General features: G+C 68.8%; 73 protein-coding genes and 3 tRNA genes (1 of these 76 only partly in view). 20 read left to right on the top strand and 56 right to left on the bottom strand.

The window, feature by feature from the left end; genetic code table 11:
- Positions 1–258: 258 nt before the first annotated feature.
- The 3 genes from GGR66_RS17345 to GGR66_RS17335 form a co-directional block, all read right to left on the bottom strand.
- Complete coding sequence (locus tag GGR66_RS17345; RefSeq protein WP_184449350.1) at positions 259–717, bottom strand: DUF6491 family protein; 459 nt, start codon at positions 715–717, stop codon at positions 259–261.
- A 118-nt stretch (positions 718–835) separates the two neighbouring features.
- Entirely contained in the window at positions 836–1,747 is a 912-nt protein-coding gene (locus GGR66_RS17340; RefSeq protein ID WP_184449348.1) for a M48 family metallopeptidase, read from the bottom strand.
- Positions 1,748–2,070: 323 nt separating this feature from the next.
- Complete coding sequence (locus GGR66_RS17335; RefSeq protein WP_255421758.1) at positions 2,071–3,936, bottom strand: formylglycine-generating enzyme family protein; 1,866 nt, start codon at positions 3,934–3,936, stop codon at positions 2,071–2,073.
- Between the two features lie 239 nt (positions 3,937–4,175).
- On the opposite strand from GGR66_RS17335, the gene rnd reads away from it, so the two are divergent.
- On the top strand, positions 4,176–5,261 hold the full coding sequence (gene rnd, locus GGR66_RS17330) for a ribonuclease D (RefSeq protein WP_184449346.1): 1,086 nt from the start codon (positions 4,176–4,178) through the stop codon (positions 5,259–5,261).
- 101 nt (positions 5,262–5,362) lie between these two features.
- On the opposite strand, the gene GGR66_RS17325 is transcribed toward rnd, so the two are convergent.
- Complete coding sequence (locus GGR66_RS17325) at positions 5,363–5,767, bottom strand: H-NS family nucleoid-associated regulatory protein (RefSeq protein ID WP_160969838.1); 405 nt, start codon at positions 5,765–5,767, stop codon at positions 5,363–5,365.
- 234 nt (positions 5,768–6,001) lie between these two features.
- Here GGR66_RS17325 and GGR66_RS17320 point away from each other — a divergent pair.
- Positions 6,002–6,077, top strand: a tRNA-Ala gene (locus tag GGR66_RS17320).
- 205 nt (positions 6,078–6,282) lie between these two features.
- On the opposite strand, the gene GGR66_RS17315 is transcribed toward GGR66_RS17320, so the two are convergent.
- The 5 genes from GGR66_RS17315 to GGR66_RS17295 form a co-directional block, all read right to left on the bottom strand.
- Complete coding sequence (locus GGR66_RS17315) at positions 6,283–6,465, bottom strand: hypothetical protein (RefSeq protein ID WP_184449344.1); 183 nt, start codon at positions 6,463–6,465, stop codon at positions 6,283–6,285.
- A gap of 84 nt (positions 6,466–6,549) precedes the next feature.
- A complete protein-coding gene (locus GGR66_RS17310; protein ID WP_160969842.1) occupies positions 6,550–7,071 on the bottom strand; it encodes a chemotaxis protein CheW in 522 nt (173 codons plus the stop codon).
- Positions 7,072–7,082: 11 nt separating this feature from the next.
- The gene (locus GGR66_RS17305) at positions 7,083–8,765 is read right to left on the bottom strand and encodes a methyl-accepting chemotaxis protein (RefSeq protein ID WP_160969844.1); all 1,683 of its coding nucleotides are present in this window, start codon (positions 8,763–8,765) and stop codon (positions 7,083–7,085) included.
- 82 nt (positions 8,766–8,847) lie between these two features.
- Positions 8,848–10,515 carry a methyl-accepting chemotaxis protein gene (locus tag GGR66_RS17300; protein WP_184449342.1) on the bottom strand — a complete coding sequence of 556 codons (1,668 nt, stop codon included), beginning with the start codon at positions 10,513–10,515 and terminating at the stop codon, positions 8,848–8,850.
- A 440-nt stretch (positions 10,516–10,955) separates the two neighbouring features.
- Positions 10,956–15,299 (bottom strand): DEAD/DEAH box helicase, encoded by a 4,344-nt coding sequence (locus tag GGR66_RS17295; protein ID WP_221236486.1) that lies wholly within the window; start codon positions 15,297–15,299, stop codon positions 10,956–10,958.
- Between the two features lie 535 nt (positions 15,300–15,834).
- Here GGR66_RS17295 and GGR66_RS17290 point away from each other — a divergent pair.
- Positions 15,835–16,164: a DUF3175 domain-containing protein gene (locus GGR66_RS17290; protein WP_160969850.1), complete on the top strand. Its 330-nt coding sequence runs from the start codon at positions 15,835–15,837 to the stop codon at positions 16,162–16,164.
- Between the two features lie 101 nt (positions 16,165–16,265).
- Positions 16,266–17,609, top strand: a complete 1,344-nt coding sequence (locus GGR66_RS17285; RefSeq protein ID WP_184449338.1) for an EAL domain-containing protein — start codon at positions 16,266–16,268, stop codon at positions 17,607–17,609.
- 263 nt (positions 17,610–17,872) lie between these two features.
- On the opposite strand, the gene pnp is transcribed toward GGR66_RS17285, so the two are convergent.
- The 25 genes from pnp to tpiA form a co-directional block, all read right to left on the bottom strand.
- Positions 17,873–19,981, bottom strand: coding sequence for a polyribonucleotide nucleotidyltransferase (gene pnp / locus GGR66_RS17280; protein ID WP_160969854.1), 2,109 nt, complete (start codon positions 19,979–19,981; stop codon positions 17,873–17,875).
- A 165-nt stretch (positions 19,982–20,146) separates the two neighbouring features.
- Positions 20,147–20,407: a 30S ribosomal protein S15 gene (rpsO, locus tag GGR66_RS17275; protein WP_003467392.1), complete on the bottom strand. Its 261-nt coding sequence runs from the start codon at positions 20,405–20,407 to the stop codon at positions 20,147–20,149.
- Between the two features lie 204 nt (positions 20,408–20,611).
- Positions 20,612–21,538, bottom strand: coding sequence for a tRNA pseudouridine(55) synthase TruB (gene truB, locus GGR66_RS17270; protein ID WP_184449336.1), 927 nt, complete (start codon positions 21,536–21,538; stop codon positions 20,612–20,614).
- A 215-nt stretch (positions 21,539–21,753) separates the two neighbouring features.
- Positions 21,754–22,167: a 30S ribosome-binding factor RbfA gene (gene rbfA / locus GGR66_RS17265; protein ID WP_160969858.1), complete on the bottom strand. Its 414-nt coding sequence runs from the start codon at positions 22,165–22,167 to the stop codon at positions 21,754–21,756.
- A gap of 114 nt (positions 22,168–22,281) precedes the next feature.
- Positions 22,282–25,002, bottom strand: a complete 2,721-nt coding sequence (gene infB / locus GGR66_RS17260) for a translation initiation factor IF-2 (protein WP_184449334.1) — start codon at positions 25,000–25,002, stop codon at positions 22,282–22,284.
- Positions 25,003–25,097: 95 nt separating this feature from the next.
- The gene (gene nusA, locus GGR66_RS17255) at positions 25,098–26,609 is read right to left on the bottom strand and encodes a transcription termination factor NusA (RefSeq protein ID WP_160969862.1); all 1,512 of its coding nucleotides are present in this window, start codon (positions 26,607–26,609) and stop codon (positions 25,098–25,100) included.
- Positions 26,606–27,211 carry a ribosome maturation factor RimP gene (gene rimP / locus GGR66_RS17250; RefSeq protein WP_184449332.1) on the bottom strand — a complete coding sequence of 202 codons (606 nt, stop codon included), beginning with the start codon at positions 27,209–27,211 and terminating at the stop codon, positions 26,606–26,608. The genes nusA and rimP overlap by 4 nt, the downstream gene beginning before the upstream one ends.
- Before the next feature lie 207 nt (positions 27,212–27,418).
- Positions 27,419–27,495 (bottom strand) — tRNA-Met (locus GGR66_RS17245).
- Between the two features lie 207 nt (positions 27,496–27,702).
- A complete protein-coding gene (nuoN, locus tag GGR66_RS17240; protein ID WP_167087552.1) occupies positions 27,703–29,178 on the bottom strand; it encodes an NADH-quinone oxidoreductase subunit NuoN in 1,476 nt (491 codons plus the stop codon).
- Positions 29,179–29,214: 36 nt separating this feature from the next.
- A complete protein-coding gene (locus GGR66_RS17235; protein WP_184449331.1) occupies positions 29,215–30,717 on the bottom strand; it encodes an NADH-quinone oxidoreductase subunit M in 1,503 nt (500 codons plus the stop codon).
- A 20-nt stretch (positions 30,718–30,737) separates the two neighbouring features.
- Positions 30,738–32,939: an NADH-quinone oxidoreductase subunit L gene (gene nuoL, locus GGR66_RS17230; protein WP_184449329.1), complete on the bottom strand. Its 2,202-nt coding sequence runs from the start codon at positions 32,937–32,939 to the stop codon at positions 30,738–30,740.
- Between the two features lie 7 nt (positions 32,940–32,946).
- Positions 32,947–33,252 (bottom strand): NADH-quinone oxidoreductase subunit NuoK, encoded by a 306-nt coding sequence (nuoK, locus tag GGR66_RS17225; RefSeq protein ID WP_017908131.1) that lies wholly within the window; start codon positions 33,250–33,252, stop codon positions 32,947–32,949.
- Positions 33,249–33,896 carry an NADH-quinone oxidoreductase subunit J gene (locus tag GGR66_RS17220; RefSeq protein WP_160969870.1) on the bottom strand — a complete coding sequence of 216 codons (648 nt, stop codon included), beginning with the start codon at positions 33,894–33,896 and terminating at the stop codon, positions 33,249–33,251. Before GGR66_RS17220 ends, nuoK begins: the two co-directional genes overlap by 4 nt.
- A gap of 9 nt (positions 33,897–33,905) precedes the next feature.
- Positions 33,906–34,394, bottom strand: a complete 489-nt coding sequence (gene nuoI / locus GGR66_RS17215; protein WP_010343013.1) for an NADH-quinone oxidoreductase subunit NuoI — start codon at positions 34,392–34,394, stop codon at positions 33,906–33,908.
- A gap of 3 nt (positions 34,395–34,397) precedes the next feature.
- Complete coding sequence (nuoH, locus tag GGR66_RS17210; protein ID WP_184449327.1) at positions 34,398–35,489, bottom strand: NADH-quinone oxidoreductase subunit NuoH; 1,092 nt, start codon at positions 35,487–35,489, stop codon at positions 34,398–34,400.
- Positions 35,486–37,735 (bottom strand): NADH-quinone oxidoreductase subunit NuoG, encoded by a 2,250-nt coding sequence (gene nuoG, locus GGR66_RS17205; RefSeq protein ID WP_184449325.1) that lies wholly within the window; start codon positions 37,733–37,735, stop codon positions 35,486–35,488. The genes nuoH and nuoG overlap by 4 nt, the downstream gene beginning before the upstream one ends.
- Positions 37,732–39,075, bottom strand: coding sequence for an NADH-quinone oxidoreductase subunit NuoF (gene nuoF, locus GGR66_RS17200; protein WP_184449323.1), 1,344 nt, complete (start codon positions 39,073–39,075; stop codon positions 37,732–37,734). Before nuoF ends, nuoG begins: the two co-directional genes overlap by 4 nt.
- A gap of 5 nt (positions 39,076–39,080) precedes the next feature.
- Positions 39,081–39,608 (bottom strand): NADH-quinone oxidoreductase subunit NuoE, encoded by a 528-nt coding sequence (gene nuoE / locus GGR66_RS17195; RefSeq protein ID WP_048489486.1) that lies wholly within the window; start codon positions 39,606–39,608, stop codon positions 39,081–39,083.
- On the bottom strand, positions 39,605–40,912 hold the full coding sequence (locus GGR66_RS17190; protein WP_160962990.1) for an NADH-quinone oxidoreductase subunit D: 1,308 nt from the start codon (positions 40,910–40,912) through the stop codon (positions 39,605–39,607). Before GGR66_RS17190 ends, nuoE begins: the two co-directional genes overlap by 4 nt.
- Positions 40,909–41,658, bottom strand: coding sequence for an NADH-quinone oxidoreductase subunit C (locus GGR66_RS17185; protein ID WP_184449321.1), 750 nt, complete (start codon positions 41,656–41,658; stop codon positions 40,909–40,911). The genes GGR66_RS17190 and GGR66_RS17185 overlap by 4 nt, the downstream gene beginning before the upstream one ends.
- Positions 41,659–41,690: 32 nt before the next feature.
- Positions 41,691–42,245, bottom strand: a complete 555-nt coding sequence (locus GGR66_RS17180) for an NADH-quinone oxidoreductase subunit B (RefSeq protein WP_010343006.1) — start codon at positions 42,243–42,245, stop codon at positions 41,691–41,693.
- A complete protein-coding gene (locus tag GGR66_RS17175; RefSeq protein WP_010343005.1) occupies positions 42,236–42,592 on the bottom strand; it encodes an NADH-quinone oxidoreductase subunit A in 357 nt (118 codons plus the stop codon). The genes GGR66_RS17180 and GGR66_RS17175 overlap by 10 nt, the downstream gene beginning before the upstream one ends.
- Positions 42,593–42,699: 107 nt before the next feature.
- Positions 42,700–42,784 (bottom strand) — tRNA-Leu (locus GGR66_RS17170).
- Between the two features lie 51 nt (positions 42,785–42,835).
- A complete protein-coding gene (gene secG, locus GGR66_RS17165; protein WP_184449389.1) occupies positions 42,836–43,270 on the bottom strand; it encodes a preprotein translocase subunit SecG in 435 nt (144 codons plus the stop codon).
- 62 nt (positions 43,271–43,332) lie between these two features.
- On the bottom strand, positions 43,333–44,094 hold the full coding sequence (gene tpiA / locus GGR66_RS17160; RefSeq protein WP_167087550.1) for a triose-phosphate isomerase: 762 nt from the start codon (positions 44,092–44,094) through the stop codon (positions 43,333–43,335).
- Positions 44,095–44,207: 113 nt separating this feature from the next.
- Here tpiA and GGR66_RS17155 point away from each other — a divergent pair, with 113 nt between their 5' ends.
- A complete protein-coding gene (locus GGR66_RS17155) occupies positions 44,208–45,017 on the top strand; it encodes an SDR family NAD(P)-dependent oxidoreductase (protein ID WP_184449319.1) in 810 nt (269 codons plus the stop codon).
- Positions 45,018–45,112: 95 nt separating this feature from the next.
- Here GGR66_RS17155 and GGR66_RS17150 read toward each other — a convergent pair whose 3' ends face one another.
- The 5 genes from GGR66_RS17150 to trpB form a co-directional block, all read right to left on the bottom strand.
- The gene (locus GGR66_RS17150; RefSeq protein WP_184449317.1) at positions 45,113–46,066 is read right to left on the bottom strand and encodes an isopenicillin N synthase family oxygenase; all 954 of its coding nucleotides are present in this window, start codon (positions 46,064–46,066) and stop codon (positions 45,113–45,115) included.
- A gap of 118 nt (positions 46,067–46,184) precedes the next feature.
- Positions 46,185–47,528, bottom strand: a complete 1,344-nt coding sequence (glmM, locus tag GGR66_RS17145) for a phosphoglucosamine mutase (RefSeq protein WP_184449315.1) — start codon at positions 47,526–47,528, stop codon at positions 46,185–46,187.
- Positions 47,529–47,652: 124 nt separating this feature from the next.
- On the bottom strand, positions 47,653–48,543 hold the full coding sequence (gene accD, locus GGR66_RS17140) for an acetyl-CoA carboxylase, carboxyltransferase subunit beta (protein WP_184449314.1): 891 nt from the start codon (positions 48,541–48,543) through the stop codon (positions 47,653–47,655).
- 341 nt (positions 48,544–48,884) lie between these two features.
- Positions 48,885–49,688 carry a tryptophan synthase subunit alpha gene (gene trpA / locus GGR66_RS17135; RefSeq protein ID WP_184449312.1) on the bottom strand — a complete coding sequence of 268 codons (804 nt, stop codon included), beginning with the start codon at positions 49,686–49,688 and terminating at the stop codon, positions 48,885–48,887.
- 134 nt (positions 49,689–49,822) lie between these two features.
- Positions 49,823–51,040, bottom strand: coding sequence for a tryptophan synthase subunit beta (gene trpB / locus GGR66_RS17130; RefSeq protein WP_184449310.1), 1,218 nt, complete (start codon positions 51,038–51,040; stop codon positions 49,823–49,825).
- A gap of 97 nt (positions 51,041–51,137) precedes the next feature.
- Between trpB and GGR66_RS17125 the strand changes: the two genes are divergently transcribed.
- Positions 51,138–52,031, top strand: a complete 894-nt coding sequence (locus GGR66_RS17125; RefSeq protein WP_184449308.1) for a LysR family transcriptional regulator — start codon at positions 51,138–51,140, stop codon at positions 52,029–52,031.
- 69 nt (positions 52,032–52,100) lie between these two features.
- Here the strand turns inward: GGR66_RS17125 and GGR66_RS17120 are convergent, their stop codons facing one another.
- The 7 genes from GGR66_RS17120 to prmB form a co-directional block, all read right to left on the bottom strand.
- Positions 52,101–52,763 carry a phosphoribosylanthranilate isomerase gene (locus GGR66_RS17120; RefSeq protein WP_160970546.1) on the bottom strand — a complete coding sequence of 221 codons (663 nt, stop codon included), beginning with the start codon at positions 52,761–52,763 and terminating at the stop codon, positions 52,101–52,103.
- On the bottom strand, positions 52,760–53,533 hold the full coding sequence (truA, locus tag GGR66_RS17115) for a tRNA pseudouridine(38-40) synthase TruA (protein ID WP_184449306.1): 774 nt from the start codon (positions 53,531–53,533) through the stop codon (positions 52,760–52,762). Before truA ends, GGR66_RS17120 begins: the two co-directional genes overlap by 4 nt.
- Positions 53,534–53,762: 229 nt before the next feature.
- Entirely contained in the window at positions 53,763–55,868 is a 2,106-nt protein-coding gene (locus tag GGR66_RS17110; RefSeq protein ID WP_184449304.1) for a FimV/HubP family polar landmark protein, read from the bottom strand.
- A gap of 439 nt (positions 55,869–56,307) precedes the next feature.
- Positions 56,308–57,333: an aspartate-semialdehyde dehydrogenase gene (locus GGR66_RS17105; protein ID WP_184449302.1), complete on the bottom strand. Its 1,026-nt coding sequence runs from the start codon at positions 57,331–57,333 to the stop codon at positions 56,308–56,310.
- Between the two features lie 103 nt (positions 57,334–57,436).
- Positions 57,437–58,471 carry a D-glycerate dehydrogenase gene (locus tag GGR66_RS17100; protein ID WP_184449300.1) on the bottom strand — a complete coding sequence of 345 codons (1,035 nt, stop codon included), beginning with the start codon at positions 58,469–58,471 and terminating at the stop codon, positions 57,437–57,439.
- Positions 58,464–59,567: a chorismate synthase gene (gene aroC, locus GGR66_RS17095; protein ID WP_184449298.1), complete on the bottom strand. Its 1,104-nt coding sequence runs from the start codon at positions 59,565–59,567 to the stop codon at positions 58,464–58,466. The genes GGR66_RS17100 and aroC overlap by 8 nt, the downstream gene beginning before the upstream one ends.
- A 10-nt stretch (positions 59,568–59,577) precedes the next feature.
- On the bottom strand, positions 59,578–60,504 hold the full coding sequence (gene prmB / locus GGR66_RS17090; RefSeq protein ID WP_184449296.1) for a 50S ribosomal protein L3 N(5)-glutamine methyltransferase: 927 nt from the start codon (positions 60,502–60,504) through the stop codon (positions 59,578–59,580).
- Positions 60,505–60,583: 79 nt separating this feature from the next.
- On the opposite strand from prmB, the gene GGR66_RS17085 reads away from it, so the two are divergent.
- Both GGR66_RS17085 and asd read left to right on the top strand, forming a co-directional pair.
- Complete coding sequence (locus GGR66_RS17085) at positions 60,584–61,234, top strand: SCO family protein (protein WP_160970555.1); 651 nt, start codon at positions 60,584–60,586, stop codon at positions 61,232–61,234.
- Entirely contained in the window at positions 61,231–62,076 is an 846-nt protein-coding gene (asd, locus tag GGR66_RS17080; protein ID WP_184449294.1) for an archaetidylserine decarboxylase, read from the top strand. The genes GGR66_RS17085 and asd overlap by 4 nt, the downstream gene beginning before the upstream one ends.
- Before the next feature lie 210 nt (positions 62,077–62,286).
- Here asd and GGR66_RS17075 read toward each other — a convergent pair whose 3' ends face one another.
- Positions 62,287–63,885, bottom strand: coding sequence for a transglycosylase SLT domain-containing protein (locus GGR66_RS17075; RefSeq protein ID WP_160970557.1), 1,599 nt, complete (start codon positions 63,883–63,885; stop codon positions 62,287–62,289).
- Between the two features lie 317 nt (positions 63,886–64,202).
- Between GGR66_RS17075 and GGR66_RS17070 the strand changes: the two genes are divergently transcribed.
- Complete coding sequence (locus tag GGR66_RS17070) at positions 64,203–65,723, top strand: helicase HerA-like domain-containing protein (protein ID WP_326521054.1); 1,521 nt, start codon at positions 64,203–64,205, stop codon at positions 65,721–65,723.
- A 213-nt stretch (positions 65,724–65,936) separates the two neighbouring features.
- Here the strand turns inward: GGR66_RS17070 and nudK are convergent, their stop codons facing one another.
- Positions 65,937–66,539: a GDP-mannose pyrophosphatase NudK gene (gene nudK, locus GGR66_RS17065; RefSeq protein ID WP_160970559.1), complete on the bottom strand. Its 603-nt coding sequence runs from the start codon at positions 66,537–66,539 to the stop codon at positions 65,937–65,939.
- 245 nt (positions 66,540–66,784) lie between these two features.
- Here nudK and GGR66_RS17060 point away from each other — a divergent pair, with 245 nt between their 5' ends.
- Positions 66,785–68,065: a hypothetical protein gene (locus GGR66_RS17060; RefSeq protein ID WP_184449292.1), complete on the top strand. Its 1,281-nt coding sequence runs from the start codon at positions 66,785–66,787 to the stop codon at positions 68,063–68,065.
- 52 nt (positions 68,066–68,117) lie between these two features.
- Here the strand turns inward: GGR66_RS17060 and GGR66_RS17055 are convergent, their stop codons facing one another.
- Positions 68,118–69,557 carry a rhomboid family intramembrane serine protease gene (locus tag GGR66_RS17055; protein ID WP_184449290.1) on the bottom strand — a complete coding sequence of 480 codons (1,440 nt, stop codon included), beginning with the start codon at positions 69,555–69,557 and terminating at the stop codon, positions 68,118–68,120.
- A 108-nt stretch (positions 69,558–69,665) separates the two neighbouring features.
- Here GGR66_RS17055 and greB point away from each other — a divergent pair, with 108 nt between their 5' ends.
- On the top strand, positions 69,666–70,172 hold the full coding sequence (gene greB, locus GGR66_RS17050) for a transcription elongation factor GreB (RefSeq protein ID WP_184449288.1): 507 nt from the start codon (positions 69,666–69,668) through the stop codon (positions 70,170–70,172).
- A 39-nt stretch (positions 70,173–70,211) separates the two neighbouring features.
- On the opposite strand, the gene rimO is transcribed toward greB, so the two are convergent.
- Complete coding sequence (gene rimO / locus GGR66_RS17045; RefSeq protein WP_184449287.1) at positions 70,212–71,603, bottom strand: 30S ribosomal protein S12 methylthiotransferase RimO; 1,392 nt, start codon at positions 71,601–71,603, stop codon at positions 70,212–70,214.
- Between the two features lie 157 nt (positions 71,604–71,760).
- Between rimO and GGR66_RS17040 the strand changes: the two genes are divergently transcribed.
- Genes GGR66_RS17040 through GGR66_RS17030 form a run of 3 tightly spaced genes read left to right on the top strand, consistent with a single transcriptional unit; the run spans position 71,761 to position 73,035 of the window.
- Entirely contained in the window at positions 71,761–72,423 is a 663-nt protein-coding gene (locus tag GGR66_RS17040) for a dienelactone hydrolase family protein (RefSeq protein ID WP_184449285.1), read from the top strand.
- 8 nt (positions 72,424–72,431) lie between these two features.
- Positions 72,432–72,839, top strand: coding sequence for an HIT family protein (locus GGR66_RS17035; RefSeq protein ID WP_184449283.1), 408 nt, complete (start codon positions 72,432–72,434; stop codon positions 72,837–72,839).
- A 28-nt stretch (positions 72,840–72,867) separates the two neighbouring features.
- Positions 72,868–73,035: a DUF5668 domain-containing protein gene (locus GGR66_RS17030; RefSeq protein WP_003467495.1), complete on the top strand. Its 168-nt coding sequence runs from the start codon at positions 72,868–72,870 to the stop codon at positions 73,033–73,035.
- 128 nt (positions 73,036–73,163) lie between these two features.
- Here the strand turns inward: GGR66_RS17030 and GGR66_RS17025 are convergent, their stop codons facing one another.
- From GGR66_RS17025 to apbC, 3 genes are all read right to left on the bottom strand, one after another.
- Complete coding sequence (locus tag GGR66_RS17025) at positions 73,164–73,691, bottom strand: RDD family protein (protein WP_160968361.1); 528 nt, start codon at positions 73,689–73,691, stop codon at positions 73,164–73,166.
- A gap of 40 nt (positions 73,692–73,731) precedes the next feature.
- A complete protein-coding gene (dcd, locus tag GGR66_RS17020) occupies positions 73,732–74,304 on the bottom strand; it encodes a dCTP deaminase (RefSeq protein ID WP_010340509.1) in 573 nt (190 codons plus the stop codon).
- A 130-nt stretch (positions 74,305–74,434) separates the two neighbouring features.
- Positions 74,435–75,286 (bottom strand): iron-sulfur cluster carrier protein ApbC, encoded by an 852-nt coding sequence (gene apbC, locus GGR66_RS17015; RefSeq protein WP_184449281.1) that lies wholly within the window; start codon positions 75,284–75,286, stop codon positions 74,435–74,437.
- Positions 75,287–76,052: 766 nt separating this feature from the next.
- Here apbC and GGR66_RS17010 point away from each other — a divergent pair.
- Entirely contained in the window at positions 76,053–78,812 is a 2,760-nt protein-coding gene (locus GGR66_RS17010) for a TonB-dependent receptor (protein WP_184449279.1), read from the top strand.
- A gap of 284 nt (positions 78,813–79,096) precedes the next feature.
- On the top strand, positions 79,097–79,486 hold the full coding sequence (locus tag GGR66_RS17005) for a cupin domain-containing protein (RefSeq protein WP_184449277.1): 390 nt from the start codon (positions 79,097–79,099) through the stop codon (positions 79,484–79,486).
- Positions 79,487–79,662: 176 nt separating this feature from the next.
- On the opposite strand, the gene GGR66_RS17000 is transcribed toward GGR66_RS17005, so the two are convergent.
- Positions 79,663–81,228 (bottom strand): sulfotransferase, encoded by a 1,566-nt coding sequence (locus tag GGR66_RS17000; RefSeq protein WP_184449275.1) that lies wholly within the window; start codon positions 81,226–81,228, stop codon positions 79,663–79,665.
- 444 nt (positions 81,229–81,672) lie between these two features.
- On the opposite strand from GGR66_RS17000, the gene GGR66_RS16995 reads away from it, so the two are divergent.
- Together GGR66_RS16995 and GGR66_RS16990 are read left to right on the top strand one after the other, a co-directional pair.
- Positions 81,673–84,480 (top strand): TonB-dependent receptor, encoded by a 2,808-nt coding sequence (locus tag GGR66_RS16995; protein WP_184449273.1) that lies wholly within the window; start codon positions 81,673–81,675, stop codon positions 84,478–84,480.
- 79 nt (positions 84,481–84,559) lie between these two features.
- A complete protein-coding gene (locus GGR66_RS16990; RefSeq protein ID WP_326521049.1) occupies positions 84,560–86,563 on the top strand; it encodes a S9 family peptidase in 2,004 nt (667 codons plus the stop codon).
- A gap of 130 nt (positions 86,564–86,693) precedes the next feature.
- Here the strand turns inward: GGR66_RS16990 and GGR66_RS16985 are convergent, their stop codons facing one another.
- A complete protein-coding gene (locus GGR66_RS16985) occupies positions 86,694–88,286 on the bottom strand; it encodes an NAD(P)/FAD-dependent oxidoreductase (RefSeq protein WP_184449271.1) in 1,593 nt (530 codons plus the stop codon).
- A 201-nt stretch (positions 88,287–88,487) separates the two neighbouring features.
- Here GGR66_RS16985 and GGR66_RS16980 point away from each other — a divergent pair, with 201 nt between their 5' ends.
- Positions 88,488–90,590, top strand: coding sequence for a M13-type metalloendopeptidase (locus tag GGR66_RS16980; RefSeq protein WP_184449385.1), 2,103 nt, complete (start codon positions 88,488–88,490; stop codon positions 90,588–90,590).
- 237 nt (positions 90,591–90,827) lie between these two features.
- Entirely contained in the window at positions 90,828–92,840 is a 2,013-nt protein-coding gene (locus GGR66_RS16975) for a M13 family metallopeptidase (protein WP_167087538.1), read from the top strand.
- A 438-nt stretch (positions 92,841–93,278) separates the two neighbouring features.
- Here the strand turns inward: GGR66_RS16975 and GGR66_RS16970 are convergent, their stop codons facing one another.
- On the bottom strand, positions 93,279–93,321 hold the 3' portion of the coding sequence (locus tag GGR66_RS16970; RefSeq protein ID WP_160968345.1) for a rhomboid family intramembrane serine protease. 614 nt of this gene lie beyond the right edge of the window; only the last 43 of its 657 coding nucleotides appear in the window; the start codon falls outside the window, past its right edge — the gene reads right to left on this strand; the stop codon is at positions 93,279–93,281.

The raw sequence follows: 93,321 nt of genomic DNA, 5'->3' as shown, positions 1-93,321 counted from the left end.
AAGCTCCTGCACCTCGCCTATGGCGTCCTCAAATCGGGCACCGCGTTCGACCCGAAAAGGGGCCTTGCCTGCTAGGGGATAAGACGGTATCTACGCGTGCGCCCTGCGGCTATTTGGCCTTGCCGCACACCGCAGTGCAGCCGCACCTAACGCGACAGGGCGCAACCTGTAACGCCAGGCAGTGGCGGTGCAACATCGCACTCGCCCCGCCGCCGCCTCGCGAATCCCAAATCCCGAATCCCCAATCCCGGCACTGCCTCAGCTCCCCGGCGCCTGCTGCGCCCGCTCCTGCACCTTGGCCTCGCGCAGTTCCTTCTCCGAGGTGCGCAGCGCCTTGACGTCCAGCGGCCGGATGCTGTCGATGCGGCACGGCAGGCGAATCGCGGCCGGACCGCCGCCCAGCACCAGCACGTCGTCGAACTTCGCCGAGACCTGGCTGCCGAAATGGGTGATGGCGATGCTGGGGGCGAAATCCAGGTCCTGGCAGGTGCCGGCGAATTCCAGCAGATAGGCCTGGTTCGGACGCGTCCACACCGCCAGCGCGCTGTCGCCGAGCGCGGTCCAGCCGCTGAGCCGGTTGAAGTACTGGAAGTCGCGCACCGGCGCACCGGCGTGGGCGCGGTACAGGGTCAGACGCTCGTCGTCGCTGAGGCGGTTGGTCGCGCAGCCGGCCAGTACGGCCGTGGCGATGAGGGAGGACAGCAGCAGGCGTTTCATGGCAATGCTCCTGATGGTGTGGAGCGCATCATGCGCCCGCCACGGTGCACGCTGCCGTGTATGCACGCAGGGTCGTTCAGCGACAAGGCAGCCAACGATCGCGGCGCGATGGCACCGCTTACTGCGAGGGACTGCGCGCCGACTCGCAGAAGCGCTGCCGGTACTCCAGCGCCTTGGGCATCAGCGCCTGCAGGTTCTGGATGCGGGTGCCCGGATTGGGATGGGTGGAGGCGAACTCCGGCGGCGCCTGGCCGCCGCTGCTGGCGCTCATCCGTTCCCACAACGGCACCGCCTCGCGCGGGTCGAAACAGGCCGCGGCGGCGAGCATCAGGCCCACTTCGTCGGCCTGGGTCTCGTGGCTGCGCGCGTACGGCAGCAGGTAGCCGTACCCCATCGCCGCCATCGCCATCTGCTGCTGTTGCGGATCCAGCCCGCCGGCGGCGCCGGCCATCTGCCCGATCTGGGTCAGCTTCTGCTGGGCCATGCGCTGCGCGCCATGCCGCAACAGCGCGTGCGCGATCTCGTGGCCCATCACCACCGCCATCGCATCGGCGTTCTTGGCCACCGGCAGCAGCCCGGTGTAGACCGCCATCTTGCCGCCGGGCAGGCAGAACGCATTGGCCTGGTCGGACTCGATCACGTTGACGTCCCAGTCGAAGCCGCGCGCGTAATGCTTGGCCTGCATGCCGTGCTCGGCGGCCAGCGCGTCCTCGACCACATCGACCTTGGCGATCAACCGCTGCGCGATCGCACGCACCTGCTGCGCTACCTGCGACTGCGGATCGACCGGATGTTCCTGCGCCAGGATCTCCTGGTACGCCTGCAGACCCAGCGCCTTCTCGTCCTCCACGTTCAACGAGCGGTCGATCAGCACCTGCTCGCCGGTGTACGGGTCCTCGCTGCGGTTGGAGAACCAGTAGAACCCGGCATACACGGCAAAGCCCAGCAGCACCAGCCAGCGCACCCCGCCCAGCGGCCCACGGCGGCCACCGCCCGGTTCGCCGCCCTGGCGGCCGAAGACTTGGTTCATCGGGTTCCCCTCGTTGACTGGTGAGGCAATATAGGGCGTTTGATCCATCCCCGAGCATGCCGCGCCGCGGTTGCGCGTGCTTGTGGCAAGGAAGAGCGAGGAAGTGGACGTCGGTCCACGCCCGAGCGATGACGCGGCCACGAGCGCGCGCAACCGCGGCCCTTCGGGTTGGGCCTGGCAGGCGCGCCGCCGACGCCGCGCGGCTTGACCTGACGCCCAGTCAGGCACTGCGCCACGCAACACCGGCGGCGCGCCTGCCAGACCCAACGCGGCGTACTCGGGGATGGATGAAACGCCCTCGCGCCGGCACCGGCGCGGCGGCGTCAAATGCCGCGCACCAGGCGGAAGCCGACGCGCGCGCTGGTGCTGTCCGAATCCTGCATCAGCCGCCAGGCCGCGCGGGTCTGCTCCGGCGCATTGGCCCAGTTGCCGCCGCGCACCACCCGCGAGCGGCAGCCCGGGTTGTACCAGGCCGCACCATCGGCGGGCGCACGGCGGTAGCTGGCATGCCAGCAGTCGGCGACCCATTCGCTGAGGTTGCCGGCCATGTCGTGCAGGCCCCAGGCGTTGGCGGAAAAACTGGCCACCGGCGCGGGCCCCCAGAACCCGTCGGTGTAGCCGACGAAGGCGTTGCGCCAGTGCCGACCGCTGGGCGAGACGTCGCCGCCGCCGGTGAAGTTGCCGCTGCCGCGCGGCGGCGTGCCGGCGTTGCCCCAGGGATAGCGGCCGCGGCCGCCGGCGCGCAGGGCGTATTCGAACTCGGCCTCGCTGGGCAGCCGGTAGTGCCGCCCGGTCTGCTGCGACAGCCAGGCCGCGTAGGCTTCGGCGTCGCGCACGCTGACGTGCATCACCGGGCTGTTGGGCGCCGCCCGCGCGCCCTGGTAATCGGACTGCCAGTCCACCCCGTTGCGGCGCACGAAGTTGCCACTGCGCTCGTCGTAGACCGTGGAATGGCCGCGCCGGGTGGCGCGCGGACGCGCATTGGTCGCCTCCACGAAGCGGCGGAACTCGGCCACCGTGACCTCGGTGATCGACATGGCGAAACCGCGGTCGAAGCGCACGTAGTGCTGCGGCATCTCCGCCGGCGAGGCGCCGGGTTCGGTCTCGGCCGCGCCCATGCGAAAGCCGCCGTGCGGCACCACGATCATCTGCGGGCCGCGCCCACCGTCGTGCATGCCGTCGGTGAACACCTGGCCGGGACGAAAACTGCCGTAATGGGTGGCCAGGTCGATGCGTTCGCGCAGCATCGCCGCCACCGGATCGCCGGGATCGGCGATGCGCAGCACGTCGCCCAGGCGCTCGCGCGCCGACTTCAACCCGGCCGGTGTGGCCAGATCGCGCAGGCCGGCATCGCGCAAGGCGGCGATGCGCGCCACCCGCACCTGCTCCACGCGCACGCGCGCATCGCGCACCGTGGGCGCGTCCTCGCGCACCCGCGCCGCACGCGCCAGCCAGCTGCCGGCAGCGGCGAAATCCGAGGCCGCCGCCGCCGTCTCGGCGCGGCGGATCAGCGCGCTCTCCACCGCCGCCACACCCTGCCGCGCGCGCGCATCGTCCGCATCCAGCAGCAGCGCCTCGCGGAAATTGGCCAGGGCGCCGTTGCCGTCCTCGCCCAGGCGGCCACCACGCAGGTCGTCCTCGCCGGCGCGGTTGTAGGCCAGCACCCGCGAGGCGGTCTCCACCCGCTGCTGCAGGCGCCGCACCGCCGGATCGTCCGCATCCAGCCACAGCGCCACCATCGCGATGCGCGCAGCCTGCTCCAGCGTGCGCTCGGACCGCTCCGGATCGCCCAGCGCCTGCGCGCCCAGCTGCAGCAGGCGTCGCCGCGCCTTGCGCAGGCCGTCCTGGGCGACGCGATCGTTCGGCGCCAGGCTGCGGATCGCCAGGTACAGCGGAATCGCCGACTGCGCGTCCTCGAACAGGCGATCGGCGGCCAGCGCGCGCGCCGCCTCGCGCCGCGCCTGCGGCAGGCCGCCGCGGGTCAAGGTCGGCAACGGCGGCTGCCAGCGCGCCACGGTCTCGGCTGCGTCTTCGCCGCCGATGGTCACGCTGGGCGCCTGCACCGGCCTGGCCGGCGCCGACCGCGCCGGCACGGCGGCAGCGGCGGCCGCAGGCGCGGGATCGGCGGCCGGCGTCGGCGGCTGCCGCGCACAGCCGACCAGCACTGCCGCCAGCATGCTCCAGACCATCACAACGCCGCTGCTGCGCACCTTTCCTCCGAACCATGGCCCTGGGCCGTGTCACCAATTCCCGAGTATGCCGCGTTGGGCCCGCGCGCCTGTCAGACCCAACCCGAAGGGCCGCGATTGCTCGGGGATTGATGACACGCCCTTGCGACGCCGCCCCACCCGGCGCGCCGTGCGGCCGGCGGAGCGACGTTAGGCTATTCTCGCCTGCCTGAGCAAACCCTGCAGTCAACGGAAATCACGTGCCTTACTGGATCAAGCAACCCGCCGAGCTGAGCGAACGGCTGGCGCAGCGGCCGGCCCGCATCGGCCTGGACACCGAATTCGTCCGCGAACGGACCTACTGGCCGCAACTGGCGCTGGTGCAGATGGCGGTGGGCGACGACATCCTGCTGATCGACCCACTGATCCCGGGCATGCCGCAGGCGCTGGCGCCGTGGCTGAGCGATCCGGGAATCCTCAAGATCATGCACAGCGCCAGCGAAGACCTGGTCGCCTTCAAGTGCGCCTGCGGCACCCTGCCGCGGCCGCTGTTCGACACCCAGATCGCCGCCGGCCTGGCCGGGCTCGGTGCCGGCATGGGCTACCAGAAGCTGGTGCTGGAGATCACCGGCGTGCACCTGGCCAAGGGCGAGACCCGCTCGGACTGGCTACGCCGCCCGCTGTCGCCGGCGCAGCTGGAATACGCCGCCGACGACGTGCGCCATCTGTTCGCGCTGCACGATCACCTGCAGGCGCGGTTGCAGACCCTGCAGCGCAGCGACTGGCTGCACGAGGACGGCGAACGCCTGCTCGGCACCGTCGAGCACGACGATGGCGAGCGCTGGCCGCACCTGAGCATGCGCTCGGCGCAATTCATGGACCGCCCCGCGCAACTGCGCCTGCTGCGCCTGTTGCGCTGGCGCGACGCCCAGGCCCGGCACAGCGACAAGCCGCGCAGCTGGATCCTGGACAACGAACTGGCCGCCACCCTGGCGCGGTTCCCGCCACAGGACCAGCCGGCCATGCTGGCGCTGTTCGACAAGCACCCCAAGGCGCCACGCAAGCTCAGCGATGCGCTGTGGCAGGCGCTGACCACGCCGCTGGCCGACGAAGCCGACGCGCCGCAGGCGCTGGCCGCCAGCGACGACAACAAGGCAGCGCTGAAGCGACTGCAGGACGCGGTGGCCGCACGCAGCGCCGAACTCGGCCTGCCCGACGGCCTGCTGGCCTCGCGCAAGCACCTGGAAGCCCTGCTGGAAAGCGCGCAATGGCCCACGCCGCTGGCCGGCTGGCGCCGACGCGAACTGGAGCCGCACCTGCAACCGCTGCTCGCCAGCGCACGTTGAACTCATGCGGCCGCGCGGCCAGGCCGCGATCGCCCCGCCATGCACGCCCACGCCATCGGGCATAAAAAAAGGCCAGGAAATCCTGGCCTTTTTTCGTCCGCTCAATACTTGACGAGCGGGAACTTCAGATCCGGATGGCGCGCCTTCCATTCGTTGTAGGCGGCGGTGCCTTCCCAGGCGGCGAACGCCTTCGGCGTGCGGCCGCGGCCGGACCAGGTTTCGCCGGTGTGCGGCAGCTGGTACTTCGGCTTGACCTCGCTGCGGCCACCGGCGGACTTGCTGCTGGCCGGCTTGGACGCCGCGCTGGTCACGTAGGCCGCGATCTCGTTGCGCTGCTTGGCGCTGAAGAACTCGGCGAACTGCTCCAGCAGCGACAGCACGTTGGCGTGCGCCGCATTGGTTTCGCCCTCGCGCGCCTGCCGCTCCTGCTCTTCCAGCTTGCGCATTTCTTCCTGCAGCTTGGCCTTGGCTTCGGCGATCTGTTGCAAGTTGCGAACTTCCGTCATGTGTAAAAGACCCGTCTTTAGTAAATGGTATGAAGCGGACGGTTTATTTCGTCCGGAACGAAATCACCGCGGGAGATTTCGGCCGCCGAGTATATCGACTCCCTGCGCGCGCTGTAGACAGAATGCTGAGCGCGTTCCCGCTTCCCTTCGGCCGTCCCCCTGCCCGGCGCCGGGGATGTTGCATTGCCCCCTTTGCACGCGGCCCCGTGCCCAGTTACACTACGCGTCTGATGTGGGGCGGTAGCTCAGCTGGGAGAGCGTCGCGTTCGCAATGCGAAGGTCGAGGGTTCGATCCCCTTCCGCTCCACCATCTTTCCGTCCTCGACGGTGCAACAAGGCCAGACAGCCACCAGGCTCTCTGGCCTTTTTGTTGGCCGCTCCTGAAGCTGAGCGCATCCGATCAGGGCGGTCCTGTCATGCGATGCCCAGTGGCGATGGCGTGATCGGAGGTCCTCGGCTTCCGTACTGACGGGGCGGGAAGCGGTCGCAGTGCGCGCTCCCCACCGCATCATCGGTCAGCTGTTGTCGTCCTGCGCGGCCTCGTCCTGTCCGGAGCCCGGGCCGCGCTCGTGCGCCTCGCGCAGCTTCTGGTCTTCCAGGCCGGGCCGCTGCTTGGCGGTATCGTCCTGGGCACGGTCCTGCCGGCCCTCGTGGATGCCCTGCTGCTTGCCGGACTGGGTGGTCTCGTCTTTTGCCATGGTCTGCACCTCGCTGGGGCGGATGCCCGCTCGCCGCCACCCTAGCGAGGCCGCCGTGATGCACGGATCACGGCGTGCCAGGCATCACGCCGCCAGCGCGCGTGCGCCGGCCTCGGCGATGTCGTCGCTGCGCAGCAGCCGCGCGCGGTCGAGCAGGATCACCAGCCGATCCTCCAGCTTGCCCATGCCCTGCAGCAGGTCGCGGCGGATATCGCTGCCGAAGGCCGGCGGCGCCTCGATCTGCTGCGGCGGCAATTCCAGCACCTCGTTGACCGCGTCCACCAGCAGGCCGAAGGACTGCGCCGCGCCCCCCTCTTCGCTGGTGGCGGTGGCGATGACGATGCAACTGCGGCGGGTGACCTGGCTGGGCCCGCGGCCTAGCCGCGACTGCAGATCCACCACCGGCACCACCGCGCCGCGCAGGTTGATCACCCCGCACACGCAGGCCGGCATGGTCGGCACCGGCGTGGGTGGGCGGTACTCGATGATTTCGTGGATACCGGCGATGTTGAGCCCGAACAGTTCGCGATCCAGTTGAAAGGTCAGGAACTGCCAGGCGTTCTGCTGCGCGAGCCCGGTGACGGCATCGATACGATCGTTGTGCATGGTCTTCCCCTTCAGAAGTTGACGAACTGGCCTTCGTCCGGCGCATCCGCCAGCGCGTAGGCCGGCACCTGGCGTGCACGCGGGCGCAAGGCCTTGCCGGCGTTGCGCAGCGGGCGTGTGGCCGCCGGCCTGGGCGCCACCGGCGCGGCACGGCGTGGCGCGGCCAGGTCCTGCTCGCGGTTGAGGCGGAAGAAGCCCATCGCCTGCTGCAGCGATTCGGCCTGGGTGCTCATCTGTTCGGCGGTCGCCGCCAGTTGCTCGGAGGCCGCCGCGTTCTGCTGCGTGGCCTGGCTGAGCTGGGCCACCGCCAGGTTGATCTGGGTGACGCCGGAGGACTGCTCCTGCGAGGCCGAGGCGATCTCCTGCACCAGATCCGAGGTCTTCTTGATGCTGGGCACGATGGTACCGAGCAGGTTGCCGGCGCGATCGGCCAGGCCGACGCTGCTGGCGGCGACCTCGCCGATCTCCTGCGCGGCCACCTGGCTGCGCTCGGCCAGCTTGCGCACTTCCGCCGCGACCACGGCGAAACCCTTGCCGTGCTCGCCGGCGCGCGCGGCCTCGATCGCCGCGTTCAACGCCAGCAGGTTGGTCTGGTAGGCGATGTCGTCGATGATGCCGATCTTCTGCGCGATCTGCTTCATCGCATGGGTCGAGGCCAGCACCGCTTCGCCGCCCTCCACCGCTTCCTTGGCCGCCTGCGCCGACATGCCCTCGGTGACCTTGGCGTTGTCCGTGTTCTGCGCAATGGACGCGGTCATCTGTTCCAGCGAGGCGCTGGTCTCCTCCACGCCGGAGGCCTGCTCGGTGGCCGCCTGGCTCAGCGACTGCGCGGTGGCGCTGACTTCCTCGGACGAACCGGCCAGCGATTGCGCGCTGGCGTTGACCTCGCCCACGACATCCGCCAGACGCTCGACCATCGCCTGCAGCGCCACCATCGCGCTGGTGGTGTCGTTGGGGCGGGTCGGCACCTGCACGGTGAGATCGCCACGCGCGATCCGCGAGGCCACTTCCATCACCGTGCTCGGCTCGCCGCCGAGTTCGCTCATCAGCGAACGCGCGATCAGAAAACCGATAAACGACGCGCACAGCGCCGCGACCAGACTGCCGACGATCAGGGTGAGGTTGGTGCGCTGCTGCAGCTGCTCCGCCTCGGAGGCGCGCACAGCCAGCAGTTCGCTTTCTGCGCGGCGCACTTCGGCCATGCGATCACGCATCGTATCCATGTAGGCCTTGCCCTTGGAGGCACGCACCGCGGCGGCCAACGCCTCCATCGTCGCCTGGCCGTCGTTGACGTTCTTGCGCAGCGCGATCTGCGGATGCACTGCCTGGCTGAGCCATTGCGCCTGGGTCTGCTTCAGCGCGTTCAGGCGCTCCTGCTGCTTGGGATTGTCCGCGGTCAGTTCCTGCGCCGTGCGCAGGTGGCTGTCGAAGCTGGCGACACCGTCGCGATAGGGCTGCAGGAAGGTGTCCTCGCCGGTCAGCGAGAAGCCGCGCGTGCCGGTCTCGATGTTGATCAGGCTGCTGAGCGCAGCATCGACTTCGGCGATCACCTTGTAGGTGTGGGTGTTCCAGTAATTGGCCTGCGACAACGCGGAGACGTTGAAGTAAGCGACGCCGGCCAGCGCCAGCAGGATGCACAGGACTACGGCGAAGCCGCCGTAGAGTTTGGTTGCGACTTTCAGATTCTTCAGCATGGCACTCTCCCGACAATGGGGCAGTTGTGACAACGACATCGACATGGAACTGGCGGCGCGACCTGCGCCGCCAGGGAATGGATCAGGCGCGGCCCAGCAGCGCTTCGTTGCGGTCGCGATTGCCTGCACCGGGACGGCGCGCGGCCGCGGAGGGCGCACGCGTCGCCCAGCGCGAGCCGGCCGCACGCAGCGACAGCGGCGCCTCGCCTTCGTCCGGCATATGCGTGGCACGCCGCGTGGCAGCGGACAACTGGAAGAACGCCATGCTGTCCTGCAACTGCACGGCCTGCGTGCTCATCGATTCGGCGGTGGCCGCCAGCTCTTCGGAGGCGGTCGCGTTCTGCTGGGTGATCTGGCTCAGTTGCACAACCGCCACATTGATCTGTGCGACGCCGGAGGACTGCTCCTGCGAGGCGGCGGTGATTTCCTGCACCAGATCCGAAGTCTTCTTGATGCTGGGCACGATGGTCTCCAGCAGCTGCCCGGCGCGTTCGGCCAGTTCCACGCTGGAGCCGGCCACCTCGCCGATCTCCTGCGCGGCCACCTGGCTACGCTCGGCAAGCTTGCGCACCTCCGCGGCGACCACGGCGAAGCCCTTGCCGTGCTCGCCGGCACGTGCGGCCTCGATCGCCGCGTTTAGTGCCAGCAGGTTGGTCTGGTAGGCGATGTCGTCGATGATGCCGATCTTGTGCGCGATCTGCTTCATCGCCGCCACCGTGGCCACCACCGCCTGGCCGCCTTCCAGCGTCTCGCGGGCGGCTTGCGCGGCCATGCCGTCGGTGACCTTGGCGTTGTCGGTGTTCTGCGCAATGGAAGCGGTCATCTGCTCCAGCGAGGCGCTGGTCTCCTCCACGCCGGCGGCCTGCTCGGTCGAGGCCTGGCTCAACGACTGCGCGGTGGCGCTGACTTCTTCCGAGGCGCCAGCCAGGCTCTGCGCACTGGCGTTGACCTCGCCGACCACCTGCTGCAGCTTCTCGACCATGCGCTGCATCGCCAGCAGCAGCTGCGCGGTCTCGTCGCGACCGCGCACGTCGATCGACATGCTCAGGTCGCCCTCGGACAGCGCATTGGCCACGCTGACCGCCTTGTCGATCGGCCGGGTCACGCTGCGGCTGATGAACACGCCCAGGCCCACGCCGAGCAGGACGCCGCCGATCACGATGGCCAGCAGCGTGTGGGTGCTGCTGGCGTAGATCTCGTCGGTGGCGTCGTTGGCCTTGGACGCATTCGCCTCCTTGATCTCGCTCAGTTCCGACATCAGCGCATCCAGTTCGTCGGAGCTGCTGCGCACGCCCTTGGACAGGTCCGCCAACTGCGCATTGCCTTGCGGCAGCGGCTCGCGCATCACCGAGTCGACGAACTGGCCGCGCCGCTCCAGATAGGTCTTCCACACCTGGTCGAAGCGGGCCAGCTTGGCCAGCGTGTCCGGGTCGTCGAACGAGGCCCTGGCCTTGTCCATGTGCTCGACCACCTTGGCGGTGTACTTGTCGAGGCTGGCGACATGCTTGGCGCGATCTTCCTCCGTGCTGGCCAACTGCAGGTTGGCGCGCGAACGGCCGGCGTTGATCAGATTGATGTTGGCCTCTTTCAGGTGCGACAGGCCGAGCAACTCGCGCTCGTACAGCACCGTGGCGTAATCGTTGATGCGACCCGAGTTGCGGATGCCGATCCAGCCGATACAGGCGCCGATCGCCGCCACGATCAGGAATGCCCCCGTCAGCCTGACCCCGATTTTCATATTGCCCAACATGGTGTACCTCGATTCTTTGTCTGCGTCCGGTTGCGCCAGCAGCGCTTCCGGCCGTCTTCCGCAGCGCCCCGCGGAGTGGACACACTCGCTCGTTCGTGAGCGAGGACGCTGCGCCGCAACGTCTGTGCGTGAGAGCTATCGGCGTCATTGATGGCGCCTTTAAAAGGCGTGAAAACTGCAGAATTCCGCATATCGGCCGCACGGCGGCGGCGCTGACTGAATGCGCAACAGGCGTTGCGCCGCAGCACTCGACGCATGTGAAGAAGCTCGCCGGGCGCCGACGGCGTGGATGCCGCAGTTTTTCTGCAATGGCAGATGACCCCTGTTTTGCACCAAGGGCGAAGTGGGATGCCAACCCCTTTAATTTGTAGACAGAATGTGAAAGCAGCGCCGATATGCCCGCCATCGCCGTGCGCGAGCGCGTCCATGGCCCAGCGCCTTCACACCATCGGCAGTGCCGCGACCGTTTGCCGTTGCGCCGCAGTGCCGCCACGCAACAGCCGCTGCGCGCGCGCGAGTTCCTCGGCCTCCATGTCCTGCAGCGGCTCGAAGCGCTCGCCGGCCCAGCTCGCCATCGGCACGCCGTCGCGGTACAGCACGCGCGCCCCCGCGACCCGCGGCACCCGCGTGCCGGACAGCACGCTGCCGAGCAGATTGGCCGGATCGGCGGCGGCCACGCACACCCAGGTGCCGTTGCCGGGCTCGCGGCGCAGTTGCCGCAGCAGGCCGATCGCCTCGGGCAGAGCGAACTGTTCGCCGGACAGGCCATCGATGAAGCGTCCGCCACGGATCTCGCCGCGCGCCTCCAGGCGCTGGTAGACCCGCAACACTTCGCGCCACGGCGGCAGCCATGCCGCTTCGCGTTCGAGCAGGCGCCAGCAGACCACGCCGTAGCGGCGCAGCAGGGTCCGTGCGACGTGCTCGACCGCCTCGCTGCGCGCGGCCGGGTCGTCTGCCTCGGGGCAGGCCCGCAACAGCGCCCAGCGTCCGGCGTCCTGGATGCCGCCGTACAGCGCCATACGCGGCCGCCGCCGCGACAGCGCCGACGGCCGCTTCGATGCCGGCACCAGCAAGGCGCGCAGGCCGGCGTAGCTGTCGCAATGGACCCGGCCGGCGGCGACCAGTTCGGCCAGCGCCGCCTCCAGTTCGGTGGACAGCAGGCGGGTGGCCTCGGCGATCTCGTCGAAGAAGGAGGCACCATGCGCCTCGAGATGGTCGGCGACCTTGCGCGCGCGCGAGCCCAGCGCGCCGGCTTCCGGAGTGGGCGACAGCCGCGACCACTGCCCGGCGCTGCGCCGCGGCAGCAACAGGATCGGCGTGCTGCGCAGCGTCGGCGCGGCGCCGCCGGCGCCGGGGCGCAGCCGCGTCCACAGCGTGCGGCCGGCACTGCAGGCCTCGTCCAGCCATGCCGGGCGGTAGTCGCGCACCCGCGCCGGCAACAGCTCCGCTTCCCACAGCGGCGCCGCGGCCTCCACGCCCTCCAGTTGCGCCAGCACCGCGGCCAGCGCCTCGGCGCCCTCCACCTGGCCCTGCGTATCCAGGTGCTGCCAGCGGAACAGGAAGCGCGCGTAGTCGCGCGGCGCCACCGGCTCGATCTCGCGACGCAGGCGGCCGAGGGTGTAGCGGTGGATCCGCGCCAGCAGGTGGCGCTCGCACCACTCCTCGGCATCGGCGTCGGCGCTGAACCGTCCGCCCAGCACATAGCCGTCCTGTTGCAGCGCCAGCAACCCGGCCTGCACCTCGCGCAGCGGCAGCTGCAGCGGCGCCGCCAACGCCTCGGCGGTGACCGGCCCCAGGCCGGCCAAGCGCCAGCGCAGCAACTCGCGCAACGCGCTGTCGCGGTCCCAGTCGGCGATCGCGTAGCCCTCGGGCACGGCGATGACCGGTTGCGCGCTGGCCCGCGGGTACAGCGGCGCCACCGCCGCCAGTGCTTCGGCCGCCACCCACAGCGCCGCGGCGGCGCCGTCGACGCCGTGCAGGCAGGTGGCACGCGCATCGGCGGCCAGTTCACCCAACCAGTGTCGCCACTGCGGCTGCGCGGCGGCCTCGTCCGCGCTCACCACGCCGAGCGTGAGCAGCGCCTCGTGCATCTCGTCGCGGCTGCGCGGCTGCGGCCAGGTCTCCTCGCGCACCGCGGCGATCGCCTGCGAGTCCAACTGGCCGAGATCGTCGGCGCTGTCCGGATCCTGATAGCGGCGGCTGTGCACCGCCTGGGTTCGCCGTTCTTCCAGCGGGGCGTCGTCGAGAAAGGCATAGGGCCGCGCATCCAGCGCCTCGGCCGCCAGCGGCGACGGCGCGGTCAGTTCGCGCGCCAGCACGCGCACCTCGCCGGCCTCGATGCCGCGCAGCAGCTGCAGCCAGCCGGCGCTGTCCATCGCCTCGTCCAGGCAGTCGCGCAGGGTCTGCGCCACCAGCGGGTGCTCGGGAATCTCGCGCTCGCCGACCAGGTTTTCCGCACAGGCCACCTGATCGGGGAACACCGTGGCCAGCAGATCCTCGGACTTCATCCGCTGCAGTTGCGGCGCGACCTTGCGCCCGCCGGTGAAGCGCGGCAGCGCCAGCGCGTTGGTGGCGTTCCAGCGCCAGCGCACGCCGAACAGCGGCGCATCCAGCAGCGCCTGCACCAGCACGTCCAGCGCCGATGCGGCACGCAGGTAACGCGCCACCTCGTCCAGGGCGAAGCTGTGCCGGGTCGACAGCGACAGCACGATCGCGTCCTCGGTCGCGGCCGCCTGCAATTCGAAATTGAAGGTGCGGCAAAAACGCTTGCGCAGGGCCAGGCCCCAGGCGCGGTTGATGCGGCTGCCGTAGACGCTGTGGATCACCAGTTGGGTGCCGCCGGTGGCGTCGAAGAAGCGCTCCAGCACGATGCACTGCTGGGTCGGCAAGGCGCCCAGCGCCGCATGCGCACGGCCCAGGTAGTCGACGATCTGCTGCGCGGCGGCGGCGTCCAGCGCCAGCGGACCGCACAGCCACTGCAGTGCCTGCGCCGTCCCGCCCTGCTCCAGCGCCTGCTCGACTTCGGCGCGCAGCCGCGACACGCCCAGCGACAGCGCGTCGCTGCGCCCGGGCGCTTCGCCGATCCAGAACGGGATGTTGGGCGGCGCGCCGCGCGCGTCCTCCACCCGCACCCGCCCCGCTTCCACGCGCAGGATGCGGTAGCTGGCGTTGCCGAGCTGGAACACGTCGCCGCCCAGGCTCTCCACCGCGAAATCCTCGTTGACCGTGCCGATGGTCTGCGCCTGCGGCTCCAGCACCACGCTGTAGTCGCCAGTCTCGGGAATGGTGCCGCCGGAGGTGAGTGCCGCCATCCGCGCACCGCGACGCTGGCGCACGCGGCGATGCACCGCATCGCGATGCAGGTAGCCGGCGCGCGGCCCCAGCCGCGTGCTGAAGCCTTCGCTGAGCATGCGCAGCACCGCGTCGAACTGCGCGCGCGGCAAGGCCGCATACGGCCAGGCGCCACGCACCAGCGCGTACAGCGCGTCTTCCTCCCACTCCTGGCAGGCCACCTCGGCGACGAGTTGCTGGGCGAGCACGTCCAGCGGCGTGTCGAGCATGCGCAGCGCATCCAGTTCGCCGCGGCGCACGCAGTCCAGCAGGGCCGCGCATTCGACCAGGTCGTCGCGCGACTGCGGAAACAGTCGCGCCTTCGGCGTGCCGCCCACCGCATGCCCGGAGCGTCCCGCGCGCTGCAGGAACGCGGCGATCGAACGCGGCGATCCGAGCTGGCAGACCAGGTCGACGTCGCCGATGTCCAGGCCCAGCTCCAGCGACGCCGTGGCCACCAGCACCTGCAGCTCGCCAGCCTTGAGCCGGCGCTCGGCGAGCAGCCGGGTCTCGCGCGCCAGGCTGCCGTGATGCGCTGCCACCGCCTGCGTGCCGAGCAGTTCACCCAGGTGCCGGGCAGTGCGCTCGGCCATGCGTCGGGTGTTGACGAACACCAGGGTGGTGCGGTGCGCGCGCACCAACTCGGCCAGGCGCGTATACGCCTGCTGCCACTGGTCGGCGGACATGGTCACGCTGAGCGGCGTCGGCGGCACCTCCAGCGCCAGGTCGCGGGCGCGCGCATAGCCGATGTCGACGATGGCGCAGTCCGCCTCGCCGTCGTGCACCGCCGCGCTGCCGACCAGGAAGCGCGCGACCGCATCGATCGGCTTCTGCGTCGCCGACAGGCCGATGCGCAGCGGCGGCACCTCGCAAAGCTGCTGCAGGCGCTGCAGCGACAGCGCCAGATGGCTGCCGCGCTTGTTCGCCGCCAGCGCATGGATCTCGTCGACGATCACCGTGCGCACATGGCGCAGCGTCTCGCGCCCGGACACCGACCCGAGCAGCACGTACAGCGACTCCGGCGTGGTCACCAGCACGTGCGGCGGACGCCGCCGCGCCTGCGCGCGCTCGCGCTGCGGCGTGTCGCCGGTGCGCACCGCGGTGCGAATGTGCACATCCGGCAAACCCAACGCCGCCAGTTCGGCGCGAATGCCCTGCAGCGGCGCCTCCAGATTGAGCTGGATGTCGTTTGAAAGCGCTTTCAGTGGCGAGACGTACAGCACCTGGGTGCGGTCCTGCAGGCCGCCTTCGCGCAGACCTTCGCGCACCAGCGCATCCAGCGCGGCAAGAAACGCGGTGAGGGTCTTGCCGGAACCGGTCGGCGCGGCGACCAGTGTGTGTCGTCCGGCCTGGATCGCCGGCCACGCCGCCGCCTGCGCCGGCGTGGACGCAGCGAAACGCTGTTCGAACCAGCGGGAAACGGCGGGATGAAAGCGCGTTTGCGCCAAGGACATGCGATCTCCTATTGCGCCGGCGTGCGGCGCGCCGGCGATGCCACCCGTGCGCATTGTCCACGCGACTGTCTCGCGCCATCGCCTTGACAATGAAAATGGTGACGTTATCCAAGCGATCAAGCGCATTTGCACGCGAGCCCTTTTTTTAGGGGCTTTTCCATTAAGCGTTCATCGAACGACATAATGTCTACAACTCGCTCCGCGCAGCGCGGTTATGTTGTCGACGGCATCACGTATCTCGGCCTAGCGTTTGCGAAACACACGCGAGCTTCGCTTCTGGGAACGGAATGCGGCACGGCAACACCAGCGAAAAACGGCATCGCCCATCACGCGCGCGGGACGCTCCACGACCTGCGCACGCGACTGCGGCGGCGTGCGTTCGCGTCGCCTCCGCACCGTTCCCCTTCGATGTCGCACTGCCGTCGCCTTGTCGCGTACGGCAGCGGGTGGCGGCGGCATCTGCCATCGGGTCCCGCATTGCTGGGCTGCGTATGCGTTGTATCTCTCCATTCGCCATCGCCAAGGAGCATCACCAATGGCACAGAGCAGACCGTACCTCACCACCAGTAACGACCCGAGCCAGCAGCGCAACCGCGACGCGCCACAATCGCTCGGCGTAGCGCCGGCCGTCTTCGAAGGCCACGACCCGGCCGCGATCGCACGTGCACTCAAGCAGTCGGCCGACCTGCATGCGCGCCGCCGCACCGGTCCGTATCGCTCGGCCATGTCGATGCTGACCTTCTACATCAATCGGGCCGGCGACCAGCTGCCGGCGCAGCGCCGCCAGATCCTGGAGCAGGCCAAGGACGAGTTGCGCAGCCTGTATGGCAAACCACGCAAAGGTGACGCAAGCGACAGAACGTAGACGGTTGTGCAGCGTGATGGAGCGATCAGTTCCGTACGCTGCCTACGCCACGCGCGCGCCGCCCGATTGCCGTCCTCCAACGCATTGCACATGATGCGGACATGGCCAAGGCATCCGACATTTCGGATCTCATCCAGCACACCGCCGCCGCGACGCAAGACGACGCGGCGCTGCTGTCGCGCATCATCCTGGCGCAGGGCGAGATCGCGGCGGCCGGCAGCGATCCGCTGCAGGTGGTGGATGTCGTCACCCACCGCGCGCAGGAGCTGACACGCTCCAACGGCGCCGTGGTGGAGATGTGCGACGGCAACGACATGCTGTACTGGTCGGCCAGCGGCGTCGCCGAGCGCCACCTCGGCCTGCGCCTGCCTAGCAACGGCAGCTTGTCCGGCCTGTGCATGCGCAGCGGCCAGGTATTGCGCTGCGACGATTCGGAAATCGATCCACGGGTGGATCGCGCAGCCTGTCGTCGCATCGGCCTGCGCTCGATGCTGGTGGTGCCGCTGCGCTACGGCGACCGCAGCATCGGCGTGCTCAAGGTACTGGCGCCACAACCCGACGCCTACAGTGCACAGGACGTGCGCACGCTGGAATTGCTGGCGACCCTGGTCGGGGCGACGCTGGCGCTGGCCATGGACCGCGCCGCGCTGCAGACCGACATCGCGCGCCGCCAGGACGTGGAGAAACACGCATTTCGCGAGAAGGCGGCGATCGCCACCCGCATCCGCGAAACCATCGCCGATGCGCGCCTGCAGATCGTGACCCAGCCGGTGCTGGCCCTGGCATCGCAGCACATCGTCGGCGTGGAAGCGCTATCGCGCTTTCCGGCCAATCCGGCGATGCCGCCGCTGCGCTGGTTCGACGATGCAAGCCGGGTCGGGCTGGGGCTGGAGCTGGAACTGGCCGCCGCGCGCAAGGCGCTGGAGCTGTTGACGCAGTTGCCGGCGCCGCTGTACCTGGCGATCAACGTGTCCGCGCCCACGCTGCTGCATCCGCGACTGCAGGCGTTGCTGCACGGCCACGACCTGTCGCGGATCGTGCTGGAAATCACCGAGCAACTGCAGGCGCCGGACTATCCGCGCCTGTCCGAGCACATCGGCCTGCTGCAGCGGCAGGGCCTGCGCATCGCCCTGGACGACGCCGGCACCGGCTTCGCCAGCCTGCGCCACCTGCTGCACCTGGCGCCGGACATCATCAAGCTGGACCTGACCCTGACCCGCGGCATCGACGCCGAGCCGCGTCGGCAGCGGCTGGCGATGGCGATCCTGTCCTTCGCCGCGGAAACCAATGCCGACGTGGTCGTCGAAGGCATCGAGACCGAGAGCGAACTGGCGACGCTGCAGGCGCTGGGCGCGCGCTACGGCCAGGGCTACCAGCTCGCCCATCCCGGGCCGCTGTCGGCGCACCTGGCGCGCTATCCGGCGATCGGCGACGGCAGCGGCTGAGCCGCGCGCGATCGAGCGTTGCGTTCCGGCCACGCCCGCCACGGACATCCTGTGCAGGAGCGGCTTCAGCCGCGACCTGGCACCACCGGTGGCGCGCTGTCGCGGCTGAAGCCGCTCAGACGATGCCCTGCCCCCACCCTGATCCACACGAACGTCGACCAACACGGCACGTTCGCCAGTTGCTGCGCCTGCGCAAACAGCCAGGCAAGAAAAAAGCGGGCCGAAGCCCGCTTTTTCCTGGAACGGCAGTGGACGCGCGCGGCTTATTCGGCCGACACGCCCTCGCCTTCCTCGACGGCCTTCATCGACAGGCGGATGCGGCCCTGCTTGTCGACTTCCAGCACCTTGACCTTGACCACGTCGCCTTCCTTCAGCTTGTCGCCGACCTTCTCCACGCGCTCGCTGGAGATCTGCGAGACGTGCACCAGGCCGTCCTTGCCCGGCAGGATGGTCACGAACGCGCCGAAGTCCATGATCTTGGCGACCTTGCCTTCGTAGATGCGGCCCGGCTCGACGTCCGAGGTGATCTGCTCGATGCGCGCCTTGGCGGCCTGCGCAGCGATCGCGTTGACCGAGGCGATGACGATGGTGCCATCGTCCTGGATGTCGATCTGGGTGCCGGTTTCCTTGGTGATCGCCTGGATGGTGGAACCACCCTTGCCGATCACTTCGCGGATCTTGTCCGGGTGGATCTTGATCGTCAGCAGGCGCGGCGCGTAGTCGCTCAGCTCCGCACGCGGGGTGGTCAGCGCGCTGGCCATCTCGCCGAGGATGTGCAGTCGGCCGGCCTTGGCCTGCGCCAGGGCCTGCTTCATGATCTCTTCGGTGATGCCTTCGATCTTGATGTCCATCTGCAGCGCGGACACGCCCTCGGCGGTACCGGCGACCTTGAAGTCCATGTCGCCCAGGTGATCTTCATCGCCCAGGATGTCCGACAGCACCACGAAGTCGTTGCCTTCCTTCACCAGGCCCATGGCGATACCGGCCACCGGCGCCTTCACCGGCACGCCGGCGTCCATCAGCGCCAGCGACGAACCGCAGACCGAGGCCATCGACGAGGAACCGTTGGATTCGGTGATTTCCGAGACCACGCGGATGGTGTACGGGAACTCTTCCATGGTCGGCATCACTGCCAGCACGCCGCGCTTGGCGAGGCGGCCGTGGCCGATCTCGCGACGCTTGGGCGCGCCGAAGCGGCCGCACTCGCCCACCGAGTACGGGGGGAAGTTGTAATGGAACAGGAAGTTTTCCTTGTACTCGCCGGAGACCGCGTCGATCACCTGGCCGTCGCGGGCGGTGCCCAGCGTGGTGACCACGATCGCCTGGGTCTCGCCGCGGGTGAACAGCGCCGAGCCGTGGGTACGCGGCAGCACGCCGGCCTTCACGCTGATCGGGCGCACGGTGTCCAGCGCACGGCCGTCGATGCGCACCTTGGTGCTCAGCACCGAACCGCGCATGGTCTGGTATTCCAGCTCGCCGAACTCCTTGGACAGGTCGGCAGCGACCCAGCCTTCGGCGGCGGCGCGCGGCGCCAGCTGCGCCATCACGTCCTTCTTGATCGCCGAGATCGCATCGCGGCGCTGCAGCTTGTCGCGCACCTGGAAGGCCGACGCCAGCTGATCGCCAACCGCTTCCTTCAGCGCGGCGATCATGGCCTCGTTCTTGGCCGGGGCGACCCAGTCGGACGGCTTGGTGCCGGCTTCGACGGTCAGCTCGTTGATGATGTTGATGACCTTCTGCATCTCGCGATGACCGAAGGTGACCGCGCCCAGCATCACTTCTTCCGACAGCAGCGCGGCTTCGGATTCGACCATCAGCACCGCGTTGGCGGTACCGGCGACGACCAGCTCCAGCTGCGAGTCCTTCAGCTCCGACACGGTGGGGTTGAGGATGTATTCGCCGTTCTTGTAACCGACCTTGGCGGCGCCAATCGGGCCGTTGAACGGGGTGCCGGCCAGCGACAGCGCGGCCGAGGCGCCGATCAGCGCGGCGATGTCGCCGTCGATGTCCGGGTTCATCGACATCACCGTGGCGATGATCTGCACTTCGTTCTTGTAATCCTCCGGGAACAGCGGACGGATCGGACGGTCGATCAGCCGCGAAATCAGCGTCTCCTTCTCGGTCGCACGGCCCTCGCGCTTGAAGAAGCCGCCGGGGATGCGGCCGCCGGCGTAGAACTTCTCCTGATAGTCGACCGTCAGCGGGAAGAAGTCCTGACCTTCGCGCGCGCTCTTGGCGGCGACGGCGGTGACCAGCAGTACGGTGTCGTCCATCTTGACGATGACGGCACCGCCGGCCTGGCGTGCGATCTCGCCGGTTTCGAGGGTGACGGTGTGCTTGCCGTACTGGAAGGTTTTGGTGATTTTTGCCACGGGGTTTCCTTGGATGATGCTGTCTGCAAATGGACCGCTGACGGCCCATGCCGCTGGCGGGTGGCCGGGAGGATCCGGCCGGTGGCGCGGAGCAATCTCCGGACCACGGTACTACCCAAAACAAAACCGCGGCGCATCACTGCGCCGCGGTGGGGTTCGTTTGCCTCAGCGACGCAGGCCGAGCTTCTCGATCAGCGCCTTGTAGCGCTCGCCATCCTTCTTCTTCAGATAGTCGAGCAGGCTGCGGCGGCGGTTGACCATCTGCAGCAGGCCGCGGCGGCTGTGGTGGTCCTTCTTGTGGGTCTTGAAGTGGCCGGTCAGCAGTTCGATGCGGGCGGTCAGCAGGGCGACCTGGACTTCCGGCGAACCGGTGTCGGCAGCGCCGCGCTTGTTTTCTTCGATGACTTTCTGGGTGTCGATGGACATGGGATGTTTTCTCTGAGATGCGGGGCCGGCAGGAACGTGCAGAGGACGCACCGCCTGGCTCGCCGATTGCGAAGGATTGCGCCGGAGCGCAGCGTGCCGGAAAGGCCGCGAAATTGTACCGGTCCCGGCCTGCAGGAACAAGGCGTTAAGACGGTGTCATGACTGAACGACGGTCAGGTAACACCCGGCGCGACCGCTGCGCGGTCACGGATTGAACATGCGCTGCGGCGCCAGCAGCCCGCTCGCATCGACCTGGCCCAGGCCCAGCGGGACGCCCTCGGCGTCGAACACCGCAGCCAGGCCGGGCGCCCAGGCCGGATCGCGCAGCCGCTGGCCCATGCGGAAACGCTGCGCCGCAGCAGGCTCCAGGCGCACCGGCGGGAAATCGGCCAGGCCGGCGGCCAGCGGCAGCACCAGCGCCTCCAGTGCCGCCGGATCCTGCGCGGCCAGCTGCTGCAGGTGCTCCAGGGTGACCATCTGCGGGTTACGGAACGGCTCCACCCACAGCCGCCGCAGCGCGGCGATGTGCGCGCCGCAGCCCAGCGCCTCGCCCAGGTCGCGGGCCAGGCTGCGGATGTAGGTGCCGGACCCGCAGGCCACGTGCAGGCGCAGGCGATCGCCGGCGTGGGCGAGTACGTCGATCGCATGCACCTCGACCTCGCGCTCCGGCGCCTCGATCGCCTCGCCGCGGCGCGCCTTGACGTACAGCGGCTCGCCGCCCTGCTTGAGCGCGGAATAGATCGGCGCGCGCTGGCGGATGCGCCCGCGCAGCGGTGCCAGCGCCGCCTCCAGGGCGGCCGCGTCCAGCGGCGGCACCGGCCGGGTCCGCAGCACCGTACCCTCGGCATCGTCGCTGTCGGTGGTGACGCCGAGCACGACCTCCGCTTCGTAGGCCTTGGCCGAGCCGAGCAGCAGCCCGGCCAGCTTGGTCGCCTCGCCGAAGCACAGCGGCAGCAGCCCGGTGGCGAGCGGGTCCAGGCTGCCGGTGTGGCCGCCCTTCTCGGCACGGAACAGCCGCCGCGCCGCCTGCAGCGCCGCGTTGGAACTCATGCCGATCGGCTTGTCGAGCAGCACGATGCCATCGAGGCGACGGAAGACGATACGGGGCAGACGCGGACCGAAGACAGGCATGGGATGCGGACGGAGATTTGGGATTGGGGATTCGGGATGGGCGAATCCGGCATCTGCCGGGCGCGTGCGACCGACACAGGCAGATAGCGAAGGCACGCACAACAGCGGGCCGGTTGCGGATGAGGCAGCGCCGCGATCGCGGCCGAGACGAAACGTCCACGTTCGACGTGTCCGTTCAAACAGTAGGCGCCGATGCCGGGGCATCGGCGGCGGGCTCAGTCCTTGCGCGGCGATGCTTCGCCGTCGTCGGCGGCACGGCTGTCGTCGTCCTGATCCTGCTGCAGCTCCGGCATGTCGCGCAGCAGATTGTCGATGCGCTCGCCGCGATCGACCGAATCGTCGTAGTGGAAATGCAGCTCGGGCACGTGGCGCAGCTTCATCGCCCGGGCCAGCTCGCTGCGCAGCTGCGGCGCCAGCTCCTTCAGGCCCTTGACCGCCTCGGCCGAGCGCTCCTGCATCAGCGCGGTGACGAACACCTTGGCATGGGCCAGATCGCGGGTGACCTCGACGTCGGACACGCTGACCGACGGCAGGCCGTGATCGCGCACGGCCGCGTGCACGATCGTGCCGAGGTCGCGACGGATCTGCGCGGACACGCGATCGGTACGGTGAAAGGATTTGGTGGGCATATCGAAAATCTCGTTGTTCGGAACAAAGGAGCCGGGAAGGAGCTGGGACGAGCGACGCGCCTGCAGCGCCCCGCTCTTCCCATTCCCCAATCCCGACTCCCGAATCCCGGCTTCTTACAGCGTGCGCTGCACTTCGATGCGCTCGAAGCACTCGATCTGGTCGCCGGCCTTGACGTCGTTGTAGGCCTTCACGCCGATACCGCACTCGGTGCCGTTGCGCACTTCGTCGACGTTCTCCTTGAAGCGACGCAGCGACTCCAGCTCGCCCTCGAACACCACGGTGTTGTCGCGCAGCACGCGGATCGGCTTGTTGCGCTTGACCACGCCCTCCACCACCATGCAGCCGGCGACGGCGCCGAACTTGGAGCTGCGGAACACGTCGCGCACCTGGGCGATACCGATGATCTCTTCGCGGATCTCCACGCCAAGCAGGCCGGACGCCACCTGCTTCACCTGGTCGATCACGTCGTAGATGATCGAGAAGTAACGCAGGTCGATGCCGTTGGTCTCGATGATGCGACGCGCCGAGGCGTCGGCACGCACGTTGAAGCCGATCACCGTGGCCTTGGACGCCAGCGCCGAATTCGCATCGGACTCGGTGATGCCGCCCACGCCGGAGTGGATCACGTTGATGCGGATCTGCTCGTTGGACAGCGCGGTCAGCGACTGCTTCAGCGCCTCCACCGAACCCTGCACGTCGGCCTTGATCACCAGGTTCAGCGACAGCTGGCCTTCGCCCTTGCCGAGCTGCGACATGATGTCTTCCATGCGGCTGCCCGCCGAGGACACCAGGCGCGACTCGCGGCGCTTGGTCTCGCGCTGCTGCGCCACGTCCTTGGCCAGGCGCTCGTCGTCGACGACCACGAAGTCGTCGCCGGCATCCGGCACGCCGGACAGGCCGAGCACCTGCACCGGGATCGACGGACCCGCGGAATCGGGCTGCTTGCCGGTCTCGTCGAACAGCGCACGCACGCGGCCGTACTGGATGCCGCACACCAGGTAGTCGCCCTTCTTCAGCGCGCCCTGCTGCACCAGCACCGTCGCCACCGGGCCGCGGCCCTTGTCCAGCGAGGACTCGATCACCACGCCGCTGGCACGGCCTTCGGCCACCGCCCGCAGTTCCAGCACTTCGGCCTGCAGCGAGATCGCGTCCAGCAGCACATCGATGCCCTGGCCGGTCTTGGCCGAGAGTTCGACGAACTGGGTGTCGCCACCGAATTCTTCGGCGACCACGTCCTGCGCGAGCAGTTCGTTCTTGACCCGCAGCGGATCGGCACCGGACTTGTCGATCTTGTTGACCGCCACGATCAGCGGCACGCCGGCCGCCTTCGCATGCTTGACCGCCTCGACCGTCTGCGGCATCACGCCGTCGTCGGCCGCGACCACCAGCACCACGATGTCGGTGAGCTTGGCGCCGCGCGCGCGCATCGAGGTGAACGCGGCATGGCCCGGGGTATCCAGGAAGCTGATGACGCCGCGGTCGGTTTCGACGTGGTAGGCGCCGATGTGCTGGGTGATGCCGCCGGCTTCGCCCGAGGCGACCTTGGTGCGGCGGATGTAGTCCAGCAACGAGGTCTTGCCGTGGTCGACGTGGCCCATGATGGTGACCACCGGCGGCCGCGGCAGCTTCTCGCCCTGCGCGTCCTCGGTGTGCGCCAGCAGCGCGTCCTCGGCGTCGGCGCTGCCTGCGCGCACCGGCTTGTGGCCGAGCTCTTCGGTGATCAGCGCCGCGGTGTCGTGGTCGATGGACTGGGTGATGGTGGCCATCACGCCCATCTTGAACAGCGCCTTGACCACGTCGCCGCCCTTCAGCGCGAGCTTCTGCGCCAGGTCGGCCACGGTGATGGTGTCGCCGATCGCCACTTCGCGCACCACCGGTGCGGTGGGACGCTCGAAGCCGTGCGCGCCGCCGCCGCTGCGCAACGGTTCGGCCTGGCGACGGCCGCCGCTGTGGCTGCCGCCGCGCGGCTTGCCGCGCACGTTGGAACGGCGCGCGCGATCGGCCGCGGACAGGTGCAGCTGGCCGGCGAAGCGGCTGGTGCTGTCGTCGTCCTCGACCCCGGCGACCATCACGTGCGAGCCGCGGGTCTTGTGCTTGTTGTTGGCATTGTTGCGGTCGTCGCTGCGCGGCGCCGCCGGCTTGGCCGGATGCGCTGCACCGGCCGGACGCGGCGCGCCACCAGCCGGGCGCGGCGCGACGGCCGGACGAGCCGGGCGCGGCGCTGCAGCGGCGTTCTGAGGCGCCGACGCAGCCGCCGCCGGCGGCGCCGACTCGGCGTTCAGCGCGGCCTGGGCCGCACGTTGCTCGGCCTCGGCGCGCTCGCGCGCGTCCTGCTCGGCCTTGCGCTTGCGCTCGATTTCCTCGGCGCGCGCACGGTCCTGCTCGGCCAGCTTCTGCTGTTCGGCCAGGTTGCGCTGCTTGGATTCCTCCAGCTTGCGCAGGATCTCGGCGCGCTCGTCATCCACCCGTCCGCCCGCGGACGGCGCCGCACGCTCGGCGGCCAGGTCCTCGGCCGACTTCACGTAGGTGCGCTTCTGCCGGACCTCGACGTTGACCGTGGTCTTGCTGCGCCCGGCGCTGACCGTCACTTCCTGCAGCTTGCGCCGGTTCAGGGTGATCTTCTTCGGCGCCGCCTGGGCCTCTTCCTCGACCGGCTTGTCGGTCTTGCCGTGGGTACGGCGCAGGAAGCCCAGCAGCTTCATCTTTTCGGTGCTGGTGACGACCTGGTCGGGACCACTGAACTTCATCCCGGCGTCGGCCAGTTGAACCAGCAGTTTCTCGACCGGCGTGTTCACCAGTTCGGCCAGCTTGCGGATGGTGGTTTGCTGCGACATTCGGATCCTATGATCTGGTTGGCGCCCCCTCGCCGCGTGCGAAGGTAGCGCGGATTCTAAGCCCTGATCGGGTCAGGGCGGCATTCATCGCTGACTCATTCGCCGCGCTCCAGGCGGGCGATCTCCTCGGCGCGGGCGGCCAGGATCAGGGCCGCGGCGCGGTCCTTGTCCAGGTCCTCGATGCCGAACTCGAGGATTTCGTCGGCAGCCAGATCCGACAGGTCCTCGCTGGTACGCACACCATGGCCGGCTAGCGCGTAAGCGGTGGCTTCATCCATGCCCGGCAGCGACAGCAGGTCCGCCGCCGGCACACCATCCTCGTCGCTCTCCTCGGCGGCCAGCGCCTCGTTGAGCAGCGCGTCGCGGGCACGAGCACGCAGTTCCTCGACGATGTCCTCGTCGAAACCTTCCACCGCCAGCAGCTCGCCGACCGGCACGTAGGCGATTTCCTCGACCGAGTTGAAGCCCTCGGCGACCAGGATCGCGGCGATTTCCTCGTCCACTTCCAGCTTGTCCATGAACAGCTGGCGGGCCACGGCCTGCTCGGCCTCGGACTTGGCCGCGACCTGCTCGGCGGTCATCACGTTGAGCTGCCAGCCGGTCAGGCGGCTGGCCAGGCGCACGTTCTGGCCGCCCTTGCCGATCGCCTGGGCCAGGCGGTCTTCCGCCACCGCCAGGTCCATCGAGTGCTTTTCTTCATCAACGATGATCGACTGCACCTCGGCCGGCGCCATCGCATTGATGACGAAGTTGGCCGGGTTGTCGTTCCACAGCACGATGTCCACGCGCTCGCCGTTGAGCTCGTTGGACACCGCCTGCACGCGCGAACCACGCATGCCGATGCAGGCGCCGATCGGATCGGTGCGGGTATCGTGCGCCAGCACCGCGATCTTGGCGCGGTCGCCCGGATCGCGCGCGCAGGCCTTGATCTCGACCAGGCCCTGGCCCACTTCCGGCACTTCCAGCTTGAACAGCTCGATCATGAATTCCGGCGCGGCGCGGCTGATGAACAGCTGCGGGCCACGCGGCTCCGAACGCACTTCGGCCAGATAGCCGCGCACGCGATCGCCGGCGCGCAGCACGTCGCGCGGAATGCCCTTGTCCTTGGGGATGAAGGCCTCGGCGTTGCCGCCCAGGTCCACGTAGATGTTGCCGCGCTCGGCGCGCTTGACCACGCCGGTGACCAGTTCGCCGACGCGATCCTTCCACGCGTCCACCACCTGCTGCCGCTCGGCCTCGCGCACGCGCTGCACGATCACCTGCTTGGCGGCCTGCGCGGCGATGCGGCCGAAGTCCGGATTCTCGATCTGCTCTTCGATGTAGTCGCCGACGTCCACGCCCTCGGCCTCGTCGACCGCGTCCATCAGGCGGATCTGCCGGTCGGGCGATTCCATCACCACGTCGTCGGCCACCACTTCCCAACGGCGGTAGGTTTCGTAATTGCCGTCCTTGTGGTCGATGGTGACGCGCGTCAGCACGTCCTGGTCGGGGTAGCGCTTCTTCGCCGCCGACGCCAATGCGGCCTCGATCGCGTCGAAGATCACTTCGCGCGGCACGCCCTTTTCGTTGGCCACCGCGTCGACTACCAGCAACAGTTCCTTGCTCATTCTTTCGCTCCGCGCGCAGCCTCGTCGGCCGCCGGTTCGTTGGATGGTTTCTTATTGGATTTTGCGTTCTTGCCGGCCGGCTTCGGACCCTTGCCCGGCTTGGTCGGGGCCAGGCCCAACGCGGCCCAGTCGGGCATGATCCGCGCCTTGTCGATGTTGTCGAAGTCCACTGCCAGTTCGGCGCCGTCGACCTCGAAGTTGATCCGGCCGGCATCCGCGTCGGCCTGCACGATGCGCCCCTGCAGGCGCCGACGGCCCTGCTGCGGCAACTTCAACACCACCTTGGCCGATTCGCCCAGGTGGCGGGAAAACTGTTCGGCGCTGAACAGCGGCCGGTCCACGCCCGGCGAGGACACTTCCAGCGTGTAGTTGCCGCTGATCGGGTCTTCCACGTCCAGTTGCGCCGAGACCTCGCGGCTGACCCGCTCGCAATCGTCGATGTTGACGATGCGCTCGGGCTGCTCGGCCAGCGGCACGTCGATATACAGGCGCAGCGTGGCGCCGCCAGGGGCCGGCAGATATTCGGCGCCCAGCAGTTCCAAACCCAACGCGTCCACGGTCGGGCCCAGCAACGTCGCGATTTCGTTTGCCTTGTCGCTCACAGCCTGCCTTGCATCTGAAGGGTTGAAGAGTCGGTTGCGTGATATTTCCCGGACCCCGGAAACGACAAAGGGCCCTCTGGGCCCCTTGTCCGGTACGACTCCGGTCACGCTGGATTCCGGTTGAGACGACGGGAACATGCGTCATCGCGAAGCCCAAACTTCCCTGCCGCAGACAACCGATGAACTGGTTGCCGCTGCAGACAAATATGGTAGCGGGGGCAGGATTTGAACCTGCGACCTTCGGGTTATGAGCCCGACGAGCTGCCAGACTGCTCCACCCCGCAGCAGAAGCGGAATTATGAAGAATCAGTGCGTCAATTGCAAGCCCTGATTTTCATCTCGATGCGGTAGCGACGCTGCCGTTCGAAGGACGCCATGATAACCGCACGCGATGGAAAACGAAACACCAATCGCATCGCCGAATGCAAAAAAGCCAACGCCGCCTTGCGGCGGCGTTGGCGTAAAACAGCGGGAAAACCGCCCTTTCGCGATCAGGCCAGGTGCGCGAAGGCGCGCTGGCACCACGCCATCAGCGGGCTCCAGGCCAGGCCGAAGGCCAGCAGGCCGAGCGCGTTGACGCCCAGCGCCACACTCAGCACGCGGTCGTCGTTGGCCGGCAGCGGCGTGCCGACCGGCTCGTCGAAGTACATCACCTTGATCACGCGCAGGTAGTAGAAGGCACCGATCACCGCGCACAGCACCGACAGCACGGCCAGGCCGGTCCACCACAGATTCTGGTCGGGCACTGCGACCACCGCGCCCAGCACCGCCAGCTTGGCCCAGAAGCCCAGGAACGGCGGCACGCCGGCCAGCGAGGCCATGATGCACAGCACCAGCAACGCCATCCACGGGTTGCGCGCGTTCAGGCCCTTGAAGTCGTCGATGTTCTCGGCTTCGAAGCCCTTGCGCGACAGCGCGATGATCGCGCCGAACGAAGCCGTGGACATCACCGCGTAGCAGATCGCGTAGAACAGCGCCGCCGCGTAGCCGCGCTCGCCACCACCGGCCACGCCCAGCAGCAGGAAGCCGATGTGCGAGACCGTGGAGTACGCCAGCATGCGCTTGAGGTTGCTCTGCGCCACCGCCATCAGGTTGCCGACCACCAGCGACAGCGCCGCCAGGCCGCCGATGACCCAGTGCCACTGCGCCGCCAGCGGGCCAACGCCCACTTCCAGCAGGCGGTAGGCCATGCCGAACGCGGCCAGCTTGGACGCCGAGCTGATGAACAGCGCGATCGGCGCCGGGGCGCCCTGGTAGACGTCCGGCAGCCACATGTGGAACGGCGCGGCGCCGAGCTTGAAGGCGACGCCGGCGATCATGAACACCGTACCGGTGAGCAGCAGCATGTGCTCGCGGCCGTTGCCGATCGCTTCGTGGATGCCGCTCAGGCTCAGCGTGCCGGTGGCGCCGTAGATCAGCGACATGCCGTACAGCAGCAGGCCGGAGGCCAGCGAACCGAGCACGATGTACTTCATCGCCGCTTCGGTGGCCATGCCGTTGTCGCGGTTGGAGGCGACCAGCGCGTAGGAGCACAGCGCCAGCAGTTCCAGGCCCAGGTAGACCATCAGCAGGCTGCCGGCCGAGACCAGGATCATCATGCCGACCGTGGCGAACAGCACCAGCACCGGGATCTCGCCCTGGTACAGCTTGCGCTCGCGCAGGTAGCTCCAGCCATAGATCAGGGTCAGCGCGCTGAGGCCGACGATCACCGTCTTCATCACGTCGGCGGCGGCGTCGCGCACGAACATGCCGTTGAACACCTCGCCCTGCCCGCCCACGCCGGCCAGCAGCATCGCGAACACCGCGACCAGGATCGCCACCGAGACGATGTGGGTCCAGGCCTTGTTGCGCTCGCTGATGAACAGATCGAGCATCAGCAGGAAGAAGGCACCGGCCGTCAGCACCAGCTCGGGCAGCAGGGGCGGCAGGTCGACGGTGGTCAGAGGCAGAAGCGCAGGGGTGGTCATCATCAAATCTCTGGAATCAATACGCTCGACGGCCGCTTACAGCTTGCTGGTGGCGATCTGCGCCGCCAGCTTCGCGATCGAGGGCTCCATCAGGTCGGTCAACGGCTTCGGATACAGGCCCAGGGCCAGCACGCCGAGCGCGAACACGCCCAGCACCAGCGCCTCGCGGCCGTTGATGTCCTTCAGCTCGGCCACGTGCGCATTGGCGACTTCGCCGAAGAACACGCGCTTGTACAGCCACAGGGTGTAGGCGGCGCCGATCACCAGCGTGGTAGCCGCCGCGAAGGCCTGCAGCGGATGCGACTGGAAGCTGGCCAGAATGACCATGAACTCACCGACGAAGCCGCTGGTGCCAGGCAGGCCGGCGTTGGCCATGAAAAACAGCATCGCGAACGCGGCAAACCACGGCATCACGTTGGCCACGCCGCCGTAGTCGGCGATGCGGCGGGTGTGCATGCGGTCGTACAGCACGCCGACGCAGGAGAACATGGCGCCGGACACGAAACCGTGCGAGATCATCTGCACCATCGAGCCCTGCAGCGCCAGCCGGGCGGCATCGCCACTACCGGAGGCGACCAGCGCGAAGGCGACGAAGGTACCGAGGGTAACGAAGCCCATGTGCGCGATCGACGAGTACGCGATCAGCTTCTTCATATCCTCCTGGACCAGCGCGACCAGGCCGACGTAGATCACCGCGATCAGCGACAGCGCGATCACCAGCCACGCCCATTCGTTGCTGGCGTCGGGCAGGATCGGCAGGTTGAAGCGCAGGAAACCGTAACCGCCGATCTTCAGCGCGATCGCCGCCAGGATCACCGAACCGGCGGTCGGCGCTTCCACGTGCGCGTCCGGCAGCCAGGTGTGCACCGGGAACATCGGCACCTTGACTGCGAAGGCGACCAGGAAGGCGAAGAACAGCCAGGTCTGTTCCTTCGAGGTCAGCGACAGCTGGTACAGGTCGGCGAGCTGGAAGCTGCCGCCCTTCAGGTACAGGTAGATCAACCCGACCAGCATCAGCACCGAGCCGAGGAAGGTGTACAGGAAGAACTTGACCGCGGCGTAGATGCGGCGCGGGCCGCCCCAGATGCCGATGATCAGGAACATCGGGATCAGCATCGCCTCGAAGAACACGTAGAACAGCATCGCGTCGGTGGCGGAGAAGATGCCGACGGTGACGCCTTCCAGGATCAGGAACGCGGCCACGTACTGGTTGACGCGCTTGTCGATCGAGGTCCACGCGCCGATCAGCGCCAGCACCGTGACCAGCGTGGTCAGCACGATCAGCGCCACCGCGATGCCGTCGGCGCCGAGGTTGTAGCCGATGTCGTACGCCGGGATCCAGGCGTGGGTCTCGACGAACTGCAGCGCGTCGCTGGCGTAGTCGAAACCGGTGAGCAGCGGCAGGCTGAGCGCGAAGGTCAGCAACGCCACCAGCAGCGACGCCCAGCGCGCCGCACGCGCATCACGCAGGGCGAGCACCAGGGCGCCGCCGATGATCGGCAGCCAGATCAGGATGGAGAGTAGAGGCCAGTTCGACACGTGTTCTTATTCCGTACAGGTCAACGCCAGAAATGCATCAGCACGCCCAGCAGGGCAATGAGACCGACGATCATCGCGAAGGCGTAGTGATAGAGGAAACCGGATTGCGTGCGACGCAGCAGGTTGGCCGCCAGGTCGATCACGCGTGCGGTGCCGTTGACCATGACGCCGTCCACGACATGCGTATCCACCGCGCGCGACACCTTGCCCAGGCGCACGCCGCCGCCGGCGAAACCGCCGATCCAGAGCTTGTCGAAACCGTACTTGTTCTCGAGGATCCACACCGGCAGCGAGAAGGTCTTGCGCGCCTTCGCCGCCAGTTCCGGCTTCCACAGGTACAGGATCCACGCCAGGGCGAAACCGGCCAGGGTGAGGAAGAACGGTGGCTGGGTCAGGCCGTGCAGCGCGAACGCGACCGGGCCGTGGAACTCCTCGGCCAGGGCGCCGACGGTGTCGCGTGCCGGATCGTAGAAATCGACGATGCCGGTGAAGAAGCTGACCGCCTGGCCCTTGATCGCCGCCGCGGCATGGTGCCCCGCCCAGTCGGTGCCGAACAGCATCGGGCCGATGGTGAAGAAGCCGATCGCGATCGACGGGATCGCCAGCAGGATCAGCGGCACCGTCACCACCCACGGCGACTCGTGCGGTTCGTGCGCGCCATGATGGCCGTGGTGGTCGTCATGCGCATGCGCGTCGTGCGCATCGTGTGCGTGGGACTGCGCCTCTGCATCGGTGTGGGCGCTGTCGTGGTGGGCGTGCACGTCGTGCGCATGCGCATCGCGGAAGCGCTCCTGGCCGTGGAAGGTCAGGAACAGCAAGCGGAAGCTGTAGAAGCTGGTGATCAGCACGCCACCCAGCACCGCCCAGTAGCCGTAGCTGGCGATGCTCCAGAACGGCGCACCCTCGGCGTGGTGCTGGGCCGCCTCGATGATGGTGTCCTTGGAATAGAAGCCGGCAAAGAACGGGGTGCCGACCAGCGCCAGGGTGCCGATCACGCTGGTCCAGTAGGTGATCGGCATGTACTTGCGCAGGCCGCCCATCTTGCGCATGTCCTGCTCATGGTGCATGCCGATGATCACCGAGCCGGCCGCCAGGAACAGCAGCGCCTTGAAGAAGGCGTGGGTCATCAGGTGGAACACCGCCGCCGAGTACGCCGACACGCCCAACGCCACGGTCATGTAGCCCAGCTGCGACAGCGTCGAGTAGGCGACCACGCGCTTGATGTCGTTCTGCACGATGCCGATCAGGCCGGTGAAGAACGCGGTGGTGGCACCGATGAACAGCACGAAGTTCAGCGCGGTCTGCGACAACTCGAACAGCGGCGACATGCGCGCCACCATGAAGATGCCGGCGGTGACCATGGTCGCGGCATGGATCAGCGCCGAGATCGGGGTCGGGCCTTCCATCGAGTCCGGCAGCCACACATGCAGCGGAACCTGCGCCGACTTGCCCATAGCGCCGATGAACAGGCAGATGCAGATCATCGTCGGCACCGACCATACCCACGGATCGGTGAGATGGATGACGTTCTCTGCGAACGGGATGGTGATGGCGCCGGTCCACACGGTGATGGTGCCGCCGACCATGGTCGTGGCGTTCGAGAACACCAGCGAATAATCGAGCGTGCCAAACACATACAGCACCAGGGCGATGCCGAGCAGGAAGCCGAAATCGCCGACGCGGTTGACCAGGAACGCCTTCATGTTGGCGAACACCGCGGTCGGGCGCTTGAACCAGAACCCGATCAGCAGGTACGACACCAGGCCCACCGCTTCCCAGCCGAAGAACAGCTGCAGGAAGTTGTTGCTCATCACCAGGCTCAGCATCGAGAAGGTGAACAGCGAGATGTAGCTGAAGAAGCGCTGGTAGCCCGGATCGTCGGCCATGTAGCCGATGGTGTAGATGTGCACCAGCAGCGACACGAAGGTCACCACCACCATCATCATCGCGGTCAGGCGGTCGACCATGAAGCCGACGTGGGCCGAATAGTGGCCGACCTCGAAGAAGGTGTAGAGGTTCTGGTTGAACGGCGACGCGCCCTGCCCGACCAACTGGTACAGGGTCCAGCACGACAGCGCGCAACTGACCGCCACGCCGAGGATGGTGGCGAACTGTGCGCCCTTGCGACCGACCTGACGGCCGAACAGGCCGGCGATGATGCTGCCGACCAGCGGGGCCAGCACCACCGCGATCAGCAGACTCTTGGAGAGCGTAATTTCCATCTGCAGGTCAGCCCTTCAGCGAATCGACTTCGGCCACGTTGATCGTGTGGCGGGTACGGAACAGCGTCACCAGGATCGCGAGGCCGATGGCGGCTTCGGCCGCGGCCACGGTCAGGATGAAGAACACGAACAACTGGCCGGCGGCGTCGCCGAGCTCGCGCGAGAAGGCGACGAAGTTGATGTTGACCGACAGCAGCATCAGCTCGATCGACATCAGCAGCACGATGACGTTCTTGCGGTTGAGGAAGATGCCGGCCAGGGCGATGCAGAACAGCACCGCGCCGAGCGCCAGCAGATGGCCTAGGGAGATCATGGCTGGCCCTCCTGCGATGCCGGCGGAGTGTGGAGCGTGGGCTTTTCGGCGTCCATCTTGACGATGCGCAGGCGGTCGCTGGCCTTGACCCGCGACTGCTCGCCCGGGTTCTGGGTCTTGATGCCGGTGCGCTTGCGCAGGGTCAGCATCACCGCAGCGACGACCGCCACGGTCAGGATGATCGCGGCGAACTCGAACGGCAGCAGGAACTGGGTGAACAGGGTCTTGGCCAGCCAGGTGATGTTGGAGGTGTCGGCGGCCTGGGCCGCGGCGTTGTCGGCCGGGAACGGCGCCGCACTGCGCGCCTTCACGCCGATCAGGGTGACCATCTGCACCAGCATCGCCACCGCGACCACCAGGCCGACCGGCAGGTAGCGCACCCAGCCTTCGCGCATGCGGGCGGTGTCGATGTCCAGCATCATCACCACGAACAGGAACAGCACCATCACCGCGCCGACGTAGACCAGCACCAGGGTCACGCCGAGGAATTCGGCGCCCACCAGCAGCCACACGCAGGCGATGGAGAAGAACGTCAGGATCAGGCACAGCACCGCATACACGGGGTTGCGCACGCTGATCACCGCGCCGGCGGCGACCGCGGCGATGGTGGCGAAGATCCAGAAAGCGATATTGACCCAATCCATTTCGGAACCTCAGCGGAAGGGAGCGTCGGCAGCACGGCGCTCGGCGATCTCGGCCTCGAGCCGGTCTCCGATCGCCAGCAACTGCGGCTTGGTGACGATGTTCTCGCCGCGCTTCTCGAAGTGGTACTCCAGCACCTGGGTCTCCACGATCGAATCCACCGGGCAGCTTTCCTCGCAGAAGCCGCAGTAGATGCACTTGAACAGGTCGATGTCGTAGCGGGTGGTGCGGCGGGTGCCGTCCTCGCGCTTGGTCGAGTCGATGGTGATCGCCAGCGCCGGGCACACCGCTTCGCACAGCTTGCAGGCGATGCAGCGCTCTTCGCCGTTGGGATAGCGGCGCAGCGCGTGCAGGCCACGGAAGCGCGGCGACTGCGGGAACTTCTCCATCGGGTACAGCACGGTGTACTTGGGACGGAACGTGTACTTCAAGGTCAGCCACAGGCCGCCGAGCAGCTCGAGCAGCAACAGGCTCTTGAAGTAATGGGTGACTTTATTCATCGCTTACACACCCCTGTGGATCACACCGTAGAACACCATCAATACCGTCACCGCGATCCACACGATCGTCAACGGAATGAACACCTTCCAGCCCAGGCGCATGATCTGGTCGTAGCGGTAGCGCGGGAAGCTGGCGCGGAACCAGATGTAGGCGCTCATGAAGAACACCACCTTGGCGAACAGCCACGGCCAGCCGCCGGTCCAGATCCAGTTGACCCACGGCGAGACGTCCGCGGTGACCCAGCCCTGGATCGGGCTCAGCCAGCCGCCCAGGAAGAAGATCGAGACCAGGAAGCTGACCAGGATCATGTTGGCGTATTCGGCCAGGAAGAACAGCGCGAACGCACCGCCCGAATACTCGACCATGTGGCCGGCGACGATTTCCGACTCGCCTTCGACCACGTCGAACGGCGCGCGGTTGGTCTCGGCCACGCCGGACACCCAGTACACGATGAACAGCGGGAACAGCGGGATCAGGAACCAGCTGAAGAACCCGGAGCTGCCGGCCTGCGCCTGCACGATCGTGCTCAGGTTCAGGCTGCCGGCGGCGATCATCACGCCGACCAGAGCGAAGCCCATCGCGATCTCGTAGCTGACCACCTGCGCCGCCGAGCGCATCGCGCCGAGGAAGGCGTACTTGGAGTTGGACGCCCAGCCGGCCAGGATGATGCCGTACACGCCCAGCGAGGTCATCGCCAGCAGGTACAGCAGGCCGGCGTTGGCGTTGGACAGCACCAGCTTGGCGTCGAACGGCACCACCGCCCAAGCGGCGAAGGCCGGCGCCAGGGTGATCAGCGGCGCGATCACGAACATCGCCTTGTGCGAGCTGCTGGGCTGGATGATCTCCTTGAACAGCAGCTTGAACACGTCGGCGAAGGCCTGGAAGATGCCCATGCCCACGTACATCGGCCCGTGGCGCACGTGCATCCAGCCGATCAGTTTGCGCTCCCAGACCACGTAGAACGCCACCGAGATGATCACCGGCATGGCGATCAGCAGGATCTTCAGCACGATCCACAGGACCACGCCGAGAGCGCCCAGGCCGAGGAACCACTGGTGCAGCGGGTCGACCACGTTCAACAGCATCTCGTTCATGCAGCCACCACCGTCACCCGACCGGCGCCCAGCGGCGCGGTCGCGCCGTGGCCCGTTTCGATCCAGGCCGCGCCCGGCGCGACCCGCTTGTCCGTCGCCAGCGGCAACGTGGCGCTACCCGCCGCGGTGCCGACCTTGACCATCTGCCCGTCGCTCAGGCCCAAGCGCGCCGCCTCGTCCGGATGCAGCGCGATGCCCGGCGCGCGGTTCAGCGGATGCTGCTGCAGCGCCTGCGCGCGGCGCACCACCGCATCGGTGCGGTAGATCGCCGGACTGGCGGCCAGTTCCAGGCCCTCGTCCTGGCGCGCCGGCTGCGCCGAGCTTGCCGCGGCGACTTCGCGCGGCTGCAGGCCATCGCGCAGCCCGGCCAGGTCGATGAACTCGAAGCCCTGCAGGCCCAGCTCGCCGCCGAGCGCGCGCAGCACGCGCCAGCCCTCACGGGCTTCGCCCGGCAGCTTGCCGCCGGCGCGGGTGCGCTGGTCGCTGCCGTTGAGGTTGGTCAACGTCGCCTCGATTTCCGGCAGCGCGCCGATCGGCAGGATCACGTCGGCCACGTCGCGAGTGGAAGCGCAGGCGAAATGGCTGAACGCCACCACCTTGGCACCGGCCAGCGCGCTGCGCGCGGCGGCAGCGTCGGCGAAGTCCAGCCCCGGCTCCAGGCCGTACAGCACGTAGGCGCTGCGCGGTTCGGCCAGCATCGCCGCGGCGTTGCGGCCGCGCGGCAACACGCCGTAGCGCGACAGGCCGAGCGCGTTGGCGCCCTGCGGGATGCGGCACAGCGCCGCGCCGGTGGCGGCGGCGAAATCGCGCGCAGCCGCACGCAGCGCGGCGGCCTGCGGATGGTTCTCGACCAGCGCGCCGACGATCAGCACCGCGCGGCCGGGACCCTGCATCGCTTCGCGCAGCGCGCCATCGGCCAGCGCTTCGGCGAACTTCGACGGCGCCACGATCTGGCGGCCGGCCTGGTCGAAGGCCACGTCGAAATCGACCGGATTGATCGAATACAGCTTGGTCTGGCGCTGCATCCGCGCCTTGCGCAGGCGTGCATGCAGCAGCGGCAACTCGTGGCGCAGGTTGCTGCCCAGGATCACCACCACGTCGGCCTGCTCGATCTCCGCCAGCGGCAGCGCGAACGGCTCGGCCAGCGCGGCATCGGAGAAGTCGCGGTTGTACACGCGGTGATCGAGGTTGCCGCTGTCCAGGCCCTCGGCCAGGCGCGCCAGCAGCGCGCCCTCCTCGTTGGAGGTGGACGGATGCGCGAGCACGCCCAGCGCGTCGCCACGGTTGGCCTTGAGGATCTCGCTCGCGGCGGAAAGCCCTTCGGCCCACGACACCTCGCGCCACTGCCCGTCGACCTTGCGCATCGGCCGCAGGGCGCGGTCCTCGGCGTACAGGCCCTGGTGCGAGTAGCGGTCGCGGTCGGACAGCCAGCACTCGTTGACCGCTTCGTTATCGCGCGGCACGGTGCGCAGCACTTCGCCGCGGCGTACGTGCAGGAACAGGTTGGAGCCCATCGCGTCGTGGTAGCCCAGCGACTCGCGCGCCACCAGTTCCCAGGGGCGCGCACGGAACTGGAACACCTTGTTGGTCAGCGCGCCCACCGGGCACACGTCGACCACGTTGCCGGACAGCTCGGTGGTCAGCGGCTTGCCGTCGTAGGTGCCGATCTGCAGGTTCTCGCCGCGGTACATGCCGCCCAGCTCGTAGGTGCCGGCGATGTCCGCGGTGAAGCGCACGCAGCGCGTGCACTGGATGCAGCGGGTCATCTCGGTGGCGACCAGCGGCCCGATGTCCTCGTCCGGCACCACGCGCTTGCGCTCGTTGAAGCGGCTGACCGAGCGGCCATAGCCCAGCGACACGTCCTGCAGCTCGCACTCGCCGCCCTGATCGCAGATCGGGCAGTCCAGCGGATGGTTGATCAGCAGGAATTCCATGACGCTGCGCTGGTACTTCAGCGCCTTGTCGCTGCGGGTCTGCACCTTCATGCCGTCCATGACCGGCGTGGCGCAGGCCGGCGACGGCTTGGGCGACTTCTCGACGTCGACCAGGCACATGCGGCAGTTGGCCGCGATCGGCAGCTTCTCGTGGTAGCAGAAGCGCGGGATCGGGATGCCGGCCTTGTCGGCAGCCTGGATGATCATCGAGCCCTTCGGCACGACCAGCGACTGGCCGTCGATCTCGACGGTCACATGGCCTTCCGGCACGACCGCGGGGGTCGCGCCGGGATTGTTGGGTTGCGCGCTCATGCGGCGGCTGCCTCCACCTTCTTGCCGTCAACCATCGAATGACCGTTGACGATGTAGTACTCGAATTCGTCCCAGAACTGGCGCAGGAAGCCCTGGATCGGCCAGGCCGCCGCCTCGCCGAAGGCGCAGATGGTGTGGCCCTCGATCTGCCCGGCGACGGTGCGCAGCTGGTGCAGGTCTTCCATCGTCGCCTTGCCGGCGACGATGCGCTCCAGCACGCGGTGCATCCAGCCGGTGCCTTCGCGGCACGGGGTGCACTGGCCGCAGGACTCCTTGTGGAAGAACTGCGAGATGCGGCAGGCGAACTTCACGCAGCACACGCTGTCGTCCAGCACCACGATCGCGCCCGAGCCCAGGCCGGTGCCCAGCGCACGCAGGGTGTCGTAGTCCATCTGCAGGCCCTTGAGCTGCTCGGCCTTCAGCACCGGCATCGACACGCCACCCGGGATCGCGCCCTTGAGGGTGCGGCCCGGCTTCAGCCCGCCGGCCATCTCCAGCAGTTCGTCGAAGGTGGTGCCCAGCGGCACCTCGAAGTTGCCGCCCTTCTGCACGCAGCCGGAGACCGAGAAGATCTTCGGGCCGCCGTTCTTGGTCTTGCTCAGCCCCAGGAACCATTCCGGGCCGTTGCGGATGATCGCCGGCACCGAGGCGTAGGTCTCGGTGTTGTTGATCGTCGACGGCTTGCCGTACAGGCCGAAGTTGGCCGGGAACGGCGGCTTGTAGCGCGGCTGGCCCTTCTTGCCTTCCAGCGACTCCATCAGCGCGGTCTCTTCGCCGCAGATGTAGGCGCCGGCGCCCAGCGCGCCATAGATGTCGATGTCGATGCCGCTGCCGAGGATGTCCTTGCCCAGCCAGCCATTGGCGTAGGCATCGGCCAGGGCCTGTTCGAAGTTCTCGAACGGCTCGTGGTGGAACTCGCCGCGCAGGTAGTTGTAGCCCACGGTGGAGCCGGTGGCGTAGCAGGCGATGGCCATGCCCTCCACCACCGAATGCGGGTTGTAGCGCAGGATGTCGCGGTCCTTGCAGGTGCCTGGCTCGGACTCGTCCGAGTTGCACAAAATGTACTTCTGCGGCGCGCCCTTGGGCATGAACGACCACTTCAGGCCGGTCGGGAAGCCGGCGCCGCCGCGGCCGCGCAGGTTCGACTGCTTGACCATCTCGATCACCTGCTCCGGCGGGATTTTCTCTTCGAGGATCTTGCGCAGCGCAGCGTAGCCACCGGTCTTCAGGTAGCTCTCGTAGGACCACGGGGTGTCGTAGTGCAGCGTGGTGTACACCACCTGGTGCGACTGCGGCGCGGGGCCGACCGGACCGGTGGGAGCGTGGGGATGCTGTGCCATTGCCGTTACTCCAACCCGTCCAGCAATTCGTCGACCTTGTCCTTGGTCAGATGCTCGTGGTAGTGGCCGTTGATGACCATCATCGGCGCGCCGGCGCAACCGGCCAGGCATTCTTCCTCGCGCTTGAGGTAGACGCGGCCGTCGGCGGTGGACTGGCCCAGCTTGCAGCCGAGCTTCTTCTCGGCGTGCGCGACCAGGTCCTCGGCACCGTTGAGCCAGCAGCTGATGTTGGTGCAGAACGCGACGTTGTTGCGGCCGACCTTCTCGGTCTCGAACATCGAGTAGAAGCTGGCGACCTCGTAGGCCCACACCGGCGGCAGTTCCAGGTACTTGGCCACGCCGGCGATCAACTCGTCGGTCAGCCAGCCCTGGTTCTGTTCCTGCGCCGCGTGCAAGCCCTGCAGCACCGCCGAGCGCTTGCGGTCCGGCGGGAACTTGGCCAGCCAGTGATCGATGTGCGCGCGCGTCTTGTCGCTCAGCACCACCATCGGATCGACGTCGCGCGCCGCTTCGAAATTACCTGTCGCCTTCATCGGTCGACCTCACCAAACACCAGATCATAGGTACCAATCATCGCCACCACGTCGGCCAGCATGTGGCCGCGCACGATCGCATCCATCGACGACAGATGGGCGAAGCCCGGCGCGCGCAGGTGCACGCGGAACGGCTTGTTGGCGCCGTCGGACATCAGGTAGCAGCCGAACTCGCCCTTCGGCGCTTCGACCGCGCAGTAGGTCTCGCCGGCCGGCACGCAGTAGCCTTCGCTGAACAGCTTGAAGTGGTGGATCAGCGCTTCCATGTCGTCCTTCATGTCGGCGCGCTTGGGCGGCGCCACCTTGAAGTTCTCGACCATGACCGGGCCCGGGTTGGCCTTCAGCCACTGCACGCACTGCTTGATGATGCGGTTGGACTCGCGCATCTCGGCCACGCGCACCAAATAGCGGTCGTAGCAGTCGCCGTGGGTGCCGAGCGGAATGTCGAAATCGACGCTGTCGTACTTGGCGTACGGCTGCTTCTTGCGCAGATCCCAGGCGATGCCCGAGCCGCGCAGCATCACCCCGGTCATGCCCCAGCCATAGGCCTGCTCCGGCGTGACCACGCCGATGCCGACGGTGCGCTGCTTCCAGATGCGGTTGTCGGTGAGCAGGGTCTCGTACTCGTCGACGCGCGCTGGGAAGGTGTTGGTGAACTCTTCCAGGAAGTCCAGCATCGAGCCTTCGCGCGCGGCATTGAGCCGCTTCAGCGCATTGCCCTTGTGCCAGCGCGATTCCTGGTATTTCGGCATGCGGTCCGGCAGGTCGCGGTAGACGCCGCCCGGACGGTAGTAGGTCGCGTGCATGCGCGCGCCCGACACCGCCTCGTACACGTCCATCAGCTCTTCGCGCTCGCGGAACGCGTACAGCATCACCGCCATCGCGCCCAGATCCAGGCCGTTGGAGCCGACCCACATCAGGTGGTTCAGAATGCGGGTGATTTCGTCGAACATGGTGCGGATGTACTGCGCACGCTCCGGCGCCTCGATCCCCATCAGGGTCTCGATCGCGCGCACGTAGGCGTGCTCGTTGCACATCATCGACACGTAGTCCAAGCGATCCATGTAGCCGATCGACTGGTTGAACGGCTTGGACTCGGCCAGCTTCTCGGTGCCACGGTGCAGCAGGCCGATGTGCGGATCGGCGCGGACCACGGTCTCGCCGTCCATCTCGAGGATCAGGCGCAGCACGCCGTGCGCGGCCGGATGCTGCGGGCCGAAGTTCATCGTGTAGTTGCGGATCTCCTGCTTGGCTTCGGCAGGATTGCTGGCGAACCCGTCGTGCGCCTGGTGGTACTCGCTCACTTGGCGGACTCCTTCTGTGCTTCGCCCGCCGCGGTCTGGTAGCGCGCATCGTCGCGGATCACGCGCGGCACGCCCACGCGCGGCTCCACCGAGGTCACCGGCTCGTAGATCACGCGCTGCTTCTCTTCGTCGTAGCGCACTTCGACGTTGCCGATCAGCGGGAAATCCTTGCGGAACGGATGACCGACGAAGCCGTAGTCGGTGAGGATGCGGCGCAGGTCCGGGTGACCGGAGAACACCACGCCGAACAGGTCGAACGCCTCGCGCTCGAACCAGTTCGCGCCCGGCCAGATGTCGGTGACCGAGGCCACCACCGGCAGGTCTTCGTTCGGCGCGTAGCAACGCACGCGCAGGCGCTGGTTGTGGCGGTAGGAGATCAGCTGCGCCAGCACGGCGTAGCGCTGCTGCGGGACCGGCAACGGCTGCGCGCCGCCGGCGGCCTCGCCACTGGGAAACTCGCCCCAGGCGAAACGGCCCACGGCCTTGCCTTCGACGCCGCGGCTGAAGCCGTGCGAAGACACGTCCGAGGTATCCCACTCGTCGCTGCCGTAGCCAAGGTAGTCCACGCCGCACAGGTCGGACAGCTGTTCGAAACCGAACTCGTCGCGCAGCGCCAGGCAGGTGGCGTGCCAGGCGTCGGCCGGCACTTCCAGGGTGACTTCGCCGCGCGGAAGGGCCACGAAGACCTGGCTGCCGGGGAAACGGGCGCCGAGTCGGTCGCTAAAGGAAGATGCTTGCTCTGCCATGGGGGCTTGGCGTGCTCTCGAGGAAAGAGGAATCAGCGCGCGATGGTCTGGGTTCGCCAGATCTTCTTCTGCAACTGCAAGATGCCGTAGACCAGGGCCTCGGCGGTCGGCGGGCAACCGGGGACATAGACGTCCACCGGCACGATGCGGTCGCAACCGCGCACCACCGAATACGAGTAATGGTAGTAGCCGCCGCCGTTGGCGCAGCTGCCCATCGAGATGACCCACTTCGGATCCGGCATCTGGTCGTAGACCTTGCGCAGCGCCGGGGCCATTTTGTTGACCAGGGTGCCGGCGACGATCATCACGTCGGACTGGCGCGGCGACGGGCGGAACACCACGCCGTAGCGGTCCAGGTCCAGGCGCGCGGCGCCGGCGTGCATCATCTCGACCGCGCAGCAGGCCAGACCGAAGGTCATCGGCCACATCGAGCCGGTGCGCGCCCAGTTCAGCAGCGCGTCGACGCTGGTGGTGACGTAGCCCTTTTCCAGCAGCGGGTTCTCGCCTTCGGGACGCAGGATGTCGTCCACCCGCCCTTCCGGGATCGGGTTGGTCATCAGGCGATCCAGGGTCTGAATCACTCCCATTCCAGCGCTCCCTTCTTCCACACGTAGACAAAACCGAGGAACAACATGCCGACGAACAGGCCCATGGTGACCAGGGAGCGAGCGCCCAGGTCCATGAACACCTGCGTCCACGGCACGATGAAGATGATTTCCAGATCGAAGACGATGAACTGGATGGCGATCAGGTAGTAGCGCACGTCGAACTTCATGCGCGCGTCCTCGAAGGCCTCGAAGCCGCACTCGTACGGCGAGAGCTTCTTCAGGTCGGGACGCCGGGGACCGAGGAAGCGCCCCACCAGCATCAGCGCGACGCCGATACCGGTGGCCACGATCAGAAACAGCAGGGTCGGCAAATATTCGGCCAGCACTCGCAATTCTCTCTTGCCTGTGCCCGCGCGCGTGCCGCGCAGGCATGGGATAGACGATTCTCCGGGCAGAGGCGTGACGCCCTTGCGCAGAAACCGTAGCCAAACAATGGTGCCCAAGAGGGGACTCGAACCCCTACGACCTAAGTCGCTACCACCTCAAGGTAGTGCGTCTACCAATTCCGCCACCTGGGCTTGCGTAAAACCTGCGCGGCAATCCCGCCGCGCAGCATATTGTAACCGTCTTCAGTCTTTCTGCGACGGGGCAGGCGACTTTTCTTGCGCTTTTTCCGGCGCCTGCTGGGCAGCCGGGGCGGCGGCGGGCGCCGCCGGAGCCGCAGCGGCGGCCGACGGCGCCTGCGGGACCGACAACTCGCCGGCCGGCGCGGCCGGGGCCGGGGTGGCGGACTGCGACATCACGCCCAGGTTAGCGTCGGCCGGACGCGCACTGTGGCCGGCGTACCAGGCCATGAACAGGCTGATGGCGAAGAACACCACCGCCAGCCACTTGGTCGACTTGGACAGGAAGTTGGACGCGCCGCGCGATCCGAACACCGTGCCGGACGCGCCGGCGCCGAACCCGGAACCCGCCGCCGCACCGGCGCCGCGCTGCATCAGGATCAGCGCGATCATCGCGATCGCCACCAGCACGTAGACCACATTGAGGATGACCATCAGCATTTCGAAATCCGTCCGGACAGTACGACTTGGGGGACGAACGGCCGCCATCGGCAGCCGTTCGCTCAACAGGCGGCCGCCGCTCGCACGATGGCCAGAAATTCCGCGGCGACCAGCGAGGCGCCACCTACCAGCCCGCCATCGACATCCGGCTGTGCGAACAGCTCGGCCGCGTTGTCGGGCTTGACGCTGCCGCCATACAGGATCGGCAACGAATCGGCGATTCTAGCATCGCGGGCCGCCACTTCGCCACGGATGAACGCATGCACCGCCTGCGCCTGCGCCGGGCTGGCGGTGCGGCCGGTGCCGATCGCCCAGACCGGCTCGTAGGCCACCACGGCCCGGGCGAAGCCCTCGGCGCCGACCAGATCCAGCACCGGCGCCAGTTGCGCGGCGATGACCGCCTCGGTGCGCCCGGCCTCGCGCTGCTCCAGGGTCTCGCCCACGCACAGGATCGGGACCAGCCCGGCGTGCAGGGCGGCGGCGAACTTGCGCGCGACCAGTTCGCTGCTCTCCTGATGGTACTGGCGCCGCTCCGAATGCCCGACCAGGCCGTAGTCGGCGCCCACGTCGACCAGCATCGCCGCCGACACCTCGCCGGTATAGGCGCCCTTCTCGTTGCTGCTGACGTCCTGCGCGCCGAAGCGCAGCAGCCGGTCCTCGAAATTCTCGATCAGGTCGCCCAGGTACGGCAGCGGCGGCAAAATCACCACCTCCACCTCGTGCTCGGCCGCGTGCAGCCCGGCGACGATCTCCCGCACTAGGGCGGCAGCGAAGTGGCGGGTTCCATGCAATTTCCAGTTTCCGGCTACGATCTTGCGTCGCATCGGCGCATCTCCGGCGAAAAAGTGCCGAGAGGATAGCCGATGCGCCGCCAAGGGCCGGCATCGTCCCCGCCGCCCCGCCCTCCCCCGCCGCCTGCTCCATGCCAGAGACCGCCATGCCCCACCTCCCCGGCTATGCCCTGATCACCGGCGCCTCCAGCGGCATCGGCCGCGAGATCGCCCGCGAATACGCCCGCCGCGGCGTGCCGCTGATCCTGACCGCGCGCCGCGAGGCACAGTTGCAGGCGCTGGCCGCCGAACTGCGGCCGCAGGTGCCGGTGGAGGTACTGGTCGCCGACCTGGCCGATCCGGCCGCGCCGGCCGCACTGGTGGCCGAGATCGAACGGCGCGGGCTGGCGGTGCGGATCCTGGTCAACAACGCCGGCTACGGCGTGCCCGGCCGCTACATCGCCCAGGACTGGGCGGTGCACGCGGCGTTCCTGCAGGTGATGGTCGGCGCCGTGTGCGAACTGACCTGGCGGCTGCTGCCGGCGCTGCGCGCCAGCGGCCACGGCCGCATCCTCAATGTCGCCTCGTTCGCCGCCCTGGTCCCCGGCGCCGACGGCCACACCCTGTACGCGGCGGCGAAGAGCTTCATGCTGCGCTTCAGCGAATCGCTGGCCCTGGAGAACGCCGACCGCGGGGTCGGCGTCTGTGCGCTGTGCCCCGGCTTCACCTGGTCCGAGTTCCACGACGTCACCGGCAACCGCGAACAGATGAACGCGCTACCGCGCTGGATCTGGCTGCAGACCGCCGCGGTGGCCCGCGCCGGCATCGACGGCGCCGAACGCGGCAAGGTGCGGGTGGTCCCCGGCGCGGTCTACCGCGCCCTGCTCGGCCTGACCGCGCTACTGCCCAATGCCTTGTTGCTGCGGCTGATGGGCCGCGGCTCGGGACGGATCAGAAATGCTGGGATTGGGGATTAGGGAGTCGGGATTCGTAAAGCGGGATTCGCGCGGACTGGCAAATCGCGGGCAGCCCGCTTTTGCGAATCCCCAATCCCCACTCCCGAATCCCCGCCTCACTTCAGCTTGATTTCGCGCAACCGCTCTTCCAGATAGCCCTGCGCGGTGATCGGCTCGGGATAGCGGCTGGGGTTGTCGGCGCTGACGCAGGACGGCAGCACATCGATCACGAAGTCCGGGTTCGGGTGCAGGAAGAACGGCACCGAGTAGCGCGGCTGGCGCGCCTGCTCGCCCGGCGGGTTGACCACGCGGTGGGTGGTCGAGGGATACACGTGGTTGGTCAGGCGCTGCAGCATGTCGCCGATGTTGACCACGATGGTGTCGGCGTCGGAGGTGAACGGCACCCACTCGCCCTGCTTGGACTTCACTTCCAGGCCGGCGGCGCTGGCGCCGACCAGCAGGGTGATCAGGTTGATGTCCTCGTGGGCGCCGGCGCGCACGTTGGGGATGTCGTCGGCGGTGATCGGCGGGTAGTGGATCGGGCGCAGGATCGAGTTGCCCGAATCGGTCTTGTCGACGAAGTAGTGCTCGGGCAGGCCGATGTGCAGGGCCAGCGCCGACAGCACGCGCGCGCCGAGCTGGTCCAGCGCCTGGTACAGGCCGTAGCCGTGGGTGCGGAAACCGGGCACTTCGCTCGGCCACAGGTTCGGCGGCATCACCGCGCGGTACGGGGAGTCGTCGGCGATCTCGCGGCCGATGTGCCAGAACTCCTTCAGGTCGAAATGCTTGGAGTCCTTGGCGGTCTCCACGCCGAAGGCGGTGTAGCCGCGCGCGCCGCCGCTGCCGGGCAGGTGGTATTTGCGCTTGGTCTCTTCGGGCAGGGCGAAGAACGCCTTGAACACGTCGTAGGCCGCGTCGATCTGCGCCTGGGCGATGCCGTGGTTGCGGATGCCGGCGAAGCCCCACTCGCGGTAGGCCGCGCCCAGTTCGGCGACGAAGGCGTCGCGGTCGCGCGCACTGGAAGGATCGCTGAAGCGGGTGATGTCGAGGGTGGGAATGCGCGCAGTCATGGCAGGAACCGTCGTCTCATAAGAAGGGAACAAACGCCGCGCTCAGCGCAGCAGGCGATACAGCAGGTAGAACGTGACCGCCTTGGCGACGATCACGAAGAGGGCAATGGCGATCGACTCACGCCGCGTCACGGACCGCCTCGGCCAGCGCGTCCAGGGTCTGCCGCATCAGCGCGGCATCGTCGGCCTCGACCGTGACCCGCACCACCGGCTCGGTGCCGGAGGCGCGCAGGAAGGCACGCCCGCGCCCCTGCACCGCCGCCTGCGCCGTGGCCAGCGCGGCCTTCACGGTGGCGGCCTCGAGCGGGCGCACGCCCGGCTGCAGGCGCACGTTGACGGTCTGCTGCGGCACCTTCTGCAGCCCGGCCAGCGCCTGCCGCAGGGTCTGTCGCGAGCGCTTGAGCACTTCCAGCACCTGCAGCGCGCTGACGATGGCGTCGCCGGTGGTGGCGCGATCCAGGCACAGCATGTGCCCGGAGGCCTCGCCGCCGAGCACCCCGCCCTGTTCGACCAGCGCCTGGTGCACGTAGCGGTCGCCGACCTTGGCGCGCAGGAACGGCACCTGCAACGCGGCCAGCGCCCGTTCCAGGCCGTAGTTGGTCATCAGCGTGCCGACCACCGGGCCGTGCAGGCGGCCGCTGGCTTGCCAGCCGCAGGCCAGCACGTACAGCAGGCCGTCGCCGTCGACCGGGTTGCCCTGGTCGTCGGCCATCAGCACCCGGTCGCCGTCGCCGTCGAAGGCGATGCCCAGGTGCGCGCCATGGTCGCGCACGTTGGCGGCGAGGTTGTCGATGTGCATCGAACCGACGCCGGCGTTGATGTTGAGCCCGTCCGGCGCCGCGCCGATCGCGATCACCTCCGCACCCAGTTCGCGGAACAGCAGCGGCGCGATGTGGTAGGTCGCGCCGTGCGCGCAGTCCAGCACCAGCTTCAGCCCGCGCAGGTCGAAACCGCGCGGCACGCTGGCCTTGCAGAACTCGATGTAGCGGCCGATCGCCTCGCGCGCGCGCATCGCCTTGCCCAGGCGCTCGGACTCGACCGTGGCGAACGGCGCGTCCAACGCCGCCTCGATCGCCTGCTCGGTGGCGTCGTCGAGCTTCTCGCCATGGGCGGAAAAGAACTTGATGCCGTTGTCGTAGTGCGGATTGTGCGAGGCGCTGATGACGATGCCGGCATCGGCGCCGAGGGTGAGCGTGAGAAACGCCACCGCCGGGGTCGGCATCGGCCCGAGCAACTGCACGTTGGCGCCGGCCGCGACCAACCCGGCCTCCAGCGCCGACTCGAACATGTAGCCGGAGATGCGCGTGTCCTTGCCGATCACCACGGTCGGCCGCGCGGTACCGCCGGCGACCAGCACGCGACCCAGCGCATTGCCCAGGCGCATCACGAAATCGGCGGAAATCGCGCCCTGCCCGACCCGGCCACGGATGCCGTCGGTGCCGAAGTATTTGCGTTGGCTCATCGGAACGGGATTCGGGATTCGGAATTCGGGATTCGTTCAACGCACGGGATCCGAGCGACCTCGGCGAACCGGGCACGCGCAGCGCCACGATTCCCGCATCCCGCATCCCGAATCCCGGCGCTGGTCATGCCAGCGCTTCCGTCTTCGCCGGGGTCGGCTGCCGCATCATCAGCGCCAGCAGTTCGGACAGGCGGTCGCGCAGTTCGCGGCGGTCGCAGATCTGGTCGATGGCGCCGTGCTCGAGCAGGAACTCCGAGCGCTGGAAGCCTTCCGGCAGGGTCTCGCGCACCGTCTGCTCGATCACCCGCGGGCCGGCGAAGCCGATCAGCGCGTACGGCTCGGCGATGTTGATGTCGCCGAGCATGGCGAAGCTGGCCGACACGCCACCGGTGGTGGGATGAGTCAGCACCGATACGTACGGCAGGCCGGCTTCGCGCAGGCGACCGAGCGCTGCCGAGGTCTTGGCCATCTGCATCAGCGAGAACAGGCCTTCCTGCATGCGCGCGCCGCCGCTGGCGGAGAAGCACACGAACGGCGCGCCGATCTTCAGCGCGGTCTCCGCGGCCAGGGCGAAACGCTCGCCGACCACCGAGCCCATCGAGCCGCCCATGAAGGCGAAATCGAACGAGGCCGCGACCAGCGGCTGGCCCTTGAGCAGGCCCTGCATCGCCACCAGCGCGTCGTATTCGCCGGTGCTCTTCTGCGAGGCCTTGATGCGCTCGCCGTACTTCTTCTGGTCCTTGAACTTGAGCGCGTCGGTCGGGCCCAGGCGCGCACCGATCTCGGTGGGCGCGGTGTCGGCGTCGAACAACGCAGCCAGGCGCGCGCGCGCGCGGATCGCCATGTGGTGGCCGCACTTCGGGCACACCTCTAGGTTCTCCTCCAGCTCCGGCCGGTACAGCACGGCGCTGCAGTTGGGGCACTTCTCCCACAAACCTTCAGGAACGCTGCGCTTCTTGCTGGGCGTGTTGTCGGTGCGAATGCCCGAAGGCATCAATTTGCTGAGCCAACTCATGCGATGTGACGATCCATTGGGCGGCCGCGAGAGCCGCAGAGGGGCGACAGTCTAACTCGGTCCCCCGCTGGCCTGCAGACGGTGGCGCATGGAGCGGCCAGGCCGGCAGGCACCGGCGCGGACCGCTAGCCAGGCGCCCTGTCGCGCCTCACCCACCGCGTGACCTGCGGCGTCGCCGCAGCCACCCTGGGCAGGCGACGACCGGACCGGACCAGCAGCCGTCTGCGCCATCCGAGCCGCCATGCGTGCGCCGCAGGATTCGCATGGACAGCGGGATGCGGCATCGCCGCAAACGCGAACGCCCGCGCAAGGCGGGCGTTCGCATACAGACCAGGCGTGGCTCAGCCCGCGTCCAGCGCCTGCCGCAGCGGCGTCAGGAAGGCCAGAGCGGCGTCGCGCGCGGCCTGCGGACTGGTGGCCTCGGCCAGCGCCGCGACCAGCGCGCTGCCCACCACCACCCCGTCGGCGTCGACCGCCATGGCCTTGGCGCTGGCGGCGTCCTTGATGCCGAAGCCGGCCACCACCGGCACCGCGCAGCGCGCGCGCAGCTGGCGCAGGCGATCGCCGGCGGCGCGGGTATCCAGGCGGTCGGCGCCGGTCACGCCGGCGAAGCTGACGTAGTACAGATAACCGCGCGCTGCATCGCACAACAGGTCGATGCGCGCATCGCTGGTGGTCGGCGAGGCCAGCACGATCAGGTCCAGCCCCGCGTCGGCGAAGATCGCCAGGGTCTCGGCCGACTCCTCCGGCGGCAGGTCGACCAGCAGCACGCCGTCCACGCCGGCCGCCACCGCCTCTTCGGCGAAACGCGCCGTGCCGTGGATCTCCACCGGGTTGAGGTAGCCCATCAGCACCACCGGGGTGGTCGCGTCGTCGCGACGGAACGCGCTGACCGTCTCCAGCACGTAGCGCAGGCCGGCGCCGCGCGCCAGCGCGCGCTCGGAGCTGCGCTGGATGGTCGGGCCGTCGGCCATCGGGTCGGAGAACGGCACGCCCAGCTCGATCACGTCGGCACCGGCCTCGACCAGCGCGTGCATCGCCGGCACGGTCGCCTCCAGCGACGGATCGCCGGCGGTGAGGAAGGGGATCAGGGCCTTGCGGCGTTGGGAATCGAGTCGGGCGAATGTATCGGCGATGCGGTTCATGTGGGACCTATGCGCCCCTCTCCCGGAGGAAGAGGGGTTGGGTGAGGGTAAGGAAACGTGAGTGCACGGGGCTGCGCCCGTATCCTCATCCGGCGCTTCGCGCCCCCCTTCTCCCGCAGGAGAAGGGCAAAGCGTTACAACGTCAGCCCCTCGCGCGCGGCAATGGTGTGCACGTCCTTGTCGCCGCGGCCGGACAGGTTGCACAGCACCAGCGCGTCCTTGGGCAGTTCGCGCGCCAGCTTGATCGACTGCGCCACGGCGTGGCTGGACTCCAGCGCGGCGAGAATGCCCTCGGTATGCGCCAGCAGGTGGAACGCCGCCAGCGCCTCGTCGTCGGTGATGCCCTGGTAGATGGCGCGGCCGCTGTCGGCCAGGAACGCGTGCTCCGGACCCACGCCCGGGTAGTCCAGGCCGGCGGACACCGAATGGGTCTCGACGATCTGCCCGTCGTCGTCGCAGATCACGTAGGTGCGGTTGCCGTGCAGCACGCCGGGACGGCCAGCGGCGATCGAGGCGGCGTGGCGGCCGCTGCCGATGCCGTCGCCGGCGGCCTCGGCGCCGTAGATCTTCACCGAGGCGTCGTTGAGGAAGGCATGGAACAGGCCGATGGCGTTGCTGCCGCCGCCGACGCAGGCGCTGATCGCGTCCGGCAGGCGGCCGTAGTCGCGCAGCATCTGTTCGCGCGCCTCGCGGCCGACGATGGCGTTGAAGTCGCGCACCATGCGCGGGTACGGATCGGGGCCGGCGACGGTGCCGATGATGTAGAAGGTGTCCTGCACGTTGGTCACCCAGTCGCGCATCGCCTCGTTGAGCGCGTCCTTGAGCGTGGCCGAGCCGGAGTGCACCGGCACCACCGTGGCGCCGAGCAGCTTCATCCGGTAGACGTTGATCTTCTGCCGCTCGATGTCGGTGGCGCCCATGTACACCACGCACTCCAGGCCCAGCCGCGCGGCCACCGTGGCGCTGGCCACGCCGTGCTGGCCGGCGCCGGTCTCGGCGATGATGCGGGTCTTGCCCATGCGGCTGGCCAGCAGCGCCTGGCCGATGGTGTTGTTGATCTTGTGCGCGCCGGTGTGGTTCAGGTCCTCGCGCTTGAGCAGGATCTGCGCGCCGCCGACTTCGCGGCTGAGCCGCTCGGCGTGGTAGATCGGGCTGGGGCGGCCGACATAGTGGATCAGGTCCTTGTCGTAGGCGGCGATGAAGGCCGGATCCTGGCGCGCGGCGTCGTAGGCGGCGGCGAGTTCCTGCAGCGGGCCGATCAGGGTCTCGGCGACGAAACGACCGCCGTAGCGGCCGAAATGGCCGGCGGCGTCGGGATAGGCATGGAAGTCGCTGACGGGGACAGAGGACATGGCGCAACCGGGATCAACAGGACAGGCAAGCACTTTAGCGCACACGTTCTCGCAGAAAAACCGATAAAGTCTGCATGGATCCGTTAGGAAAACTCACATGACCAGCACGCGCCGCCTGCCCTCGCTCAACGCCATGCGCGCGTTCGAGGCCGCCGCGCGGCTGCGCAGCGTGGGCGCCGCGGCGGCGGAACTGCATGTCACCCATGGCGCGGTCAGCCGCCAGGTGCGGCTACTGGAACAGGAATTGGGGCTGCCGCTGCTGCAGCGCGACGGCCGCGGCATCCGCCCGACCGCCGCCGGCACGCGCCTGTGCGAGGCCGCCGGCGCGGCGTTCGCACAGTTGCACGAGGCGGTGGCGGAGCTGCGCCGCCCGGCGCGCCCGGCCGCGCTGGTGTTGGGCTGCCCGGGCAGCATCCTGGCCCGCTGGATGATCCCGCGGCTGCAGGCGCTGCAGCGCGACCTGCCGGCGCTGACCCTGCACCTGTCCGCGCACGAGGGCGACTTCGCCGCCGACCTGGACGGCCTGGATGCGGCGCTGCTGCTGGGCCAGGCGCCGTGGCCGGCGGACTGGCAGGTCCGCGTACTGGCGCCGGAGCGGATCGGCCCGGTGCTCAGCCCCGCCCTGCCGCAGGCACCGGCACTGGCCACGGCCGCGCCGGCGGCGCTGCAGGAACTGCCACTGCTGCATACGGTGTCGCGCCCGCAGGCGTGGCCGGCCTGGGCCGAGGCGCAGGGCCTAGCGCCGGCGCAGTTGCGCTACGGCACCGGCTTCGAACACCTGTACTACCTGCTGGAAGCGGCGCTGGCGGGGATCGGCGTGGCGATCGCGCCGCAGCCGCTGGTCGCCGACGATCTGGCCAATGGCCGCCTGCTGGCACCGTGGGGCTTCGTCGAAACCGGCGGACAGTGGGCGCTGTGCACGCGCCGCGAGGTCCAGGATCGGCGGGTCGACGCGCTGGCACATTGGCTGACGCAGGAACTGCAGCGCTGACGTCGCCGCAGCGCAGGCCGCGTCGCCACAGCCTCCTGCCAGCCTTTCAGCCGCGACGTGGCGACGCGCTCAGCAGTTGGTGTTCAACTCGTGGCAGTCGGCGCGGCGCACTTCCTCGACGAACTTGCGCATCTTGTGGCCGTCCTTGATCCCGGGCTGGCTTTCGATGCCGCTGGACACGTCCACGCCCCACGGCAGGGTGCCGATGATCGCGTCGAACACGTTGTCGCCAGTGATGCCGCCGGCGAGCAGGAACGGCCGGTGCAGGCCGGTCGGCAACCGCGACCAGTCGAAGGTCTTGCCCGAGCCGCCACTCTCGCCGGGGGCGTGGCTGTCGAACAGGAAGCCGGCGGCATTGGGAAACTGCAGCTGCAGGGTGCGCGCGTTGATCTCGCCGCCGCCCATCGGTATCGCCTTCAGGTACGGCAGGTTGAAGCTGCGGCAGAAGCCGTCGTCCTCGTCGCCGTGGAACTGCAGCAGGGTCGGACGCACGGTGCGCAGGACCTCGCGCACCTCGTCCTTGGGGTTGTCGCGGAACAGCGCCACCACGTCCACCATCGGCGCGGCGGCCTGGCGCATGGCCCGCGCCTCGGCCGGCGCCACCCGCCGCGGGCTGCCATGGGCGAACACGAACCCGATCGAATCCACGCCCAACTCGCCTGCCAGGCGGATGTCGCCGGCGCGGGTCATGCCGCAGAACTTGATGCGGGTGCGATACAACGTGCGATTCATAGCGTGACCTCGTCCGGAAGCGTCCAGTGGGCGGGATAGAGGGGACCGACGAAGACCAGGCCCTGCGGCGGCGCCGTGGGACCGGCGACGCGGCGGTCGCGTCCCGCGAGCAACTCGCCAATCCAGGACGCCGGCTTTTCGCCCGTCCCCACCATGACAAGGGAACCAACGATATTGCGCACCATGTGATGAAGGAATGCATTGGCCTGGACCTGGATCTCGACCAGCTCGCCGCTGCGGCTCACCGCGATCGACTGCAGCTCGCGACGCGCATGCAGCGCCTGGCACTGCACGCTGCGGAAAGCGCTGAAGTCCTGCTCGCCCAGCAAGGCCTGCGCCGCCGCGTGCATGGCCTCGGCCTGCAGCGGCCGCCGCTCCCAGCTCAGGGTCTGCCGGTACAGCGCCGGGCGTACCTGGCGGTTGAGCAGGCGGTAGCGGTAGCGGCGCGCGCGGGCGGAGAAGCGCGCGTGGAAGTCGTCGGCCACCGGCACGCACCAGCGCACGCACACCGAGGGCGGCAGCCGCGCGGTGGCGCCCAGCATCCAGCCGCGCGCCGGGCGCGACGCGTTGCAATCGAAATGCACCACCTGGCATTCGCCGTGCACGCCGGCATCGGTGCGGCCGGCGCAGACCACGCTCACCGGGGCGTCGGCCACCGACGACAGCGCCGCCTGCAGCGTCGCCTGCACGCTGGGGCCGCCGCTCTCGCCGAGCTGCTGCCACCCCTGGAACTCGCTGCCGTCGTATTCCACGCCTAGTGCGTAGCGCATGGCGACCTCCACTGCAGTGCGCCATCGAGGTGGACGTGTTGTGCGGTCGCCGCGCGCAAGGACGAGCGCAGCGTGCCTGTTAACAAGCAGACGCAGCGGAAGTACCCCTGCCAGGCCGGGAGCGCGCGCGCAACTGCGCTCGCCCGCCGCTGACGGGCGTGTTGCCGCAAGGCCGTCCCGATCCAGGCCGGACGGCCGCGGCGAGCGCGCCGCGCGCCGCCTGCCGCCATCAGTCCAACCGCCCCAGCAATTGCAGCGCCTCGGCGCGCGCGGCCGGGTCGCCGCTGGCCGCGACCTCGGTCAGCAAGGTGCGCGCGGTCTCGTTGTCGCCCAGATCCATGTACGCCACCGCCAGCTCCAGCCGCTCGCGGCCCGCCGGCGGATACGGCGACGACGCTTCGGCCGCTGCGGGTGCTGCAGGTGCGGGCGCAGGTACGACGGGCTGGTGCCAGGTCGGCTCCTGCCGGCCGGCGCCGGCATCGGTGTCGACATGGGCGTCGACGTTCGGCACCGCGGACAGCGGCGACGGCTGCGGCCAGGCTGCCTCGGCCGCGGACTCGGCGGCCGGTGCGGGCTCCGGACGGGCGTCGGCTGTGTCGATGGAATGGACCTCGTCGTTGCCCGCGGACAGCGGCGCATCGGCCGGCGCATGGCGCATCGACTGCTGCGCCAGCACGCGCTCGAAGGCGTCGTCGTCGAGCGCGACGTGGTGATCGGCGTGATCGGCGTGATCGTCGGCAGCGTGGTCGGCGTGATCGGGGCGCTCCCACTCCGCCAATGCCTCCTCGTCGCGGGCGGCCGTGGCATCCTCGGCCAGCGGCTCGGCGGGTTCCAGCGGCGGCAGTTCCGGCGCATCGACATCGCGGTGCGCGACCACCGGCACCGTGGCACCCGCCAGCGCGGCGTCGTCGTCGCGCGGCAACGGCGGCAGCGGCGAAGGCTTGCGCCGGCGCGACAGCAGCCAGGCGCCGATGCCCAGCACCAGCAGGCTCACCCCGCTCCACAGCCACAGCGGGAACCCCGCATTGGCCGGCGCCGGCGCGGCCGCGGCGGCCGGCGCCGCCTGCCCGGACTGGGCCAGGCGCTTCTGCGCCGCGGCCAGGTCGCTGTCCTTCAGCGCGATCAGTTGCTGCTGCTGGGACTTGAGCTTTTCGAGCTGTTCCACCCGCGAGCGCAGTTCCTGGACCTCGGCATCGCGTGCCGCGAGGTCTTCGCGCGCCTGCTGCAATTGTTGGGCTGCCACCATGTCTCCTTCGTCGCCGGCACCGGTGCCGGACTTGGTTCCCGCCTCGCGGCGCGTCGCCGGCACCGCCGGCGCGATCTCCAGCCGTGCGCCGGCCGCGGGGGCCGCCGGCGCTGCGGCGGCCGGCTTGGCTGCGGCCTGTGCTGTCGCCGTGTCCTGCTGCGCCTGTGCGGGTTGCGGCACCGGCGCGCGCGCCTGACGCCATTGCGCCGCCTGCTCGCGCACCACCGCCTCGGCGGCGGCGGCATCCAGGCTGGCCAGATCCTCCTCGCGCGGGGTCCGCAACACCGCGCCCTGCTTGAGCAGGTTGAGGTTGCCGCGGATGAAGGCATCGGGATTGGCGCGGAGCAGCGCGACCATGGTCTGGTCCAGCGAATGGCCGTTGCCGCGCGCGAGCTGCCCGGCGATCTGCGACAGGGTCTGCCCGGCGCGCACCGGCGCCAGCGCATCGCCGGGTGCGGCCGCCGGGGCCGGCGCCGGACGCGGCGCGGCGGCCGGCCTGGCGCTCGGCGTCGCCGACGTGGCGGCGCCCGCCAGAGTTGGCGCCGCGGTGGAGGCGTCGCGGGCGATGCGGTCGGACGGCTGCGCCGCGGCCGGTGCATCGATCGCCGGCGCGTCGATCGCCGCAGCGGTGTTGGGCGCGTCGATCAGCGCGGAGTATTCGCGGATCAGCCGGCCCTGGCCCCAATCGACCTCGATCAGGAAGCTCAGCGACGGCACCTCGACCGGCATGCGGCTGCTGACCTGGATCACCGCGCGGCCCTTGCGGGTCTGGGTGAAGCGGAACTGCAGATCGCTGACCAGGCCCTGCGGGCGCTCCAGCCCGACCCGCGCGAAGGTCGCCGGCGAGGCCAGCGCCACCCGCGCCCGCTCCAGTTCGCCCGGCTCGTTGGAGATCACCGGGATCTCGGCCAGGAACGGCTCGCCCGGCTTGGACAGCACGCGGATATCGCCCAGGCCGAGTGCCAGCGCGGCCTGGCTGCAGGCCAGCAACAGCAGCGCGGCGGTCGCGCGACAGACGTGGCGCAACCCGCGCGCGGCGGGCACCGCATCGCCGCTGCGGCGACGGAACAAACGTGGTTGTAGGCGCATCCCGCCCCTGCCCCTTGGAGTCATGTCCATCAATATATATGAAGCGGGGAGTGGGGATTTGGGATTGGGGATTCGTTGTGGGTGCAGCATTGGCAGGGAGTGCGCTTGCGCGGAGTACGCGAGCGCCCCCTTTGCGGGATCAGGGACCGACAAGCACTGCAGTGCCGCTCGTCCTGTAGGAGCGGCTTCAGCCGCGATGGCTTTACCGGGAACGCTCCGTCGCGGCCGAAGCCGCTCCTACGAGGGCGCCCGTCATCATCGCGCCCACATGCGCTAGCGCAGCCCCTCTTTGCAGCACAACACGGACGCCAGACACGACAACGGCCAGGGCGTGCGCCACTGGCCGTTGCGTGTCTGCCGGGACATCGCGCACTACGCAGCCCTGGAACAGCCGGCGCTGCGCCGCGCTTTGCGAATCCCCAATCCCGACTCCCGAATCTCAGCCCTCCTGCGCCACCAGCTCGGCCAACTGCACCGCATTGAGCGCGGCGCCCTTGCGGATGTTGTCGGCCACCACCCACAGGTTCAGGCCGCGCGGGTGCGAGAAGTCCTCGCGGATGCGGCCGACGAACACCGGATCCTTGCCGGAGGCGTGGGTCACCGGGGTCGGATAGCCGCCGGCCTTGTGCTCGTCGACCACTTCCACCCCGGGCGCCTGACCCAGCAGGGCGCGCGCCTGCTCGACGGTGATCTTGCGCTTGGTCTCGATGTTGACCGCCTCCGAATGGCCGAAGAACACCGGCACGCGCACCGCGGTGGGGTTCACCAGGATGCTGCTGTCCTCGAGGATCTTCTGCGTCTCCCACACCAGCTTCATCTCTTCCTTGGTGTAACCGTTGGGCTGGAAGTCGTCGATGTGCGGGATCAGGTTGAAGGCGATCTGCGCCTGGAACTTCTGCGGCTCGATGTCCTGGAACGCCAGCAGTTGCGCGGTCTGCTTGCCCAGTTCCTCCATGCCCGAGCGGCCGGCGCCGGACACCGACTGGTAGGTGGCCACGTTGATGCGCTCGATGCCGTATTCCTTGTGGATCGGCGCCAGCACCGGCATCAACTGCATGGTCGAGCAGTTGGGGTTGGCGACGATGCCGCGCGGACGGTTCTTCAGCACGTGCGGATTGACTTCCGACACCACCAGCGGCACGTCGTCGTCGTAGCGGAACGTCGAGGAGTTGTCGATCACCACCGCGCCGGCCGCGGCGAACTTCGGCGCGTATTCCTTGGAAATGCCGCCGCCGGCGGAGAACAGCGCGATGTCCACGCCGGTCGGGTCGAAGGTCGCCAGGTCGAGCACGGTGACCTTGTGGCCGTTGAACTCGACCTGGCCGCCGGCCGAGCGCTCGGAGGCCAGCGGGTACAGCGTGGCGATGGGGAAGCCGCGCTCGGCAAGGATGCTCAGCATGGTTTCGCCGACGGCACCGGTGGCGCCGACGACGGCGACGTTGAAACGACGGGTTGCATTGCTCATGGAAGGATTCGATCCGCAGGAAGAAAAAAGGGGAGGAACAGCCGCACTGCCGCTTGGATTCGGGGAACCTGCCGTGCGCGCCGCGCACAGGGCCGCAGGCTCCCTATCGTTTTTTGTCCGCGATCGCCCGCGCGCCGCCCGCCGCGACGATCGCGTCCAGGTTCAGCGCATTGGGCGGGCGCCCGGCATCGGCGCCGATGCCCAGCGCGGCCAGCAGGTTGTCTACCGCCAATGACACCATCGCGCGGCGCGTGGCCACGCTGGCGCTGCCGATGTGCGGGGTCAGCACCACGTTGCGCAGCGCCAGCAGTTCCGGACGGATCGCCGGCTCGCCTTCGAACACGTCCAGGCCGGCCGCGGTCAGGCGCCCGTGCGCCAGCGCATCGGCCAGTGCGATCTCGTCGACCAGGCCGCCGCGGGCGATGTTCACCAGCGTCGCGGTCGGCTGCATCTTCGCCAGCGCGGCGGCATCGATGAGGTGGTGCGATTGCGCGCTGTACGGCAGCACCAGCAGCAGGTGGTCGGCACGCGCCAGCAGCGCGTCGAAACCGACGTACTCGGCGCGATGCGCTCGCTCCACCTCGGCCGGCAGGCGGCTGCGGTTGTGGTACAACACGCGCATCGAGAAGCCGGCGGCGCGGCGCGCGATGGCCTGGCCGATGCGGCCCATGCCGAGGATGCCGAGGGTGCTGCCGTGGACATCGGCGCCGAGCATGGTCTGGAACGACCACTGCTGCCACTGCCCCGCGCGCAGCCAGCGCTCGGCCTCGCCGACGCGGCGCGCGGCGGCCATCAGCAGGGCGAAACCGAGATCGGCGGTGGTCTCGGTGAGCACGTCGGGGGTGTTGGTGGCGACGATGCCGGCCGCACTGAGCGCGTCCAGGTCCAGATTGTTGTAACCGACGCCGACGTTGGCGATGGCGCGCAGCCGCGGCGCGCCGGCGATCTCGGCGGCGCCGATGCGTTCGTTGAGGGTGACCAGGGCGCCGTCCAGCGGCGCCAGCGCCTTCGCCAGGTCCTGCGGCGAATAACGGGTCACGTCCGCGGTGGTGGTCAGCGCGCAATGCGCGCCCAGCCGTGCGACGACGTCGTCGAACAGCGGTTGGCTGACCCACACCCGCGGCCGCGACTCAGCCATCGCCACCACCTGGGATGCGCGGCGTCACCGTGCCGACGTCGCCGCACTGCGCGCGGTGGCGCAGCGCCTGGTCCATCAGCACCAGCGCCATCATCGCCTCGGCGATCGGGGTGGCACGGATGCCGACGCAGGGGTCGTGGCGGCCGGTGGTGATCACGTCCACCGCCTGGCCGTCCACGTCCACCGTGGCGCCGGGCAGGCGCAGGCTGGAAGTGGGCTTGAACGCGACCGAGACGACGACGGGCTGGCCGGTGGCGATGCCGCCGAGCACGCCGCCGGCGTGATTGGACTGGAAGCCGTCCGGCGCGATCAGGTCGCGGTGGTCGGTGCCCTTCTGGGTGACCGCGGCGAAGCCGTCGCCGATCTCCACGCCCTTGACTGCGTTGATGCTCATCATCGCCGCGGCCAGTTCGCCGTCGAGCTTGCCGTAGATGGGCTCGCCCCAGCCCGCCGGCACGCCATCGGCGATCACGGTGACCCGCGCGCCGACCGAATCGCCGGACTTGCGCAGCGCATCCATGTACGCCTCCAGCTCCGGTACCTGCGGCGCATGCGGCCAGAAGAACGCATTGTCCTCCACCGCCTCCCAGGCGAAGCCCTGCGGCAGCAGCGGCCCGAGCTGCGACAGGTAGCCGCGCACGCGCACGCCGTAGCGCTGCGCCAGCCACTTCTTGGCGATCACGCCGGCGGCCACGCGCATGGTGGTCTCGCGCGCGGACGAGCGCCCGCCGCCGCGCGGATCGCGGATGCCGTACTTCTGCCAGTAACTGTAGTCGGCATGGCCCGGACGGAACTGCCGGGCGATGTCGGTGTAGTCCTTGCTGCGCTGGTCGGTGTTGCGGATCAGCAGGCCGATCGGGGTGCCGGTGGTGCGGCCCTCGTAGACCCCGGACAGGATCTCGATCTCGTCGGCCTCGCGCCGCGCCGAGGTGTGCCGGCTCTTGCCGGTGGCGCGGCGCTGCAGGTCGTGGGCGAATTCGCTGGCGTCCAGTTCCAGCCCCGGCGGGCAGCCATCGACCACGCAGCCGATCGCCGGCCCGTGCGATTCGCCGAAGGTGGTGACGGTCAGCAGTGTGCCGAAACTGTTCGCGCTCATGTCGCTTGCGTCACCGATCCGCGGCCAGCGCGGCGATGCGCTCATGGTGTGCGAGCAGTTCGCTGCGCTCCACCGCGAAGATGCCCATCTGCCCGACCTTGAACTCGACCCAGGCGAAATCCACTTCCGGCAGCAGCTGCGCCAGCGCGCGTTCGGACTCGCCGACCTCGCAGATCAGCAGGCCATCCTCGCTCAGGTGCGCCGGCGCGTCGCGCAGGATCTTCAGCGCCAGGTCCAGGCCGTCGTCGCCCGCGCGCAGGCCCAGCTCCGGCTCGTGCGCATACTCGGGCGGCAATGCGTCGGTCTCGGCATGGGTGACGTAGGGCGGATTGGTCACGATCAGTTCGTAGCGGCGTCCGCCCAGCCCGGCGAACAGGTCGGACTTGACCAGTTCAACGTTGTCGGCCAGCAGCCGCTCCTTGTTCTCGGCGGCCAGGCTCAGCGCGTCGTCGCTGATGTCGACCGCATCCACCTGCCAGTTGGGGTTGTAGTGGGCCATGGCGATGGCGATGCAGCCCGAACCGGTGCACAGGTCCAGCGCGCGCTCGACCGGGCGGCCGGCCAGCCACGGCTCGAAGCCGGCCTCGATCAGCTCGGCGATCGGCGAGCGCGGCACCAGCGCGCGCGCATCGCTCTTGAAGCTGAGCCCGGCGAACCAGGCCTCGCCGGTGAGATAGGCGGCGGGGATGCGCTCGGCGATGCGGCGCTCGAACAGCGCCAGCACCTGCGCCTTCTCCGGCGTGGTGAGCCGCGCGCTGCCGTAGGCCGGGCCGAGGTCGTGCGGCAGGTGCAGCGCGTGCAGCACCAGTTGCGTGGCCTCGTCCAGGGCGTTGTCGTAGCTGTGGCCGAAGCTCAACCCGGCGGCGTTGAAACGGCTGGTGCCGTAGCGGATCAGGTCGATGATCGTGTGGAGTTCGGCGGCCGCGTCGGCAGTCATGGCAACAGGCAAGGCAATGTGGCCCCCGATTATAGAGGCCCGGCCGCTATGATGAGCGTTCGTTGCATGGGAAATCAGTATGTTCAACCGCACCTTCGGCATCGTCCTGGTGGTTGCCCTGGCCGCCGGCCTGGGGCTGCTGCTGGCCCAGAAGTACTTCGGCGGCAGCGCCGCCCCGGCCTGGCCGGAGACCCGCACGGTGCGCATGTACCCGCAGCCGCGGCCCCTGCCCGACTTCCACCTGCGCCAGACCGACGGCACGCCGCTGGTGCCGGGCGAGCTCAAGGGCCACTGGACCCTGGTGTTCCTGGGCTTCACCGCCTGCCCGGACGTGTGCCCGACCACCCTGGCCGACCTGGCGCGCGCGCAGAAGCAATGGCAGACGCTGCCGGACACGCTGCGCCCGCGCGTGCTGTTCGTCTCGGTCGACCCGCAGCGCGACACCCTGCCGCGGCTGGGCGAGTACGCCCACGCCTTCCACAAGGACACCATCGCCGCCACCGCCGACGTGCCCGAACTGGAGCGCTTCGCCACCGCGCTGGGCTTCGTGTTCCAGAAGGTGCCGGGCAAGCACTACGCCGAGAACCCGAACGACTACAGCATGGACCACTCCGCCGCGATCGCGGTGCTCGACCCGCAGGGCCGCCAGGCCGGGCTGATCCGCCCGCCGTTCGATGCCGCCGCGATCGCCGCCGACCTGCAGGCGCTGACCAAGGCCACCGCCCCATGAGCCTGACCACCCGCCTGACCTACGTGCTGCCGCACCGGCTGCTGTCCTCGCTGGCACGGCGCCTGGCGTACTCGTCGCGGCCCGGCCTGAAGCAGTGGCTGATCGACACGGTGGTGCGCCGCTTCGGCGTGGACCTGAGCGAAGCCGCGCAACCGGATGCGCGCGCCTACCCGACCTTCAATGCCTTCTTCACCCGTGCGCTGAAGCCCGGCGCACGCGTCGCCGATCCCGATCCGCAGGCGCTGCTGATGCCGGCCGATGGCCGTATCAGCCAGCTCGGCCAGATCGAGGACGGGCGCATCTTCCAGGCCAAGGGGCAGTCGTTCACCGCCGCCGAACTGCTCGGCGACGACACCGCAGCGGCGCCGTTCGCCAACGGCCTGTACGCCACGGTGTACCTGTCGCCGCGCGACTACCACCGCGTGCACATGCCCTGGATCGGCACCCTGCGCGAAACCGTGCACGTGCCCGGCCGGCTGTTCAGCGTCGGCACCGACGCGGTGCGCAACGTGCCGCGCCTGTTCGCGCGCAACGAGCGCCTGGTCTGCCATTTCGACACCGACTTCGGCCCGATGGTCTCGGTGATGGTCGGTGCGCTGCTGGTGTCCGGCGTGGAAACGGTGTGGAGCGGCGTGGAGATCCCGCGCTACGCCGACCGCATCACCCGCAAGGATTGGCGCGGCAAGGGCATCACCCTGCAGCGGTTCGAGGAGATGGCGCGTTTCAACTACGGCTCGACGGTGATCGTGCTGCTGCCGCCCGGCGTGGCCGCGTTCGATCCGGCGCTGAAGGCGGAATCGCCGGTGCGGCTGGGCCAGGCGCTGGCGCGATTGGTGCGCTGAGACGTACAGGGCCGCGCTGCGGCCCCTTGTGGGGTGTGTTTTGTGAGAGGGACTTCAGTCCCGACGCATGGACGGTGACGGGCCGCAGGCTCTCACTGGATAGCCGAAACGCCATCCATCCGACACCGAGGCCGCCGCACCCTCATCCGGCGCTGCGCGCCAACTTCCCCCGAAAAGGGGGCCATGGTCCCGGGGGGAGAAGGAACCGGCCTACTTCTCGCAGCCCACCAGCTTCAGCGATTGCCCCGGCTTCAGCGCATAGCCTGGCGCGCGCAGGCCGTTGGCCTTGGCCAGTTCCTTCAGATCGCAGTCGTGACGGTCGGCGATTCGGCCCAGGGTGTCGCCCTTGGCCACGCGGTAGTTGCGCACTTGCTTCTGCTTGGGCTTGGCCGGCGCGGGACGGCCGGTGGCCACCGTGGTCGGCACGCCGGCGACCGGGCTGACGTCGCCCACCGCCACGTTGCCGGTGAGGTCGGCGGCCGGCGCCGGGCTGCTGCTGCGCACCGCGGCGGTGACGTCGGCGGTGATCAGCGCGCGCGCCAGGTCGGCGCGCGGGCCGCTGACGCAATAGCGGTTGTACAGGCCGACGATCTTGGTGTTGGCGTTGATGGTCACCCCGGCCGGGATCCAGCCGTCCGGCTCGTAGCGCGGATTGAGGTTGCGCAGCGCGCGCATGTAGCCGTCGCGGGTGCCGTCGCTGCCCAGACAGATGGTCAGTTCGTAAATGGTGGTGGACTTGGCCAGGCGCAGCGTGGCCGGCTGCGCATTGATCTTGGGGAAGGCCACGCCGTACTGCTGCGGGTGCAGGAAGATCCACGCCGCGGCGATCACCATCGGCACGTAGTCCTTGGTCTCGGCCGGGAACTGGTTGTACACCGACGCATCCCAGAAGCTGCGGCCCTGCATCTGGTTGAACACGCGCGCCGCGCGACCTTCGCCGCCGTTGTAGCCGGCCAGGGCCAGTTCCACGCTGCGGTTGAGCTCGGCCATGCGCTCGTTGATGTAGACGGCGCTGGCCTCGGCGGCGCTGCGCGCGTCGTAGCGGGTATCGAAGCCGGTGCCGTCAGGGCCCAGGCCGAAGCGGCGCCCGGTGGCCGGCATGAACTGCATCAGCCCGGCGGCGCCCACCCGCGAATTGGCGTGCACGCGGCCGTTGGATTCCTTGGCGATGATGCCGAACAGCAGCGCTTCCGGCAGGCCGCGCTTCTCCCACTCCGGCCACATGATCGCGCGCAGGTTCTGGTAGTTCTCGTAGCTGCTCATCAGCGACGGGCGCATGTCGGTGAGCCAGCGGCGGATGCCGGCCTGCACCGCCGGGTTGTACTCCACCATCGAATCGAAGGCGTGGCGCTTGTCGTTGAGCAGGCGCGCCGCGCGCGCCGCTTCCGGCACGTCGGCAGCGAGCGGGCTGATGTGGTCGGGGTCGGCCTGCAGCGGCGCGGAGTCGTCGTCGGTGGCATCGGCATCGCTGGCCTGGCCCTGCGCGTCGGCCTTGGCCTTCAGCAGGCGCTTGTACGCGCCCAGATAGGTACCGACCTCGCAGCCGCGCTGCTTGATGCAGGCCTGGATCACGTCCTCGATGTCCTCCAGCGCGGCGTCGCTTTCCTGAGTGCCCTTGGGGTCGCTGTTGCCGACCAGCACCAGGGCGTCGTTGTAGCGCTTCTCGGCGGCGGCCAGGCGCTGGTCGAGGACGGCGATGGCGGCCTGGTCGCGGGCGGACACGCGGGCTTGGGCGGCAGGAGCGGTACAGGTCAGCGCCACGGCAGCCGCGACGGGCCACGCGTGGGAGAAGCGGAACGGAAGGGGCATGGTGGGACGCGGCGACGGAAAGGCCGCAGGGTAGCCCCCGCCGTCGCATCGCGGCAAGGTCGCCGCGGCCACGGCCGGGCCCGCGGCGGGCCAAGGTTCATCGCCGGCGGCCATCCCGCGCCGCAACATGGCGCCGCATACGCCGGCCGCAGCGACGCTGGTTCAGATGCACGGCACCCAGGCGGCACCAGCGAACGGCCAAACCATGCAAAGGCGGCCTCGCAGTCGGCGCCGCCTCTGCAGGGCAGCGCGGCGCGCTCCGGAGCACCCTGCGCGCGTTCGGCCAGGCCGCAGACGCTCTAGAATCCCGGCATCTCATTGCGGACCCCGATATGGACCCGATCCTGCTAGGCAAAGGCGTGACCGACGACATCGCGGTGCTGCTGCAACCGCGCCTGGGCAATCGCCATGGCCTGGTCGCCGGCGCCACCGGTACCGGCAAGACCGTGACCCTGATGACCCTGGCCGAAGGCTTTTCGCGCATCGGCGTGCCGGTGTTCCTGGCCGACGTCAAGGGCGACGTGGCCGGCCTGGCGATGCCCGGCGACGGCAGCGAGAAGGTGCTGCAGCGCGCCCGGGAGATCGGCGTGGCCGACTACGCCCCGGCCGCCAATCCGGTGGTGTTCTGGGACCTGTACGGCCAGCTCGGCCACCCGGTACGCACCACCGTCAGCGAGATGGGCCCCACCCTGCTGGCCCGCGTGCTGGAACTCAACGACACCCAGGCCGGCGTGCTCGACATCGTGTTCAAGCTGGCCGACGACCGCGGCCTGCTGCTGCTCGACCTGGACGACCTGCGCGCGCTGCTGGCGCTGGTGGTGGAAGAGCGCAAGGACATCTCCACCGAATACGGCCTGGTCAGCGCGCAGTCGGTGGCCGCGATCCAGCGCGCGCTGCTGCGCCTGGCGCAGGACGGCGGCGAGGGCTTCTTCGGCGAGCCGGCGCTGGACCTGGCCGAGCTCATGCGGGTGGATCACGACGGCCGCGGCGTGATCGGCATCCTCGCCGCCGCGCAACTGGTGCTCAAGCCGCGGCTGTACTCGACCTTCCTGCTGTGGCTGCTGTCGGAACTGTTCGAACGGCTGCCGGAAGTGGGCGACCTGGACAAGCCCAAGCTGGTGTTCGTGTTCGACGAAGCGCACCTGCTGTTCGACGATGCGCCGCCGGCGCTGGTGCAGCGCATCGAGCAGGTGGTGCGGCTGATCCGCTCCAAGGGCGTGGGCGTGTACTTCTGCTCGCAGTTCCCGGACGACGTGCCCGACAGCATCCTCGGCCAGCTCGGCAATCGCGTGCAGCACGCGCTGCGCGCCTATACGCCACGCGACCAGAAGGCGGTGCGCACCGCCGCCGAAACCTTCGTGGCCAATCCCAAGCTGGACGTGGCCAAGGCCATCTCGCAACTCGGCACCGGCGAGGCACTGGTGTCCACGCTGCAGGACAAGGGCGTGCCGACACCGGTGCAGCAGACCCTGATCGCGCCGCCGCGCTGCCGCATGGGCGCGATCACCGAGGCCGAGCGCACGCAGGTGCGCGCCGGCAGCCCGGTCGGCACGCGCTACGACACCCCGGTCAATCGCGAATCGGCGGCGGAACTGCTGGCGCGCCGCGTCGAGCAGAGCGCCGACCGCAGCGCCGCGCCGCCGGCGCGCACCCGCGAACAGGACGAGGCGCAGGACAGCGGCTTCGGCCAGGCGGTCAAGGACGCGGTATTCGGCACCAAGCGCCGCCAGGGCATGCTGGAGGCGATGGCCAAGCAGACCTCGCGCACCATCGGCAACCGCATCGGCCAGCAGATCGTGCGCGGCATCTTCGGCAGCATCTTCGGCGGCAAGCGCTGAGCGCGGCGCGCGTGATATGCGCGCCGCGGCGTCCAGGTCACGGGCATCCCATCAGAACGGCTTCAGCGCATCTGCAAAGCGCGCTTTGCCGCGGCCAGCGCGTATGTCATCGCACTCGTAGGAGCGGCTTTAGCCGCGACCGGGCTTTCCCGGTAATGCCGGTCGCGGCTGAAGCCGCTCCTACGGCATCCGCGCCATCCCGCAGCGCCAGCGCTATCCCAACAGCCCGTGCAGCTTGGCGTACTGCAGCAGCATGATGGTCTTGGCGTCGGCGATCTCGCCGGTGTCGATCATCGCCAGCGCGGCATCGAGCGCCAGCTCCAGCACCTCGATCTCCTCGCCCTCGGCGGCCACGCCGCCACCGGCACCGACCTTGTCGCGGTCCACGTATTCGCCTACGAAGAAATACAGCCGCTCGGTCACCGAGCCCGGACTCATGAACGCCTCGAACACCTTGCGCACGTTCTCGATCCGGTAGCCGGTCTCTTCTTCGGTTTCCTTGCGGATGCAGGTCTCCGGATCGTGGCGATCGAGCAGGCCGGCGCAGGCTTCGATCAGCATGCCGTCGGGGTTGCCGTTGAGCAGGGTCGGCAAGCGGAACTGGCGGGTCAGCATCACCGTGCCCTTGGCGCGGCTGTACAGCAGGATGGTCGCGCCATTGCCGCGGTCGTAGGCCTCGCGCGTGAGCGCCTGCCAACTGCCGTCGTGGCGCTGGAAATCGAAACTGACCTTGCGCAGCACGTACCAATTGTCCGAGAGCACTTCGATATTGGTGACGCGCACGCGCGGATTTTCGGAAACGAAAGAAGGGTCCAAGCGAAACTCCTGTAAGGGAAAGGCGAGGCGGCAGGCACGATGCCCGACACGCGCACTCGCCGCGGGGCCATGAGTGTAGCCAGCGCACGCGGCGCCGCTGCGACAGGGGTAGCGCTTTGCGCAGCAGGCCGCGCTCCACGTGCCACAACCCGCCATGGCGACCGCACGGCCGCCACGGCCAGCGCCCAATTGCACCCGTCGCGACAGACCCGCACAATCGTCGCACTTCGTAGACAGGGGGCGTCATGGAAGACCGTCGTCGCGCGGGCGCAAGCCGCGCACACCGCAGCACACCCGAACCGTTCTGGGCGCGCACCCGCGCCATCGCGCTGTATCCGCTGCGTGGCGGCGCCCTGTACGCGCTGATCGCACTGACCCTGTGCAGCCTGCTGGGAATGCTGCCCGGCATCGGCTGGATCCTGGGCATCGTCACCACCCTGGCGATCTACAAGTACGCCTTCGAGATCCTGCGGCACACCGCCGACGGCTATCTGGACGCACCGGAACGCGGTTTCGACGTCGGCGACGGCGTGGTCGTGCGGCTGCTGGCGCTGGTGATCGTGCTCGGCGTGGCGGTGTTCGCCGCGCTGCTGCTGACCGGGCCGGTCGGCGGCCTGCTGATGCTGCTGGCGGTGGTATTGCTGCAGCCGGGCTTCCTGATTTCCCTGGCGATGGACGGCAGCCTGCGCCGCGCGCTGAACCCGGCCGTGTCGATCGGCCTGGCGCTGCGCATCGGCTGGCCGTACCTGGCCGCGTTCGGCCTGCTGTTCGTGATCCAGGCCAGCGCGCTGGGCGCCGCCACCTGGCTGCAGCGCGCCCTGCCGCCGCTGGTCGCGGACCTGGCGGTCACCGTGGTGACGATCTGGGGCCTGTTCGCGGCCTTCCACCTGATGGGCTATCTGGTCTACCAGTATCACGCCGTGCTGGGCTACGAACCGGCCGCCGATGCGGCCACCGCCTTCGCCCGCCACGACCCGGACCAGCGCGTGCTCGACGAGGCCGAACACCTGGTGCGCGACGGCCACACCGAGGACGCGCTGCAGGTGCTGCGCAGCGAAGTGCGCACCCGCGCGGTGAGCCTGGGCGTGCACGAGTTGTACCAGCGCCTGCTGCGCGGCAGTGCGCGCCACGACGAGCGCCGCGAGCACACCCGCCAGTACATGCACCGGCTGCTGCAGGAAAAGCAGGAACGGCGGGCGCTGGCCCTGCAGCGCGAGGCACTGGATGACGATGCCGACTTCGTGCCGCTGCTGCCGGAACAGGCCACGCTGCTGGCCGAACGCGCGCAACTGGCGGGCCAGTTCCGGCTCGCCGCCGACGGCCTGCAGGCCGCGCTGCGCGCCTGGCCGAACGCGCCGGAACGCAGCACCTGGTCGCTGCAGGCCGCCTTGCTGCTGGGCGAGCGCTTCGGCGAGGACGCGCAGGCGCGTCGTCTGCTGGAGGACGCGCTGACCCGTTGCGACGACGATGTGCAGCGCGGCAAGCTGCAGGCGGCGTTGCGCGCGGTGACGATCGCGCCGGTCTAGCGCGCGTCCTTCCGGGACGCTGCATGCGCCCCGCACGCGCCAGGCAGCGCGCTCAGACGTTGGCGAGCAGGAATCGCGCCTTGTCCGCCTGCGGCAGGTCCGGATAGCGGACGATCAGTGCCTCCAGCACGCGCCGCCACTCCGTCGTGGCCTGGCGTTCGCCATGGCCAAGCGCGAGCCGGAACCAGGCCTGCGCCTGCTGCTCGCGCGGCGAGACCGCGTCCTGCGCCAGCAGCGCCTCCGCCTCGGCCAGCAGGCCCAGCGCCATCCAGCGCGCGAGCAACGCGGTGCGCGTCGGTGCGTCCAACTCACCGGCCGCCTCCAGCAGCCCTGCCTGCTGCCGCGCCTCCTGCACGGACGGCGCCGCCAGGCGCAACAGCGCCAGCGCCCGCAGCCGCGCCGTCGCGGCCTGGCCGGCGTTGGCCGCCACGCGGTAGCGCGCCAGCGCCACATCGAAGCGCTGTGGCGCTTCGGCGGCCAGCACGTCCAGCAGCATGCCAGCCTGGACGTGTTCCATCCGCCCCAGATGCGCCTGCGCACGCGCCCAGCGGTCGTCGGCCGCTGCGCCGCCAGCGTCGCGCAGGAACGCCTCGCGGGTCTGACCAGTCGCCACCAGCACCGCGCCGAGCAGCGCGCCGACCACCAGGCCGCCGGCATGCGCGTCGAAACCGATGCCGGCATCGCCGTTGAACAGCAGGTTGTACAGCTCCCAGCCCAGCCACAGCGGCAGCAATGCGATGGCCGGCGCGCGCACGTAGTCGAACAGCACCGCCACCCAGTAGAAGAAGCGCACCGGGCGCCGTCCCCACACCACGCAGAACGCGCCCATCAGCGCGGCGATGGCGCCGGAGGCGCCGAGGCCGGCTCCTGCCTCGCCCCAGCGCCACCACAGGCTCACCGCACTCGCGCCGAACGCACCGAGCAGATACACCGCCAGGAACCGCCAGCCGCCGATCGCGCCTTCCAGCAAGGTGCCCAGCGCCAGCAGGAACAGCATGTTGCCGATCAGGTGCAGGGCGTCGGCATGCAGGAAGGCCGCGGTGAGCATGCGTGCCGGCGCCCATTCGGAACTGCGCTGCACATGGCGCAGGGTGAACACGCGCTGCAGCAGCGCGTCGTAGCGCGCGCGCAGCGGCGCCCAGGCCTGTTGCGCGTCGGCATCCGCGAACGCCGTGCCACTGCGCAGGGCCTGCAGGAAGCGCACGTCGTGCAAGGTGGCGGCGCCGACGAAGGCCGGCCGCTCCACCGCCGGCACCTGCTGCAGCCGTGCCAACGCCTCGCGCTGGCCGCTGCGCTGCAGATAGCGCGCATAGGCCGGCGCTTCCAGCGCGCCGAGTCCGGAATCCAGATAATCGCGCTGCGCCTGCCGTAGCGGCGCACCGTCGTGGCGCTGCCAGCCGACGTAGACCGCGACGTTGAGCAGGATCAGCAGCAGCGTGACCAGCGGAAAATTGTCCCGCGACAGCGGCTTGTGCAGCGGCAGGATCAGCATCGAACGACGTCCATGTGCAAGGCCGCGCCAGCTTCGACCATCGCCTGCGGGTGCGCAAGCCGCAGGCACGCGCTAGCATCGCCACCCCGCTCCACCGCAGTCGCACCGATGAGCCGCTGGCGTCCCCCTGCCGAGAAAAGCACCGCCCTGATCACCCCGGAAGGCCATGCCCGGCTCAAGGCCGAGCTGGAGGAGCTGTGGCGGGTGCGACGCCCCGAGGTGGTCAAGGCGCTGGCCGCGGCCGCGGCCGAGGGCGACCGCTCGGAGAACGCCGAGTACACCTACCGCAAGAAGCAACTCGGCGAGATCGACCGCCGCGTGCGCTACCTGAGCAAGCGCCTGGAAGCGCTGCGCGTGGTCGCCGAGGCGCCGTCCGACCCGCAGGCGGTGTTCTTCGGTGCGCAGATCGAACTGGAGGATGCCGACAGCGGCGAACTGCGCCGCTACCGCATCGTCGGCCCAGACGAGACCGACGCGGCGCGCGGCTGGATCAGCATCGATTCGCCGCTGGCGCGGGCGTTGCTGAAGAAGCGCGTCGACGACGAAGTGGAAGCGCAGTTGCCCGGCGGCCGCCATAGCTTCGTGGTGGTGGCGGTGGACTACGCTGCGCCGTAAGCGCGCGGCGCCGTGGCGCCACGCAGGCCGCCTAGGGCCTCAGAGCACCCGCAGGTCCAACGACGTTGCCGACGCCGCCGGTACCGGCAACGCATCGCCGAACAGGTCGTGCTCGTCGCTGTCGGTGATCTCCACCTGCACCAGGTCGCCCGGCTTCAGCCCCAGCTCGCCGCCGTTCTGGATATGCACCAGGCCGTCGATCTCCGGCGCATCGGCCTTGGAGCGCGCCACCGCGATGCCGTCCTCCAGCAGGTCGACCAGGCACTCCTGCACGCTGCCGATCTTGGCTTCCAGGCGCGCGGCGGAAATTGCCGCCTGCCGCTCCATGAAGCGCGCCAGCCGCTCCTGCTTGAGTGCTTCCGGCACCGGATCCGGCAACGCGTTGGCGCTGGCGCCGTCCACCGGCGAATAGGCGAAGGCGCCGACGCGATCGAGCTGCGCGGCGTCGAGGAACTCCAGCAACTGCTCGAACTCGGCGTCGGTCTCGCCGGGGAAACCGACGATGAAGGTCGAACGCAGGGTGATCTCCGGGCACAGCGCGCGCCAGCGCTGCACGCGCTCCAGGGTGCGTTCGACCGCGCCGGGCCGCTTCATCAGCTTGAGGATGCGCGGGCTGGCGTGCTGGAACGGGATGTCCAGGTACGGCAGCAGCTTGCCCTCGGCCATCAGCGGGATCACGTCGTCCACGTGCGGGTACGGATACACGTAGTGCAGGCGCGCCCACGCGCCCAGTTCGGAGAGGCCCTCGCACAGCGCCTTCATCCGCGTCTGGTAGGCGCGGCCACGCCACTCGCGCTCGGCGTACTTCAGGTCCACGCCGTAGGCCGAAGTGTCCTGCGACACCACCAGCAACTCGCGCACCCCGCCCTTGACCAGGCGTTCGGCCTCGCGCAGCACCTCGTCGACCGGGCGCGACACCAGGTCGCCGCGCATCGACGGAATGATGCAGAAGCTGCAACGGTGATTGCAGCCTTCGGAGATCTTCAGATAGGCGTAATGCCGCGGCGTCAGCTTGACGCCGATGTCGTCTTCGTTGCTGCCGCGGCCGCGCGGCAGCAGGTCCACGAACGGATCGTGGCGCGGCGGCAGCGCCGCATGCACCGCTTCCATCACGCTCTGGTAGTCCTGCGGGCCGGACACCGCCAGCACGTCCGGATAGGCCGCACGGATCTGCTCCGAGCGCTTGCCCAGGCAACCGGTGACGATGACCTTGCCGTTCTCGGCCATGGCTTCGCCGATCGCCTCCATCGACTCGGCCACCGCCGAATCGATGAAACCGCAGGTATTGACCACCACCACGTCGGCCGCGTCGTAGCTGGGCACGATCGCATAGCCCTCCACGCGCAGCTGGGTGAGGATGCGTTCGGAATCGACAAGGGCCTTCGGGCAGCCGAGGCTGACGAAGCCGACTTTGGGGGTCGCAAGAGACATTGGGGCCGGGGTCCGGGGGCCTGGGAGAAAAACAGCGCGCGAAGTATACCGGGCCGTGGCCGCCGGCGCGGCCGAGGCCCGGTGTGCGCCCGCTCACCCCGGCTTAGCCCGGGCGATGGATAATCGGCCGCTTCCCCCACCCCACAGGACGCCGCTCATGGGCCACTGGACCACACTCGACACCGCTCACGGCCAGGTTTCCGCCTGGCACGCCCTGCCCGAAGGCACGCCGCGCGGCGGCCTGGTCGTCATCCAGGAGATCTTCGGGGTGACCGACTACATCCGCGAGGTCGCCGACCGCTACGCCGCGCACGGCTACGAAGTGCTGGCGCCGGCGCTGTTCGATCCGGTCGAGAAGGACGCGCAACTGGCGTACGACCAGGACGGCGTGCGCAAGGGCCTGGAACTGGTCGGTGCGCTCGGCTTCGACCGCGCCCTGGACATCGTGCAGGCGGCCGCGCAGGCGCTGGCGCCGGCCGGCAAGGTCGGCACCCTGGGCTACTGCTGGGGCGGCAGCGTCGCGCTGCTGGCGGCGCTGCGCCTGGGCCTGCCTTCGGTGAGCTACTACGGCGGCCGCAACACCCAGTTCCTGGACGAGACGCCGAAGGCGCCGGTGCTGTTCCACTTCGGCGCGCAGGACGGCAGCATCCCGGCCGACTCGATCCAGCAGCACCGCGAAAAGCTGCCGCAGATGCAGACCTTCGTGTACCCGGCCGGCCACGGCTTCGACCGCCACGTCGACCCGAACCACTACGACGCCGACAGCGCCGAGCTCGCCCGCGAACGCAGCCTGGCGTTCCTCGCCGAGCACCTGGGCTGAGCCGCGGCATGGCCGAGTTCGTCCTGGACCCGCGGCTGCAGGCCGACAGCGCGTTCGTCGCCGACGGGCCGCTGTCGCAGGTGCGGCTGATGGACGACGCACGCTTCCCCTGGCTGCTGCTGGTGCCGCGGGTGGCCGCGGCCAGCGAGTGGATCGACCTGGACGGCGGCCAGCAGCGCCTGCTGCTGGCCGAGATCAACCAACTCTCGCAACTGCTGCGCCAGGAACCGGGCGTGCACAAGCTCAACATCGGCGCGCTGGGCAACGTGGTGCAGCAACTGCACGTGCACGTGCTGGGACGGCATCCCGGCGATGCCGCCTGGCCCGGCCCGGTGTGGGGCAGCGGCACGGCACAGCGGCTGCCGGCCGAGGAACTGCAGGCGCGTGTTGCGGCATGGCGCCAGCGGCTACGATAGGCGCCCTTTTTGCGGAAGCCGCGCCTCCATGAAATCCAATGTGATCGCCGCCATCGTGCTGATCGTGATCGGCCTGGTGTTCCTGGCCAACAACCTGGGCTGGACCAACCTGAGCCTGGGCCGGCTGATCGCCACCTGGTGGCCGGCGATCCTGGTCGCGGTCGGCGTCGGCATGTTGTTCGGCCGCGGCAAGTAGGTGGGGCCGGGATTGGGGATTTGGGAGTGGGGATTCGCTAGGGCGATTCCCCACTCCAGCCGCTGTGCCGCGCGCGGCTTTCGCGAGCGCCTCCGCTTGGCGCGAGGCGCGTTGTCGCGACCGCGGGCTCAGCGGCGGACGTTGACCACGCGGGTGCCGGCGATCAGGTCGTGCAGGCAGCGCTTGTCCTGGCGGAAGATGAACAGCGCGTCCACCAGGGCGTAGATGCCGCCCACGATCGGCACCAGCGAGATCGCCTGGGTCGGCAGATAGCGCAGCGCGATCAGGCGCCAGAACGGCGGCTGCCCACCCTCCAGGTCGGCGATGCGGATCCACAGCAGCTTCTTGCCCCAGGTCTGCCCGCTCTTGGCCAGCGGGTAGCCCTGCACCAGCAGGAAGATCAGCATGCCCAGCACGCCATAGCCGAGCGTGGTCAGAAACGACACCTGTACGCCGCTGCGCGCGGCCTCCATGACCTTGCCGAAGTAGCCGGTCAGTGCCGCCACCGGCAGGAACGTCGCCAGCGAGATCACGCCGTCGATCAGCGCCGCGCCGAGGCGCTCGCCGCGGCCGGCGAGGACCTCGCCGTCGGCGGCGCCGGGCAGCGCGGGCGGCAACGCCGCGTCGGGGGCCTGGTAGGGATTGGGGTCGTTCATTGCGCGCTCCTTGTGCTGTCGGAAAACGGGGTTGGAAAGGTCAGGTCTTGGGCAGGGTCACGCCGGTCTGGCCCTGGTACTTGCCGCCGCGATCCTTGTAGCTGGTCTCGCAGACGTCGTCGGCATCGGACTGGAAGAACAACATCTGCGCCACGCCTTCGTTGGCGTAGATGCGCGCCGGCAGCGGCGTGGTGTTGCTGAATTCCAGGGTCACGTGCCCCTCCCACTCCGGTTCCAGCGGGGTGACGTTGACGATGATGCCGCAGCGCGCATAGGTGCTCTTGCCCAGGCACACCACCAGGGTGTCGCGCGGGATGCGGAAGAATTCCACCGTGCGCGCCAGCGCGAAGCTGTTGGGCGGGATGATGCACTCGTCGGCCTCGATGTCGACGAAGCTCTTGGGGTCGAAGTGCTTGGGATCGACGATGGTCGAGTTGATGTTGGTGAACACCTTGAACTCGCGCGAGCAGCGCACGTCGTAGCCGTAGCTGGAGGTGCCGTAACTGACGATACGCTGGCCGTCGACCTGCTTGACCTGGCCCGGTTCGTAGGGCGCGATCATGCCGTGCTGTTCGGACATGCGGCGGATCCAGCGGTCGCTCTTGATGCTCATGGGGCTTCCTGATGCGGTGGCGGCAGGCCGCAGCCTGCGCGCCGGGAACGCGGCCGGCAGATGCGGCCGGTCGCAATGACCGGCGATTCTAGCCGGTCGCAGGGCGTTCGCGGCAGGCGCCGCGCGCCGCTCAGCGCAATGCCGCGGAGATCGGGATGGCGGCGCGCGGGCGCTTGCGCAGTTCCTCGGTCAGGCGCTGCGCGGTGGCCAGATAGGCCTGCGCCGCAGCCGACTCAGGCGCCGCGGCCACCAGCGGAGTGCCGGCGTCGCCCTGCTCGCGGATCGCGATCGCCAGCGGCAGCGAACCCAGCAACGGCACGCCGTACTGCTGCGCCATGCGCTGGCCGCCGCCCTCGCCGAACAGATGCTCGACATGGCCGCAGTGGCTGCAGGTGTGCACCGCCATGTTCTCGACGATGCCCAGCACCGGCACCTCGACCTTCTCGAACATCTTCAACGCCTTCTTCGCATCCAGCGTGGCGATGTCCTGCGGGGTGGTGACGATCACCGCGCCGGCCACCGGGATCTTCTGCGCCAGGGTCAGCTGGATGTCGCCGGTGCCGGGCGGCAGGTCGATCAGCAGGTAGTCCAGGTCGTCCCACAGGGTGTCGGCGAACAGTTGGGTGAGCGCCGAGGTCGCCATCGGCCCGCGCCAGATCATCGGCGTGTCCTGGTCCACCAGCAGCCCGATCGACATCGCCTCGATGCCGAAGGCGCGCATCGGCTCGATGCTCTTGTCGTCCGGGCTGTCCGGGCGCCCGCTCAGGCCGAGCATGGCCGGCACGCTGGGGCCGTAGACGTCGGCATCCAGCACGCCGACGCGCGCGCCCTGGCGCTGCAGGGCCAGCGCCAGGTTCACCGCGGTGGTGGACTTGCCCACCCCGCCCTTGCCGGAGCCGACAGCGATGACGTTGCGGATGCGCGGATGCGGGGCGAGCTTGGGCTGGACGGCATGGGCGGGGAGACGCGGGCGTTCGGTCATCGGGAAACTCAATAGAGAAGCGTCGGCAGCGCACGCCAGGGGCGGGCGCGGGACGAAAAGGAAACATGGACCGCGAACGCGGCCGCGGACAGCGGCAGCGTCGCGGGCCGCACAGACACATGACTATACAAGTGTGCCGGTGCGGGGTCCCGTGCCGCGGCGACGGGAGCGCTGGCGACTTTGCGCAAATCGCGCCCGGCGTCGGCGGCAACCTGCTTTTCTCCTCTCGGCGACCCTCGCCAGGGTCACCCGCGACACGGACGCCGGGATCGAGGCGCACCACGCCGCTGCGGGACCGCCCGCAGTCCCACGCCCCAGGATGGAGAAACGTACTCACCGAAATGGTGCGCTGGTGCCTGTGCCGCGCCGGCAGGCGGTCTCTCCAGCCCAGTTGGCGCAAGCCTTCCAACGCCTGGCCGCCGCCGACGCCACGCCAGTCAGCAACCTGTACAAACAACGCCCCGTAATGGTGCAAAGCAGCGCGAAATTTGTCTACGCGGGCGCTAGGACCCGGCGTTTGCCGACGTTTCCTGCCCGATCGCCGCACTTTTCGCTTGTAGACGAAAAAAGTGACAGCCACGTACAAACTTCGTTAAGTCCGTGTTACGTTTGGGTTGGTCGCAGGATGCGACCCCACTTTCAAGGCACATGTCGCGGCACGAGGCCCCTCGCCTTATCGATTGATTTTCGGGGATAGAGAAAGATGACTGCTCGTCATACTCGTAGTTTCAAGCACAGCCACCTGAGTGCCGCACTGGCCTCCGCCATGCTTGTTCCGGCCGCGTTCGCCGCCTTCGCGCAGGACGCCACGACCGATGACAAGACCGACAAGGCGACGAATCTCGACAAGATCACCGTCACCGGCTCGCTGATTCCGCAGACCGAGATCGAGGTCGCCACTCCGGTCACCACGATCAGCGCTCAAGAGATCAAGGCGCGCGGCTTCAGCACCGTCGCCGACGTGCTGCAGAAGAGCTCGTTCGCCACCGGCGGCGTGCAGGGCGGGCAGAGCTCGGGCACCTTCACCCAGGGCGCGAAGACGGTGAGCCTGTTCGGCCTGCCGCCGGGCTACGTGAAGTACCTGATCGACGGCCGTCCGATGTCGAACTATCCGGCGCTGTACAACGGTAGCGACACGTTCAACAACATCAGCGGCATTCCGATCGACCTGGTCGACCGCATCGAAATCCTGCCGGGCGGCCAGTCGTCGCTGTACGGCTCCGACGCGATCGCCGGCGTGATCAACGTCATCCTCAAGAAGAAGATGGACGGCGCGGTGTTCAGCATCCGCGGCGGCGGCTTCTCCGAGGGCGGCGGCAGCAACTTCCGCACCACCTTCGCCGACGGCTGGACCTCGGCCGATGGGCGCACCAGCATCCTGGGCGGCGTGCAGTACGAAGAGAAGGATCCGATCTGGGCCTACCAGCGCGACCAGACCAAGCAGTTCAATACCCAGGGCACCACCCCCCAGCTGGCGAGCCGCGATTTCCTGGTCTACAGCCCGTTCACCAGCTACAAGTTCTTGGATCCAGCCAGGTGCGGCAATGTGTCCGGCCTGTTCGGCGGTACCGAGGGGTTGCAGCAGCGTCCAGGCTTCGGCGACACCTACTTCTGCGGTTCCAAGTTCACGCCGGGCTACCGCACCCTGGACAGCGGCACCAAGTCGCTGCAGGCCTATATCCATGGTACCCATGACCTGAACGACAACGTCCAGTTGTATGGCGATGTGCTCTACAGCCACGAAGAGGTCAAGTACAACTCCGGCTCCAACTACATCTGGTGGGGCACCGCCGCTGATTTCGGCTACTACTACGATCCGAAGGTGGGCGACCTACTGAACCTGCAGCGCTCGTTCGCCCCGGAAGAAATGGGCATCAACGGCATCAAGGACACGATGAGCCGCGACAAGAGCGACTCGGTGCGCGTGACCTTTGGCGCCCAGGGCCAGCTCGGCCAGTCGAACTGGGACTACGATGCCGGCGTCACCTACACCCAGTACAAGTTGGAGGAGCGCCAGCTGGTCCGCTACAAGAACGCGATCGACCAGTTCTTCGTGAACCGTGTGCTGGGTCCGCAGCTCGGCCTGGATCCGCTGTACGGCGCCTACCCGGTGTATTCGCCGAACTATGCGGCGTTCTACTCGCCGATCAGTCAGGCGGACTTCGCCAGCTTCACCGGCCAGGCCACCAACAAGAGCAAGACCTCCGACGGCATGTTCCGCGTGCAGGCCACTAATACCAAGCTGTTCAGCCTGCCCGGCGGCGACGCCGGCCTGGCCGTGGTCGGCGAATACGGCAAGCAGAAGTGGGACTACGCGCCGGATCCGGTGATCCTCAATGGCGAAGTCTGGGGCCTGACCTCGGTGGCCGGCGGCGGCCAGCGCGACCGCTACGCGCTGACCTCGGAACTGCGCATGCCGGTGTTCGATCCCCTGACCATCACCCTGTCCGGGCGCTACGACGCGTACAAGGCCAGCGGTCGCACCATCGACAAGCCGACTTACGGCATTTCGCTGGAATACCGTCCGTTCGAGACCCTGCTGCTGCGCGGCAAGTACGGCACCGCGTTCCGCGCACCGACCCTGTCCGATCTGTACCAGGGCCAGAGCGGCTACTACAACAGCGTCGTCGACTACTACCAGTGCGCGCAGCGCGGCTACCTGCCGGGCAATACCGACAACTGCCCGCAGGCGTACTCCAGCCGTCAGTTCCGCGGTACGCAGTCCGGCAGCCTGGACCTGAAGCCGATCAATGCGGATGTGTGGAGCGCCGGCTTCGTGTGGTCGCCGGTGGACCGCATGGCGCTGACCGTCGACTACCTCAACTGGGACATCAATGATGAAGTGACCCAGCAGAGCGCCGATGGCTTGAGCCTGCAAGACTACCGCTGCCGCGCCGGCATCGACGATGCCAATTCTGCACTGTGTGAGCAGACAGCGTCGCAGGTGACACGCAATGCGGCCGGCCAGATCACCAACATCTACACGCCAAAGATCAACGTCTCCAACCAGAAGCTGGAGGCGGTCACCGCCTCGTTCCGCTACGGCTACGACCTGGGCCGTTGGGGCGATCTCAGCACCATCGCCAGCTACAGCGAGAACCTGCGCCATAAGTCCGTGCGCTACAAGGGCGACACGCCGGTGGATCTGCTGAACGATCCGTACTGGAGCACCGATCCGAAGCGCAAGGCCGACGCCTCGCTGACCTGGGACATCGGCAAGTTCTCGACCACCTGGTACGCGAACTGGTTCGACAAGACTCCAAACTATGCCCCGACGGTCAGCATCAAGGGGTACGGCGCCGATGGCGCAGGCAAGCTGCCTTCGCACATCACCCATAACGCCAGTGTCACCTACAAGGCGTTCGAGGGCATGGAGCTGTCGCTGATGGTGACCAACGTGTTCAACAAGATGCCCCCGCTCGACCCGACCTACCTGGGCAGCGCGCAGTGGGCGTACAACAACTACAACTTCGACGTGTACGGCCGTGCGTACTACCTGGAAATGCGTTACTCGTTCGGCAAGTAAGCCGACGCGCAGGTAGACATGGAGCCCACCCGCAAGGGTGGGCTTTTTTTTGCCTCGCCTTCGCGGCCTGCGCAGCCGTCCAGGTCAGCGCAGACGCCAATCCCTCTTGCGCGTTAGACAAGCTCCGTAAGGCTCGCGCGGTTTGCGCACGGCAGCGTTCCGATATCGTGTCAGCCAGCACCAATCGCCCATGATGTAATCGCGCCCAGCCGATCCATCGTCGCCGACGCGGAGCATCCGCGTCGGCATCCCCTGATGGCGCACTACGTTTTATGGAGCAGCCAATGCCACGTCGCGACTTCGATCCCGCCACCTTCGCCGCGGATGGGCGGCCGGCCACGCAGGCACGGCTGTTCGACGCGGACACGCCGCCGCCGTGGCACGGCGTCGTCGCCGGCGCCGCGTTGGGCGGCGCGGTCACCGTGCTGACCTACGGCACGGATGCGATCGGCGATGGCCCGCCGCGCCATGTCCATCCGTACGACGAGACCTTCGTGGTCCTGGTCGGACGTGCGCGTTTCTTCGTCGGCGACAGCACGCTCGAGGCCGCGGCTGGAGAGGTGGTCTTCGGCCCCGCCGGCGTGCCGCACCGATTCGAGAACCTGGGTCCCGGCCGCCTGCAGACGATGGACATCCATCATTCGCCGACCTGGATTCAGACCGATCTGGACTAGGCGACGCCGGCCAGGCGCATTGCGGCAGCGTCGCCACAGTCAGGACGCAATGCAAAACGCGTATTGGTCGTCACGCGCCACGAATGCAGCGCGCGTAGGCGCGCGCGCCGGATGCGACCGCCAGCGCGACAGCTCATGGAATCGGCAGGGATCGGCCGGGCGGCTGGCCCAGCCTTTTACGGATAGAACGCCGCCAACAACGCCTTCAGTTCCTGCAGATCCTCGCCGTAGCGCTGCCAGCGGCCCATGTAGGAACGCGTCATCGACGTGCGCACCTGCACCACGCTGGCGGTGGCCACCGGCGCCTGGTTCTGCTCGAAGCTTAGGCAGGCGTCGTTCCAAGGCAAACCGCAGAAGTCCAGCAGGCGGCGCGTGGTCGGCTCCTGCGCGGTCACCAGATCCTCGTAGTCGACCTGCAGGATGCGTTGCGGCAGCACCGCGTTCCAGTGCGCCATCAGCCGGTCGAACATCAGGAAGTAGCGGCCGACGTCCATCAGGTCGAAGGAATAGTCGTAGTACGGCGAGGACAGCGCGAACAACTGGCGGAAGTTGCTCAGGCAGGTGTCCATCGGATCGCGCCGCAGGCACACGATCTTCGCCTTCGGCAGCGCGCGTGCGATGTGGCCGGCGTAGAGGAAATTGTGCGGCAGCTTGTCCACGAAGCGCGGCTTCAACGCGGTCCCAGGGCGCGTGGATTCGACGTAGCCGCGGCCGAGCGCGCGCCAGTCCAGTCCCTGCACCTGGCTCAGCGTGGCGACGTCGAGGATCTCCGGCGACGGCGTGCCGGTCAGGCGCTTGAGCACCACCGAGAAGTTCTGCAGCTCGCCCGCCGAATGCACCTGCGGATGGCTGGACAGGATACGGTCCACCAGCGTGGTGCCGCTGCGCGGCATGCCGATCACGAAGATCGGTTCCTCGCTCTCGAAACCCGCCACCGGCGCGTCGTCGGCGCGGAAGGTCCGCTGCAGGGCGTCGAACAGGCGCGCGTCGCGCTCGGAGGTGTAGCCGCGCGCACGCTTGTGCACCGACTTTCCCTGCACATAGCCGCGGAACGCCGCGCGGTAATCGCCAAGGTCCTCGTGCTCCTTGGCCAGCGCCAGGTTCAGGTACAGCACCGCGTCGGGATCGTCGCCGGCCGACGCCAGCGCGGCGTCGAGCATCTCCAGATTGTTCTCTTCCGGCGTCCACTTGCGCAGTTGCGACAGCGACAGATACACCTTCCAGTAGCGCGGCTCCAGCGCGAGGCAGGCGCGGTATTCGGCCTCGGCCTCCTGCAGCTTTCCGGAGAACAGCAGCGAGGTCCCCAGGTTGTAACGGAAGCTGGCCTGCTGCGGCGCCGCCTGCACCGCGCGCGTGAACGCCTGCAGCGAGGCGGCGTGTTCGTTGACCTGGCTGTAGACCACGCCCAGCGTGTCCAGGGTATGCGCATCGGTGGGCTGCAGCGCCATCGCGTGATCGGCGAACCGGTGCGCATCCTGCAGGAACCGCCCCATCGCCAGCACCCGCGCCAGTTGCGCCGCGTAGTCGGCGCGCTCGGGATTCAGCGTCGCCGCCTGGTGCAGATGCACGGCCGCGGCCTGCATCTGCTGCAGCTCCAGCGCCGCCACACCGGCGACGAAATGCACGCCCGGATGCTGCGGCAAGGCCTGCAGCAGCAGCTGCGCGATCCGCAGCGCCTGCGGCCAGTCGCCGCGATTGAGCGCAGCGATGGCCTGGTTGTAGAGCTGAACCTGTTCGCTCATGGATGCGCCCGATCTCCCCTGGAAGGCTGGCCGCGACGGCACGCAGGCGCGCGCGGCAGTCTCCGATTATGACCGCAGCGCAGCATTCGCGTGCATGTGCGGCGTCTCCCGCCCGCGACTGACGCATGCAGCCGCAGCGGTGCGAAACGAGACCTGCGCAGGTCCAGACACCTCACGACAGGGGTTGCGCCACACGTGGCCCAAGCGAGCGACACGCCGAGGCTCCCTTTACAGCAAGCCCGCTTCAAAAACATGTCATGTAACGAAAATTTTTCGTTACTTTTCCGATTCGTTCATGCTACGGTCAAGAAACGTGAAACGGACCTCACACTCTCTACACGTACCTGTCCAGGAAGGGACCCGGGTACCGCACATGCATCAAGGGGAAATTTGTCAATGTCAGTCAAAGCACCGACTCCCAAGCGGAGTCTTCTGGTCGTTGCTGTGTCCGCCATTCTGGCCCTGCCTGTCGCACCGGCGCTGGCGCAAACCCAGGACCCGAGCCAGGAATCTGAAACGGAACAACTGACCGAGGCCACCGGCGCCAAGGCGCATACGCTGGACAAGGTGACCGTGACCGGCTCGCGCATCCAGCGCACCGAGGTCGAGGGTCCCTCGCCCGTCACCATCATTTCCGCCACCCAGATCGAGCGCGAAGGCTTCAACACCGTCTTCGACGCGCTGAGCACGCTCACCCAGGCGTCCGGCTCCACCCAGAACGAGCTGTTCCAGGGCGGCTTCACCCCCAACGCCAGCGTGATCAACCTGCGCGGGCTCGGCCCCGGCCGCACCCTGCTGCTGATCAACGGCCGCCGCGCCGCGGACTACCCGTTGCCCTATAACGGCCAGAGCAACTTCGCCAACTTCGGCAACATCCCGGCGGCAGCGGTCGATCGCATCGAGATCCTCGCCGGCGGCGCCTCGGCCATCTACGGCTCCGACGCGGTCGCCGGCGTAGTCAACATCATCCTCAAGACCAACTACGAGGGCGACCTGGTCAAGCTGCGCGGCAGCACCCTGACCCGCGGCGGCGGCGACACGGGCGACTTCCAGTGGATCGGCGGCAAGACCGGCGACCGCTGGAGCCTGACCTACGCCTTCGAGTACACCGCTGGCGAGCCGCTGTACGGCTACCAGCGCGACTTCATGGATTCGACGCTGGACAATCCGTTGCCGCCGGACTTCGTCGGCATCCAGCCGACCGGCACCATGCGCGTGCGCCGCCGTACCGGCTCGACCACCAACTCCTACTTCGCGCCGCCGGCCGGCGCCTGCGAACAGCTGGGCGACGAGTGGGTGCGCTGGAACTACCGCAGCGCCAGCGCCGCCGGCGCCATCACCAACCTCGGCCAGGCCTGCGGCACCTTCAAGGATCCGGCCTACCAGACCATCCGCAACGAGAACAACGACCTGTCCGGCTACGCCTACGGCACCTTCGATTTCGACGGCGGCATGCAGGGCTGGGCCAGCCTGCAGGCCTGGTCGTCCGAGTCCAAGTACACCTCGGGCACCCAGTTCTGGTCCGGCCGCACCAGCGGTGCGCTGTGGTTCGATCCCGGCTTCAACGCGCTGGTCGACGCGCAGCGCGTGTTCGCCCCGCAGGAAGCCGGCGGCGTCGAGCACCTGATGGCGCGCAACAAGGAGAAGTCCTACGACTTCGCCGCCGGCCTGCGCGGCAAGTGGGGCGAGCGCTTCGACTGGGATCTGACCCTGTCGCGCGCCGAGTACAAGGTCAAGGTCGACCGGCCGCGCCTGGTGGCGTCGGCGGTCAACGATTACTTTCTCGGCCAGCAGCTGGGCACCCGCGTGGTCGGCGGCGTCTCCTATCCGGTGTATCGCCTGAACCAGCAGCGCTACTACAGCGCACTGACCCCGGACGAGTTCGCGGCGCTGAGCACCACGGTCAAGACCGACGCCAACTCGCACGTCAACCAGGGCAGCTTCGTCCTCTCCGGCGACCTGTTCGAGCTGCCGGCCGGCGCGCTGGGCTTCGCCGGCATCGTCGAAGCCTCGCAGCAGGAGTACAAGCTCAACGCCGACCCGCGCATCCTGCCCGACTACACCGGCGCCGACCGTCCGTACAACCTCACCGGCACCGGCGGCGGCGGCAAGCGCGACCGCTATGCGCTGGGCGTGGAGCTGTCGATTCCGATCCTCAGTTCGCTGAAGGCGCACCTGGCCGGACGCCTGGACAAGTACGACGACGTCACCGCGGTGGATGACGCCAAGACCTGGAACGCCGGCCTGGAATGGCGTCCACTGGACAACCTGCTGTTCCGAGGCTCCTACTCCACCAGCTTCCGCGCGCCGGACCTGCACTACGTGTTCGCCGATCGCAGCGGCACGTTCTCCAGCATCTTCGACACCCGTCGCTGCCTGGAAAGCGGCCGCGCCGCGGCGCAGTGCCCGGCCTCGGACACCACGGTGAACTACACGGCGTACGGCGTGCGTCAGGGCACCACCGACCTGTCCGAGGAAACCGGCACTTCCTGGACCGCCGGCTTCGTGTGGGACGTGATCGACGGCCTGTCGGTCACCGCCGACTACTACGACATTCGCCTGAAGAACGTGGTGGCCGACATCACCTCCACCTACATCCTCGACGGCGAAGCCGGCTGCGTGACCGGGCTGACCCGCAACCGCAACCCGTTCACCCTGGGTGCGCCGGGCTCGGCGTTCTGCAACGACATGCTGTCGCGGGTCAGCCGCCTCAGCGCGCCGGGCACGCCGAACGATGGCCAGATCACCGAGATCCGCCGCGGTCCGATCAATCGCGCCTTCCTCGGCACCAAGGGCATCGATGCGTCGCTGGACTACCGCCTCGACACCGACCGGTTGGGCGACTTCCGCTTCCAGGTGGGCTACTCGCACACCCTCGAGCAGAAGTCGGCCGAGTTCAAGGGCGACCCGGTGCTCGACTACCGCGACGACCTGGGCAACTTCGACTTCCGCAGCCGCATCCGCACCACCGCGACCTGGCAGAAGAACGACTGGCAGGCAGCGGTGTTCATGATCCGCTACGGCAGCCTGCCGAACTGGCAGGAGAGCGGCCGCATCGCGCCGTACTTCATCTGGAACGCGAACGTGGGCAAGAAGCTGACCGACAAGCTGACGGTCAACTTCTACGTCAACAACGTGTTCGACAAGACCCACCCGAAGGACAGCGGCTACAACACGTATCCGTACTTCTGGCGCGCCTACAGCCCGTATGGCCGCGAAGTGGCGGCGGAGTTCCAGTACCGCTTCCGCTGAGCCGCGCCACCCGCAAGGAAGGTCAGCGAGAGCCCGGCATCCGGGCTCTCGCTGTGTGCAATCATGCAGAGGGATTCTCGTGAAACGACGCGTTGCTTTCTGTGCGTTGGGCCTGTGCCTGCTCGGCGGTATCGCCGCAGCCGCTCCTTCGCCCATTGCGGATTTCGTCAAGCGCCCCACCTACAGCGCGGTGAAGATTTCGCCTGACGGCCAATACCTGGCGCTGACCGTCGACCGCGGCGAGCAGGACGTGCTGACCGTGCTCGGCACCCGCGACCTCAAGCCGATCAAGGTCAACGTGCTACCGGACGGCAAGAGCGTGGGCGCGTTCTACTGGACCGGCCGCAAGCGGCTGCTGTTCACCGCGGTCAAAAAGGTCGGTTCGTTCGAGCGGCCGATGGGCACCGGCGAGTGGTTCGCGGTCGACGCCGACGGCGGCCAGCCGCGCACCCTGATCGAATACGGCACGCAGGGCGTCACCCAGCGCGGCAAGAGCGTGGGCCGCGAATCCTTCGCCCTGCTCGACACGCTGCGCGACGACGAGCAGAACGTGGTCATGCAGGTGCGCTACCCGCGCTCCTCGGAAGGCGCCGGTACCGAAGTGGTGATGATCGACACGCTCAGCGGGCGGCGCAAACCATTGGGCCGCGCGCCGAAGGCGAACTGCTCCATCGCCCTGGACGCCGCCAAGCAGCCGGCCTTCACCACCTGCCAGAGCGACAAGGATGAGGACACCGGCTACGACAGCCACAGCGAGGTGTACGCGCTGAAGAACGGCACGTGGGAACTGATCAATGCCAGCAAGGCCGACGGCGCGCGCCTGGACATCGCCTGGTCCACCGCCAACGGCCGCGTCTACGCCACCCGCGACGACGGCAAGGCGCCCGGTGCGTTCGGCTATCTGGATCCGCAGAGCGGGCGTTTCGTTTCGCTGTTCCAGGATCCCACCAGCGAGGTCGCGCGCGCCATCAACGCCACCGACGGCTCGGACACCGCGCTGGCGGTGGTCACCGAGGCCGGCGCGCCGCAGGTCAAGCTGATCGACGAGGCGCATCCGGATGCGGCGCTGTACGCCAGCCTGGCCGCGGCCTTTCCCGGCCAGTACGTCGACTTCGCCAGCGCCACCCGCAACGGCGACACGATCGTGGTTAGCGTGCGCAGCGACCAGAATCCGGGCGAGCTGTACCTGTACGAACGTGCCACCGGCAAGGCCCGCTTCCTGATGAAGAGCCGGCCGTGGATCGACGCGGCGAAGATGGCCACGATCATGCCGATCCAGTTCACCGCCCGCGACGGGCTGCGCATCCACGGCTACCTCACCGTGCCGGCCGGCGCGCAGGCCAGGCAACTGCCGCTGATCGTCAACGTGCACGGCGGGCCGATGGGGCCGCGCGACACCTGGGGCTTCCATTCCGAGGCGCAACTGTTCGCCAGCCGCGGCTACGCCACCCTGCAACTCAACTATCGCGGCTCCGGCGGCTTCGGCAAGGCGTTCATGGACCGCGCCTACGGGCAGTGGGACGGCGGCATCCTCAACGACATCGTCGACGGCACCCAGTACGCCATCCAGCAGGGCCTGGTCGACAAATCGCGCATCTGCATCTACGGCGGCAGCTTCGGCGGCTACGCGGCGATGATGGCGCCGGTGCGCGCGCCGGGCCTATTCCGCTGCGCGTTCGGCTACGTCGGCATGTACGACGCCAAGCTCCAGTTGCGGCTCAGCGACACCAGCAAGAGCGAGAGCGGCAGGCGCTACCTGCTGCGCGCGTTCGGCAGCAGCAGCGCCGAGCAGGAGCGGATGTCGCCGATCAACCACGTGCAGGCGCTGACGCTGCCGATCTACCTCGCCGCCGGCGCCCGCGACGATCGCTGCCCGCCGGAACACACCGAGGCACTGGCCAAGGCATTGCAGGACGGCGGGCATCCGCCCGAAGGCGTGATCGTGCAATCCGGCGAAGGCCACGGCTTCTACAAGGAAGACAACAACCTCAACCTCTACACCAGGATGCTGGCGTTCTTCGACGCGCATCTGAGCGGTTCCGCGGCACCATCCGACGCATCCGCACAGGCCGGCGCGCCCTGAACCGGAGCCCAGACAACGCCACGGCGCGCCGTCGTGGCCTGCGCGGCGCGCTGCACGCGCTGCGCCTTTCCCTCGCCCTGGTCGCCATGCCAGGGCTTTTTTTTGCCATGCCGCCGGGGTGGGTCGCCGCTCAGCCGCGCAACAGCGCCATCGCTGCGTTGTGGCCGGGCGCGCCGGTCACGCCGCCGCCGGGATGGGTGCCGGAGCCGCACAGGAACAGGCCCGGAATCGCGCCGCGGTACGCCGCCTGGCCGAGCATCGGGCGCGCACTGAACAACTGGTTGAGGCTCAGCGCGCCATGGAAGATGTCGCCGCCGATCAGCCCGAAGGTACGTTCCAGGTCCAGCGGACTCAGCACCTGGCGGCCCAGCACCGAGGCGGCGAAGCCCGGCGCGTAGCGTTCGACGGTGGCGATCATCAGGTCGGCGACCTCGTCGCGGTGCGTGTCCCAACTGCGCCCGTCCGGCAACTGCGGCGCCACGTGCTGGCAGAACAGGCTGGCCACGTGCTGGCCCGGCGGTGCCAGGCTGTCGTCCAGCGTGCTGGGAATCAGCAGTTCGACGATCGGTTCGCGCGACCAGCCGTGCCGGCGCGCGTCGAGGTACGCGCGGTCCATGTAGTCCAGGCTCGGCGCCAGCACGATGCCGGCGGTGAGGTGGTCGCCCGGTCCCGGCAGCGCACTGAAGCTGGGCAACTGCGACAGCGCCACGTTCATGCGGAACGTGCCCGAACCGCAGCGCCAGTGCGCCATCCGCTCGCGGGTGGCGGCCGGCACGTGCGCCGGATCGAGCAGGCCTTCGTACAGCAGCTTGGGGTTGACGTTGGCGACCACGTGCCGCGCCAGCACCCGCTCGCCCTGCTCGGTGACCACGCCGACCGCGCGCCCGCCCTCGACCAGGATCTCGCGCACGCCGGCATCGGTGCGGATGCGTGCGCCGGCCGCGGTCGCGGCGCGGGCCATGGCCTGGGTGATCGCGCCCATGCCGCCCAGCGCATGGCCCCAGGCGCCCTTCACCCCATTGCTCTCGCCGAACACGTGGTGCAGCAGCACGTAGGCCGATCCCGGCGTGTACGGGCTGGCGTAGTTGCCGACGATGCCGTCGAAGCCGAACAGCGCCTGCGCCGCATCGCTCTCGAACCAGCGCTGCAGATACTCGGCGGCGGAGATGGTGAACAGGTCCAGCAGGTCCTGGCGCAGCTCCGCATCCAGCGCATGCAGGCGGCGGCCGAGGCGGCCGGCGCGCAGCAGTTCGGGCAGCGCCTGCAGCCAGCCGCCGTCGGTGACGTTGGGCGGCGGCTGCAGCGCCAGCGCGCGCAGCACGTCGGCGATGCCCTCCAGCCGCGCCTCGTAGGCCGGCAGGCGCGCGGCATCGCGCGCGGAGAACTTGGCCAGTTCGGCCTGGGTGTGGCCGGCGCCGGTCAATAGATAACGCCCGTCCGGCAGCGGCAGGAAGTTGTTGCGCCGGCGCGGCACGATGCGCAGGCCGTGCGCGGCCAGGTCGAGATCGGCGATCACCTTGGGCTGCAGCAGCGACACCGTGTAGGACGCCACCGAGTTGCGGAAGCCGGGGTGGAACTCCTCCGTCACCGCGGCGCCGCCGACCACGCCGCGCCGCTCCAGCACCGTGACCTTCCAGCCGGCCCGCGCCAGGTAGGCGGCGCAGACCAGGCCGTTGTGGCCTGCCCCCACGATCAGGGCATCGCATGGCGGTTCGCGGGTCATGGCCGCATGGTAAGCCAGTGCCGGCGAGCCTGCCGACCGGCAGGCGGGGATGCCCTCTCATGGTCCAATGCCGGGGCCGCCCATGACCTTCGACACCCCTGAAACCTCCCGCGGCGGCGTAGAGTCTCGCCACGGCCCGAGCGGGCCATCCTTTTATCCACGTTGGCCTGGAGCCTGCCTGTGACCCTACGCAATCCCAAGATGCTGCTGTTGACCCTGGCCGTGAGCACCGCGCTGAGCGGCTGCGGCAAGCACGACGATGCCGCCCCCGCAGCCGATGCCGCCAAGCCCGCGACCGCCGCCCCGGCCGCCGCTGCGGCGCCGGCCGAGCTCAAGCTCGACACCAGCAAGCTGCCGGCCTACAACGCGTTCAGCGTCAACGACCTGGACGCCAGCAAGAACGCCTGCGACGACTTCAATGGCTACGTCAACGGCAAGTGGCTGGCCGCCAACGAAATTCCCAAGGACCGCAGCAGCTGGGGCGCGTTCTCGATCCTGGACGAGCGCTCGGTGGCCGTGCAGCACCAGCTGGCCGAACAGGCCGCCGCCGCGGCCAACCCGCAGGGCGTGGAAAAGATCGTCGGCGACTTCTGGTCCTCGGGCATGGACGAAGCCAAGATCAACGCCCAGGGCATCGAGCCGCTGAAGGCCGACCTGGCCGCGATCGACGGCCTCAAGGACGGCCCGGCGATCGCCGAGTACCTGCGCCAGAGCGCGGCCAAGGGCGAGAACGGCCTGTTCGGCTTCGGCGCCGAGGCCGACTTCAAGAACTCGACCATGAACATGGCCTACGCCATGCAGGGCGGCCTGGGCCTGCCCGACCGCAGCTACTACGTCGACGCCGACAAGCAGGACAAGCTCAAGGCCTACCAGGCGCACGTGGCCAAGGTGCTGGAACTGGCCGGCGTGCCGGCCGCCGACGCGGCCAAGCAGGCGCAGGACGTGGTGGCGCTGGAAACCCGCCTGGCCAAGGTGTCCAAGTCCAGCGAGCAGCTCTCGCGCGACGCCGAACTGGCCTACAACCCGGTCACCCCGGCCGATGCCGACAAGCTGACCCCGAACTTCCCCTGGACCAAGTTCTTCGAGTCGCAGGGCGTGGCCGTGCCGGAGAAGTTCTCGCTGGCGATCCCGGCCTTCCACCAGGAAGTGAGCAAGGCGCTGGGCGACACCGACCCGTCGGTGTGGCGCGCCTACCTGCGCTTCCACACTGTGGACAGCGCCTCGCCGTACCTGAGCGATGCCTTCGCGCAGGAAAACTTCGCCTTCTACGGCAAGGAACTCAACGGCCAGGCGGAGATGAAGCCGCGCTGGAAGCGCGTGCTCGGCAGCATCGAGAACGGCGCCGGCGAGGCGATGGGCCAGATGTACGTCAAGGTCGCCTTCTCGGCCGATGACAAGGCCAAGATGCAGCAACTGGTGCAGAACCTGAGCCAGGCGCTGAAGGCGCGCCTGGAGAAGCTGACCTGGATGAGCGACGAGACCAAGGCCAAGGCCCTGGAGAAGTGGAAGACCTTCACCCCGAAGATCGGCTACCCGGACAAGTGGCGCGACTACGCCAGCCTGAGCACCCAGCGCGACAGCTACCTGGACAACGTGCGCGCCGCCACCGCGTTCAACTACAAGTACAACCTGGGCAAGATCGGCAAGCCGGTGGACAAGACCGAGTGGGGCATGACCCCGCAGACGGTCAACGCCTACTACAACCCGCTGCAGAACGAGATCGTGTTCCCGGCGGCGATCCTGCAGCCGCCGTTCTTCGACCCCAAGGCCGACGACGCGTTCAACTACGGCGGCATCGGCGCGGTGATCGGCCACGAAATGACCCACGGCTACGACGACCAGGGCGCGCGCTTCGGGCCGACCGGCAACTTCGAGAACTGGTGGACCCCGGCCGACGCCAAGAAGTTCTCCGCGCTCACCGGCAAGCTGGTGCAGCAGTTCGACGGGTACGAGGTCGACGGCAAGCACGTCAACGGCAAGCTGACCCTGGGCGAGAACATCGCCGACCTGGGCGGCATCACCACCGCCTACGACGCCATGAAGAAGGCCACCGAGGGCAAGGACGACCCGAAGGTCGGCGGCATGACCCGCGACCAGAACTTCTTCATCAACTGGGCCACCGTGTGGCGCACCAAGTACACCCCGCAGAACGCGATGGTGCGCCTGACCACCGACCCGCACGCCCCGGCGCAGTTCCGCGCGATCGGCGCGCCGTCGAACCTGGAGGCCTTCGCCACCGCGTTCCAGTGCAAGCCGGGCACGCCGATGGTGCGCAGCGGCGACAAGCGCGTGGTGATCTGGTAAGCGACAGCGTCACCGTCGTCTCGCGAAAAGGCCCGGCATGTCCGGGCCTTTTCTTTGCGTGGCTGCCGGCCTGCGACAGCGGCGGCGCTGCCGCCCGCCCTGCCCGGCCGCCGGTGCCCGTGGTTGCCGGCGTCCCTCGCTGAATCCGGTTGGCACCTGCACGCGCGTCATCGCCACAGTTGCACACCGCGGCTTGTTAAACTCCGCCGACTTTAATCCTGACCGGATGCGTTCCCGATGCCCAATGCCCGTCCGCTTGCCCTCGCCGTCGCCCTCGGCCTGATCGCCCTCGCCTCCGCCGCCGATGCCGCGCCCAAGAAGAAGCGCGCCGCCGCGCCCAAGGCCCCGCCGATCAGCGCCGCCTGCAGCGACTTCTACGACGATGCCAACGCCGACTGGCTGAAGCAGAACCCGGTGCCGCAGACCGGCGCCGTCACCGCACTGGGCCAGCTCGCCGAGCGTGCGCAGCAACAGCAGCGCGACCTGCTCGACGCCTCCATGCAGTCGCCGCAGAACGCGGTGCAGAAGGCGCTGGGCGACTTCTGGGCCAGTGGCCTGGACGAGGCGGCGGTGGAGAAGGACGGGTCCAACCCGATCGCGCCGCTGCTCGGCCGCATCGATGCGATCAAGAAGGCCAAGGACGTGCCGGCCTCGATCGCCGCGCTGCACCAGATCGGCATCCCGGTCGCGTTCAACTTCGGCGCCGACGTCGACCTGAAGGCGCTTGACCGCCACATCGGCTACTTCATGCAGGGCGGCATGGGCCTGCCCGACCCGGCCTTCTACACCCGCACCGACGCCGACACCATGGCGCTGATGGGCCGCTACCGCACCTACGTCAAGCAGATCCTGACCCTGACCGGCACCCCGGCCGACCGGCTCGAGGCCGACGCCCAGTCGGTGCTGCAGATCGAGACCGCGCTGGCGCGCAGCGCCAAGTCGCTGGCCGGCATCAACAACCCGTTCAACAACTACGCGCCGATCTCGACCAAGGAGTTGAACAAGCAGTACCGCAACCTGCAGCTCGACGCCTTCCTCAAGGCGCAGGGCGTCAACGACGACCTGGTGTCGATGGCCGACCCGGACATGTTCAAGCAGCTCGACGGCATGATCGTCAGCATCAAGCCCGAGCAGTGGAAGGCCTACCTGCGCTGGCGCGTGGGCGATGCGATGGCGCCGTACCTCTCCAAGAGCTTCCGCGACGCCAGCTTCGAGTTCCGCGGCCGCGTGCTGCAGGGCCAGGTCGCGCCACCGCCGCGCTGGGCGCAGGTGCTGGACGCGATCAACGTCGCCGCCGGTCCGATGCTGGGCCGCGAGTACGTGGCGCGCTACCTGTCGGCCGACACCCGCCGCCAGGCCGAGACCATCGCCGGCCAGATCCGGGACGCGCAGATCGCCGCGGTCAAGCGCAGCACCTGGCTGAGCGAGCCGGCGCGCACCGAGGCACAGGCCAAGCTGGCCGCGCTGAAGATCGAGATCGGCGCACCGCGCCGCGACCTCGACTACACCCTGCAGCCGATGGGCCGCGGCAGCTTCGGCGGCAACATGCTGATCGCCTCCACCTGGCGCCACCGCGAGGAGATGAAGCGCATCGGCAAGGGCAATGCCGACCGCCGCTGGGACGTGCTGCCGCAGCAGCCGGCGCTGACCTACGACCTCGCGCAGAACCGCCTGATCGTCACCGCCGCGGTGCTGCAGCCGCCCGTGTATGCGGCCGGCAGCGACGGCGCGGCGCTGTACGGCGCCTACGGCGCGATGGTCGCGCACGAGCTGATCGGCGCCATCGACAGCAAGGGCAGCCTGGTCGACGCGCAGGGCCAGTTGCGCAACTGGTGGACCCCGGAAGACAAGAGCGCCTGGAACGCGCTGGCCGCCCGTACCGCCGCCCAGTACGGCGCCTACGACTTCCCCGGCGTGAAGGGCGCCAAGGTCAACGGCCCGCTGACCCAGGACGAGGACCTGACCGACATCGGCAGCGTCGAACTGGCCTGGCAGGCTTACAGCGCGGCGCAGCCGGCGGCCAGCGAGGCCGGCAAGCAGGCGTTCTACAAGGCCTGGGCCGGCCTGTGGGCGCAGCAGCTGTCGCCGACCGACGCCGTGCAGCGGGTCACCGCCGACGTGCACGCACCGGGCCGCTGGCGCACCAACGGCGCGCTGGCCAACCTGCCCGCCTTCGCCGCGACCTTCACCTGCAAGCCGGGCCAGCCGATGGTGCGCAGCGAGGCCGAGCAGATCCACCTGTGGCCGTGAGCCGGCGCCGGCGCTAGCCGCCGGCCAGGCACACAGCACGACGGCGCGGGCAACCGCGCCGTCGTGCGTTCAGGGGTCGGGAAATGCATCGGCTGCTGTGCCGGCGATGCACAGCAGGCAGCAACGCCTTGCGGTGAAAAATTGATTACCCCCTCCTACCGGGGCGACAGGGCACGGCGTGCGCGCCACTGGCGCGCGTGCCCTGGAGCGCCCGCGTCGCAAGCGCGGGCCGGGGCGCGAAGCGGGGGTTGGGGTGAGGGTACGGCGCGCGTAGCGCATGCGCCGCGCCGGCAATGCGAGGCTTCGCCCGTACCCTCATCCGCCCCTGCGGGGCACCTTCCCCCGCAAAAGGGGCCATGGTCCCGACGGGAGAAGGGAAAAGCCGATTGCCCCGCGCGCGCCGCGTGAAGTTGCGCTTGCGCGATGCGGTCGCTGCGCTCAGCGCACGATGCGCGGGCGCGGCGGCTTGCGCTTGCCGAAC

The organism is Xanthomonas sp. 3498, from assembly GCF_014199795.1.
In the GTDB taxonomy this organism is placed as follows: Bacteria; Pseudomonadota; Gammaproteobacteria; order Xanthomonadales; family Xanthomonadaceae; genus Xanthomonas_A; species Xanthomonas_A rydalmerensis.
This window is presented reverse-complemented; position numbering and strand designations above follow the sequence as displayed.

What these genes read in the sequence shown, in the direction of transcription:
- GGR66_RS17035 (WP_184449283.1), top strand. Translation starts at nt 72,432, where the DNA reads ATGGCCGAGTTCGTCCTGGACCCGCGGCTGCAGGCCGACAGCGCGTTC.
- GGR66_RS17180 (WP_010343006.1), bottom strand. Translation starts at nt 42,245, where the DNA reads ATGGGAGTGATTCAGACCCTGGATCGCCTGATGACCAACCCGATCCCG.
- nuoE (WP_048489486.1), bottom strand. Translation starts at nt 39,608, where the DNA reads ATGAAGGCGACAGGTAATTTCGAAGCGGCGCGCGACGTCGATCCGATG.
- nuoH (WP_184449327.1), bottom strand. Translation starts at nt 35,489, where the DNA reads ATGAACGAGATGCTGTTGAACGTGGTCGACCCGCTGCACCAGTGGTTC.
- GGR66_RS17300 (WP_184449342.1), bottom strand. Translation starts at nt 10,515, where the DNA reads ATGTTGGGCAATATGAAAATCGGGGTCAGGCTGACGGGGGCATTCCTG.
- GGR66_RS17345 (WP_184449350.1), bottom strand. Translation starts at nt 717, where the DNA reads ATGAAACGCCTGCTGCTGTCCTCCCTCATCGCCACGGCCGTACTGGCC.
- aroC (WP_184449298.1), bottom strand. Translation starts at nt 59,567, where the DNA reads ATGAGCGCGAACAGTTTCGGCACACTGCTGACCGTCACCACCTTCGGC.
- glmM (WP_184449315.1), bottom strand. Translation starts at nt 47,528, where the DNA reads ATGAGCCAACGCAAATACTTCGGCACCGACGGCATCCGTGGCCGGGTC.
- truA (WP_184449306.1), bottom strand. Translation starts at nt 53,533, where the DNA reads ATGCGCTACGCACTAGGCGTGGAATACGACGGCAGCGAGTTCCAGGGG.
- dcd (WP_010340509.1), bottom strand. Translation starts at nt 74,304, where the DNA reads ATGAGCATCAAGAGCGACCGCTGGATCCGCCGCATGTCCGAACAGCAC.
- GGR66_RS17185 (WP_184449321.1), bottom strand. Translation starts at nt 41,658, where the DNA reads ATGGCAGAGCAAGCATCTTCCTTTAGCGACCGACTCGGCGCCCGTTTC.
- accD (WP_184449314.1), bottom strand. Translation starts at nt 48,543, where the DNA reads ATGAGTTGGCTCAGCAAATTGATGCCTTCGGGCATTCGCACCGACAAC.
- nuoF (WP_184449323.1), bottom strand. Translation starts at nt 39,075, where the DNA reads ATGGCACAGCATCCCCACGCTCCCACCGGTCCGGTCGGCCCCGCGCCG.
- GGR66_RS17025 (WP_160968361.1), bottom strand. Translation starts at nt 73,691, where the DNA reads ATGAACGACCCCAATCCCTACCAGGCCCCCGACGCGGCGTTGCCGCCC.
- GGR66_RS17120 (WP_160970546.1), bottom strand. Translation starts at nt 52,763, where the DNA reads ATGAATCGCACGTTGTATCGCACCCGCATCAAGTTCTGCGGCATGACC.
- trpB (WP_184449310.1), bottom strand. Translation starts at nt 51,040, where the DNA reads ATGTCCTCTGTCCCCGTCAGCGACTTCCATGCCTATCCCGACGCCGCC.
- nuoG (WP_184449325.1), bottom strand. Translation starts at nt 37,735, where the DNA reads ATGAGCGCGCAACCCAACAATCCCGGCGCGACCCCCGCGGTCGTGCCG.
- rimO (WP_184449287.1), bottom strand. Translation starts at nt 71,603, where the DNA reads ATGTCTCTTGCGACCCCCAAAGTCGGCTTCGTCAGCCTCGGCTGCCCG.
- tpiA (WP_167087550.1), bottom strand. Translation starts at nt 44,094, where the DNA reads ATGCGACGCAAGATCGTAGCCGGAAACTGGAAATTGCATGGAACCCGC.
- GGR66_RS17110 (WP_184449304.1), bottom strand. Translation starts at nt 55,868, where the DNA reads ATGCGCCTACAACCACGTTTGTTCCGTCGCCGCAGCGGCGATGCGGTG.
- GGR66_RS17055 (WP_184449290.1), bottom strand. Translation starts at nt 69,557, where the DNA reads ATGCTGATCCTGCCGCTGCACAAGCCGCTGTCGCGGGACAATTTTCCG.
- GGR66_RS17310 (WP_160969842.1), bottom strand. Translation starts at nt 7,071, where the DNA reads ATGCACAACGATCGTATCGATGCCGTCACCGGGCTCGCGCAGCAGAAC.
- rpsO (WP_003467392.1), bottom strand. Translation starts at nt 20,407, where the DNA reads ATGTCCATCGACACCCAGAAAGTCATCGAAGAAAACAAGCGCGGCGCT.
- GGR66_RS17005 (WP_184449277.1), top strand. Translation starts at nt 79,097, where the DNA reads ATGCCACGTCGCGACTTCGATCCCGCCACCTTCGCCGCGGATGGGCGG.
- rbfA (WP_160969858.1), bottom strand. Translation starts at nt 22,167, where the DNA reads ATGCCCACCAAATCCTTTCACCGTACCGATCGCGTGTCCGCGCAGATC.
- GGR66_RS17290 (WP_160969850.1), top strand. Translation starts at nt 15,835, where the DNA reads ATGGCACAGAGCAGACCGTACCTCACCACCAGTAACGACCCGAGCCAG.
- GGR66_RS17305 (WP_160969844.1), bottom strand. Translation starts at nt 8,765, where the DNA reads ATGCTGAAGAATCTGAAAGTCGCAACCAAACTCTACGGCGGCTTCGCC.
- GGR66_RS17060 (WP_184449292.1), top strand. Translation starts at nt 66,785, where the DNA reads ATGGAAGACCGTCGTCGCGCGGGCGCAAGCCGCGCACACCGCAGCACA.
- GGR66_RS17295 (WP_221236486.1), bottom strand. Translation starts at nt 15,299, where the DNA reads ATGTCCTTGGCGCAAACGCGCTTTCATCCCGCCGTTTCCCGCTGGTTC.
- GGR66_RS16980 (WP_184449385.1), top strand. Translation starts at nt 88,488, where the DNA reads ATGCTGCTGTTGACCCTGGCCGTGAGCACCGCGCTGAGCGGCTGCGGC.
- GGR66_RS17075 (WP_160970557.1), bottom strand. Translation starts at nt 63,885, where the DNA reads ATGCCCCTTCCGTTCCGCTTCTCCCACGCGTGGCCCGTCGCGGCTGCC.
- GGR66_RS17030 (WP_003467495.1), top strand. Translation starts at nt 72,868, where the DNA reads ATGAAATCCAATGTGATCGCCGCCATCGTGCTGATCGTGATCGGCCTG.
- trpA (WP_184449312.1), bottom strand. Translation starts at nt 49,688, where the DNA reads ATGAACCGCATCGCCGATACATTCGCCCGACTCGATTCCCAACGCCGC.
- GGR66_RS17315 (WP_184449344.1), bottom strand. Translation starts at nt 6,465, where the DNA reads ATGGCAAAAGACGAGACCACCCAGTCCGGCAAGCAGCAGGGCATCCAC.
- infB (WP_184449334.1), bottom strand. Translation starts at nt 25,002, where the DNA reads ATGTCGCAGCAAACCACCATCCGCAAGCTGGCCGAACTGGTGAACACG.
- GGR66_RS16985 (WP_184449271.1), bottom strand. Translation starts at nt 88,286, where the DNA reads ATGACCCGCGAACCGCCATGCGATGCCCTGATCGTGGGGGCAGGCCAC.
- GGR66_RS17100 (WP_184449300.1), bottom strand. Translation starts at nt 58,471, where the DNA reads ATGGCTGAGTCGCGGCCGCGGGTGTGGGTCAGCCAACCGCTGTTCGAC.
- GGR66_RS17125 (WP_184449308.1), top strand. Translation starts at nt 51,138, where the DNA reads ATGACCAGCACGCGCCGCCTGCCCTCGCTCAACGCCATGCGCGCGTTC.
- GGR66_RS17085 (WP_160970555.1), top strand. Translation starts at nt 60,584, where the DNA reads ATGTTCAACCGCACCTTCGGCATCGTCCTGGTGGTTGCCCTGGCCGCC.
- GGR66_RS17105 (WP_184449302.1), bottom strand. Translation starts at nt 57,333, where the DNA reads ATGAGCAATGCAACCCGTCGTTTCAACGTCGCCGTCGTCGGCGCCACC.
- greB (WP_184449288.1), top strand. Translation starts at nt 69,666, where the DNA reads ATGAGCCGCTGGCGTCCCCCTGCCGAGAAAAGCACCGCCCTGATCACC.
- GGR66_RS17000 (WP_184449275.1), bottom strand. Translation starts at nt 81,228, where the DNA reads ATGAGCGAACAGGTTCAGCTCTACAACCAGGCCATCGCTGCGCTCAAT.
- nuoI (WP_010343013.1), bottom strand. Translation starts at nt 34,394, where the DNA reads ATGAATAAAGTCACCCATTACTTCAAGAGCCTGTTGCTGCTCGAGCTG.
- GGR66_RS17155 (WP_184449319.1), top strand. Translation starts at nt 44,208, where the DNA reads ATGCCCCACCTCCCCGGCTATGCCCTGATCACCGGCGCCTCCAGCGGC.
- nusA (WP_160969862.1), bottom strand. Translation starts at nt 26,609, where the DNA reads ATGAGCAAGGAACTGTTGCTGGTAGTCGACGCGGTGGCCAACGAAAAG.
- asd (WP_184449294.1), top strand. Translation starts at nt 61,231, where the DNA reads ATGAGCCTGACCACCCGCCTGACCTACGTGCTGCCGCACCGGCTGCTG.
- nuoL (WP_184449329.1), bottom strand. Translation starts at nt 32,939, where the DNA reads ATGGAAATTACGCTCTCCAAGAGTCTGCTGATCGCGGTGGTGCTGGCC.
- prmB (WP_184449296.1), bottom strand. Translation starts at nt 60,504, where the DNA reads ATGACTGCCGACGCGGCCGCCGAACTCCACACGATCATCGACCTGATC.
- GGR66_RS16975 (WP_167087538.1), top strand. Translation starts at nt 90,828, where the DNA reads ATGCCCAATGCCCGTCCGCTTGCCCTCGCCGTCGCCCTCGGCCTGATC.
- GGR66_RS17010 (WP_184449279.1), top strand. Translation starts at nt 76,053, where the DNA reads ATGCTTGTTCCGGCCGCGTTCGCCGCCTTCGCGCAGGACGCCACGACC.
- GGR66_RS17150 (WP_184449317.1), bottom strand. Translation starts at nt 46,066, where the DNA reads ATGACTGCGCGCATTCCCACCCTCGACATCACCCGCTTCAGCGATCCT.
- GGR66_RS17340 (WP_184449348.1), bottom strand. Translation starts at nt 1,747, where the DNA reads ATGAACCAAGTCTTCGGCCGCCAGGGCGGCGAACCGGGCGGTGGCCGC.
- GGR66_RS17335 (WP_255421758.1), bottom strand. Translation starts at nt 3,936, where the DNA reads ATGGTCTGGAGCATGCTGGCGGCAGTGCTGGTCGGCTGTGCGCGGCAG.
- GGR66_RS17285 (WP_184449338.1), top strand. Translation starts at nt 16,266, where the DNA reads ATGGCCAAGGCATCCGACATTTCGGATCTCATCCAGCACACCGCCGCC.
- GGR66_RS17220 (WP_160969870.1), bottom strand. Translation starts at nt 33,896, where the DNA reads ATGGATTGGGTCAATATCGCTTTCTGGATCTTCGCCACCATCGCCGCG.
- GGR66_RS17325 (WP_160969838.1), bottom strand. Translation starts at nt 5,767, where the DNA reads ATGACGGAAGTTCGCAACTTGCAACAGATCGCCGAAGCCAAGGCCAAG.
- apbC (WP_184449281.1), bottom strand. Translation starts at nt 75,286, where the DNA reads ATGACCGAACGCCCGCGTCTCCCCGCCCATGCCGTCCAGCCCAAGCTC.
- nuoN (WP_167087552.1), bottom strand. Translation starts at nt 29,178, where the DNA reads ATGACCACCCCTGCGCTTCTGCCTCTGACCACCGTCGACCTGCCGCCC.
- nuoK (WP_017908131.1), bottom strand. Translation starts at nt 33,252, where the DNA reads ATGATCTCCCTAGGCCATCTGCTGGCGCTCGGCGCGGTGCTGTTCTGC.
- truB (WP_184449336.1), bottom strand. Translation starts at nt 21,538, where the DNA reads ATGCCTGTCTTCGGTCCGCGTCTGCCCCGTATCGTCTTCCGTCGCCTC.
- GGR66_RS17040 (WP_184449285.1), top strand. Translation starts at nt 71,761, where the DNA reads ATGGGCCACTGGACCACACTCGACACCGCTCACGGCCAGGTTTCCGCC.
- secG (WP_184449389.1), bottom strand. Translation starts at nt 43,270, where the DNA reads ATGCTGATGGTCATCCTCAATGTGGTCTACGTGCTGGTGGCGATCGCG.